This window comes from Burkholderia sp. MSMB2157WGS, from assembly GCF_001532755.1.
In the GTDB taxonomy this organism is placed as follows: domain Bacteria; phylum Pseudomonadota; class Gammaproteobacteria; order Burkholderiales; family Burkholderiaceae; genus Burkholderia.
In genome coordinates this window covers 56,752-171,401 of record NZ_LPJG01000011.1, presented here as the reverse complement: position 1 = coordinate 171,401, position 114,650 = coordinate 56,752, and the positions used below count along the sequence as shown (strand labels likewise).

Below are 114,650 nucleotides of genomic sequence, written 5' to 3'. Positions count from 1 at the left end.
GGTCGCGTGGCCGTCGTCGTTGGCCATCCCCGCGCGGATCACGTCGGGCAATCGCCAGCGCGCGGCCGCCTCGAGGCCGATCTCGTCGAAGCCGACGCCGAGCACCTCGGCGCAGGCGGCCGATTCGTCGCCGTTCAGCTCGGACGCGCGGCGGCGGATGCGGTCCCATTCGCTGTCGAGATAGCAGACCACCAGCAGCTTGCCGACCTGGCGCATCAGCGTGCAGACGACGGCCTCCTCGCCCGCGCGCAGTTCGACGCGTTCGGTGAGCTTGCGCGCGACGCAGCCGGACAGCAGCGCGCGGTTCAGCTCCAGCTTCGCGTCGATGCGACGCGGCGTGCTCTGATGGAAATGGTCGACGAGCTTGAGTCCGACGACGAGATGGCCGACGGCGTCCATGCCGAGCACCATCAGCGCGCGGGTCACGGTGGTGATGTTGCCGCCGAACGCCATGTACATCGCGGAGTTCGCGAGGCGCAGCACTTTCTGCGTGAGCGCGAAGTCCGACAGCACGACGCGCACGAGCGCGGTGAAGTCGAGGTCGTCGTTCTTCATCGCGGCCATCGTCGCGCGCAGCGATTCCGACAGCAGCGGGAAATCGCCCCGTTCGTTCATCCGGGCCCACAGCTTGTCGAGCAGCGCGGTGCGGGGCAGGTGTTCGGTGATTGACATACGGATCTGTTCGGTTCGCCGCGCGCGTCAGGCGACGGCGTGCAGGTGCAGCTGCTGCGCCTCGAAGCGCCGCGCGAGCTCCTCGGACGGCAGCGCCTGGCAGACGAGCCAGCCCTGGATGTGATTGCAGCCCATCTCCGTCAGCAGCTCGCGCTGCGCCTCGGTCTCGACGCCTTCGGCGACGAGCTCGAGATCCAGTGTTTGCGCGAGGCCGACCACCGCCGACACGATCGCGCGGTCGTTGCGCGACGTCAGCAGGTTCTCGACGAAACTGCGGTCGATCTTCAGCTTCGCGAGCGGGAAGCGCTGCAGATAGGCGAGGCTCGAATAGCCGGTGCCGAAATCGTCGATCGCGAAGCGGATGCCGAGGCCGGTCAGCTCCTCGAGCAGCATTTTCGCGTGCGCGGGATCGTGCATCAGCAGGCTTTCGGTGATTTCGAGCACGATACGGCGCGGGTCGATGCCGGTCAGCGCGATCGCCTCGCGCACGCTTTGCGTGAAGCGCGGGTCGCGGAACTGCTGCGGCGACACGTTGACCGCCACGTATTGCAGCGCGAGCCCCTGGCCGTCCCACGCGACGAGCTGCATGCACGCGGCCTTGAGCACCCAGTTGCCGAGGTAGTTGATCAGCCCGATCGATTCGGCGAGCGGGATGAAGGTGGCTGGCGGCACGAGGCCGTGCACCGGATGGCGCCAGCGGATCAGCGCCTCGACGCCGACCACCGCGCCCGACTGGCTGCGCGTGATCGGCTGGAAATGCAGCGAAAACTCGCCGTTGCGCACGCCGTCGTACAGGTCGGCCTCGAGCTTGAGCCGTTCGGCGTCGGCCGGATCGTCGACGGGTGCATGGAACGCGAGCGCGTTGCCGCCCGATGCCTTCGCCTGCGCGAGCGCGTGGTCGGCGCGGCGCAGCAACGGGCTGTGGTGCTGGGCCCGATGCGGCGCGGCACGTTCGTCGGGGTAGAGCGCGATGCCGATGCTCGCGGACAGGTGCACGGTCTGCCCCTGGTACACGTAGGGCTCGCGCACCGCGGCCTGCAGCCGGCGCGCGAGCGCATCGGCGGTCTGGCTCGCCTGCGCGCGGTCCGGTGCGCCCAGCACGACCGCGAACTTGTCGCTCGCGACGCGCGCGAGCCGCTCGTTCGGCGTGACGAGCGCCTTCAGCCGCTGCGCGGTCTCGCGCAGCAGCATGTCGCCCGCGTCGTAGCCGAGCGCGCGGTTGATCCGCTGGTAGTCGTCGAGGTCGAGCAGCAGCAGCGCCGCGCAGGTGCCGTCCTCGTCGGCGGTCTGCTGCGCGCGCATCAGCGCCGGCACGAGCGCGGACAGGTTGTCGAGCCCCGTCATCGGGTCGTGGTGCATTTCGTACGTGAGGCGTGCCTCGAGCGCGCGCCACGACGACACGTCGAATGCCGCGATCGCGAAGCCGTCGACGCCGTGGTGGCGGCTCTTGAACGCGCGGACCTCGACGTCCAGCGGGTAGGTGAGCGACTTGACGATGCACATCGTCGCCTTCTCGACCTGGCCGGAACGTGCGGCACGGGCGAGCAGGCCTTCGAGCGCCGGGGTATCCTGTTCGGCGATCAGGTCGCGCAGCGTCAGCGTATGCAGGTAGTCGCGGTGGTAGCCGATGAAGCGCAGGCTGGCGTCGGACACATACAGAAAGCGCAGTTCGCGGTCCACATGGGCGAGGAAATCCACCGTGCCGACCGTCTGTTCCAGCCAGTTGCGCACGGAATCGTCGCGGCGCGGCGCGACGGCGCGCGCGGGCATCAGCGCGCCGCCCGACCGGGCGAAGCGGCGCAGCGTATGCAAGGCGCTGCGCCAGGAGCCCTTGCGTGACGTCTGTTTCCTGTTGGCTTCCATGTTTCTCGCTGACGTGAAGGGCTGGAACCGGTTGTCCGGAAGGAATAACGGCAGACTGTGCGGAATCTTTAACGGGCCGGCCGCGGGCGGCGCTGCCGCGGATCCGGATCATCGACACGGGTGTTCGGCAGGCGAACGCTCTCGTGGCCTACATCGGGCTGACTTTATAAGAAATGAGGACGCAGATGAAGCGAAAACTGTTGCTGGGCGCCATGGCGGCGCTGGTGGCCGGCCATGCACTGCTGGCGCAGGCGGAACTGAAGCCGGGCGCCGCGGCGCCCGATTTCACGACGCAGGCGTCGCTGGGCGGCAAGACTTACACGTACTCGCTCGCGGACGCCCTGAAGCAGGGGCCGGTCGTGCTGTATTTCTATCCGGCGGCGTTCACGAAGGGCTGCACGATCGAGGCGCATGCGTTCGCCGACGCGGTCGACCGTTACAAGGCTTACGGCGCGACGGTGATCGGCGTGTCGGCCGACAACATCGACACGCTGACGAAGTTCTCGGTGAGCGAGTGCCGGAGCAAGTTCCCGGTGGCGGCCGACCCCGATGCGAAGATCATCCGCGAATACGACGCGAAGCTGCCGGCGCTCGACCGCGCGAACCGCGTGTCCTACGTGATTTCGCCGGAAGGGAAGATTCTCTACGAATACACGAGCCTGTCGCCCGACAAGCACGTCGAGAACACGCTCGCCGCGGTGAAGGCGTGGGCCGACGCGCATCCGAAGCAGTAAGCGGCCGCCCCGCGCGTGAAAACGGCCCGTCGTGCGGGCCGCGGGCACGGGCATGCGCCGCCTGCCGGCGGCGCGCAACGGGCCGTTACGCGCGCAACGCCTGTTCGATCGGCACGCTGCCGCCGACGAAGCCGACGACCTTGCGCGAGATGCCGAGCTTGATCGCCTCGATCGCGGCCCATGCCACGTCCTGGCGCGAGACGGGCGGCGCGGGCTCGAGCCACGTGTCGGTCAGTGCGATCTTGCCGACGCCCGGGTCGTCCGTGAGCGGGCCCGGGCGCAGGATCACGTAGTCGACGCCCGACGCGATCACGCGATCGTCGCCCTCGCGCTTCATCTGCGAGTAGTGGTGCAGCGCGTCCGGCCCCTGCTCGGGCCGGTATGCGGACAGCGAGCTGACCACCACGAGCTTCTGTGCGTTGTAGGCGAGCGCGTACTCGGCCGCGCGGGCGACCGCGTCGCGGTCGACCTGTTCCTCTTCGGTCGCGCCTTCCGATTCGGCCGACCCTGCCGCGTAGATCACGTGCGTGATGCCCTGGAACGCGTGCGAGAAATCGTTCGTCAGATCGGCCTCGACGACCCGCGCGCCGGGCAGCGCATAGCCGTGCCGGCGCACGAGCGCCGTGAGCTCGAACTCCGGCTGCTCGAGCAGCAGATCCGCGCAGGCCCGGCCCGTCCGTCCGGTCGCGCCAATCAGCAGTACCTTCGTCGTCATGAAACCGCTCCTTGCTCGATGCGTCATCCACCCAGATAGGGACGGACGACCGATAACTCAAGTGTAATGTCGAATCGGCCCGGCGGCGGGCGCGTAATAAGGGGCATACCGGCGCGGGCGTACCGGCCCGGGCATACCGGCACGGGTGGCGGCGTTCATTCGTTCACACGGATGCGGGAATGACGCGCCGACCGGCTATCATGTGCGCGATGCATTTTTCGCCGCTACGTGTGAACAACGCGTCGGCCCACCGGTTGGAGTACACATGGCATTACCCCTGGACAACGTGAGCATGGCCGTATTCTGCGACTTCGAGAACGTCGCGCTCGGCGTGCGCGACGCGAAGTACGAGAAATTCGACATCAAGCCCGTGCTGGAGCGGCTGCTGCTGAAAGGCAGCATCGTCGTGAAGAAGGCCTATTGCGACTGGGATCGCTACAAGGGCTTCAAGGCGTCGATGCACGAAGCCAGTTTCGAGCTGATCGAGATTCCGCACGTGCGCCAGTCGGGCAAGAATTCGGCCGACATCCGGCTCGTGGTGGACGCGCTCGATCTCTGCTACACGAAGTCGCACGTCGATACGTTCGTGATCATCAGCGGCGATTCGGATTTTTCGCCGCTCGTGTCGAAGCTGCGCGAGAACGCGAAGAAGGTGATCGGCGTCGGCGTGAAGAAATCGACGTCGGATCTGCTGGTCGCGAACTGCGACGAATTCATCTTCTACGACGATCTGGTGCGCGAGCAGCAGCGTGCGCTTGCGAAGCGCGAACAGCAGCAGCGCGCGGGCAACGGCGGCGCGAAGCGGCCGGACGAGCCGTCGCGCAAGCACGACATGGACGCGCGCAAGGCCGAGGCGATCGCACTGGCGGTCGAGACGTTCGACGCGCTCGCGTCGGAGCGCGACGACGTCGGCAAGATCTGGGCGTCGGTGCTCAAGAGCGCGATCAAGCGCCGCAAGCCTGATTTCAACGAGTCGTACTACGGATTCCGCGCGTTCGGCAACCTGCTCGACGAGGCGCAGGCGCGCGGCCTGCTCGAAGTGGGGCGCGACGACAAATCGGGGGCGTTCGTGTCGCGGGCTCGCCAGTCGGTTGCAGCCGAGCCCGTCGCGGCAGGCGGTGAGGGCGGCGCGGCGTACCACGGCGCCCAGCGCGGCACGCGCGCGGCGGAGCCGGCGCCGACCGACCGTGGGGCGCGCCGGCGCGGGGAGCGGGCGGAAGCGGTCGTTCACGAAAGCGTGCAGGTCGACACGGAAGACGCGGCGCTTGCCGAGGTCGCCGACGCGGCGCCGGCCGAAACGCGCGACACGTCCGAGGTGGCCGAGGTGGCCGATGCGCAGGGTGACGCGAAGGATGGCCGCAAGCGGGCGCGCAAGAGCGCGGCAAAGAAGACCGGCACGAAGAAGGGCGCGGCCGCGAAGGGCGCCGGTCGCCACGCGGCCGGCAAGCCGGACGCCGCCGCGCACGGCGACGCGAAGCAGAGTGGCGATGCGCAGGCGCACGGCCAGCATGCGGACGAACCGAATCGCGACGCGGCACATGACGAGCGGCACGCGGCGGCGGCGCCCGCCGAGCCGGCGTCTCACGCTTCCGGCGCCCGGAGCGAAGCCGTGCAGCCGTCGCACGACGTGGCGCCGGTCGAAGCGGCGGCCGACGAGGCTGCCGAAGCACCGGCCGCCGCCAAGCCGAAGAAGCCGGCCCGGAAGGCGGCGCCGCGTGCGCGTCGTCCGCGCAAGACGACGGTTGCCGCCGAGTAACGAGTAACGCGAGTAACGGCGGCCGGCGGCGGTCGCGCGCTCGGCCGGTTCTTGTCCGCAACCGGCCGACGCAACCGGCCGACACCCGCGCCGCGCCATCCGGGCCGGTGCAATGCCGGCGCTGTCGCGCTAACCGTTCAGCGCGTACGGCTGCGTCATCACCTTGAGGAAGTGACCGTCCGGATCGTCGAAGTACACACCGCGTCCGCCGTTGTGGCGGTAAATATCGTCGGCTTGCCGTTTCGCGGGGTCGGCCCAGTGCGGCAGCCCGCGTTCGCGAATGCACGCGAGCACGCGATCGAAGCCGGTCTCGTCGATCAGGAACGCGTAATGCTGCGACCGGATCTCCCCCGCCTGTTCGTAAAAATCGAGCGACACGCCGTTGTCGAGCGCGACGACCAGCATCGCGCCGAATGGCGTCGGCGGCGGCAATTCCAGCAGTTCGGTGAGGAAGCGGCTCGACGCATGCTTGTCGCGGCACCAGACGATCGTGTGGTTGAGCTGGACGTTCATGGCGGGTTCCCGGGAAGGGCGCGGCGGTGGGCATGCACACACGATAGCCGATTGCGGCCCGTCCGCAAGCCAGGGCCGCGACGAACCGGGCGCCACGCGCCATTCGTCGGCTGAAACGATCTGGACGAACGGCTACTTTTTCGGGAGCAAAGGTCATTGGCGCCGCCTTTTGCGCCGCCAAGAATTCCTGTCAAGCCATCGCCGTCATCCGCCGGATGACGAACGGGCGATGCGCGACAGGGAGACAGACGATGCGCTTCATGCTGAACGGCCAGCCGTTCGATTTCGACGGCGATCCCGATACGCCGCTCCTGTGGGTCATTCGCGACTCGGCCGGACTGACCGGCACCAAGTACGGCTGCGGCATCGGCGCATGCGGCGCCTGCACCGTGCACCTCGACGGCGAAGCCGCACGCGCGTGCGTGCTGCCGGCGGCGAGTATCGCGGGTCGCGCGGTCACGACGATCGAAGGGCTGTCGCACGACCGCTCGCATCCGGTGCAGCGCGCGTGGATCGAGAAGGACGTGCCGCAATGCGGCTATTGCCAGTCGGGGATGGTGATGGCGACGGCCGCGCTGCTCGCGCGCCACCGCCAGCCGACCGACGCGCAGATCGACGAGGCCGTCACGAACCTGTGCCGCTGCGCGACCTATCAACGCATTCGCGAGGCGATCCATGTCGCGGCCGGCTGACGCGGTGCAGACGCGGCTCGTGCCGAACGCGGCGCGCCGCGTGTTCCTGCAGGGCGGCGCCGCGCTGGCGGGCAGCCTGCTGCTGCCGCTGGCGTTCGGCGACGTCGTGCACGCGGCCGGCGACGGCGCGCGCTTTCGCGAGATCAACGACTGGGTCCGCGTCGACGCGGACGGCAGGACGATCATCGGGTTGTCGCAAGCGGAAGTCGGGCAGGGTGTCTATACCGGGCTGCCGCAGGTACTGGCCGACGAGATGGATGCCGACTGGCGCAGCGTGACGGTCGAGTTCGTCACGGCGCGCGACGCGTACCGGATCGACGCCGCGAACGAGGCGCCGCAGCAATTCGTCGGCGCATCGATGTCGGCGACGATGTTCTACATGCGGTTGCGGATCGCGGGGGCACAGGCGCGCGCCGCGTTCCTGAGGGCCGGCGCCGCTCGGCTCGGCGTGCGCGACACGCAGTGCGTGACGCGCGACGGCCGTGTCGTCCATCGGCCGAGCGGGCGTTCGCTGTCGTACGGCGCGCTCGTCGACGACGCGGCCAGATTGCCGCTCGATCCGCAGCCGCGCCTGAAACCGGCGTCCGCGCACACGTTGATCGGCCGTCCGCTGCACAAGCTCGACGTGCCCGCGAAGGTCGACGGCAGCGCGATCTTCGGCATCGACGTGCAGGTGGCCGACATGCTGGTCGGCGCGCTGACGATGGCGCCGACGCTGAACGGCAAGCCGACCGCCGTGAAGAACCGCGACGCGCTGCGCGCGATGCCGGGCGTGGCGGACGTCGTGCTCGCGAAGGATGCGGTGATCGTCGTCGCGCGGACCTACTGGCAGGCGAAGAAGGCGTGCGACGCGGCGGACATCGTGTGGGACGCGGGCCCGACGCCGGCATTCGACAGCGCGACGATCCTCGCGCAGCGCAAGGGCGCGTTGCAGGCGGAGCACGCGGTGGTGGCGACCCACATCGGCGAGCCCGGGCGCCATCTTGCCGAGTCCGACCGCGTCGTCGAAGCCGATTACCACACCCCGTACATCGTTCACGCGACGATGGAGCCCGTCAACGCGACCGTGCACGTGCGGGCCGACGAGATCGAGGTCTGGGGGCCGATCCAGGGGCAGGACAAGGTGCGTTGGACGCTGTCGGCGCTGTTCGGCGTGCCGGCCGAGCGCGTGATCGTCAACACGACGTTTCTCGGCGGCAGCTTCGGCCGCAAGTACGTGCCCGATTTCGTCGTGCATGCGGCCGTCGCGTCGAAGGCGGTCGGGCGGCCCGTGAAGGTGATCCGCTCGCGCGAGGACGACATCCGTCACGGTTTCTATCGACCGTGCGCGTCCGCGCGGTTGCGCGCGGCGCTCGGCCGCGACGGTCTGCCGGTCGCGCTGCATGCGCGCGTCGCCGGCCATTCGCTGTATGCGGCGATCAAGCGCGACCGCTACGACAAGGCGGGCGGCTGGGACGAGACGATGCTCGACGGCCTGTACGACCTTTGCTACGACGTGCCGAACCTGCTGGTCGATTCGGTCACGGTGATGCAGCCGATTCCGGTCAGCTTCATGCGCAGCGTCGGCAGCACGTCGACCGTGTTCTTCCTCGAAAGCTTCGTGAACGAGCTCGCGCATACGGCGCGGGCCGACCCGGTGCAATACCGGCGCGCGTTGCTGAAGCACGATGCGCTCGCGCTGCGCGTGCTCGACGCGACGGCCGCGCGCGCGAACTGGTTCGACCGCGCGCCGGCCGGCCTGTCGCGCGGGGTCGCGTACTCGCTGTACACCGGGCGCGGCGGCGCGTTCGGCACGTACGTCGCGGCAATCGCCGAGGTGCGCGTGACGCGCGGCAACGTAAAGCTCGAGCGGATCGTGTGCGGAATCGACTGCGGCCGCGCGATCAATCCGCTGCTGATTCGAGAGATGGTCGAAGGCGGCGTCGGCTTTGCGCTCACCAACACGTTCAGGAGCGAGATCACGTTCGAGCGCGGCGCGGTCGTGCAGCGCAACTTTGCCGACTACCCGCTGCTCGGTCTGGCCGCGATGCCGAAGATCGAGGTCGTGATCGTCGACAGCGATCGCGATCCGCAAGGCTGCGGCGAAGTCGCGTTGCCGCCGGTCGCGCCGGCGGTGGCGGATGCGATCTGGCGTGCGACCGGCCAGCGGCCGCGCTCGATGCCGTTCGATACGCCGCTCGCGACCTGAGCAACTTCGGTGTTCCCTCGAGGCTGGCGGTGCAGGTACGCCGCCGGCCGATATCAAGCATAACTACACGAACGGTCTGGAGACTTCAATGAACACCTTCCGCACGGCCGCGACGGCCGTTACCCTCGCTGCGTCCGCCGCCATGTCGCCGGGCGCGCATGCTCAGAGCAGCGTGACGCTGTACGGCATCGTCGACACCGGCGTGCAGTACTACAACAATGCGGCGGGCGGCGGCGCGGTCGTCGGCATGCCGGCACTGACCGGCGAAGTGCCGTCGCGCTTCGGCTTGCGCGGCGTCGAGGATCTCGGCGGCGGCTACCGCACGTTCTTCGTGCTCGAAAACGGCTTCGCGCTGAACTCGGGCGCGCTGAACTACGGCGGCCGTCTGTTCGGCCGACAGGCGAACGTCGGCATCGAATCGCCGTACGGCACGCTCACGCTCGGGCGGCAGATGAACATGTCGATGCTGGTGTTGCTCAATGCCGACGTGATCGGCCCGTCGATCCATTCGATGGCGAGCTTCGACAGCTACCTGCCGAATGCGCGCAGCGACAACGCGGTCGGCTATCTCGGTCGCTTCGGCGGCGTGACGCTCGGCGGCACCTACAGCACCGGGCGTGACGGGGCGGGGCCGGCCGGGCCCTCGGCGACGAATTGCGCGGGTAACGTGGCGGGCGACCCGGTCGCCTGCCGCCAGTACACGATGATGATCGCGTACGACGCGCCGCAGTTCGGCGCGGCCGCGTCGTACGACGTGATGCACGGCGGCACGGGCGCGTCGGCGCCGCTGTCGAGCCCCGGCTATACGGACACGCGCACGATCGTCGACGCGTACGTCAAGTTCGGCATCGCGAAGCTCGGCGCGGGCTGGATCCGCCGCAACACGGCGGCCGCGGCCCACAGCCAGTCGGACCTCTTTTTCGCGGGCGGCACGGTCTACGCGAGTCCGGCGCTATCATTCGACGCACAGGCCGTGCGCTATCTGCTGCGCGGCCGCTACGACTCGAACCTGTTCGTCGTGCGGGCGAATTACAGCCTGTCGAAGCGTACGATGGTCTATACGTCCGTCGGCTACATGATGAACAGCGCGCTCGGTACGTCGGCGGTGGCGGCAGGCGGCACGGTCGGCACCGGCCGCAACCAGGTCGGTGCGATGGCGGGCATTCAGCAGCGCTTCTGACGCGGTAGCGCACCACGGAGACTTCGACGATGACGACCGATCTTCTCAGCGACGTGCTGACCGACCTGCGGGCCGATGCGGTCGTCACCGGGCGCTTCACGCTGAGTGCGCCGTGGGCGATCCGCAAGCCGGCCGTCGCGGGCGCACCGTTCCGCACCTGTGCGGGCAGCCCGTTCTTCCTGTCGGTCGCGGGCGCCGCGCCCGTGTACGTCGAGCCGGGCGACTTCGTGCTGCTGCCGCATGGCGACGAGCACGTGATGGCGTCGTCGCTCGACGTGCCGCCCGTGCCGTTCGATACGTTGATGGCCGACAAGGGCATCCGGCCGCGCTTCGACACGCCGCTCGCGTTCGTCGCGGGCGGCGGCGGCGTGACCAGCGAGCTCTATACGGGCATCGTCGTGTATCGCGACATCGTGCGCAGCCCGCTGTTCTCCGTGTTGCCGGCGCTGATTCACGTGCGCGCGAACGATGCGGCCGTCGCGCCGTGGCTCGCGAGCACGCTGCAGAGCTTCATCCAGGAATCGATGGCGTGCCAGCCGGGTTGGGCCGTCGCCGCGACGCGTCTGGCCGACGTGCTGTTCGTGCAGTTGCTGCGCGCGCATCTGCAATCGTCGGCGAATCACACGGGCTGGCTGCGCGGGTTGACCGATCCGCAAATCGGTCGAGCGATGGCGTTGATGCATCGCGACCCGCGGCGCAATTGGCAGCTCGCGAGCCTCGCGGCCGAGGCCGGCATGTCGCGTTCGCGCTTTTGCGCGCATTTCGCCGCGCTGGTCGGCGAGACGCCGATCGGCCACCTGACCGCCTACCGGATGTATCTGGCGAGCGGCGAGCTCGCGAACGGCAAGCTGCGGCTGATCGAGATCGCCGAGCGGGTCGGCTACACGTCGGAGAAGGCGTTCGCGCGCGCATTCCATCGCTGGTCGGGGATGGCGCCGCGCCGCTATGCGCGCAACGCACGGGGCCTGTATGACCTTGCACGACATGGATGACCGCGTGTCGCGCCGTCGGATGCCGGCGCTCGTGCGCGGCTTTCGCACCGGCTCGGCGGGACCCGCGAGGCAGGGCGGTGCGGCATGCCCCACACACGCGCGTCCGGCCGCTTTCCGTCACTCGCCGGCGACCGCCGGCCCGCCGGTATTGCCGCGGCGGTTGCGGCGCTTCTCGGCCCACACGCGCAGCCGGTCCATGTACAGGTAGACGACCGGCGTCGTATAGAGCGTCAGCACCTGCGACACGATCAGGCCGCCGGCGATCGCGATCCCGAGCGGCGCGCGCAGCTCGGCGCCGTCGCCGCTGCCGAACGCGAGCGGCAGCGCGCCGAGCAGCGCCGCCATCGTCGTCATCATGATCGGCCGGAAGCGCAGCAGGCACGCCTCGTGGATCGCGTCGAACGACGACTTCCGGTTGTTGCGCGTCTGGTCGATCGCGAAGTCGACCATCATGATCGCGTTCTTCTTCACGATGCCGATCAGCAGGATCACGCCGATCAGCGCGATGATGCTGAACTCGGTCTTGAACAGCAGCAGCGCGAGCAGCGCGCCGACGCCGGCCGACGGCAGCGTCGACAGGATCGTGATCGGGTGGATGTAGCTCTCGTACAGGATCCCGAGCACGATGTAGACGGCCAGCAGCGCCGCGAGGATCAGGATCGGCTGATCGTTCATCGACTGCTGGAACGCCTGCGCGGTGCCCTGGAAGCTGCCGACGATCGTCGGCGGCACGCCGATCTGCGCCATCGTCTGGTAGATCACCTGGGTCGCCTGCGACAGCGACACGCCCGGCGGCAGGTTGAACGAGATCGTCGTTGCGACGAACAGCCCCTGGTGGTTGACCGACAGCGGCGTCGTGCTCGGCCCGAACGTCGCGATCGCCGACAGCGGGATCATCGTCGACTTCGACGTCGACACCGACGCGCCCGACGACGCGCTCGACTTGCCGCTCGCCGCGATCGCGTTGAGCGCCTGGTTGCGCGCGGAATCGGATGCGATCGCCGCGGCGCTCTGCGCGGCCGTGCCCGCGCTCGACGTGCCGGCCGCGGTCGCGACGAAGGTGCCGGCGGCCGCGTTGGTGGTCTGCGAACCGTTCGCGCTGCCGCCCGACGTGCTGATCCACACCTGGTTCAGCATCTCCGGGCTCTGCCAGTACTTCGGCGCGACTTCCATCACGACGTGGTACTGGTTCAGCGGGTTGTAGATCGTCGACACCTGGCGCTGGCCGAACGCGTCGTACAGCGTGTTGTCGATCTGCGCGGGCTTGATGCCGAAGCGCGCAGCCGTCGCGCGATCGATCGTCACCATGGCCTCCATGCCGCCTTGCTGCTGGTCGGAGTTCACGTCGGTCAGCTCGGGGCGCTTCTGCAGCGCCTCGGTCAGGATCGGCCCCCACTTGTACAGGTCGGCGCTCGAATCGCCGAGCAGCGTGAACTGGTACTGCGCGTTGCTCTGCCGGCCGCCTACGCGAATGTCCTGCGCGGCCTGCAGGAACGTGCTCGCGCCTGCCACGTCCGCCAGCCGCGGGCGCAGTTGCTGGATCACCTGGTCGGCCGACAGCTTGCGCTCGGTGCGGTCCTTCAGCGTGACGAACATGAAGCCGGAGTTGGTCTGCGTGCCGCCGGTGAAGCCCGCGACGCTCTTCACGTTCGGATTGGCCTGCACGATCCGCATCATCTCGGAGAACTTCAGCTTCATCGCCTGGAACGACGTCGCCTGGTCGGCCCGAATGCCGCCGATCATCAGCCCGGTGTCCTGCTGCGGGAAGAAACCCTTCGGCACGACGACGTACAGGTAGACGTTCAGCCCGATCGTCGCGAACAGCGTCAGCAGGATCAGCAGCGGCCGGCGCAGCGCCCACGACAGCGAGCGCTCGTAGCCGCGCTGCATGCGCGCGAAGCCGCGTTCGAGGAAGCGCCCGAAGCGACTTTCGTCGCGCGGGTCGTGCTTGTCGGGCAGCAGGCGTGCGCACATCATCGGCGTGACCGTGAGCGACACCGCGAGCGACACGGCGATCGCGAGCGACAGCGTCAGCGCGAACTCGCGGAACAGGCGCCCGACGATCCCGCCCATCAGCAGGATCGGCAGGAATACCGCGACGAGCGAGATGCTCATCGACAGCACCGTGAAGCCGACTTCGCGCGCGCCGTCGAGCGCGGCCTGCATCCGCGACTTGCCGTTCTCGATGTGCCGCGCGATGTTCTCGAGCACGACGATCGCGTCGTCGACGACGAAGCCGGTCGCGACGATCAGCGCCATCAGCGACAGGTTGTCGATCGAGAAGCCGAGCAGGTACATCGCGCCGAACGTGCCGACGATCGAGATCGGCACCGCGACGCTCGGGATCAGCGTCGCGCGCCAGTTGCGCAGGAACAGGAACACGACCATCACGACGAGGCTGATCGCGATCAGCAGTGTGTGTTCGGTGTCCTTCAGCGACGCGCGGATGGTGGTCGAGCGGTCGAGTACCGGCGTGACCGTGATGTCGGCCGGCAGCGACGCGGTGAGCTGCGGCAGCGCCGCGCGCACGCGATCGAGCGTCTCGATGATGTTCGCGCCGGGCGAGCGGTAGAGGATCACGAGCACCGCGCGCTTGCCGTTCGACAGGCCGAGGTTGCGCAGGTCCTCGACCGAATCGACGACGTCGGACAGATCGGACAGCCGGACGGCCGAGCCGTTGCGGTAGGCGACGACGAGGTCGCGGTATTGCGACGCTTCGGACGCCTGGTCGTTCGTATAGAGCTGGAAGCGCTGCGGGCCGAACTCGATCGCGCCCTTGGGCGCGTTGGCGTTCGCGGAAGCCAGCGCCGCGCGCACGTCCTCGAGGCCGATCCCGTAGTGGAACAGCGACTGCGGTTCGAGCTCGACGCGCACGGCCGGGTTCGCGGAGCCGCTCACGGTGACCTGGCCGATCCCGTCGATCTGCGACAGCGACTGCTGCAGCACCGTCGACGCGGCGTCGTATACCTTCGCCGGCGATGCCGTCTCCGACGTCAGCGACACGACCATGATCGGCGAATCGGCCGGGTTGACCTTGCGGTAGGTCGGATTGCTCTTCAGCGCGGCGGGCAGGTCGGCGCGCGCCGCGTTGATCGCGGCCTGCACGTCGCGCGCGGCGCCGTCGATGTCGCGGTTCAGGCCGAACTGCAGGATGATCCGTGCGTTGCCGACCGTGCTCGTCGACGTCATTTCGGAGACGTCCGCGATTGACCCGAGATGCCGTTCGAGCGGGCTCGTCACGCTGGTCGCGACGGTTTCCGGGCTCGCGCCCGGCAACGACGCCTGCACCGAGATCGTCGGGAAGTCGACCTGCGGCAGCGGCGACACCGGCAGCTTGACGAACGCGAACAGGCCCGCGAGCGCGACGCCGAGCGCGAGCAGCGTCGTCGCGACGGGGCGGTTGATGAAGGGGCGCGACAGGTTCATGTCGGCACCCGCTGGGCCGCCGCGTGTTCCGACGGATGCGTTTTCGGGAGATGGGGGGGCTGCGCCCCCCCACGCGAACGAAGTGAGCGTGGGGGTTGTGTCATTTACGCACCCGTGTGCTTGCCTGCATCGGCGCCCGGCCCGTGGCGTTCGAACCAGCCGCGCACGCGGCGCGCGAGCGAGTCGAAGCCGAGGTAGATCACGGGCGTCGTGAACAGCGTCAGCACCTGCGACACGATCAGGCCGCCGGCGATCGCGATGCCGAGCGGCTGGCGCAGCTCGGAGCCCGCGCCCGAGCCGACGATCAGCGGCACCGCGCCGAGCAGCGCGGCGAGCGTCGTCATCAGGATCGGCCGGAAGCGCAGCAGGCACGCCTGATAGATCGCCTCGCGCGGCGGCTTGCCTTCGACGCGTTCGGCCTCGAGCGCGAAGTCGATCATCATGATCGCATTCTTCTTCACGATGCCGATCAGCAGCACGATGCCGATGATCCCGATGATGTCGAGATCGTGCCCGGTGATCATCAGCGCGAGCAACGCGCCGACACCGGCCGACGGCAGCGTCGACAGGATCGTGATCGGGTGGATGTAGCTCTCGTACAGCACGCCGAGCACGATGTACATCGTGACGACCGCCGCGAGGATCAGGAACAGCTGGTTCGACAGCGACGCCTGGAACGCGAGCGCCGCGCCCTGGAAGCGCGTCTGGAACGAGCCGGGCAGGCCGATGTCCTTCTCGGCTGCCTCGATCGCCTTGACCGCTTCGCCGAGCGACGCGCCCGGCGCGAGGTTGAACGAGATCGTCGTCGACGGGAACTGCGACAGGTGCGCGACCAGCAGCGGCGACGGCCGCTCGTGGAACGACGCGATCGACGACAGCGGCACCTGGCCGCCGCCGGCCGACGGCAGGTAGATGTCGTTCAGCGACTGCGCGTAGTGCTGCTCCTTCGGCTCCGACTCGAGAATCACGCGGTACTGGTTCGACTGCGTGAAGATCGTCGACACGATGCGCTGGCCGAACGCGTCGTACAGCGCGTTGTCGACGGTCGCCGGCGTGATGCCGAAGCGCGCGGCGCTCGCGCGGTCGATCTCGATGTACACCGACTGCCCGTTGCTCTGCAGGTCGGTCGCGACGTCGGCGAGCGACGGCTCCTGCTGCAGCCGCGCGACGAGTTTCGGCACCCAGGTCGCGAATTCGCCGGCGTTCGGGCTCGTCAGCATGAACTGGTACTGCGTGGGGCTGACCGTCGAGTCGATCGTCAGATCCTGCACCGGCTGCATGAACAGCGAAATGCCGGTGATGTTCGACACGCGCTGCTGGAGGTCGCGGATGATCTGCGCGGCGGTTTCGGAGCGCTCGTCGCGCGCCTTCAGATTGATCAGCATCCGGCCGCTGTTCAGCGTGATGTTGCTGCCGTCGACGCCGATGAACGACGTGAGGCTGTCGACGTTCGGATCCTTCAGGATCTCGGCCGCGAGCGCCTGCTGGCGCTCGGCCATCGCGCCGTACGAGATCGACTGCGGCGCCTGCGTGATCGCCTGGATCACGCCGGTGTCCTGCGCGGGGAAGAAGCCCTTCGGCACGTAGACATAGAGCAGGGCGGTCAGCCCGAGCGTCAGCAGCGCGACGACGAGCGTCGAGCGCTGGCGGTTCAGCACCCATTCGAGCGCCACCGCGTAGCGCGCGATCACCCAGTCGATCGCCCGGTGCACGCGCGCCTCGAAGCGATGGCTCTCCGGCGGCGGCGAATGGCGCAGCAGCTTCGCGCACATCATCGGCACGAGCGTGAGCGACACGATCGCCGAGATCACGATCGTCACCGCGAGCGTGATCGCGAATTCGTGGAAGAGGCGTCCGACCACGTCGCCCATGAACAGCAGCGGGATCAGCACCGCGATCAGCGAGACCGTCAGCGAGATGATCGTGAAGCCGATCTGCCGTGAGCCCTTGAGCGCGGCCTCGAGCCCCGATTCGCCTTCCTCGACGTAGCGCGCGATGTTCTCGATCATCACGATCGCATCGTCGACGACGAAGCCGGTCGCGATGGTGAGCGCCATCAGCGACAGGTTGTTCAGCGAGAAGCCGGCCATGTACATCACCGCGAGCGTGCCGATCAGCGACAGCGGCACCGACAGGCTCGGGATGATCGTCGCGTAGACGTTCGCGAGGAACAGGTACATCACCAGCACGACGAGCGCGACCGCGAGCAGCAGCTCGAACTGCACGTCGCGCACGGCCGCGCGGATCATCGTCGTGCGATCGGTGACGATCTCGACGTCGAGCGCGGCCGGCAGCGTCTCCTGCAGCTTCGGCAACTGCGCCTTGATCGCATCGACGGTCGCGATCACGTTCGCGCCCGGCTGGCGCTGCACGTTCAGGATGATCGCGGGGTCCGAATTCACCCACGCGCCGAGCTTGGTGTTCTCCGAGCCGGCGACGACCGTCGCGACGTCGGTCAGCATCACCGGGCGGCCGTTCTTGTACGCGACGACCGCGCTGTTGTACTGGTCGGCGCTCGTCAGCTGGTCGTTCGCGTTGATCGTGTACGCGCGCGTCGGGCCGTCGAAGTTGCCCTTCGGCGTGTTGACGTTCAGGTTCGAGATCGTCGTGCGCAGGTCGTCGAGGTTCATCCCGTACTTCGCGAGCGCGGTCGGGTTCGCCTGGATCCGCACGGCCGGCCGGTTGCCGCCCGACAGGCTGACGAGGCCGACGCCGGCGATCTGCGAGATCTTCATCGCGAGGCGCGTGTCGGCCAGGTCCTGCACCTGCGTGAGCGGCAGCGTCTTCGACTTGACTGCGAGCGTCAGCACCGGCGCGTCGGCCGGATTCACCTTCGCGTAGATCGGCGGGGCCGGCAGATCGGACGGCAACAGGTTGCCGGCCGCGTTGATCGCGGCCTGCACTTCCTGTTCGGCGATGTCGAGCGGCAGGTCGAGCGAGAACTGCAGCGTGATCACCGATGCGCCGGCCGAGCTTTGCGACGACATCTGGTTCAGCGACGGCATCTGCCCGAACTGGCGTTCGAGCGGCGCGGTGACCGACGACGTCATCACTTCCGGGCTCGCGCCCGGATAGAAGGTCTGGACCTGGATCGTCGGGTAGTCGACCTCGGGCAGCGCAGCGAGCGGCAGGAAGCGCAGCGCGACGAGGCCGGCCAGCATGATCGCCGCCATCAGGAGGGCGGTGCCGACCGGCCGGAGAATGAACAGGCGGGATGGATTCATCGAGCGGCCCGCGCGTTACTGGGCCGCGGGGGCCGCTGCCTGCGACGCGCCGTGCCGGTGTCCGCCGCGATGACCGCCGGCACCCGATGCGCCCGAGGCGCCTGACGCCGCGCCTGCGCCGCGCGCGCCCGACGCGCCTTTCGGCTTGTCGGCCGGAATCGAGATCTTCGCGCCTTCGCGCAGGCGATCCGAGCCGTCGGTCACCACGCGCTCGCCGAGCGCGACGCCGCTGACGATGCTCGTGCGTTCGCCGTCGACCGGGCCGACCGTGACCTTGCGCACCGTCACCGTGTTGTCGGGTTTCACGACGTAGACGAACTGGCCGATCGAGCCCGTCAGCACGGCGGAGGTCGGCACGATCGTCGCGTTGCGGATCACGTCGACGAGCAGCCGCGTGTTCACGAACTGATTCGGGAACAGCATGCCTTCCTTGTTATCGAAGTTCGCGCGCAGCTTGACCGTGCCGGTGCTCGTGTCGATCTGGTTGTCGAGCGTCGCGAGCGAGCCCGTCTCGAGCGGCACCGTGTTGTTGCGGTTGTAGGCGGTGACCGACAGCTTCTGGCCCGCGTTCACCTGCTTGAGGATCTGCGGCAGGTTGTCTTCCGACGTCGTGAAGATCACGCTCATCGGCTGCAACTGCGTGATCACGACGATGCCGTTGGTGTCGCCCGGTGTCACGTAGTTGCCGGGGTCGACCTGGCGCAGGCCGACGCGACCGGAGACCGGCGCGGTGATGCGCGCATACGTGAGATTGAGTTTCGCGGAATCGATCGCGGCCTGGTCGGTTTTCACCGCGCCTTCGTACTGCTTGACGAGCGACGCCTGCGTATCGACGGTTTGCGACGCGATCGAGTCCTGCGCCAGCAGCGTCTGGTAGCGCTTCAGGTCGAGGCGGGCCGTCGCGAGCAGCGCCGCGTCGCGGGCATGCGTGCCTTCGGCGTTCTCGAGCGCGACCTGGTACGGGCGCGGATCGATCTGCGCGAGCACGTCGCCCTTCTTGACGATCTGGCCTTCCTGGAACGACACCGACTGCAGGTAGCCCGACAGTTGCGTCTTCACCGTCACGTTCGCGAGCGGCGTGACGGTGCCGAGCGCGGACAGCACGATCGGCATCTCGCCCTGCGTCGCGGTGGCGACCTGCACCGGCTGCGGCACGTTCGCCATCGCAGCGGGGCCGCCGCGGCCGCGATGGCTGCCCGCGGCGGCGCTGGCGCCCGCGCTTTTCGCCGTGCTGCCTGCCGCCGGCATGCGGTTCCACGGGTGCCACCACAGCAGGCCGCCGATGACGACGACCGCGACGGTCCCGAGCAGCAGCGTGCGGCGCGGGCGGCGTGCGACGGTCGGTGCGGGGTCTTTCGAAGGGGGCGTGGGCTTTTGTTCGTTATCCATCGTGTTCTGTCAGGAAGACGGCGCGGCGGCCCGGAAATCGGGCTGCTCGGCTGCGCGTGGGCGACGCGGCGGGGCGGCCCGGCTCGGTCCGGGGCCCCGCCGATCCGCGCGGGAAAAGAGCGGTGCGCGCCGCGAATGCGGTGCGACGATGGGCATGATCCTACGTGCCGTCCCCGTTACAGTCCAGCGGTCTATCTTTCAACGGGTTACGGTCGTTACACAACGCGACACGACGATGACGAAACGATTACGGGCCGATGCGCCGGGCGGGCGCGCCGCCGATTTCGCGGGTGATCTTCGCGATGCATTCGTGCAGCGCGGGCACCACGTGTTCCTGCAGCCATTCGGGCGGACACTGGTGCGACGCGCCGCCGCAATTCACCGAATAGCGCTGGCCCGACGGGCCGACGAAACCGGCCGCGACCGCGTTCAGGCCTTCGCGCCATTCGCCGATCGCGATCGCGTGGCCGTCGCGCATCGCTTCGTCGAGCGCGGGCGTCAGGCGGGCGGACACGTGCGGCCAGTCGTCGCCGGCGGTGGTGCGCAGCGATTCGAGCAACTGGCGGCGCTCGTCGTCCTCGAGCGCGGCGAGATACGCGCGGCCCACGGCCGTACGCGCGATGTCCATCCGCGAGCCGATTTCGAGGCGCGTGACGAGCACGGCCGAGCGCGGGCGGATCACGTCGATCGCGACCATGTCGAGCCGGTCGCGCACCGCGAGGTGCACGGACAGCGACGTGCGCTCGGCCAGCTCGATCATGAACGGCCGGGAACGCGCGCGGATGTCGAAGTTGCGCAGGAAGCCGTGGCTGAGTTCGAGCACCGACGCGGTCAGCACGAAGCGCTCGCTGTCGGGCAACTGGAACAGGAAGCCGGCGCTGACGAGCGTCGCGGTGATGCGCGAGACGGTCGGCTTCGGGATGCCGGTCAATTCGGTCAGTTCGCGGTTGCTGACGGGGGCGTCGGCAGCCGCGATGCGGCGCAGCACGGCGAGACCGCGGGCGAGGGCGGTGATCTCGTCGGGCGACGATTCACGGTCCCGCGACGCGGGAGAGGTTACAGTGGTCGACACGAGGGATTCTCTCTAATTCCGAAACTCGATTTCAATTTTGTTGGTATTGTAGGACTATTGTCAAAAGATGCATGTTCCGCAGGTGAACCGGTCATCGGATGAGATTTTACGGGTTCACCCTTGGTTTATTGGGAAAACACTCAAATGAGCGTTGTCGGAAAGTGCATGAACCGGTGCAAATACCGCTTGACTTGTCGGGCGGAAACGGAAAGAATGTCTCACGTTTTCGAAACATCGTTTCAAGAGTTTAACCGGCAACGATGTTTCGCGCAGTCTCTCAGGTTCTAGCACGGCCCTCGGAATGGCTAGAACTTTTTTAGCGCCACGGTCTCCGTGGCGCTTTTTTTTTTGTGCACCCTGCATGAGGCACTCCCGCAGTCCCGTCCTGGCTCGATTATCGCAAACGAAGCGAAGCGCAGCCGCATGAGGGCAAACCGGGTGCAGGAGTGAAGACTGGATCACAAGTCGTGAGCTGACGATGAGAGCTGCTTTCGGCACAGGGGGGGCGCCCCCATTTCCTTCGGTCCGTCGCTCGCCCGTCCGCATGCTCAATGATCCGGGAAGGTGGCGGTCACGCTGCCTGACTCCCGCTCCCGATTCGTATGCCCGCCGTGATGTGTCAAACCCGTATTATCGCTCGTCTGCCGCAGTGACCGTGCGAGCGTGCGATGCCATGCGCTCAGCGATGGGGGTTTTTGAATCGAATCTGGCGCAAGTAGTCGTAGCCGACTCTCCCAAGCATGATCGGAAGCGCGAAGGAAAAGGTGGCTGCGTCGCCGTTGAGCTTCGAGATCAGACCGATCGAGCAGATGCCGATCGATATTGCAGACGCCGACACGAGCAACGCCCGCGAGTAGTAAGGGATGGCGTCGATGCGCTCTTGGTGCGCCGTCGAAAAATGGCAATACATGGCGATGCACGTCATCCCGACGACGCTGCCGAACACGTAGTCTGCGACATAGTCTTCGGCGAAGACCCAGAACATGGCGACATGAACGAGCCATGCGGGGAAGTTGGCAGCCAGATACGCGCGGTGAAAGGCGATGGACGAAAGCATGACTGTTATCTGTACTCCTGTTCAAAGAAGAAGCAGCGATGCAAGCGGAGGGCCATCCGATTTGCATCGTAATTCAAATGCGAATGAGTCTCATTGTTGTTGGTGGAGTGAAGATTGTCCGACGCGCATTCATCCGGGGGCGCGGAAGCTGTATTGACGGTTCAAAGCCCGAACGGATGTTGGAATGAAGCGTTCGCGTCACGAAAAGGGACGGAGGAGAGCGGTGGGAAGCTGCGATTGACGGAACGTGAAGGAACGTTACGGGTTGCCCGTCGATACGGTTGTCTATGCGATCGGGTGCGCATCGCCGTAGCGACCCAGGGTGGCAGGCCGGGTTTCGAACAGGTGTGCCGCTCGTCGTCCGGCGCGGGGCGCATCGCCGTGCAAAAAAAGCGCGATGCCCGCAATGAGCATCGCGCGTGAAACGGCGTGGAGCGCCGACGAATGAACGGTGATGAAGAAAAGCCCCCCGGCCAGGGGCGCCCTGCAGGAAGCAGTGCCCCCTCGCGCGCGGCCCGTCAGCCTTTCGCGAGCTTGATGCTGGTCTGCTCGGCGGTCAGGTAGCCGACGCTCGCGCCGAAGCGATCCTTGTAGTTCGCGCGTACGAGCGGGTCGAGGGTCGGCTTGACCTTGTCGTGCAGCGGCGACTCCCAGTCGCCCGCGTGCTGGAAGTTGCTCATGATGTACGTCCAGCCGTTGATCTCGTCGACCGCGTGCAGGCCCGTCGATTCGGCGCCCGCCGGGCACGACAGCACGCGCGCGAGCGATTTCGTGTCGACGTTGTAGGCCCACAGGAAGTTGTTCACGTGCATGCCCGAGTCTTCGCCGATGAACAGCGTGCGCAGCTTTTCGGAGAACTTCAGGTTGTCCGGGTTCGCGATCTTGTCCGGGTTCGCGAGGTTGCCGAGCGCGTCGGCCGCGGCGAGGTCCTCGCCGACGAGCGCGGCGGGCGCGCCCATGTCGACCGGCACCCATTCGCTGTCGATCGCGCCGCCCGTCGTGTCGCGCTGGCCGGCCTTCAGGTTCAGCGCATAGACGGCGCCCGCGGCGATCTTCTTGTCGACCGCGACGTCGCGCGACACCGCGTTGCCCTTGACCATCGACGTTTCGATCCGCGACATCGCCGTGTAGACGATCTTGTCCTTCGCGTTCACGGTCGTGCCTTCGAGCTTCGTGAACGCCATGCTGCCGCCGAGCAGCGCCGCATAGCGGTGCGTCTCGAGGAACGCGGCCGCCTTTTCCATTCCCGGCTTCACGCGCATCCAGTTGAACTTGCCGCCGAAGTGGATCTTCGTGTAGCTCGCATCGTTCGGATCGACGGTCGCGAGGTCCATGATGTCCGACGCCTTCAGCGTGTTCGCGAGCGTTTCGATTTCGCTGCTGGTCGCGTGGCCGATCTTGATCCACGTGAGCGTCGCGGTGCCCGCGCCCGCGGACGACGTCTGCGTCCACTTCGCGACGTACAGCGTGCCGGCCGACAGGTCGGCCGCCTTGTCGGCGACGAACATGAACAGGCCGCCGTTGGTGGCGTCGTCGCCCATCATCACGGTGCGCTGGTCCGGCATCACCTGGATCAGCTCGTGCGAGATGCGACCGAGGCAGTAGTGCTTCTTCACGGTGCCGGTGCCGTCCGGGTTCACGGTGATCTCGGGCAGGTGGCCGTAGTGGTAGGGGTTCGCCTTCGTCTCGTCGCCGAACGTGTTCTTGCTGAACGCCTTGAACTGCGCGTCGGTTGCGGCCTTGGTCGCATCCGGCTCGTATTCCTCGCTCGACAGGTGCGTGCCCCACGGCGACAGGCTCGCGCCGCAGGTGATCCACAGGCCGTGCGCCTTCGACGTATCGACGTTGTGGTACTTCACGACCTTCAGCGCGCCGGTGGCCGGATCCTGGTCGAGCGTGAGCACGGCGATCGGCGACGGCAGCTGGCCGTACTGCGACGCGCTGGCCTGGTCGCGCGTCGTATATTCGAACTGCACGACCGCGAACACCGTGTTGCCCTTCACGCCGGGCACGTTCGCGTTCTTCAGCGTCAGCAGCGAGCTGCCGTCCGGGCAGTCGGAATAGAACTGGCGCTCCTTGCCGGCCACCGAGCGATCGATGATCGGCTGGTTGTTGATGTCGTAGTAGCCGCCTGCGAGCGTCGTGCCGCCGTTGCCGTCCGGCACCATGTCGCCCGTCACGAAGAACGGCCGGTACGCGAGCTTGAAGTTGCGCGACGAGCCGTCAGAGAACGACACCGACAGCGTCGAGCCGACCGTCGTCGTGGCCATCGCGGCCGCGTTGTCGAGCGTGGGCGCGGCCATCGTCGAGAATGCCGCCGACGTATAGGCAGCGGCGACCGGGGCCGGCGTCGACGCGGGATCGTCGTCGCCGCCGCAACCCGTCAGCAGGGCCGGCAGCGCGAGGCCGGAAAGGGGGAGCATCGGTGCGCCGGCGAGGATCTTCAGGGCCTGACGACGGGAAGCATTGGGCAACGCGGGCATGTGGAGTCCAGTTTCGGTTGTTGGAAGAATGGCGTTCGCGAAGCAGGCGAGCGGCAAGCTTCGCGAAGGCAAGTTGAAATCTGGACCGAAGTGTAGGGACGCTAGATGAAAGTTTTTTGAATTGAAAACGTAATGATGCATCGGGCATCCGTCAGGCATGCTGCGGGATGCCCATCGGATGCTTGCTCGCGCTCAATCGCGCTCGGGCGTGGCCGAGATGCGGTGGATCGACAGGTCGGCGCCGTCGAATTCGGCTTCGCGATCGAGACGCAGGCCCACGGTCGCCTTCAGCGCGCCGTAGACGAGCGTGCCGCCCGCCGTTGCGAGCGCGATGCCGCCGAGCGTGCCGACGAGCTGCGACAGGAACGACACGCCGCCGAGACCGCCGAGCGCCGGCAGCCCGAACACGCCTGCCGCGAGGCCGCCGAGCGCGCCGCACATCCCGTGCAGCGGCCAGACGCCGAGCACGTCGTCGATGCGCCAGCGGTTCTGCACGCAGGTGAACATCGCGACGAACAGCGCACCGGCCGCCGCGCCCGTGACGAGCGCGCCGATCGGATGCATCACGTCGGAGCCCGCGCATACCGCGACGAGGCCCGCGAGCGGCCCGTTGTAGGTGAAGCCCGGGTCGTTGCGGCCGGCCATCCACGCCGCGAGCGTGCCGCCGACCATCGCCATCAGCGAGTTCACCGCGACGAGGCCGCTGATCTTGTCGAGCGTCTGCGCGCTCATCACGTTGAAGCCGAACCAGCCGACCGCGAGCACCCAGGCGCCGAGCGCGAGGAACGGGATGTTCGACGGCGGGTGCGCGGCGATCCGGCCGTCCTTCGCATAGCGGCCGTGGCGCGCGCCGAGCAGCAGCACGGCCGGCAGCGCGACCCAGCCGCCGAACGCATGTACGACGACCGAGCCCGCGAAGTCGTGGAACGGCGCACCGAACGCATGCGTGAGCCAGGCCTGCACGCCGAAACGCTCGTTCCAGGCGATCCCTTCGAAGAACGGATAGATGAACCCGACGATGATCAGCGTCGCGACGAGCTGCGGGTTGAACTTCGCGCGCTCGGCGATGCCGCCGGACACGATCGCCGGGATCGCCGCCGCGAACGTCAGCAGGAAGAAGAAGCGCACGAGCGCGTAGCCGTTGTGCTGCGACAGCGTGCCGATGTCGTCGAAGAATTCGACGCCGTACGCGATCGTGTAGCCGATGAAGAAATACGCGAGCGTCGACACCGAGAAGTCGACCAGGATCTTCACGAGCGCGTTGACCTGGTTCTTCCTGCGGACCGTGCCGAGTTCGAGAAATGCGAAGCCCGCGTGCATCGCGAGCACCATGACGGCGCCGATCAACAGGAACAGTGTGTCGACGCCGGATTTCAGACCATCCATGCCCTGGCTTCCTTGCGCAAAAAACGGGCAAGGAATGCAAGTATCGAGCCAATGTGGTGAACGGCTGCGTGGAACTGGTGCCCGGATACCGCGCGGTGCGGCATTCCGGTGAATCGTGCACGGGATGAGGGCGCGGCGGACGTCGGCGCGGGGCCATGCCCGATGCACGCGTGTGGTGCGACACGAGCCGAATCGGTGCGTACGGCGAATGAAGCGGTGCGCGGCGCGGCGTTGCGGTGCACCGATCTGGCGCGTCAGTGGCGCGCGAACAGCGCGGGCGGACGGCGCAGCCGCAGCGCGCACGCCGACCAGTAGGCGGCGACGGTCGCCAGCCCGAGCGCGGCGAACGCGAGCGCCGCGAAGCCCGCGACGGACTGGCCGTCGCCGTCTGCGCCGAGGATGCCTTGCGCGACGATCAGCGCGGCCGTCCAGAAGCCGATCACGGCTTGCGTGAGCAGGCGCGCGCAGGCGATGCGGCGCGGACGCCCGGATTCGGCGAGGCGGCGCGCCGACGGCGCGCGCAGACACATGAACAGGGTGCCGGCGAGCAGCGCGGCCAGGGCGATGAGCCAGTCGACGAGGAAAGCCATGACGAGGAAAAAGGAGGCACGGATGAAGCGAATTGGAGCGTGCCAACTTTAGAGGCGTGGCGCCCGCGATTGAATCAGACGAATCCGAAATTGAAAGGGATTTTTAATCGCTGGTCGTCATTGGGCCTGTTCCACAGGCGGTATCATCGACACCGGTCCAACCACGAGGTCGTGCAATGCGCGGCCGGAGATTGCTGATGAACATGAAGACATCGCGGGCGCGTCGCGTGCCCGGGTCCGTGCTGGCGGCCGTGACCGCCGGCACGCTGCTGTTGCTCGCGGGTTGCGAGAAGTCCGGCACGCCGGCCGCGCAGCCCGATACGGCCGCGAGCGCGGCCGCCGATGCGGCGAACAATGCGGCCAAGGCGCTCGACCAGGTGGCGAGTACCGTCAATCAACAGATCAACGCGGCGAAGGCGGGTATCGCATCCGCGGCGTCGGCCGTGCCGCCGTTGTCCGCGAGCGGCCTCGCGTCGGCCGCGCAGGCGCAGATCGACGCGGCGGCGTCCGCCGTCGTCGCGCATGCGGCTTCCGAAGCGGGCGCGAAGATCGCCGAAGCCGGCAAGAAACTCCAGCAGTGGAGCCAGCAGAATGCCGCGGGGGCGAAACCCGCGAGCGGCGAATGACGCAGGCTTGCACGATCCGCAAAATGTAATTATGATGGATACACATTTCGCCGGTCGCGGGTCGGGCCGGCGTCGCCGAGTGAGTCAGGGATGAATACCAGCAGCCGGTTCGCGTTTGCCGTTCACGTGCTCGCCTTGCTGTCGATGCAGGAAGGCGTGCCGTTGTCGTCCGACATCATCGCGGGCAGCGTGAATACGAATCCGGCGCTGATTCGCCGGTTGCTGTCGATGCTGGCGGCAGCCGGGTTGACGACGTCGCAGCTCGGGGCGGGCGGCGGTGCGCTGCTCGCGCGCGAGCCGGGCGAGATCACGCTGCTCGACGTGTATCGCGCGGTCGACGATGCGCAACTGTTCGCGCTGCACCGGGAGGCGCCGAATCCGGCGTGTCTCGTCGGGCGGCACATCCAGGGCGTGCTAACGGGCTATATCGGCGACGCGCAGCGCGCGATGGAGGCTTCGCTCGCCACGCGCACGTTGGTCGACGTGACGGCCGACATGCTGGATCTGGAACAGCGCACGCAACGAGCGGCGCGCGCCGGCGGGTAACCGGCAGCGGGCGACCGGCGGCGGGCGACCGGCAACGGGCAACTCGCGGCGGACAACCGACGACGGGTGCCCGGCGGCGGGCAGGGCAGGAAGCCGGGCGGCGCGTATGCACGCGACGATCGGCGCAACGGGGGCTTCGCCCCGTTTTTTTCGGTCTTATATGTAATTAATTGTGTTACATATTTCTATTTCTGGAGAATCGATATGACGCAACGTTCGTTGAATATCGCGCTGTTCGGCGCCACCGGGATGATCGGCTCGCGCATCGCGGCGGAAGCCGTGCGGCGCGGCCACCGCGTCACGGCGCTGTCGCGCCATCCGGGCGCATCCGGCGACGGCATCACCGCGAAGGCGGCCGACCTGTTCGACGCCGCCAGCATCGCGGCCGCGCTGCCGGGCCATGACGTCGTCGCAAGCGCGTACGGCCCGAAGCAGGAAGATGCGGCGCAGGTCGTCGCGGTCGCGAAGGCGCTGGTCGCCGGCACGCGTCAGGCCGGGTTGAAGCGGCTCGTCGTCGTGGGCGGCGCCGGTTCGCTCGAAGTCGCGCCGGGCAAGCAACTCGTCGACACCGAAGGTTTCCCGGACGCGTACAAGCCGCAGGCGCTCGCGCACCGCGACGCGCTCGGCTACCTGAAGACGGTCGCCGATCTCGACTGGACCTTCTTCGCACCGGCCGCGCTGATCGCGCCGGGCGAGCGCACGGGCACGTTCCGCACCGGCATCGGCAAGCTGATCGTGGACGCGCAAGGCAACAGCAAGATCTCGGCGGAAGATTACGCGGTCGCGTTCGTCGACGCGCTCGAGCAGGACAGCTTCGTGCGCGAGATCGCGACGGTCGCGTATTGAGCGGCGTGACGGCCGGCGGCGGGTAAGCGCCGGCCCGGGCGCGACGTGCAAGCGGCGACGCGCAGCCATGTCAGGCGATTCCGCCCTCGCGGGCGGCGTCGCCTGTTTCATTTGGCGCGGCGCGCGGCGAAAGCGATCGCGTGCATGACGGATCGGTATTTACACCGGTCGACGCAACGAGGCAGTTTTCATATTGTTCCCCGTTGGACAGGATGAATAGAATAAATTTCTATCGACGAGGGAATGGAGAAATGGACGCCATCGATCGCAAGCTGCTGGAGCTGCTGCAGGCGGATGCCACGCTGCCGATCGCCGAGCTCGCGCAGCGCGTGAACCTGTCGCAGACGCCGTGCTGGAAGCGCGTGCAGCGGCTGAAGGAAACCGGCGCGATTCGCGCGCAGGTCGCGCTGTGCGATCCGCGCAAGCTCGGGGTCGGCACGACCGTGTTCGTCGCGATCCGCACGAACCAGCACACCGAGGAATGGGCGCAGCGTTTCACGCAGGCGGTGCGCGACATGCCGGAAGTGGTCGAGGTCTACCGGATGAGCGGCGAGACCGATTATCTGCTGCGCGTCGTCGTCGCGGGGATCGACGACTACGATCGCGTCTACAAGCAACTGATTCGCACGGTGCCGCTGTTCGACGTCAGTTCGTCGTTCGCGATGGAGCAGATCAAGTATTCGACCGCGCTGCCCGTGCGCGATCTGGCCGAGCCCGCTTGACGGGCACGCCGTCGCGTCGGCGACGCGGTGTCAGCGGCCGCGCGCGAGGGCGCGTGCGCGCTCGTCGGCCAGGGCGTCGCGGCGCACGAAATCCGCGACGAACGGGCTGGCCGGATGATGGTGCAGCGCGTACGGCGTATCCCATTGCGCGAGCCGGCCGTCCTTCATTACGCCGATCCGGTCGGCGATCGCGAACGCTTCCGCCTGATTGTGCGTGACGAGGATCGCGGTGTGGCCCGTGTGCTTCAGGATGTCGCGCAGCTCGAACGCGAGCCGCTCGCGCGTATCGACGTCGAGATTCGAGAACGGTTCGTCGAGCAGCAGCAATTCCGGCGACGGCGCGAGCGCGCGCGCGAGGGCGACGCGCTGCTGCTGGCCGCCCGACAGTTCGTGCGGATACGCGTCGCCGGAATCGGCGAGGCCGACGAGCTCGAGCATCTGCGCGACGCGCAGGCGCCGTTCGGCCTTCGGCCTGCGCCGCAGGCCGAACGCGACGTTGTCGGCCGCGCTCAGGTGCGGGAACAGCGCGTAATCCTGGAACATCATGCCGATGCGCCGCCGCTCGGGCGGCACGTCGAGCGACGGCGCCGCGACCGGCGTGCCGTCCAGCACGATGCGCCCCATGCGCACGGGTTCGAAGCCGGCGATCGCGCGCAGCACGGTGGTCTTGCCGCAGCCGGACGCGCCGAGCAGGCAGCCGATGTCGCCGCGCGGCAGCGCGAGGCTCAGGCCGTCGACCACGGTGCGGCGGCCGTGCGGCGTGTCGTAGGCGACGCAGAGGTCGTCGAGTTCGAGCAGGTTCACGGTGTCAGGCTCCGATCTTGTGGCGGGTGCGGGCGAGCAGGATCACGGGCACGAGCCCGGCCAGCACGATCGCGAGCGCGGCGACCGCGCCTTCTTCATAGGTGCCGCGCGCGGCTTCCGCATACAGCCACGTCGCGAGCGTGTCGAAGTTCAGCGGGCGCAACAGCAGCGTGGCCGGCAGCTCCTTCATCGCGTCGACGAACACCAGCAGCGCGCTCGTCGTGAGCGCGGGCCGCAACAGCGGCAGATGGACGCGGCGCAACGTGCCGCCGGCCGTCTCGCCGAGCGAGCGCGCGGCCTGTTCGAGCGACGGCGGAATGCGCGCGAGGCCGGCTTCGATGCCGCCGGCCGGGATCGCGAGGAAGCGCACGGTATACGCGATCACGAGCGCGGTCGCGGAGCCCATCAGCAACAGTCCGTCGCGGCCGAGCGCCACGCCGAACAGCCGGTCGGCCGCCGCGAACGGAATCAGCAGGCCGATCGCGAGCACGGTGCCCGGCACCGCGTAGCCGAGGCTCGCGATCCGCGTGCACAGGCGGGCAGGGCCCGCGCGCGCGCTGTCGCGCTGCGCGCGCGCGGCCCACGCGACGACGAGCCCGCACGCGAGCGTCGTGGCGGTGGCGGCGGTCGCGATCGTCAGCGTGTTCGCGAGCCCCGTCATCAGTTGCGCGGATACGCCGCCGACGAGATGCAGCCGCTTGCCGGTCTCGGTCGCGAGATAGGCGGCCGGCGCGCCGAAGCCGAGCAGGACGGGCAGCCAGCCGAGCGCCGCGGCGCCCAGCGCGGCCGCGCCGGTCAGGCGGCGCGGCGCGATCGGCCGCATGCGCCGGCCGTGCGCGTAGCGCTGGCGGCGGCGCCCGTAGCGTTCGAGCGCGATCATGCCGACGACGATCGCGAGCATCGCAAGCGCGATCTGCGCGGCGCCGGCGAGATCGGAGCGCGTGATCCACGTCGTATAGACGGACACGGTCAGCGTCTGCACGCCGAGAAATTCCGACGCGCCGATATCGTTCAGCGTTTCGAGCAGCGCGAGGCTCATGCCGACCGCGATCGCCGGCCGGGCAAGCGGCACGACGACGCGCCAGAACGTCGCGACGCGGCCGGCGCCGAGCGTGCGCGCGGCCTCGAGCAGGCTCGCGGACTGCGTGACGAACATCGCGCGCGTGCTCAGATAGACGTACGGATACAGCACGAAGCCCAGCACGAAGATCGCGCCGGGCAGCGAACGCAGGTCGGGCAGGCGGAACTGGCGCGGACTGTCGAAGCCGAGCAGCCAGCGGATCGCGCCCTGCACGGGGCCGATCGGATGCAGCAGGTCGAGATACGCGAACGCGACGATGTAGGTAGGCACCGCGAGCGGCAGCAGCAGCGCCCAGGTCAGGATCCGGCGGCCGGGAAAATCGTAGGCGGTGACGAGCCATGCACAGCCGGTGCCGACGATCGACACGATCGTGCCGACGCCCGCGAGCAGCAGCAGCGTGTTGACGAGTGCCTGCGGCAGCACGAATTCGGCGAGATGCCGCCAGTGCGCGAGATCGGCGTCGAACGCGGCGGCCACGAGCACCGCGAGCGGCGCCGCGACCGCCGCGGCGATCGCAACGGCAGCGCCCAGCCAAACGCTGCCCGCACGCAACCGAAAGGGCTGGCGACGCGCGCGGGCCAAAAGTGCATCAGTTGTCAAAGCCGACCTTGTCGACGAGCTGGCTTGCCGCCTTGCGATGCTTCGCGATATCCGCCAGCGGCAGCGGGTCCACCTTCAGCGTGCCGAAGCTCGCGATCACCGGGTCGAGCTTCACGTTCGCGCGCACCGGGTATTCGTAGTTCGCCTGCGCATACAGCGCCTGCGCTTCCGGCGACACCAGGTATTCGAGCAGCTTCACCGCATTGGCCTTGTGCGGCGCATGCTTCGCGACCGTCGCGCCGCTGATGTTCACGTGCGTGCCGCCGCTCTTCGCGTTCGCGAACGTCGGGCGCACGACCTTGATCGCATCGCCCCATTTGCGGGAATCGGTGCCGGCTTCCGCGTTCTTCATGTGGCCGACGTAGTATGCGTTCGCGAGACCGACGTCGCAGATGCCGCCGAGAATGTCGCGCGCGACGTCGCGGTCGCCGCCCGTCGCCTTGCGCGCGAGGTTCGCCTTCACGCCGCGCAGCCACTTCTCGGTCGCGGCTTCGCCGTCGTGCGCGATCATCGCGGCGACGAGCGCCGTGTTGTACGGATGCTGGCCCGAGCGGATGCAGACCTTGCCCTTCCATTTCGGATCGGCGAGATCCTCGTAGCGGAACGCATCGATCTTCAGGTCCTTTTCGACGTACAGCACGCGGTCGCGCAGCGACAGCGCATACCAGTCGCCCTGCGCGCCGCGCAGGTTCGCGGGAATCGCATCGTCGAGCGCCTTCGAGCGCACCGGTTGCGTGACGCCGCCGTCGACGAGGTCGAGCAGGTTGCCGACGTCGACCGTCATCAGCACGTCGGCCGGCGACTGCGCGCCTTCCGCCTTCACGCGCTCGAGCAGGCCGTCCTTGACGAACACCGTGTTGACCTTGACGCCGCTCTGCTTCGTGAACGCGTCGATGAGCGGCTGGATCAGCTTCGGCTCGCGGGTGGTGTACAGGCTCACTTCCTCGGCCGCCTGGGCAAGCGGCGCGAAGGCGGCCGCAGCCAGGGCGAGGGTGCCGGCGAGCGGCAGCAGGCGGGTGCGCGGATTCGACATGGAGACTCCGGTGGGGCAGGTGGACGAGGAAGCGTTCCGGCGCGCGCCTGCCGCCCGAGCGACTCGGAACATTACAAAGCGAAAGATTTGCGATTCTAGATCGAAATGGGAATGATTATCAAATGAAAGCTTTCGAAAGCCGTCGGGAAGACGCCGGGCGGAGAGCGCGACGGCACGGTGCGGCGCGGATACAAGCGCGTAGAATGCCGGCTTCAACGAATTCGACGGAGCCGCCCCGACCATGAACGATCAGCGCAAGAAGAACCCTGTCCGCAACGTGAGCATCCTGATCGTCGTGGCCGTGCTGCTCGTGATCGGGACGATCCTGTACAACGCGATCTCGCAGAAGCACGCGTACGACGAGGCCCATCCGGCCGAGGCTGCGAGCGCCGCGTCGCATTGACGCGTCGTGCCCGTGCGTGATCGCCGCGCGGCCCGGGACGGGGCCGCAGCGATGCGCAGGTACGGGAAGGGGGAGAGCGGGACTGCGGTGGGCGGCACGATGCGTCGTGTGACGCTGTGGGATCCGCGAGAGACGCGAGAGACGCGGGCGCCGGAGCCGGCGCACCGCATGGAGAGTCAGCCGTGCGTCACCGTGACGCAGGCGCGAACTTCGGCCGGATCCGGGCATAGAACACGGCCGCGAGCAGCGCGAGCCATGCCGCGCCGACATACAGCGCGACGCGCGTATCGTCGAACCAGCCGAGCATCACGATCACGAAACCCATGAAGGCGATCGTCAGCGCGGGCGCGACGGGCCACAGCGGCACCTTGAACTTCAGCGCCGCGACTTCCGCGCGCGACAGGCGCCGGCGCATCGCGACCTGCGACAGCAGGATCATCAGCCACACCCACACGGTCGCGAACGTCGCGATTGCGGCGACCACCAGGAACACGTCCTTCGGCATCAGGTAGTTGAGCAGCACGCCGACCAGCAGCGCGGCGGCCATCACGAGCACCGTGACCCACGGCACGCCGTGGCGCGACGTCGTCATCAGCACGCGCGGCGCCTGACCCTGCCGCGCCATCCCGAACATCATCCGGCCCGCGCCGAAGATGTCGCTGTTGATCGCCGAGATCGCCGCGCTGATCACGACGAGGTTCAGGATCGTCGCCGCCGACTTCACGCCGAGCGCCGAGAAGATCTGCACGAACGGGCTGCCGTCGCTGCCGACGCCGGTCCACGGTCCGATCGACATCAGCACCACCATCGTCAGCACGTAGAACAGCAGGATGCGCGCGGGCACCGCGTTGATCGCGCGCGGAATCACGCGCTCCGGGTCCTTCGCCTCGCCGGCGCTCATCCCGATCACCTCGATCCCGCCGTACGCGAAGATCACGACCGACAGCGACGCGATCAGCCCGCCGATTCCGTTCGGCAGGAAGCCGCCGTGGTTCCACAGGTTCGCGAACGTCGGCACGTCGGCCGAATGACCGAAGTGCATGCCGGTCAGCAGGATCGCGACGCCGCCGCCGATCATCGCGACGATCGCGCCGACCTTGATGATCGACAGCCAGAATTCGAGCTCGCCGAACACCTTCACGTGGCACAGGTTCAGCCCGCAGATGATCGCGACGACGCCGAGCACCCAGATCCATTGCGGGACATCCGGAAACCAGAAGCCCATGTAGATGCCGAACGCGGTGATGTCGGCGATCGCGACGATCACCATTTCGAGTGTGTAGGTCCAGCCGGTGACGAAGCCCGCGAACGGGCCGAGGTTCTCGGTCGCGTAGTGGCCGAACGAGCCCGCGACGGGTTCGCGCACGGCCATCTCGCCGAGCGCGCGCATCACCATGTAGACGGCCGCGCCGCCCAGCAGGTACGCGAGGATCACCGCCGGGCCCGCGAGCTGAATCGCGGACGCCGACCCGTAGAACAGGCCCGTGCCGATCGCCGAGCCTAGTGCGAGAAAGCGGATGTGCCGCGCGCTCAGGTGGCGCTGCAAGTTTTTCATCGAGTCTCCGATATCGTTTTATGCGACGAACCGGGCGAGCGCGGCCGGTCCGATTGGCTCAAGTTGTCTATACAACTTGAATGTGAACGAATGATAACAAGCCGGGCCTGGTGACCGGAATCGGGTATTCCCTGACTGGCGCGGCGAGAGGAACGGCGCATGGAACACTCGCGCGCCCGCAGGTGCGGGCCGTGTGAGCGGGTGGGGCATGCTTCGGGGCAACCGTCAAGCCGGAGCGCGCCGGCGGCCCGGTCGCGACGTGCGCGGGCCGGCCTGCCGGCGCGGACATGCGCGGTCAGGCGGGCAGGCGGATCACGCTCGCATCCTTGCGGATCAGCAGCGACGACGCGAGCATCTGCTTGCACTGGTGCGCGAGCACCTTCAGGTCGTGCGTGAGCTCGGCGCCGACCGCGTCGGATTTTTCCGCGGACACGACCATCGCATCGAGATCGCGCGTGATCTGCTTCGACGTTTCGAGCTGGTCGGCAGGCGGCGGCTCGCCGGCTTCGGCCTTTTCGAGATTCTCGAGCACGGCGGCGAGGCCGCGCTGCAGCGCGTCGTCGTGGACGAGGCCGCCATCGGCCGCGCATGCGCTCCGAATCAGCGGCGCGGCAGCCGTGATCTGCGCGCCGAGCACGTGCGTCTGCACGAGCAGGTCGTTCAGTTCGGGCACGAAGCGCTGGTGCGCCTTCGGCTCGATCATCATCCGCTGGAACGCCTGCCCGAGGTTCGCGAACGCGATGTGCACGTCCTTGCGGGCGAGGCGGTAGCGGTAGTCGTCGTCGAGCGGGCTGACCGGCGTTTCGATCGCCGCGGCGACGACGGGTACGACGGCCGCGCCGTCGGCGGTCGGCACCGGCGGCGGCGACATGCCGCGCCCGGCGCGCCACACGGCCTCGAAATACTTGCGGGTGGACGTCAGCATGTCGGTGACGAGCTTGCCCATCAGCCGGTATTCCCAGTACGGGAACAGCCGGCTCGCGGCGATCGCGATCATGCAGCCGACCACCGTGTCGATCGCGCGCTCGCCGATGATCCGCATGCTGCCCGGCGCGAGCAAGTGAAACATCAGCAGCACGTACGACGACGTGAACACGACGCTCGCCGCATAGTTGAACAGCAGCAGGCTGTAGCTCATCACCATCGACCCGAACATGATCGCGATCAGCAGGTGCGGCTCCTTCACCGTGTAGATCAGCGCGATGCTCGCCGCGCAGCCGATCAGCGTGCCGATGATCCGCTGCGCGTTGCGCTGCTTGGTCAGCGAGTAGCCGGGCTTCAGGATGATGATGGTGGTCATCACGATCCAGTACGCGTTCGTGAGCGGCAGCAGCCGGCCGATCCAGAAGCCGACCGCCACGGCGATCGTCACGCGCAGTGCATGGCGGAAGCTCGGCGAACGCATGTTCAGGTTCGAGAAGATCAGCAGCGGCGACATGCGGCGGCGCTGCAGGAAACGCGTGAGCGCCTTGTCGATCTTCAGTTCGGTTTGCTGCGGATCGGCGTGGCCCGACAGGTTGCGGCGCATCCGGTCGATCAGGCGCGTCGCGCTCCAGATGCGCCGGAACGTCGCGAGCACGGCCGCATACGCTTCCGCGTGGGTGGCCGCGAAGTTCTTCTTGCGCATCAGCTCGATCTCGTACTCGATCGCGCGCAGCTCGGCCTTCACGCTGATGCGCGAATGCGGCGCGCGGTTCTCGAGCACCGCGAGGCCGATTTCCTCGAGATCGGCCGCGGCCTTGCGGATCAGGTCGCGGTAGAAAATGATGAGATCCGAGCCGCCGAACGTGTTGCGCACGAGCGGGTAATCGGTATGCGCGCCGACGAACAGCTCGTGCAGGTCGACGCTGTTGATGAACAGGTTGTACATCGTCGTGCGGCCGGGATCGAGCTTGCCGCGCCGCAGCTTCGGCAGGTTGCGCAGCACGATGTCGCGCGCGGTTTCCTGCGTTTCGACCGCGGTGATCTGCCGGGCGACGAGATTGCGATAGCACTCGTCGAGATCGGCGTCGAGATCGTAGAACTGCGCGCGCGCGAGCAGGTAGTCGGCACAGGCGAACAGGCTTTCGGCCAGCGCCTGCTGTTCGATCCGGCGGGCCTGCCATTGCGACACCAGCGTGGCCCAGTACGTGTACCAGAGGCCGCCCGCGAGAATCCAGCCCGCGTTGACGAACGCCTGCAGCGGCGTGAATTTTTCCTCGAGCGTCATCACCATCATGAACAGCGTCGCGAAGCTGATCTGCGGCCAGCGGTTGCCGTAGACGACGATCAGCGACAGCACGAACGTGAGCGGCACGATCGTGAGCCACAGCGCGAAGATGTTCGGTGTCGCGAGGCCGGTGGCGAGCGCGGCCAGGAAGCCGATCACGCTGCACGCGAGCATTTCGTTGTGCTTGTACTTGAGCGGGCCCGGCATGTCGACGACGCAGGCGCCGAGCGCGCCGGTCGAGATCGTGAAGCCGAGCTCCCGGTTGTGAAACACGATCAGGCACAACACGGCCGGCAGCGACACGCCGACCGCGATCCGCAGGCCGCCGAAAAAGTACTGGCTGTAGAAAAACTTTCTGATTTCGACCGAATAGCGCATCGATGGGCTGAATGGCAGACGAAGACGCCCGGGGGCGGCGTATTGACTGGCGACGAGTCTATCGTATTTCGCGGCTCGCAAAAGCTGGCTTTCCGGCCGAGGTTCGCGGCGGCGGCCCATTTGCTATCCTTGGTGATCCTGTTCGCCCGATCCCGCCGGTGCGAGGTTCCGACGCCCGCTTCATGCTCCATCTTTTCTATTCGAACCGTCACGAAACGCTGGCCGACGCGCTGCTCGAGGATCTGGCCGCGTTCCCGGCCCGCAACGGCCCGTGGGCGCCGCAACAGGTCATCGTGCCGAGCGCGGCGCTGCGCCGCCGCCTCGAGCTCGACATCGCCGCGCGCAACGGCGTGTGCGCGAACGTCGAGTTCACGTATCTCGCGCAGTGGCTGTGGGCGCAGATCGGCCGCGTGCTGACGGTGCCCGCGCGCTCGCCGTTCGCGCCCGACCGGCTCGTGTGGCGCTGCTACCGGCTGTTCGCGCAGGCGGCCGACGGTGCGCCGTGGCGCGCGTCGCCGCGGCTGGCCGCGTATCTGTCGGCGTCCGACGATGCGATGCGCTACGAACTGGCTCATCGCGTCGCGGCCGTGCTCGATCATTACCTGACCTATCGCCCCGAATGGCTGGCCGCGTGGCAGGCCGGCGAATCGGTGCTCGCGGGCGACGGCGCGCCGCGCGGGATCAGCGACGCCGCGCGCGACGACGAGCGCTGGCAGGCCGCGCTGTGGCGCGCGCTGCTCGCCGAGCTGAGCGACAGCGGCACGCCGCCGGCGCACCGCTTTCTCGTCGAAGCGCGCCATCTCGATGCCGATGCGCTCGCGCGCGCCGACTGGCCCGAATCGGTCAGCGTGTTCGCGCTGCCGACGATGCCGCCGCTGCACGTCGCGCTGTTGCGCGAACTGTCGCGCTGGATCGACGTGCGCGTCTACGCGCTGAATCCGTGCCGCGAATTCTGGTTCGACATCGTGACCGCCGCGCACGCCGAGGCGCTCGATGCGGCCGGGCGGCGCGACTTCCAGGAGGTCGGCCATCCGCTGCTCGCCGAATGGGGCAGGCAGACGCAGGCGCAATTGCACATGCTGCATGAGCTGACCGAAGGCGCCGCATCAGGCGATGCGTCGCGTTTCGTCGAGAATCCCGCGCCCACCTGGCTCGCGCGCGTGCAGAACGCGATCCTCGAACTGCAACCGGAGGCCGAAATCGGCGACACGCCGGTCGAGCGCGGGATCGAGGTGCACGTGTGCCACAGCCTCGCGCGCCAGCTCGAGGTGCTGCACGACCGGCTGCTCGCTTGGTTCGACGCCGATGCGAGCCTGCAGCCGTCCGACGTGCTCGTCGCGGTGGCCGATCTCGCCGCGGCCGGGCCGCTGATCGACGCGGTGTTCGGCACGGCCGGCGCCGGCGGTGCGCGGGTGCCTTACCGGATCACCGGCCTGCCGCCGTCGCAGGCGAATCCGGTCGCGCGCGTGCTGCTCGACTGGCTCGCGTTGCCGGAGCGGCAGGTCGGCGCGCCGGAGCTGGTCGAATGGCTGCGCGTGGATGCGGTTGCCGCGCGCTACGACATCGACGCGGCCGCGCTCGAAACGGTGCAGACCTGGCTCGCGGCCGCCGGCGCGCGGCGCGGGCTGTCGCCGCTCGCAAGCGACGACGCGGCCGTGCCCGCGCCGCGCCATACGTTCTCCGATGCGCTCGCGCGGCTCTTTCTCGGCTATGCGATGCCCGAAGGGGCGGCGCCGATCGGGGCGTGGCTGCCGATCGAGGCGGCCACGGGCAGCGAGGCCGAACTGCTCGGCCGGCTCGCCCGGTTTACCGACGATCTCGACGGCTTCGCGCGGCGGCTCGCGGAGTCGCACACGCCGCGCGGCTGGAGCGAACTGTTCGCGGACACGCTTGCGCGCTTCTTCGATTCGGGCGCCGCGTATGCGGACGCGCTGGCCGGCGTGCGCGACGCGCTCGACGCGATGCTGGCCGCGATGACGGAGGGCGCGCCCGACGAGGCGTTGCCGGCGGCCGTCGTCCGCGCGGGGCTCGCCGCGGCGCTCGACGATCCGGCCCGCGGCGGCGTGCCGTGGGGCGGCGTCACGTTCTCGTCGCTGACGAGCTTGCGCGGGCTGCCGTATCGCGTCGTCTGCCTGCTCGGGATGGACGACGGCGTGCTGCCGAGCCTCGCGCGCGCGGACGAGTTCGACCTGATGGCCGTGCTGCCGAAGCTGGGCGACCGGCAGCGCCGCGACGACGAGCGCAATCTGTTTCTCGACCTGTTGCTCGCCGCACGCGACCGGTTGCTGATCGCCTATACGGGCCGCAGCATTCGCGACAATGCGCCGTTGCCACCGGCGGCACTGGTCGACGAACTGCTCGATCATCTCGCGGACGTCACGGCCGGGCCCGGCGCCGCACCGGACGCGGTCGATGCCGCGCGCCGCGCGTTCATCGTCGAGCATCCGCTGCAACCGTTCGCGGCCGCGTATTTCCAGCCGGGCAGCGGCCTCGTTTCGTATGACGCCGAGCGCGCGACGCTCGCGTCGCTGCTGGCCGCCGAGGCGTCGCGCGACGGGCCGCGCGAGCAGCCGTTCTTCGCGCAGCCGCTGCCGGCGGAGCCGGTCGAGCCTGTCGCGTTCGGCGAATTCGAACGTTTCTGGCGCCATCCGGCGCGCGCATTGCTGCGCGGCCGGCTCGGCATCGTGCTGGCCGATGCGCAGGCCGAACTGCTCGATACCGAGCCGTTCGCGCTGGACTTCGCCGGCAGCGACGCGCTTGCCGAGCGCGTGCTGCCGCTCCTGATCGAAGCAGGCGACGGCGGCGTGCACGATCATGCGCTGCGCATTGCGGACGCGAGCCCCGAACTGCCCGGCGGCGCGACGGGCGCGGTGTGGCGCGATCAGGCGCTCGGTTCGATGACGCAGCTTGCGTCGAACGTGCGCCGTGCGCTGGCCGACGGCATCGAGCGGCGGCCGTTCTCGCTCACCGTCGTGCCGACGTGGCCCGATACCGAGCAGGCGCTGTTCGGCGCCGACGACGAATTGCTGGCGGCCGACGCGGTGAGCGCGTCGCTCGAATTGCACGGCACGCTGAATCGGCTGACGCCGGCCGGGCAGGTCATCTATCGCTATGCGCGGCCGAGTGCGCGCGATTACCTGTCCGCGTGGCTCGCGCATCTCGTCTACTGTGCGATCGAGCCCGGCGGCCCGCGCCGCACGCTGTGGTTCGGCAGCGGCGGTGCGTTCGAGCTGACGCCCGTCGCGGCGCCGCTCGAACGGCTCGCGCCGCTGGCCGCGCTGTTTCGCGCGGGGCGACGCATGCCGCTGCGGTTCTTCCCGCGCAGTGCGTGGGCGCGGGTGTCCGACGGCGAGGTCAAGGCCGCGAGCGTGTGGATCAACGAGCGGGTGGCGAGCGAAGCCGACGATCCGGCCATCGCGATCGCATGGCGCGGCGCGCATCCGTCGCTCGACGAGCCGTTCGGCACGCTCGCGCGGCTCGTGTTCGAGCCGCTCGTCGAGCATCTGAAGGAGGTCGCATGAGCGCCGTGTCGCAGCCGCAGGCGCTCGAACTCGACGTGTTCGCGTGCCCGCTCGACGGCGTCAACCAGATCGAGGCGTCGGCCGGCACCGGCAAGACGTGGAACATCTGCGCGCTGTATGTGCGCCTGCTGCTCGAAAAGGATCTCGGCGCGGACGAAATCCTCGTCGTGACCTTCACGAAAGCGGCGACGGCCGAACTGCACGAGCGGATTCGCAGCAGGCTCGCGCAGCTTGCGCATGCGCTCGACACGGGCGACGACGGCGGCGATCCGTTCATCGCGCGTCTGTGGGAGACCGCGCTCGGCGTCGACGGTGCGCTCGATCCGGAGACGGCTGCGAAGCGGATCCGGCGCGCGCTGCGCGCGTTCGACCAGGCCGCGATCCATACGATCCACGCGTTCTGCCAGCGCGCGCTGCAGGAAGCGCCGTTCGCGGCCGCGATGCCGTTCGCGTTCGACATGGAGGCCGACGATGCGTCGCTGCGCTTCGAACTCGCCGCGGATTTCTGGCGCACGCGCGTCGAACCGGCGGCCGCGCGCTGGCCGGGCTTCGCGACCTGGCTCGTCGAATCGGGGGCCGGCCCGGCCGCGCTCGATGCGCAACTCGCACGCCGGCTGAAGAAGCCGCTTGCCGCGCTGCGCTGGGACGGCGTGACCGAGCCGGACGAATCGGCCGAAGCGGCCGCGGCCGAATGCTTCGCGCAAGCCGCGCGCATGTGGGCGGCCGAGCGCGAGGCGATCGATGCGCTGCTGCGCGCCGCGCAGCCCGCGCTCAATCAACGCTCGCACAAGCCCGACGCGCTCGCCGATGCGCTCGCCGCGTGGGCGGTGCATTTCGAGCAGGGCGACGCGACGGCCGCGCTGCCGAAAGCCGCACTGAAGCTCACGCAAACCGCGCTCACGAAGGCGACGAAAAAAGGCGGTGCGACGCCCGCACACGCGTTCTTCGAGGTGGCCGACGCGCTCGAAGCGGCCGTGGCCGCGGCCGAGGCCGCGCAGCGCGCGCGCTGGCTCGCGCTGATCGCCGAATGGCTCGACATGGCGCCGCGCGAATTGGCCGAGCGCAAGCGCACGCGGCGCGTCGTGTCGTTCGACGATCTGCTCGCGAACCTGTATCACGCGCTGCACGCGCATCCGTGGCTCGCCGACACGCTGCGCGCGCGCTATCCGGCCGCGCTGATCGACGAGTTCCAGGATACCGATCCGCTGCAGTTCGCGATCTTCGACCGGATCTTCGCGCCGGGCGGCCCGCTGTTCCTCGTCGGCGATCCGAAACAGGCGATCTACAGTTTTCGCGCGGCCGATCTGCATACCTATCTCGCCGCGCGCGCACGGGCGAGCGCGTGCTACACGCTCGCGGTCAATCAGCGCTCGACGCCCGCGATCGTCGATGCGTGCAACCGCTTCTTCATGTCGAATCCGCGCGCATTCGTGCTCGACGGGCTCGACTATTACGCGGTGCGCGCCGGCACGCGCGTGCGGGCGCCGTTCGTCGACGAGACCGATCCGGGGCCGGCCGGCGATTTCCGGATATGGGCGCTGCCGGGCGGCGAAGGCACGTTGCTCAAGCGCGACGCGCAAGCGCAGGCTGCCCAGGCCTGCGCGGCCGAGATCGCGCGGCTGATGCGCGGCGCACGCGAAGGGCGCGTGCGGCTGGGGGACACGCCGTTGTCGCCGGGCGACATCGCGGTGCTCGTGCAAACGCACCGGCAGGGTAGCCTCGTGAAGCGCGTGCTCGCGACGTGGGGCATCGGCAGCGTCGAGCTGGCGCAGGCGTCGGTGTTCTCGACCGGCGACGCCGAGCAGCTCGAACGCGTGCTCGCGGCGATCGATGCGCCGGGCGACCTGCGGCGTCTGCGCGCGGCGCTCGCGTCCGACTGGTTCGGGCTCGACGCCGGCGCGCTGTGGCACATGGAGCAGGGCGACGGCGATGCGTCACCCGGCGCGTCGGCGGCCGACAGCGCCGATGCGATGAGCTGGGTCGAGCGCTTCTCGCGCTATCGGCTGCTGTGGCGCGAACGCGGTTTCGCGGTGATGTGGCGCACGTTCACGCGCGAGCTGCGGATCGCCGAACGGCTGATGGCCGGTGCGGACGGCGAGCGCCGCGTGACCGACGTCAACCATCTGGCCGAGTTGACGCAAGCGCGGGCGTCCGCACAGCCCGGCATCGCGCCGACGCTGCGCTGGCTCGCCGCGCAACGACTCGACGGCGGCGGCGAGGAAGCGCAACTGCGGCTCGAATCCGATCGCAACCTCGTGCAGATCGTCACGGTACACAAGTCGAAGGGCCTCGAATACGCGATCGTGTTCTGCCCGTTCCTGAACGACGGCGGGCTGCGCGAGCCGCCGTCGTCCGCGCTGCCCGATGCGCGCGAATATCACGACGACGCGGGCGATGCGGTGCTGCATTACGGATGCGACGACGAGGCGGCCGCGCACGCGGCGCGGCAGGCGCTGCGCGAGCAGGCCGCGGAACGCGCGCGGCTCGTCTACGTGGCGCTCACGCGCGCGGTGTATCGCTGCTATGTCGTCGCCGGGCCGTACCTGTCGTCGCGCTCGACGCGCGAAGCGCGGCGCAGCGTGCTCAACTGGCTCGTCGCGGGGGCCGGCCATGCGTTCGACGCGTGGCTCGACGAGCCGCCCGACGAGGCCGCGCTCGATGCGGCATGGCGCGCGCTCGCGGGCGGCCCCGTGAGCATCGCGCCGCTGCCCGTGCCTGCGCGCCGCGAGCGTCTCGCGGCCGGGCACGACGCGTCGCAGACGCTCGCGGCGCGCCATGCGACGCGCATACTGCGCGATGCGTGGCGGATGGCGAGCTTCAGCTCGTTGACCGCGTCGATGGCGCGCGAGGAGGCGGGCGTCGCGGCCGTGCCCGACGACGAATTGCGGCCCGATCACGATGCGCTTGCCGCGGTGGCGCCGGATGGCGAACCGATACTGGCCGACACGGTGGCGGCCGCCCCGCCGGACGACGACATCCTCATGTTCCCGCGCGGGGCGGCGGCCGGCGAATGCTTGCACCGCCTGTTCGAGCTCAGCCGGTTCGCGGAGCCCGAATCGTGGCACAAGGCCGCACTCGGCGCGCTGCACGACCGGCCGGTCGAGGCCGAGCCGGCGCTCGCGGCACGCCTGCCGGCGATGATGGCGCGGCTCGTCGACGACGTCGTGCACACCGAGCTCGTGCCGGGCATGCGGCTCGCCGATCTCGATCCGGCCAAGCGGCTCGACGAAATGGGCTTCCTGTTCCCGGCGCCGTCGCTCGACCTGACGGCGCTGCGCCGGCTGCTGGTCGCGCACGGCTATCCGGACGTTGCACTGGAGGCGGGCACGCTCGCCGGTTTCATCAAGGGTTTCATCGACATGATCGTCGAACACGACGGCCGTTTCTGGATCGTCGACTGGAAGTCGAACCACCTCGGCACGACGCCGGATGCCTATGGCCCGCGCGCGCTCGACGTCGCGATGGCCGATCACGCGTATCACCTGCAGGCGCTGCTTTATACGGTCGCGCTGCATCGCTACCTGCGCGGCCGGCTGCCGGATTACGACTACGACACGCACATCGCCGGTTACCTGTACCTGTTCGTGCGCGGCGTGCGGCCCGGCTGGCGCAGCGGCGGCGAGCCGGCCGGCGTGCATGCGCGGCGGCCCGCGCGCGCGCTCGTCGACGCACTCGACCGGATGATGGAAGGGGGCCGCGCATGACCGCGTCCGACGACATGCTCGAATTCACCGGCGGCCTCGTCGCGCGGCTGCCCGAGCCGGCCGATTTCGGCATCGCGCTCGCGGAAGGCTTCGCACGCCGCATCGGCGACCTCGCGTGCCGTGCCGGTGCGCCGGCCGCGGCGGCGCGCTGGGCCGCGCGCGCCGCGTTCGCGACGAGCCGTGCGACCGCCGGCGGCCACGTGTGCGTCGCGCTCGACGCGCTCGCGCAGCGCTACGAAGCGTCGCTCGACGAGGTGCGCGCGGCGCTGGCCGCGAGCGGCGTGGTCGCGTTCGGCACGCTCGCGCGCGGCGACGAGCGGCCGCTGATCGTCGACCGGCTCGATCATCTGTACCTGTCGCGCTATTTCGATTACGAACGGCGGCTCGCCGATGCGCTCGTCGCGCAGGCCGGTGTCGCCGCGCCGGACGAAGGCCTGTCGCCCGACCGGTTGCGCGACAGTCTCACCCGTTACTTCGGGCCGGCGACCGGCGAAGTCGACTGGCAGCGCGTGGCGGCGATCGTCGCGCTGACCGGCCGCGTGACGATCGTCAGCGGTGGGCCGGGCACGGGCAAGACGACGACCGTCGTCGGCGTGCTAGCCTGCCTGCTCGATGCTCACCCGGGGCTGCGCATCGCGCTGGCCGCACCGACCGGCAAGGCCGCGCAGCGGATGCAGGAGGCGCTGCACGCGCGCGCCGGCGATCTGCCGCCCGAACTCGCGGCGCGCCTGCCCGACACGTCGTACACGCTGCATCGGCTGCTGGGCGGCGGCGGGGCGGCCGGCTTCCGGCATCATCGCGACAATCCGTTGCCGTACGATCTGATCGTCGTCGACGAGGCGTCGATGATCGACGTCGCGCTCGCCGCGCATCTGCTCGACGCGCTCGCGCCGGGTGCGCGGCTCGTGTTGCTCGGCGACAAGGACCAACTGGCCGCGGTCGAGGCCGGCGCCGTGTTCGCGGAGCTGAGCGCACGGCCGGCGTTCACCGCCGCGGCCCGCACGCGCATCGCGCAGGCGCTGGGCATCGACGAGGCGGCGTTCGTCGCGGCGTTGCCGGTGCCGGACGAAGCCGCGCCGGCAGCGGATGCGCGCGCGCATCCGGCATCCGCGTCCGCACGGGCTCCGGCTTCGCCGTCGGCATCCGCGCCTGTTGCGCGCAAATCGGCGCCTCGGCCGAAAGTCGATGCGCGACAGGCGTCGCTCTTCGACGACGAACCGCAGGATGACGAAGCGTCGTCGGCCGACATCGCGCCGTCGCCGTCATCCGGGTCGGCACCGGTCGATGCCGGCGCACCGGGCGATGCGCCGGCCTGGATCGAGGCCGACGAGCTCGCTTGGCTCGACGCCGTCGAGCTGGCGCCGTTCCACGCAGACGATGCGGCGCTGGCGTCGGCGGCGGCGGCCGCATCGCCATGGGCCGGCGAAGCCGCTGCCGCGTCCGCGGGCACGCCCGCTCCGGCACCGCTCGCGGACTGCGTCGTGTGGCTCGAACGCAATTACCGCTTCGGTCTCGACTCGCCGATCGGCCGACTGTCGCTCGCGATCCGCCGCGGCGACGTGCAGGCGGCGCTCGATGCGCTGCCCGCCGACGACTCGGCAGCCGCATCGTTTCACGACGATGCGGGCGACACGCTGGCGTCGTCGACGGTCGAGCGGCTCGCACGGCGTTTCGGCGCATACCTCGATGCATTGCGCGACGCGCTGGCCGCGCCGGCGCCCGATCCGCTGCCGCTGTTCGACGCGCTCAACCGGTTCCGGATCCTGTGCGCGACCCGCAGCGGCTCGCGCGGGGCGGAACACGTCAATGCGCTGGTGGCCGCGCACGTGCGGCATGCTGCGCGCGTGCCGCTCGCGGTCGGCGCGCACTGGTTCACCGGGCGGCCGATCATGGTCACGCGCAACGACTATGCGCTCGGGCTGTTCAACGGCGACATCGGCATTGCGCTGCCCGACGCGCACGGTGTGCTGCGCGTGTGGTTCCGGCGCGCGGACGGCGCCGCGCGCGCGGTGTCGCCGGCCGCGCTGCCGCCGCACGAAACGGCGTTCGCGCTGACGGTGCACAAATCGCAGGGCTCTGAATTCGACGAAGCCGCGCTCGTGCTGCCTGCGTCGTTCGGCCGGGTGCTCACGCGCGAGCTCGTCTATACGGCCGTCACGCGTGCGCGCACGCGCGTGCAGGTGATCGGGCCGCGGCGCGTGCTGGCGCAGGCGGTCGCGACGCGCACGCAGCGCGATTCGGGGCTCGCGGCTCGCGTCGACGAAGCGCTCGCCCGGCGCCGCACGGAGGCTTCGCAATGATGATTCGCTACACGCTCGATCCGGCCGAGGTCGAATGGACGGCCGTGCGTGCGCAGGGCGCGGGCGGGCAGAACGTGAACAAGGTGTCGAGCGCGATTCATCTGCGCTTCGACATCCGCGCGTCGTCGCTGCCGCCGGTCATCAAGGAGCGGCTTCTCGCATTGTCCGACCAGCGCATCACGCGCGACGGCGTCGTCGTGATCAAGTCGCAGGAGTATCGGACGCAGGAGAAGAACCGCGAGGCCGCGCTCGCGCGGCTCGATGCGCTGATCGGCAGCGTCGCGCACACGCCGCGTGCCCGGGTCGCGACGCGGCCGACGCGCGCGTCGAAGGAGCGGCGGCTCGAGCACAAGTCGCGCCGCAGCGTGGTGAAGTCGGGGCGTGGGAAGGTGGTCGACTGACCAATGAACACTCACGCGCGTCGCACGCGATCGTCCGCCGCGCGCGGCGGCTACCGCATCACGGTTCCCGCGCTGTCGAGCACGAAGTCGACGCAGAACACGACGAGCCGGCTCTGCGCGCGGATCGCGACGGCGGCCGTATAGCAGTCGCGGCCTTCCGTCAGCGAGAAATGCGGGCCCATCAGCGCGACGCGCCCGGGGGCGGCGATCGCGCGCTGGAAATACGGGCGCCGCGACCAGTTGCTGTGGGTTTCCGGGAAGAGCGGCGCGAGGCGGGTCACGCTCGTCTGGCTGTCGTCGGGCGGCGCACCGATCGACGGCAGGAACTGTTCGCCGGTCTCGTCGGTGACGAACACGCGCCGCGCGGCCGGTACCGCGAACACGCGTTGCGCGGCGTCCTGCAGGTTGCCGCTCGCCGAAAACGCGGCCGCGCCGGTGAGCACGAGCCGTTCGATCGCGTCGAAGCCCGGCTGCTGGGCGGCCACCGGCGTGTGCCGGCGGGCGATGAAGCGCCGCCACGCGGCATCGAGCATCGCGGGCGCCGCCGCGCTCGCGTGCGCGATCGATGCATCGGGCTGGCCGAACTGAAAACCCTGCACGAAATCGATGTCGGCTTCCATCAGCGCCTGCAGTGCGTCGTCGCTTTCGACGCCTTCGGCCAGCACCATCGCGCCGGCCTGGTGCAGCATCGACACGAGGTGATGCATGATGCGGCGATCGTCGGCCGAGGCGGTCGAACGCTCGACGAGCGAGCGGTCGAGCTTCACGATGTCGGGCCGCGCTCGCCACACGCGGTCGAAGTTCGAGAACCCCGTGCCGAAATCGTCGATCGCGATCAGGAAATCGCGATGCTGGATCATGTCGATCGTGCGGGCAAGCGCGGCTTCGTCGCGTGCCGGCTGCTCGACCACTTCCAGCACGATGCGGTTCGGCGGCAGCGCGAAATGCCGGCACAGCGCCTCGACGAACTCGCGCTGCACGAGGCCCGTGTCGAGCACGCGCGGCGTCACGTTCAGGAACAGCCAGCCGTCGCCGATTCCCTGCGTGACGAAGTTGGCCGTGTGCAGGCAGCGCGCGAGCCGGTCGAGCAGCAGCGCGTCGGCGTCGCCGCGCGTCTTGTCGAACAGGGCGGTGGGCGACACCAGCGCGCCGTTCCCGTCGACGACGCGCAGCAGCGCCTCGTAGCCGACGACGCGCTTGTGCGTGATCGACAGCACGGGCTGGAACACGCTGCGCAATGTCGTGGCGCGGTAGGTGGCGAGCCAGCCGTGGGGCGTCGGCGTGAGGCGTTCGAGCAGGGCGTCGAGCGACAGGTCGCGGCTGGACTTCATGTCGACGGTGCCCGGGAGCGGGCGGCGGCGCACCGCCACGCCGATGCAGCCGCATGCGCAGGCGGACGCGGAAGAACGGGGGGCATCGAGACCGCCTTCTGCGGATGAGTGTTCCGAGTGTAACGGGATTGCCGCGGCGCGCGTATCAGGGTAACTCCAGACGCAAACGGTACACCGCGATTCCGGCCCGCGCGCTGCGGCGCGGCGACCGGCCTCGCGTGCATGCGTACGGTGCATGACCGTCGCGAAACGAAGCGCGCCGCGGCGGCGGACGACGATCCCGCGTCCCGCCACCGGGCGGCGGCATGGCCGTGCGTCGCTGCCGTCCGATGCGCAGGCCGATGCGGGAAATCCCGGCGGCCGGAGCCGCCGCCGTCAGACGAATGAGCCAGATGCGTGCGCGCTGCGGCGCGATCGGCGGCGCGTCCGCATACCCGCGTCGCGTCGCGTCGCCATCGGCATTGCCGGCGGACGGCGGTCTCCGCGCGCCGGCCGCGCCGATCGTCAGGCCGCTTCGCCGCCGCGCGGTCGGACGCCGGGAATCCGCTTGATCACGCCGGTTGCGAGCGCGGTGCCGACGAGCACGATCGCGCAGCCTTCGATCATCACGACCGACACGTGTTCGCCGAGGAACAGCGCGCCCCACAGCAGCCCGAACACGGGGATCACGAACGTCACGGTAATGGCGCGGGCGGGCCCGATATGCGCGATCAGGTAGAAGAAGATGAAATACGCGATGCCCGTGCACGCGATGCCGAGGGCGAGCACCGCGCCCCATGCGTGCGCGCCGACCGGCGCGGCCGGCCACGTCGCGATCGCGAACGGCAGCAGCAGGACGGTCGAGCCGATCATGCTGCCGGCCGCGTTGACGAGCGGATCGACGCCGCCGAGCTTGCGTTTCGTATAGTTGGCCGCGATGCCGTACAGCAGCGTCGCGCCGAGCGCGGCCGCCGCGGCGAGCGCGGTCGCTGCGGCGCCCGTGTCGCCGTGCGCGTTCGCGATCTGGTTCCACACGAGCGTGAGCACGCCGGCAAACCCGATGACGAGGCCGAGCGCGCGCGGCAGCGACAGCTTGTCCTTCAGCCACAGGTAAGCGACGAGTGCGCCCCACAGCGGCGTCGTCGCGTTGATCACCGACGTCACGCCGGCCGACAGCGTCAGCTCGGCGAACGCGAACAGGCAGAACGGGATGCCCGAATTCAGCGCGCCGACGACGAACAGCGGCCACGCATGACGGCGCAGCCGGGCGCCGAGATCGGCGGGTTTGAAGCGCGTCAGCGCGAAGCCCGCGAGAAACAGCGCGCCGATGCCCACGCGCAGCGCCATCAACGGCGCGACGCCGAAATCGACCACGCCGATCCGGATGAACAGGAAGGAGGCGCCCCACAGGGCGGCGAGCACGGTCAGCAGGAAAGCGTTCTTGGGCGACATCGATCGGCGAGGGCGGGGACGGGATGCGACGAATCTTACACCGCGTTACCGCACCGTCGTTTCACGATCGGATGAAACGACAAGAAACGGGAATTGCGCCGCTTGGCGCCGACGGCGGACGGCCACACGCCGGCGGCGCGATCGATCAGTGATGACGCCAGCCGCCGCGTCCGCCGAAGCCGAAATTGAGCGACAGCGCGGGGCCCCAATAACTGCCCCACGCGGGCGCATACGCGGGGGCCGGATAGTAGTAGGCGGGGCCGGGATCGACATACACGGGCGCGGGCTGTACCGGCACGGGCGCCGCCGTGTAATAGCCGCCCGGATAGTAGCCGTACGGGTAATAGCAGCCGGCGAGCGTCGTGCAGGCGAGCGCCGCGGCGACGAAGGTCCTGTTCATCGTGTGTCTCCGGCGAAAGCCGGCCATCGGCAGATGCTTGAAGCTTAGGCCGAGTACCGATGACACGGTATGAGAAACGGTAACCGATCATTTCCGGGCCGCGGCCGGACCGGCTGCGATGCCGCATGCGAAAACGGCGCTTCCGCAGTGCGGAAACGCCGTTGAACCGACAGGCCGACGGCTGGGCGTCGCCCAACCGGCCGATGCGACTGCTTTACTTGCCGACCTGGTTACCGATGATGCCGCCGGCCGCCGCGCCGCCCAGCGTCGACAGCGCGTTGCCGCCGATCGCCGCGCCGGCGACGCCGCCGACACCCGCACCGATTGCCGTATCGCGCTGGCGTCGCGACATCGAATCGCAGGCCGACAGGCTGGCCACCGTCGCGACGAGCAGAGCGCATACCCCAAAACGCCGAATCGAGTTCATGATCGTTGTCCTTGTGGTAGTGAACGGAAGGCGCACGACCGGCTGGCGGCCGCGCATGTCCCCAATCTACGCGCCGTCCCGCGACGCTGCTGTAAGGACTTGTTAAGGCTCGCGCGGTTTCGTAATCAATTGTTTCGTCTGGGCCGGCAGGCACGCGACATGCGCAAAAAAGCCCGCTCGAAAGCGGGCTGCGTGCATCGCGATGCGAGCCGGTGCGGCTCGCGGCGCGCTTACTGACGGTGGTAGATCTCGGCGCCGGTCTTCACGAACTCGACCGCCTTGACCTCCATCCCTTTCTTCAGCGCCTCGGTTTCCGACACGCCCTGCTGGGCCGCGAATTCGCGCACGTCCTGCGTGATCTTCATCGAGCAGAAATGCGGGCCGCACATCGAGCAGAAGTGCGCGACCTTGGCCGAATCCTTCGGCAGCGTCTCGTCGTGGAATTCGCGCGCCTTGTCCGGGTCGAGACCGATGTTGAACTGGTCTTCCCAGCGGAACTCGAAACGCGCTTTCGACAGCGCGTTGTCGCGCACCTGCGCGCCCGGGTGACCCTTGGCGAGGTCGGCGGCGTGCGCGGCGAGCTTGTACGTGATGATGCCTTCCTTCACGTCGTCCTTGTTCGGCAGGCCCAGGTGCTCCTTCGGCGTCACGTAGCACAGCATCGCGGTGCCGAACCAGCCGATCATCGCGGCGCCGATGCCCGACGTGATGTGGTCGTAACCCGGTGCGATGTCGGTGGTCAGCGGCCCGAGCGTGTAGAACGGCGCTTCCTTGCACCAGTCGAGCTGCAGATCCATGTTCTCCTTGATCAACTGCATCGGCACGTGGCCGGGGCCTTCGATCATCACCTGCACGTCGTGCTTCCACGCGATCTGCGTGAGCTCGCCGAGCGTCTTCAGCTCGCCGAGCTGCGCTTCGTCGTTCGCGTCGTAGATCGAGCCGGGGCGCAGACCGTCGCCGAGCGAGAAGCTCACGTCGTACGCCTTCATGATCTCGCAGATCTCTTCGAAGTGTTCGTACAGGAAGCTTTCCTTGTGATGCGCGAGGCACCACTTCGCCATGATCGAGCCGCCGCGCGACACGATGCCCGTCATCCGGTTCGCGGTGAGCGGCACGTACTGCAGGCGCACGCCCGCGTGGATCGTGAAGTAGTCGACGCCTTGCTCGGCCTGCTCGATCAGCGTGTCGCGGAAGATTTCCCAGGTCAGGTCCTCGGCCTTGCCGTTGACCTTCTCCAGCGCCTGGTAGATCGGCACCGTGCCGATCGGCACCGGGCTGTTGCGGATGATCCACTCGCGCGTTTCGTGGATGTGCTTGCCGGTCGACAGGTCCATCACCGTGTCGCCGCCCCAGCGGATCGCCCACGTCATCTTGTCGACTTCCTCGCCGATCGACGACGTGACGGCCGAGTTGCCGATGTTCGCGTTGATCTTCACGAGGAAGTTGCGGCCGATGATCATCGGCTCGGATTCAGGGTGGTTGATGTTCGCGGGAATGATCGCGCGGCCGCGTGCGACTTCGTCGCGCACGAACTCGGGCGTGATCTCGGCGAGCGCGTTCGCGCCGAAGGCCGCGGCGCCGAATGCCTGGCCCGGGTGCTGGCGGCCCATCATCGCGGCGAGCTTCGCGCCGTTCGGGCCGCTCGACTTCAGGCTCTCGATGTACTCGGCGCGGCGCTGATTCTCGCGGATCGCGATGTATTCCATTTCCGGCGTGATGATGCCCTGACGCGCGTAGTGCATCTGCGTGACGTTCTTGCCGGCCTGCGCGCGGCGCGGGTTGCGGTGCAGGCCCGGAAAGCGCAGGTCGGCGGTGGCCGGATCGGCCGCGCGCTCGAGGCCGTATTGGCTCGACAGGCCGGGGAGCACCTCGGTGTCGCCGCGCGCTTCGATCCAGCGCTGGCGCAGCGCGGGCAGGCCCGCGCGGATGTCGATCTTCGCGTCCGGATCGGTGTAGGGGCCCGACGTGTCGTACACGTAGATCGGCGGATTCTTTTCGCCGCCGAAGCCGGTCGGGGTGTCGGCCTGCGTGATTTCACGCATCGGCACGCGGATGTCGGGCTGCGAGCCGGTTACATACACCTTTCGCGAGTTGGGCAGCGGCGCGACGGCAGCGGCGTCGACGTGGGCGTCGGCGGACAGAAACTTCGGATTGGCGTTCATGCAATCTCCTGTGCGGGCGCCGGACAGGCGCTTCGGCGCTTGCCCGGAGCCCTTGACGAATGTGGGGCTCGAGCTAAGCAGGAGACGAGGCTTGGTGAGGCGGCGGATTTCGTCAGAAGGATGGCGGCGAAATCCGTACGCTTCCCTGCGCTGGCATTATCCAGATCAGGTTCAAAGGGTATTTCTCACCCGCAATGCCGGTCGTTCGACCCAACGCATTGCAGGACCCCCGCGTTAGCAAGGGCACACGATACACCGGCTTGCCGGCGGTTTCAACCGGGTGCGAAGCCGATGCCGCCGGGCGACGGGCGGATCGCGACCGCCGGCGCGCGCACGGTGCGCCGCAGCAAGCGCGGCCGTCGACGCGCGATGTCGTCCGGGACGGAAGAGGCGGGCAGTGCAGCATTTCCATCCCGTGTTTCCGGCTTCAAAAAATTTTTCGACATCGCTGTCATTTCCGGCGGCGTCCTCCGTCTATTCGGCTCCCAAACCCATGTATCGGAGAGATGTCATGAAAAACGTATTCCTCGCCGCCTGTGTCGCCGCACTTGCCACGATCGCAACGGGCGCTCACGCGCAGAACGACGCAATGTCGAAGGACGGCATGTCGATGTCGAAGGACGCGATGGGCCACGACGCGATGGCGAAGGACGGCGCGATGAAGAAGGACGGCATGAAGAAGCATGCGATGAAGAAGGACGCGATGGGCCACGACGCGATGAAAAAGGACGACGCGATGAAGAAAGACGCGATGAGCCCGTCGAACTGACGAACGCGTGCGGGGCGCGACCGGCCGGTTGCCGGCGCGCACCGCGTCCCGCCGCTTCATCCCGGGAGTCATCATCATGCAAACGGTTCCTGTCACGGATCGCGCGGGCGTGCCGCCGCCCGCGCCGACGATCCATCCGCGCTGGGTGCGCGCGAGCCACTGGCTCAACGCGCTCGCGGCGATCCTCATGGTGTTGTCCGGCTGGCGCATCTACGACGCGTCGCCGATCTATCCGTCGTTCACGTTCGCGCACGGCATCACGCTCGGCGGCTGGCTCGGCGGCGCGCTGCAATGGCATTTCGCGGCGATGTGGCTGCTGGTCGGCAACGGGCTGTTCTACCTCGCGATGTCGATCGCGACGGGGCGCTTCGCGCGCAAGTTGCTGCCGGTCACGCCTGCGTCGGTGTGGCGCGACGTGCGCGCCGCGCTCGGCGGCCGGCTGTCGCACGACGACTTGAGCGTCTACAACGCGGTGCAGCGTGCCGCGTACCTGATCGCGATCGTCGATCTCGTCGTATTGGTGCTGTCGGGCCTCACGATCTGGAAATCCGTGCAGTTTCCGCTGCTGCGCGAGCTGTTCGGCGGTTACGACGCTGCGCGCGTCGTGCACTTCTGGGCGATGTCGCTGCTCGTCGCATTCGTCGTCGTTCACGTCGCGATGGCGTTGCTGGTGCCGCGCTCGCTGCTCGCGATGCTGCGCGGCCGCTGACCCGCGCGTCGCGGGCGAAGGAAATCATCATGTCGGAATCCGAAAAAAACCGCGGCGAGCCGCGCTGGACGCTCGATCGGCAGTCGCTCGAACTCGACGTGCGCCGCACGCTCGAGATGCCGTCGCGACGGCTCTTCAACCGGCGCGTGCTGACGCTCGGCGGCCTCGCGATGCTGACCGGCTGCACGTTGCAGGACGACGCGTCGGTCAACACGTTCCTCGAGAAAGTGTCGCGCATGAACGATCGCGTGCAGGCATGGCTGTTCAGCCCCGACCGGCTCGCGCCGACCTACACCGAAGCCGACATCACGCGGCCGTTCCCGTTCAATGCGTACTACGGGATCGACGACGTGCCGCACGTCGACGCATCGACGTATCGGCTCGTGCTGTCCGGCCGCGTGACGGGCAAGCGCGTGTGGACGCTCGACGAGCTTCGGGCGCTGCCGCACGCGGAACAGATCACGCGGCATATCTGCGTGGAAGGGTGGAGTGCGATCGGCCGCTGGGGCGGCACGCCGTTCGGCGCGTTTCTCGCACGCGCGGGTGCCGATACCGGTGCGAAATACGTCGGCTTCAAATGTGCCGACGATTACTACGAAAGCATCGACATGCCGACCGCGCTGCATCCGCAGACGCTGCTCGCGTTCGACTACGACGGCCGCCGTCTGCCGCCGGAATACGGTTTCCCGATGAAGCTGCGGATGCCGACCAAGCTCGGCTACAAAAACCCGAAGCACATCATGGAAATCTTCGTGACCGATACGTTTCCGGGCGGCTACTGGGTCGATCAAGGGTACAACTGGTTCGGCGGCTCGTGACCGGCGCATGCGCGCCGCAATGCATCGCGCATGGGCGTCATGCGGATTCCCGCACCTGAAGCTCGACGTGCAGGCCGGCCGCCGCCGCCATGTTGACGAGCGCGTCGAGTGCGAACAGGTTGATCTTGCCGCGCATCAGGTCGGACACGCGCGGCTGCGTGACGCCCAGCAGTTTCGCGGCCTGCGCCTGGCTCAGTTCAAGCTGCGCCAGGCGTTGCTTGAGCGCGATCATCAGTTCGGACCGCAGCTTCATGTTCTCGGCCTCGGCCGGCTGTTCCTCGATCGCGTCCCAGATGCTCTTGTAGCGTTCGTTGGTCATCGTTTCCACTCCGTCAACAGGGCGCGATAGCGCCGGGCGGCCAGTTCGATATCGGCCTTGCACGTGCGTGCCGATTGCTTCCGGAAGCAGTGCAGCACATAGACCGCGTCGGCAAACGTCGCGACGTAGACGATCCGGAACGCGCCGCTCGCGTCGCGCAGGCGAATCTCCCGTACGCCGACGCCGATGGTGCGCATCGGTTTCCAGTCGTCGGGCGCCAGGCCGCGCTGCACCTGATCGATTTGATGACCGGCTTCGCGTCGTACGGCAGGTGGGAAATCGCGAAGCGCGTCGAGGGCGCTGCCGATGAAAACGACCGGCTTCGGCGGGAGAATGGCAAGATTATACAAAATTTTGTATGAGCGTGAAGGTGCAGTTCGAACGGAGCGTGCGGCGCGCAGCACGCGTCGCCCCGTCACGATAAGGGCGAAACGGCGACGGCCATGCACAACTGGCCGTTCGGCCGACGGCTCGCGCGCGATGGGCCGAATGCGGCACGGGCGGCAATGTCGAGCCCCATTTTCCAGCCGCCGCTTTCCTCCGGCGTCGCGCGAAAAATGTCGCGCCGAAACATCAGTCGATATGCTTTCAGACAGGTCCGACGATGCTTTCGAATCCTTGATGCCATAATGCCGAGCGTGTGCACCGGATACGGTTGCGCACGTTTTTTTTGCCTTTTGCCGCCGCTCGCCGGTTCTCTTTCGTCGCCGTTCGCACTGCCATGTCGTTCCGCACGTTCGCTCTGCCTTCCCGGTCCCGCGTGGATCGTTTGCCGGCATCGCCGGCGTCTTTCAGCGGGGCACGCGGCGTGACGTGCGGGCGGGCCGCACGATGACGCCGCTCGACCGCCTCCTCGATTTCCTCGCCCGCTTTTCGTTCCGGATCCGCCTGCCGCAAAGCCGCGGCGGCCGTGTGGCGCTCGCGCTCGTCTTCATCTATTTCGTCTGGGGCTCGACCTACAGCGGGTTGCATTTCGCGCTGCAATCGTTCCCGCCGCTGTTGCTGTCGGGGCTGCGCAACCTGCTCGGCGGGGTCGGCCTGTTCATCTTCGCGCTGCGGCGCAAGCCCGAATGGCCGACGCTGCTGGAAATCCGCAACGCGGCGATCGTCGGCACGATGCTCGTCGCGTTGTCGTCCGGCACGATCGCGCTCGGCATGCGCACGGTCAGCAGCGGTTCGGCCGCGGTGATGGTGGCCACGGTGCCGTTGTTCGCGACCGTGATCGCGGCGGTCGCCGGGCGGCCGGTGACGAAGGGCGAATGGGCGGCCGTCGCGCTGGGGATGGTCGGCATCGTCGTGCTGAATTCGGGCGGCGCGGCCGCCGCGAACTCGGCGCTCGGCACGATCTGCGTGCTGGCCGGCGCATTGTTCTGGGCAGGCGGCGCGCATCTCGCGACGCGGCTCAAGCTGCCGTCCGACCTGTTTCTGTCGACGTCGCTGCAGATCGGCCTCGGCGGGCTGATGTCGACGATCGTCGCGTGGCTGCTCGGCGAACGCGTCGAACAGCTGGCCGTCGGGTCCGTGTTCGCGTTCGTGTACCTGATGGTGTTCTGCACGATGGCCGCGTACGTCGCGTACGGCTATCTGATTCGCCACACGAGCCCGATCATCGCGAGCAGTTGCATGTACGTGAATCCGATCGTCGCGGTCGCGCTCGGTGCGTTGCTGCTGGGCGAACCGGTGACGATGGCGACCGTGGTCGCGACCGTCGCGATCCTCGGCAGCGTCGGGTTGTCGTTCGTGTTCGATCCGGCGCGCCGGCCCGCGGCGGCGGCCACGGCCACCGGTTCGCCGGCCGTCGCGGCCGAGCAGGCCGGTGCGGCGGACGCTTCTGCCGTCGCCGAGCCGATCGCCACGCCGGATGCGGCGCCCATCCTCGCGCCTTCCGCTGTCCCGCTCGCGGTGCCGGCGCCCGCGGCGGTGATGGATCCCGGCGCAGTGATCGACCCGGCCCCGGCGTTCGCGCCGCCGCCCGCCGCCGCCGAGCCGGCCGCCTCGCGCACCGACGCGTGACGCCGCGGTGGCCGGCCGCGCTCAGCCGCGCCGGCCGCCGCGATGGTGGGACCAGCCGGCGAGCGCGGTAAACAGCAGGCCGGCCGCGCACATGCCGGTCCAGCCGAACGCGCGCCATGCGGCGACGCCGGCCGACGAGCCGAGCGCGCCGCCGATGAAATAGCACACCATGTACACCGTGTTGACGCGGCTGCGCGCGTCGGGCTTCAACGCATAGATGCGCGACTGGTTCGAGATCTGCGCGGCCTGTACGCCCACGTCGAGCACGACCACGCCGATCACGAGCCCGACGAGGCTCGACCCCGACAGCGCGAAGATCACGAACGACAGCGCGAGCAGCGCGATCGCGAGCGAGATGATCGCCCGCGGGCCGCGCGTGTCCGCGAAGCGGCCCGCATACGGCGCGGCGAGGGCGCCCGCGGCGCCGACGATCCCGAACAGGCCGGCCGCCTGCGGGCCGAGATGGAACGGCGCGCCGGCGAGCAGCAGCGTGAGCACCGGCCAGAACGCGCTGAACGCCGCGAACAGCGCGGCGCCCGTCAGCGACGCCTCGCGCAGCCCGCGCAGTTCGACGGCCAGGTGCCACATCGAGCCGAGCAGCTTGCCGTACGACAGCGTCGACGTCGGCGAGCTGCGCGGCAGCCGCAACACGATCACGACGGCGAGTGCGACGAGCGCCGCGACCGATGCGGCGAACACCGCACGCCAGCCGAAATACTCGGCGACGAAGCCGGCGGCGGTCCGCGCGAGCAGGATGCCGAGCAGCAGGCCGCTCATCACGGTGCCGACCGCGTGGCCGCGTTCGGCCGGCGGCGCGATTTCGGCGGCGAACGGCACGGCCTGCTGCGCGATGGTCGCGAGGATGCCGATCGCGAGGCTCGCGGCCGCGAGCACGGCCAGCGACGGCGCGGTGGCCGCCACGATCAGCGCGATCGACAGCCCCGCGATCTGCAGCAGGATCAGCCCGCGGCGATCGAAGCGGTCGCCGAGCGGCGCGAGCAGGAACATGCCGGCCGCATAGCCGAGCTGCGTCGCGGTCGGCACCGCGCCGATCCACGATGCGCCGTCCGGAAAGGTCGAGCGGAAGCTGTCGAGCAGCGGCTGGTTGTAGTAGATGTTCGCGACCGACACGCCCGCGATCGTCGCGAGCAGCAACAGCAGGCTGCGCGAGTAGTGGGGCGAGGCGGCGTCGGTCGGACGGTCGGTGGAGGCGGTGGACATGGCGGCAGGCACGGAGTGGGGCGGCGCGGCAGGCGGCGCACGCGTCGGGTGCGCAGGCGGGCCGGGCGCCGGTCGAGGTTGCCGATCATACCGGAGCGGCGTGAATCCTGCCGGCGGCGAACCGGCGAACCGGCGAACCGGCGAACCGGCGAACCGGCGAACCGGCGAACCGGCGAACCGGCAAATCGGCAAATCGGCAAATCGGCAAATCGGCACAACCGGCACAACCGGCACAACCGGCACAACCGGCACAACCGGCACAACCGGCACAACCGGCACAACCGGCACAACCGGCCGGCCGCCGCCGGTCACGGCACGCGCTTCACGTCGGTCAGTCGACCAGCTCGCCAGTCGGCTCATAGAACGGATACGGCCCCGCCCCTTCGTCCACGTAGACGTGATGCGACGTCATCCCCGTCTCGGGTGCATGACGATGGACCGCGAACGCCGGCGGTTCGAGCCGGAATGCGGACGGCGCATCGGCTCGCAGGTCGAAGGCGACCTGGTGCGCGGGCGACGGCACCGCGCACGCGAGCGTGCCGCCGAAGCGTGTGAACATCGTGCGGTGCACGTGGCCGCACAGCACGCGCTCGACGTTCGGATGACCGCGCAGCAGCGCATCGAGTTTCGCGGCGGCGGCGGGCGCGAGACGCAGCCTGTCCATGTGGCCGATGCCCGACGCGAACGGCGGGTGATGCAGCGCGACGATCACCGGCCGGTCGCGCGCGGCGTCGAGCTGCGCGGCGAGCCACGCGAGGCGCGCGTCGCACAGGTCGCCGTGGCTCGCGCCCGGCACTTGCGAATCGAGCGCGAGCACGCGCACCGCGCCGACGTCGAGCGCGTACTGCACGAATTCGCCGTCCTGCAGCTCGGCGCGATCGGCGAACGCGCGGCGCAATCCGGCGCGGTCGTCGTGATTGCCGATCATCAGGTAGTACGGAATCTCGAGCGCCGCGAGCAGCCCGCGCAGATTGCCGTACTCCTCGTCGTGGCCGAAGTCGGTCAGGTCGCCGGTGACGAGCACGGCGTCGGGGCGCGGCACGAGCGCGTTCAGCTTCGCGATGCAGCGGGCGAGCGCGGCCGCCGTATTGACGCGCCGGTACGCGAGCTGGCCCGGGCGCTTGATGTGGAGATCGCTGATTTGAGCAAGCAGCATCGTCGTTCCTCGGAATTGTCTGGTTGTCGTCCCGGCGGCGTGCGCCGCCGTGGGGTGTTGCGTGAATGATGCCCGATCGAAGGCTTACGCGCCGAGCGCGATCAGGCCTTCCGGCGCGATCGTGAGGCCGACCGCCGTACCGCGTGCGAGCGCGATGCGGCCCGGTACGTCGATCACGAGCGCGTCGGGCGCCGCATGCTCGATCGTGAGCCGCGTGCGCTCGCCGAGGAACGCGCACGCGCCCACCGCGCCGCGCAGCGGCGCATGCGCGGGATCGACGAGCTGCGCATCCTCGGGGCGGAAGAACCATTCGTCGGCCGCATGCGGCGTGACGATCGCACCGCCCGTCGTTGCGAGCGCGCCGTCGCGCCACTGGCCCGCCAGCCGGTTCAGCGTGCCGATGAACTGCGCGACCGTCCGGTTCGCGGGGTGATAGTAGATCTCGCGCGGCGTGCCGATCTGCTCGATGCGGCCCGCGCCCATCACGACGATCCGGTCGCCGAGCTCCATCGCCTCGGCCTGGTCGTGCGTCACGTAGACGGTCGTCACGCCGAGCGCGCGCAGCAGCGTGTTCATGTCGCGGCGCAGCACGTCGCGCAGCTTCGCGTCGAGCGCGGTCAGCGGTTCGTCGAGCAGCAGCACGCGCGGACGCACCGCGAGCGCGCGCGCCAGCGCGACGCGCTGACGCTGGCCGCCCGACAGTTGATCGACCGGTTTGTCCGCATGCGCGTCGAGCCGCATCATCGCGAGCAGTTCGTCGACGCGTTCGCGCAACGCGCGCGGTTCGGTCTTGCGGATCTTCAGCCCGTAGCCGACGTTGCCGCGCACCGTCAGGTTCGGAAACAGCGCGTAGTTCTGGAACACCATGCCGACCTGCCGGCGCTCGATCGGCAGCAAGGTGACGTCGTCGTCGCCGAATGCGATCTTGCCGCCGGCGTCCGGCGTGTCGAGACCCGCGATCAGGCGCAGCGTGGTCGTCTTGCCGCAGCCCGACGGCCCGAGCAGCACGAGCGTTTCGCCGGCGCCGATCGACAGGTCGAGCGGTTCGAGCACGCGGGTGCCGCGGAACGTCTTCGCGCAGCCGGTCAAGGTGATGGGAGTGGAATCGAGTTTCATGTCTGCAAGAAATCAGCGCGGGCGCTTCTTCGGCGCGCGCGTACCGGACGGATCGACGCCGAGCCACTGCATCGCGACGAGCAGCGGCAGCGTCATCAGCAGGAACACGATCGTGTATGCGCTGCCGACTTCGAGGCGCAGCGACGCATACGTATCGGCGAGCCCGACCGGCAGCGTCTTGGTGTCGGGCGTGTGCAGCATCCACGTGAGATTGAATTCGCCGATCGACAGCGTGAGCACCGCGAGCGCGCCGGCGACGATCCCGGGCCGCAGGTTCGGCAGCACGATCGTGACGAAACGCGTGACGAACGACGCGCCGAGGCTCGCCGCGCCTTCCTCGAGCGTGCGCAGGTCGGCGCCGGCCGCGACGGCCGCCACCGCGCGCACCATGAACGGCAGCGTGAACACGACGTGGCCGACGACGATGAACCACAGGCTCATCCGGAATGCGGTGAAGCCGCCGTACACGACCAGCAGCGCGAGCGCCGAAGCCAGCCCCGGCAGCGCGACCGGCAGCACGAGCGCTTCCTCGATCGCACGCGCGATACGGCTCTTGCTGCGCGCGAGCGCATAGCCGGCCGGCACGCCGACGACGAGCACGATCGCGAGCGTCGCGAACGCGACGTAGAGCGACAGCGCGACCGAGCCGTGATACTGCTGCCACACTTGTTCGAGCCAGCGCAGCGTGAGGCCGCTCGACAGGCCGCGGAAATAGTTGACGGTGAGGCCCGCGAGCACCGACATCACGACGGGCACGATCAGGAACGCGCACAGCAGCAGCGTGACGCCCCATTGCAGCGTGGCGATCGCACGCGCGCCGGCGACGCGCGGCGCATGCCGCGCGGCGCGCTTCGTCTGCAAGGGGGCCGGGGCGGGGGCCGGCGACGGCGCGGAAGAACCGGAAAGCGATTGCATGCGGGAATCCTCAGGCCGCCGCGGCGGCGGTGTGGCCGGTGAAGCGGCGCGCGAGCGCGAGCACGGCCCAGGTGACGATGCCGAGCACAATCGACAGGCCGGCCGCCGTCGCGATGTTCGCGTTCAGCGTGAATTCGGTATAGATCGTCATCGGCAGCACGTTCAGATTGGTGGCGAGCGTGAACGCGGTGCCGAACGCGCCCATCGCGGTCGCGAAGCAGATCGCGCCGGCCGCGATCAGCCCCGGCGCGAGCGCGGGCAGCACGATGTCGACGAAGATGCGCCACGGCGACGCGCCGAGCGAACGCGCGGCTTCCTCGAGCGACCCGTCGAGCTTCGACGCGGCCGCGATCACGGTGACGATCACGCGCGGAATCGAGAAGTACAGGTAGCCGACGAACAGGCCCGCCACCGAATAGGCGAACACCCACTTGTCGCCGACGAGCTTCGCCGACAGCATGCCGATCAGCCCCTGGCGCCCCGCGAGCATGATCACCATGAAGCCGACGACGACGCCCGGGAACGCGAGCGGAAACGTGAGCAACGCGAGCAGCACGCGCTTGCCGGCAAATTCGCGGCGCGCGAGCAGCAGGCCGGAAACGGTCGACAGCGCGAGCGTCGCGAGCGTGACGCCCGCGGACAGCGCAACCGTCTCGCCGAGGCTCTTCATGTAACGCGCGTTGCCGAGCAGCGCCGCGTAGTGCGAGAAGAAGGCGCCGTCGGCGGACACCTGCACGAGCGCAGCCATCGGCAGCAGCCAGAACGCGGCGAATACCGCCAGCGCCGGCGCGACGAGCGCGACGCGCCAGCGCAGCGGGAAAGTCAGGTCGAGCATGACGTGGGACCGGCCGCTTACTGCATCACCTGCAGGTACTGCTGGCCGAACGCCTGCTGGCCGGCCGCCATCTTGCCGAAATCGACCGACTTCGCCCGCGCGTATTCGCTCGCCGGCAGGAACTTCGCGGCGACGTCGGCGCCGAGCGCCTGCGCGCGCACCGGGCGCAGATATGCGTTGGCCCACAGCTTCTGGCCTTCGTCGGACAACACGAAGTCGAGCACCTTCTTGCCGTTCGCGTCGTGCGGCGCGCCCTTCACGAGGCTCATCACGTACGGCACCGCGATCGTGCCTTCCTTCGGGATCACGAACTCGACGTTCGCGTTGTCCTTGTATTTCGCGCGATACGCATCGAAGTCGTAGTCGAGCAGGATCGGAATCTCGCCGGACAGCACGCGTGCATACGCGGTCTGCTTCGGTACGATCGGCGCGTTCGCCTTCAGCTTGCGGAACCAGTCGAGGCCCGGTTTGAAGTTGTCGAGGCTGCCGCCGAGCGCCTGGTTGACGGCGACCGCGCCCGCGTAACCGACGAACGCGCTCGACGGATCGAGATAGCCGACCATGCCCTTGTATTCGGGCTTCAGCAGATCGGCCCACGAACGCGGCACCGGCTTGCCGTCGAGCGCGTCCTTGTTCACGAAGAAGCCGAGCGTGCCCGAGTGGATCGCGAACCAGTAGCCTTGCGGGTCCTTCAGGTTCGCGGGGATGTCGTTCCAGTGTGCGGGCTTGTACGGCGCGATCACGCCCTTGTCCTTCGCCTGGAACGCCGACGACACGCCGAGGTAGACGACGTCGGCGACCGGGCTCTTTTGCTCGGCGATCAACTGCGCGATCGACTGGCCCGAGTTCTTGTTGTCGAACGGCACGCGGATGCCGGTCTTCTGCTTGATCGCGGCGATCTGCGCGGCCCAGTCGGCCCATTCGGGCGGGCAGTTGTAACAGATCGCCGTTTCGTCGGCGTGGGCCGCGGGGGCGCCGGCGACGAGCGCGGCGCAGGCGAGCGGCGCGGCGAGCGCGCGCAGCAGCGAGGTCAGGCGAAAGGACACGGTGAGTCTCCGGGCGAGTGGGTGTGGCGCTGGGGTGGTGTGGTATCGGTGTGCGTGGACGGGGCCTGCGGTCACGCCTTGCGCAAGTGCAGCTCGGCGGCCGGCGGCGCAATCGTCGCGCCGTCGCGCACCGCATGCGACAGGATCATCGACGTGCGGTCGATCGCTGCGCCGCCGATGGATTCGACGAGACGCTGCCAGGCGTGGCGGCCGATGTCGCGGTTCGGCGTCGCGACGCTCGCGAGCGGCGGCGCGAGCAACTCGCCGATCGCGATCCCGTCGAAGCCGAGCACCGACAGGTCGTCGGGAATCGAGAAACCCGCGCGACGCAGGCCGCGCATCACGACCATCGCGAGCAGGTCGTTGCTGCAGAAGAGGGCGGTCGGGCGCGTGGCGTGCGCGGTGAGGTGCGCGAGCACCGCATCGGGCAGCTCGGGCGCGTTGAAGTCGACTTCGACGGGCGGCAACGGCGCCACGCCGATTTCCTCGAGTGCCTGCGCGTAACCGAGATGACGCTGGCGCGCGCGATCCGACGCCGCGAGCGAACCGGCCAGCATCAGCACGCGGCGATGACCGTGCGCGGTCAGCATCTTCACGCCGTCGTAGGCGGCGCGGCGGTTGTCGACCGACACCGACGGACGGCGCTGCGTGTCGTTGTGCATCAGCACGTAGTGCGGGCCGTCGCGGTCGAGCATGTCGAGCAGCGGGTGCGTATCCGCATCGGCGACGGTGAGGATCAACCCTTCGACGCGCTGCTCGCGCAGCGTCTCGATCGCATGACGTTCGCGTGCCGCGTCGTATTCGGTCGTCATCAGGATCAGCTTGAAGCCGGCCGCGGTCGCGAGCGCATCGATGCCTTGCAGGCAGTCGGCGAACACCGGGTTCGACAGCGTCGGCACGACGACGCCGACGAGCCGCGTGCGCTCGCCGCGCAGTTGCCGGCCGAGCGGGCTCGGGCGGAACTGCAGCGTGTCGATGGCGGTGCGGATCGTCTGCAGCGTGGCGGGGCTGACCGTGTGCGGCGCGTTGATCGCACGCGAAACGGTGGCGATCGAGAAGCCCGCGAGGGCGGCGACGTCCTTGATGGTCGAGGTCATGAAGTCATGCGATGTAAACGTTTTCGGCCGGGGAATTATCGAAAACGTTTGTGACTTCGCGATGACGCATGCGACGCTTGTTTCGCGATGAGCACGATACAAACGTCAGACGGTTCAGGCCGTCCGACACGCGCGGTCGATTGTATCGGCCGAAGGTGCGGCGCGGGACGAAATCGTTGGCCGTGCGGTATCGGTGTCGTATCGGTGCCGAATGCGCGGGAGGAAACGGTGCGACGATGGCCGGTGTCGCGATGCGGCGCGACGGAATGAGGGAACGCATGCGCCAAGCAATGGTAGAATCGCGTCCGCCCTCTTGCCGGGGTGATGAAATTGGTAAACATAGCGGACTTAAACGATTGAGTGCCCGGCCGGAAACGGTCGGTGCAGAACCCTTCAAATTCGGCGAAACCCCTGATGTGCGCATCGAGGCAACGCCGAGCCAAGCCTCGCGGCACGCGCGAGGAAGGTGTAGAGACTAGACGGGGGGCACCTAAGGCGCACGGGCAGCGGTCACGCCCGCGCGCGACGGTGAAGGCATAGTCCAGCGCACGAACGGTTCGCGCACGCGACGCCGGCTTCGAAAGAAGCAGTGTGACGAAAATCCGCCGCCTTAATTGGCTTGCCGGTTCAAGTCCGGTCCCCGGCACCATCGATCGCCCAACGCGATTCGATTCGATGAAGGTGTATAAAACCCGCGAGAAATGCAGCGCTCGCGGGTTTTTTGTTTGGTGCGGATGCTTGTAGGCGGCACGTGCGTGCGGCTCGCGCTGCGCGCCAATGCGACGAAAGCGCCGCCATGTGATACTTGGCACGCGCGTCTTACCGACGCATTCCAACGCAGTTCGCCTCTTGCAAGCCTCTCGTCATGACCGACTCGACCCATCACTATTACGAGCCGTCGCAAGGCCACGGCCTGCCGCACGATCCGTTGAACGCGATCGTGGGCCCGCGCCCGATCGGCTGGATCTCATCCCGCGGCAGCGACGGCACGCTCAATCTCGCGCCGTACAGCTTCTTCAACGCGTTCAACTATCGCCCGCCGATCATCGGCTTTTCGAGCACCGCCGCGAAGGACAGCGTGCGCAACGTGCAGGAGACCGGTGAGTTCGTGTGGAATCTCGCGACACGCGATCTCGCCGAGCAGATGAACCAGACCTGCGCCGCCGTGCCGTACGACGTGAACGAATTCGAACTGGGCGGCTTGACCGCGGTGCCGTCGCGCCTCGTCGACGTGCCGCGCGTCGCGGAAAGCGGCGTGAACTTCGAATGCAAGGTGACGGACGTGATCCGGCTGCGCGATCACCACGGCGTCGAGACGCCGGCCACGCTGGTGCTCGGCGAGGTCGTCGCCGTCCATATCCGCCATGACCTGCTGAAGGACGGCATTTTCGACACGTTCGGCGCGGGCATCATTCTTCGTGCGGGCGGCCCGTCGGCCTACGTGCACGTGACGCCCGACAGCCGCTTCGATCTGTTCCGTCCCGACGCGTGATCGATCGCGCATCGCAGTAAGCCGGCAACCGGGCGCGCAAGCGCCCGAACCCGACGAAAGACCCCGAGGAGATCCCAGGATTCCCCCCGGGGTCTTTTGCTTCGTACCCTCACATGATCGGGACGCGTCGATCCGTCGGCGACGCCCGATCGTCGCCCGCTCGACGACCCTGCACCGCAGCAAACCCGTGCTGCGCCGACTCCGCCGGCCGCACCTCACGCGCCGCGGCGATCCGTCATGGCAAATCTGCTCACCGCGAACGAGCGGCTTGGGCATCGACGCCCGCCGCCGCAAGGCATAGATTTCCAAGGTTGACGTGCTTATCCGCGCGTCAGCTCGCGCGCAGGCCGGCAACCGGCCCGCGCGTTCCCAAACAGCGTGAGACACAATCGAGCGTGGAGACGACACGATGAGCCTGTCAGAGCCATTGCGTCTGCATGTGCCGGAGCCCACCGGGCGCCCGGGCTGCAAGACGGATTTTTCCTATCTGCATCTATCGCCGGCCGGCGCCGTCCGCCGCCCGCCGATCGACGTTGCCGCGGCGGACACCGCCGATCTCGCCCGCAGCCTCGTGCGCGTGCTCGACGACAGCGGCAGGGCCGTCGGCCCGTGGGCGCCCGATCTCGACGATGCGCGCCTGATCGCCGGGCTGCGCGCGATGCTCAAGACCCGCATTTTCGACGCGCGCATGATGATCGCGCAGCGCCAGAAGAAAATCTCCTTCTACATGTTGAGCCTCGGCGAAGAGGCGATCGGCACCGCGCACGCGATGGCGCTGCGCGACGGCGACATGTGCTTTCCGACCTACCGGCAACAGAGCATCCTGATCGCACGCGACGTGCCGCTCGAGCGCATGATCTGCCAGTTGATGTCGAACGAAGGCGATCCGCTGAAGGGCCGCCAGCTCCCGGTGATGTACTCGGATCGCGAGGCCGGCTTCTTCTCCATTTCCGGCAACCTCGCGACGCAGTTCATCCAGGCGGTCGGCTGGGCGATGGCGTCGGCGATCAAGGGCGACACGAAGATCGCGTCCGCGTGGATCGGCGACGGCGCGACGGCCGAAGCCGATTTCCATACGGCGCTCACGTTCGCGCACGTGTACCGCGCGCCGGTCGTATTGAACGTGGTCAACAACCAGTGGGCGATCTCGACGTTCCAGGCGATCGCGGGCGGCGAGGGCACGACCTTCGCCGGGCGCGGCGTCGGCTGCGGGATCGCGTCGCTGCGCGTGGACGGCAACGACTTCCTCGCGATCTACGCGGCATCGAGCTGGGCGGCCGAACGCGCGCGCCGCAATCTCGGCCCGACGCTGATCGAGTGGGTGACCTACCGCGCGGGCGCGCATTCGACGTCGGACGATCCGACCAAGTACCGGCCGAGCGACGACTGGTCCCATTTCCCGCTCGGCGATCCGATCGAGCGTTTCAAGCGCCACCTGATCGTGAAGGGCATCTGGTCGGACAGCGCGCAAGACGCGTTGACGGCCGAGCTCGAGGCCGAGGTGATCGCCGCGCAGAAGGAAGCGGAGAAGTACGGGACGCTGGCCGACGACCGGATTCCGTCGCCGGCGTCAATGTTCGACGACGTGTACAAGGAGCTGCCCGCGCACCTGCGCCGTCAGCGCCAGGAACTGGGAGCGTGATCATGGCGCAACACGAGACAGGGACGGCGACGCAGCCGATGACGATGATCCAGGCGCTGCGCTCCGCGATGGACGTGATGCTCGGGCGCGACGGCGACGTGGTCGTGTTCGGGCAGGACGTCGGCTATTTCGGCGGCGTGTTCCGCTGTACCGAAGGACTGCAGAACAAATACGGCAAGTCGCGCGTGTTCGATGCGCCGATCTCGGAAGGCGGGATCGTCGGCGCGGCGGTGGGGATGGGTGCGTACGGGTTGCGGCCGGTCTGCGAGATCCAGTTCGCCGACTATTTCTACCCGGCCTCCGACCAGATCGTGTCGGAAGGCGCGCGGCTACGCTATCGCTCGGCCGGCCAGTTCACCGCGCCGATGACGATCCGGATGCCGTGCGGCGGCGGCATCTACGGCGGGCAGACGCACAGTCAGAGCCCGGAGGCGATGTTCACGCAGGTGTGCGGGTTGCGCACGGTGATGCCGTCGAATCCGTACGACGCGAAAGGGTTGCTGATCGCGTCGATCGAGAACGACGATCCGGTGATCTTCCTCGAGCCGAAGCGGCTGTACAACGGGCCGTTCGACGGCCATCACGAGCGGCCCGTCACGTCGTGGCTCAAGCATCCGGCGAGCGCGGTGCCCGAGGGCTACTACACGGTGCCGCTCGATACGGCCGCCGTCGTGCGGCCCGGCAGCGACGTGACGGTGCTGACGTACGGCACGACGGTGCACGTGTCGCTCGCCGCGGCCGAGGAGACGGGCATCGACGCGGAAGTGATCGACCTGCGCACGCTGTGGCCGCTCGATCTCGACACGGTCGTCGCGTCGGTGCGCAAGACCGGGCGCTGCGTCGTGGTGCACGAGGCGACGCGCACCTGCGGCTATGGCGCGGAGCTCGTGGCGTTGGTCCAGGAGCACTGCTTCTACCACCTCGAAGCGCCGGTCGAGCGCACGACGGGCTGGGACACGCCATATCCGCATGCGCAGGAGTGGGCGTACTTTCCGGGCCCGGCCCGGGTCGGTGAAGCGTTGCGACGCGTGATGGAGGCGTGAGATGGGGATTCATGTCATCAAGATGCCGGATATCGGCGAAGGGATCGCCGAGGTCGAGCTGGTGGCCTGGCATGTGGAAGTCGGGCAGACGATCAAGGAAGACCAGCCGCTCGCCGACGTGATGACCGACAAGGCGGCGGTCGAGATTCCGTCGCCGGTGGCGGGCAAGGTGATCGAGCTGGGCGGCCGGATCGGCGAGATGATGGCGGTCGGCAGCGAGCTGATACGGCTGGAAGTCGAAGGCGACGGCAACCTGAAGGCCGCGGCGCCGGTGCGGGAAACGAAGGTGGAAACCGCACCGGTCTCGGCGGCGGCGCCGTCGAAGCCGGCGGCCGACGCGCCGGCCGAGCCGCCTGCGCAGCCCGCGGCGCCGCGCGCACCGACGAAACCGCACCGCGACGAACCGGTTGCGCCGCCGCGCGCGGCGCTCGCGCCCGGCGAACGGCCGCTCGCGTCGCCGGCCGTGCGTCAGCGCGCGTGGGACATGGGCATCGAGCTGCGCTACGTGCGCGGCACCGGCGAAGCCGGGCGGATCCTGCATGCGGATCTCGACGCGTATGCGCGCACCGGCGGCAGCCCGGCGCACGGGTCGCAACCGCGCGGCTACGACGAACGCCACGACGAAACCGAAGTGCCGGTGATCGGTTTGCGGCGGGCGATCGCGCGCAAGATGCAGGAGGCGAAGCGCCGCATCCCGCATTTCAGCTACGTCGAGGAGATCGACGTCACCGAGCTCGAATCGTTGCGCACGGAACTGAACCGCCGCCACGGCGACACGCGCGGCAAGCTCACGCCGCTGCCGCTGCTGATCCGCGCGATGGTGATCGCGCTGCGCGACTTCCCGCAGATCAACGCGCGTTTCGACGACGAAGCGGGCGTCGTCACGCGCTACGGCGCGGTGCACATGGGCGTCGCGACGCAGACGGACGGCGGCCTCACGGTGCCCGTGCTGCGGCATGCGGAAGCGCGCGACGTGTGGTCGATCTCGGCGGAAATCGCGCGGCTTGCCGATGCGGTGCGCGCGAACCGCGCGCAGCGCGACGAGCTGAGCGGGTCGACGATCACGATCTCGAGCCTCGGCGCGCTCGGCGGCATCGTATCGACGCCGGTGATCAATCATCCGGAAGTCGGCATCGTCGGCGTGAACCGGATCGTCGAGCGGCCGATGATCCGCGACGGCGCGGTCGTCGCGCGCAAGATGATGAACCTGTCGTCGTCGTTCGACCATCGCGTCGTCGACGGCGCGGACGCGGCCGAATTCATCCAGGCCGTGCGCGCGGTGCTCGAGCGCCCGGCGCTGCTGTTCGTGGAGTGAGCCGATGAAGAACGAACACACCACACTGCTCGTCGTCGGCGGCGGCCCGGGCGGCTACGTCGCCGCGATCCGCGCCGGCCAGCTCGGCATTCCGACGGTACTCGTCGAACGCGAGCGGCTCGGCGGCACCTGCCTGAACATCGGCTGCATTCCGTCGAAGGCGTTGATCCACGTGGCCGACGCGTTCGAACAGGCGTGCGGTCATGCCGGCGAGGGCGCGCTCGGGATCCGAGTGCGCACGCCCGAGATCGACATCGCGAAAAGCGTCGCGTGGAAGGACGGCATCGTCGACCGGCTGACGCGCGGCGTCGGCGCGCTGCTCAAGAAGAACGGCGTGCGCGTGCTGCACGGCGAAGCGCGCGTGATCGACGGCAAGACCGTCGAAGTCGTCGGCGGCGGCCATGCGGTGCGGATCGGTTGCGAACACCTGCTGCTCGCGACCGGGTCCGAGCCGGTCGAACTGCCGTCGATGCCGTTCGGCGGGCATGTCGTGTCGTCCACCGAGGCGCTGTCGCCCGCGACGCTGCCGAAGCGGCTGGTCGTCGTCGGGGCCGGCTATATCGGGCTCGAACTCGGGATCGTCTATCGCAAGCTCGGCGTCGACGTCAGCGTCGTCGAAGCGGCCGAGCGCGTGCTGCCTGCGTACGATGCCGAACTCGTGCGGCCGGTTGCCGATTCGCTCGCGCGCCTCGGCGTGCGGCTGCGGCTCGGCCACAAGGTGCTCGGGCTGGACGCGCACGGCGCGGTGCGCGTGCAGGCGGCCGACGGCGCCGAGCACACGCTGCCGGCCGATCGCGTGCTGGTTGCCGTCGGCCGGCGGCCGCGCGTCGACGGGTTCGGGCTCGAGTCGCTGCTGCTCGATCGCAACGGGCGCGCGTTGCGGATCGACGACGCGTGCCGGACCTCGATGCGCAACGTCTGGGCGATCGGCGACGTCGCGGGCGAACCGATGCTCGCGCATCGCGCGATGGCGCAAGGCGAGATGGTGGCCGAGCTGATCGCCGGCCGGCGTCGCCGGTTCACGCCCGCGTCGATTCCGGCCGTGTGCTTCACCGATCCCGAGATCGTGACGGCCGGCTGGTCGCCGGACGACGCGCACGCGGCCGGCGTCGACTGCCTGAGCGCATCGTTCCCGTTCACGGCGAACGGGCGCGCGATGACGTTGCAGGCGACCGACGGGTTCGTGCGCGTCGTCGCGCGGCGCGACGATCACGTGATCGTCGGCTGGCAGGCGGTCGGGCGCGGGGTGTCGGAGCTGGCCGCGGCGTTCTCGCAGTCGCTGGAGATGGGCGCGCGGCTCGAAGACATCGGCGGCACGATTCACGCGCATCCGACGCTCGGCGAGGCGCTTCAGGAAGCGGCGCTGCGTGCGCTCGGGCACGCGCTGCACGTGTGACGCGCTCGCCGGACGCGCGCGCCGCAGCGCCGCGCGCGCATCGGCGTGCGTCGGGCGGCGGGCGTGCGCGGCCGGCCGCCGTGCCGGAACCGCTCCGAAACGGCTGGCCGCGTATGCGCCGGGTATCAGGCAAGCGCGCCCGGACCGGCGTGGCGCGTCGTCACGTCACGATAGAACGCGTCGATCGCTTCGACCATCTGCGACAATCCCGGCTGCTCGAGCGGATAGTGACCGGCGTTCTCCAGCATCTCGACCTTGACCGGCACGTGGCGAACTCGCGCGAGGAACGGCTCGCTCAGATGCAGCGGCGTCCAGCGATCCGCGGCCGGTTGCGTGAGCAGGATCGGGCACACGGAGAAATCCTCCGGCTCGACCACCGGCCGGTACGACATGTAGGAATCGAGGAACGCCATCGTCATCGCGTTGCCGGCCGAGGTCCGGTCGGACATCCATACCTTCAGCGCGTCGTCGCGGTTCACGAGCGCATGCATCTTGCTCGCGAGCGACATCGGGATGCGCATGGCGCGCAGCGGCGTCTTCGCGGCGAAGTGCGTCATCGGGCCGCCGACGCGGCTCATGAACAGATTGCGCGCGGTTTCGTCGCGCACCTGCTGCAGGCGCTGGTCGAGAAAAGTCATGCCGACGATGCCGTCGACTTTCCCGTTCAGCGCGGCGACGTGGTACGTCAGCATGCCGCCCGCGCTCAACCCGTACAGCACGATCGGCCGATCGTCCTTCGCGCGCTCCGCGTCGATCAGGTCGCTGCCGGCGCGCACCCAGTCGTCGTAGCGCACCAGCGCGCCGCGCGCCACTTCGGTCATCCCGTATTCGGGCATGTCGACCGCGATCGTCTCGTAGCCGCGGCGTGCCAGTTGCTCGCCGACGATCATCGACATCTGCCGTCCGTTCGTGCCGACGCCATGGAACAGGATCGCCTTCACCTGCGCGCGGGGATTGCGATACGTATCGAGATGGAGGCGATGGCCCCTCCAGCGCCACCATTGCTCGTCGGGGTGGCGATCGGCCGCCCACTGGAAGTCGGGCGGCAGGAACGCCTGCATGGCGCGCCAGACGGGCTGATCTGCATAGGTCCTGGACATGGCATCGGACTCCGGTCGGTCGAGTGAAAGGGCGGTTGCGATGGAGCCATCATCGCGCGGCACGCGGCGCTCGCCCATGCTGGCGCGGGCCAACCGCTTTAGAATCGAGGCCAACACACGTCACGAGGCGCCCGATGAACGTCTGGAACTTTGTCCGCAGCCCGGCTTCCGTCCTGCTGATGATCGCGTTCGGGCGCGACCGCGGGATCGCGCCGGCCGCGCTGCTGAAGGGCTCGCAGCTCACGCTGAAGCAACTCGCCGATCCGGATTTCACGGTGCTGGCCGCGCAGGAACGGGCCGTCGCGTCGAACCTGCTCGCGCTGGCCGGCGACGAGCCGGGCGTGGGCTTGACGGTCGGCCTGTCGTACCAGCTTTCCGCCTACGGATTGCTCGGATACGGGCTGCTGAGCAGCGCGACCGGGATGGATGCGGTCGCGCTCGCGGGCCGGTATCTGGCTCTGACCTATACATTCGTCGGGATGACGTACCGTCGCGCGGGGCGGCACGGCACGATCGTGTTCGACGCGGCGCCGGAGTTGTCCGCGCCGCTGCAGCGCTTCTTCGTCGAGCGCGCGATGGGCGCCGCGTGCCGCGTGCTGCGCGACGTGATCGGCAGCGCGTTCACGCTCGCGACGTTCGACCTCGCGTACGACGCCGAACCCGGCGGCCGGCACGTGCTCGGCACGCCGGTCCGGTACCGGCGGCCAGCCAATGCGATCACGTTCGAGCATGCGCACCTCGAACGGCCGTTGCCGCAGGCCAATGCCGCGACGGCCGCGATGTGCGAGCGCATGTGCGCGGAGCTGATCGCGCGCCGGCGGACGCGGGTCGACCTCGTGTCGTTCCTGAACGAATACCTGTCCACGCGGCCGTTCGACCGGCCGCCGCAACTGAAGGACATCGCGACGCTGCTGAACACGAGCGAGCGCACGCTCAAGCGTCGGCTACGGGAGGAGGGTGCGTGTTTCCGCGACATCTCGAATGCGGTGCGCAAGGCGCGGGCGCAGACGCTGATTGCCGAAGGGCGACTGTCGATCAAGGAAATCGCGGACGAACTGGGGTTCAGCGACATCTCGTCGTTCTCGCAGGCGTACAAGCGGTGGACGGGCGTGGCGCCGAGCGTGTCGCGGCAGGCGGCGCTTGGTTCATAGCGGGGCGCGGGCGGGGCGGCGGTCGCGGTTGACCGTCCCGCGCGAACCGTTCATCGTGTCGCTATCCCGCCTGATTCATCGGCCGCGCACCGGCGGGTTCGCCGCGGTGCGGCATGGCGAAACGCTGCGCGCACGCGGCTTTTTCTGCCGATTGGCGCACACGTGCACCTCACGGAACGACCGGACATGAAACTGTTGCTCATCGGCGCGACCGGGCTCGTCGGGCGCCACGTCCTCGAAGTCGCGCTCGCCGACGCGCGGGTGGACCAGGTCGTCGTGCTCGCGCGCCGGCCGTTGTCGCCGCATCCGAAGATGCGCGCGCTGGAGGTCGACTTCGATCGACTGCCGGAGGCGGCCGACTGGTGGCGGGCCGATGCGGTGATCTGCACGCTCGGCACTACGATGCGCGTCGCGGGCTCGCAGGCCGCATTCCGCCGCGTCGATCACGACTATCCGCTCGCGGTCGCGCGGCTTGCGCACCGGCACGGCACGCCGACCTACGTGCTGAATTCCGCACTGGGCGCGGACGCCGCATCGCGCATCTTCTACAACCGCGTGAAGGGCGAGGTCGAACAGGCGCTCGCCGGCGTCGGGTTCGATTCGCTCACGTACGTGCGACCGGGCCTGATCGACGGCAGCCGCGACGAGTTCAGGTTCGTCGAGCGGCTGTTCGTGTTCGCGTTGGGCGCCGTCGGGCCGGTGCTGCCGGCCAAGTGGCGCGTGAATCCCGCGGCGCGGATTGCGCGCGCGATGCTCGACGCGGCGATCGACGCACGGCCGGGTGTGCAGGTCATCGCATCGGATCGGCTCGTCTGATGCGGCGCGGGCGACGCGCCCGCCCGGCTAACCATCTGCGTTCGCATCGAGCGCGCCGAACTGCTCGGCGAGCGCCGCCGTGAACGCATCCAGCGCTTCGCTGCCGTCGGAATTCCTCGGTGTCGCGAGCTGAAATTCGACCGCGTGGCTCAGCTTGCTCGCCAGCAGCCGGCGCATCTTCCCGGCGGCGACCCACGGCGCCGCGACGTGGTCGGGCAGGAAGCCGACATGCGCGCCCGACAGGATGAAGATCACGTCGGCGTCGACGTTTTCCGAAAACGCGGTCGGCTGCGTGTTGCGCAGCGCCGCCCCGGACGTGTTCGTCTTGTAGAGCCGCGCGACGTTGCTCGCGCGGGCGATGTCGTTGACCGACACGGTTTTCTTCGCGAACAGCGGATGGCGGGCGCCGCAATGCAGCGACTGATGCTCGACGAACAGCGGCGCGTAGTGCAGGCCGGCCTGATGGCCGGAGAAATAGCCGATCGCGAGGTGCAGTTCGCCTTTCAGCAGTCGGCGTTCCAGCTCGTCGGGCGGCACCGCGATCATTTCGATCAGCACGTCCGGCGCGCGCTCGCGAAAGCGCCCGACGGCCGCCGCGATCGATTCGACGACGTCGGGCGAGAGCCGCTCGGACAGGCCGATGCGCAACTCGCCGAGCAACGTGCCCGATACGTGCTGCGTGTCGCGCGTGAACACGTCCATCGCGTGCAGGAGCCGGCGCGTCGACTGCAGCACGCGTTCGCCCTTCGGCGTCAGCCGGAAGCCGCTTTTACCGCGATCGCAGAGCCGGAACCCGAGCCGCGTCTCGAGCTTGGCCATCTGCGTGCTGATCGTGGACGGCGCCATGCCGAGCGTACCCTGCGCGGCGCTGAAGCCGCCGCTTTCGACGATCGTCAGAAAGAGCCGCAGCAACTGCACATCCATGTCTCTGAGTCGGGTCAGCATGGCGATACATCGTATTTTGTGAAGTCGGCTTATGTTAGTTCATATTTTTCGTTGCGTACGGGGGAGGCAGAATCGGCCACGAGGTCGCCAACCGCGCGACCGTGTCCCCTTCAGACAGGAATCCGACGATGAGCCAGAACGATTTCGCGTTCACGCGCGACAGCCTCTACGGCACCCGGGCCGAACCGAGTTTCGCGGGCGCGACGAGCTTCATGCGCCGGCGTTTCAGCCGCGATCTCGACGGCGTCGATCTCGCGATCACCGGCGTGCCGTTCGATTCCGCCGCATCGCACCGTCCCGGCACGCGGTTCGGCCCGCGCGGGTTGCGGATCGCGTCGACGGGCATCGCGTGGGAGCGCCCGTGGCCGTGGTCGTTCGATCCGTTCGACGTGCTGGCCGCGGTCGATTACGGTGATTGCGCGTTCGATCTCGGGCAGCCCGAATCGGTGCCGGGCGCGATCGAGCGGCATGCCGACGCGATTCTCGCGCGTGGCTGCGCGATGCTGACACTCGGCGGCGATCACTTCATCACGTATCCGCTGCTCAAGGCGCATGCGAAGGTGCACGGGCCGCTGTCGCTCGTGCATTTCGACGCGCACACCGACACGTGGCCCGACCGCGGCGTGAAGCGCATCGATCACGGGACGATGTTCTATCACGCGGCGCGGGAAGGGTGGGTCGTGCCCGAACGGTCGGCCCAGATCGGCATCCGCACGACCAACGACGAACCGATGGGGTTCGACATCCAGGATGCGCGCCACGTGCATGGGTCGACGCCCGCCGCGGTCGCCGCGCGCATTCGCGAGCGCGTCGGCGATCGTCCGGTGTACCTGACGTTCGACATCGACTGTCTCGATCCGGCGTTCGCGCCGGGCACCGGGACGCCGGTCTCGGGCGGCCTGTCGAGCCATCAGGCGTTCGAAATCCTGCGTCACCTCGACGGCATCGACCTGGTCGGTATGGACGTGGTCGAAGTGTCGCCGCCGTACGATCATGCGGAAATCACGTCGCTGGCCGGTGCGACGATCGCGCTGGAGCTGATCTGCCTGTATGCGTCGCGCCGGCGGCAGAAAAAGGACGCGTCGATCGATGGATGACCTCACCTGGCGCAAGGCCGTTCCCGGCGACGCCGCCGAATGCATCGCGCTGCGGGCACGCACCCGCGAGAACGCGTTCACCGAAGCGCAGTTGCGCGCGCTCGGCATCACCGTCGAAAGCTGGGACGACGGTATCCGCGACGGGCTGTTCTCGGGCCACGTGTGCTGCGCGCGCGGATGCATGGTCGGCTACTGCTTCGGCAACACCGTCTCGGGCGAGATCGTCGTGCTCGCGATGCTGCCCGAGTACGAAGGAGCGGGAATCGGCAAGCGGTTGCTGCGGCATGTGATCGACGATTTCGCGGCGAACGGCATCATGTCGCTGTTTCTCGGCTGCTCGACCGATCCCGCGTCGCGCGCGTACGGGTTTTATCGTCACCTCGGCTGGACGCCGACCGGCGAGCTGGACGACGCGGGGGACGAGATCCTCACGTTTCAGGTCGGGCAGCGCGGCTGATCGGACGCGTTGTTCGGATCTCGACGCTTCCCCTGTTCGGACAACTGCTTGGTCAGACCACGCAATCGGGTCATTGCCGCATGCGCGCGCCGACCGCGCGACGTCGTGGCGCTGCGTCGCCACGACGCCAACGCGTGGCGGCGCGCGCGACATCGACGCCGCACGACACCTGCCGAACCTCCTCCCGCCGGCGCCATGGCAGCCACGCCTGGCCGGCCACCCTGATCTAGCTTTCATTTTCCCGACGCCCGGCTTGTGGCAAAACCTGCGCAGGTAGACCGCGATTGCTCGGACAATTTCGAAAGTCGATCGATATCGGGTAATCACCGATATCTCGCAAGTTGTATATACAAGATCATCCGCTGGCAATGTCGGCACGCGTCGTGCCGCTTGCGCGCCAGCGGGCAGACCCTGCGTGCGTGGCGCATGCCGGCGATCCACGGCGCCCCGCATTCGACGAGCCGAAAGGGCGGCTCGCAGCTTCCCGTCTCGTTCAAACCATATGTGATCCTGAGTATTTTGGAGATTGACCCGTGTCAACGAATTCCAGTGGAAAAGCCGGCGGACTGATCGAGGTTCGCTCGATCGACTTCATTCCCGACGCCGAGCGCCACGGCGGCGTGCTGAGCCAGTTCACGCTGTGGCTGTCGGCGAACATGCAGATCACGGCCATCGTCACGGGCGCGCTCGCGGTCGTGCTCGGCGGCGACGTGTTCTGGTCGCTGGTCGCGCTGCTGCTCGGCCAGCTCGTCGGCGGCGCGGTGATGGCGCTGCACGGTGCGCAGGGGCCGCAGCTCGGTCTGCCGCAGATGATCTCGAGCCGCGTGCAGTTCGGCGTGTACGGCGCGATGATCCCGATCGTGCTGGTGTGCCTGATGTACATCGGCTTTTCCGCGAGCGGCTCGGTGCTGGCCGGGCAGGCCGTCGCGCAACTGCTGCACGTCGACGACGCGGCCGGCATCCTGCTGTTCGCGGCCGTGATCGTGGTGCTGACCGTGTTCGGCTATCGCGCGATCCATTTCGTCGGCCGGATCGCGAGCGTGGTCGGCATCGTCGCGTTCGTCTACATGTTCGCGCAATTGTTCGCGAACCACGACATCGGCGCGCTGCTCGCGAACCGGCATTTCTCGCTGCCGAGTTTCCTGCTCGCGATGTCGCTGTCAGCGTCGTGGCAGATCGCGTTCGGCCCGTACGTGGCCGACTATTCGCGCTATCTGCCGCGCTCGACGTCGTCGGTCGCGACGTTTCTCGCGGTCGGCCTCGGCTCGGTGATCGGCGCACAGGCGGCGATGGTGTTCGGCGTGTTCGCGGCCGCGCTCGCCGGCAGCCAGTTCGCGCACCATGAAGTGTCGTACATCGTCGGCCTGGGCTCGACGGGCGCCGTGGCCGCGCTGCTGTATCTCAGCATCGCGTTCGGCAAGGTGACGGTCACGGCGCTCAACGCGTACGGCAGCTTCATGTCGATGGCCACGATCGTCAGCGGTTTTCGCGGCAAGGGCGCGGTATCGTCGAAGAGCCGCCTCGTGTACATCTTCGGGATGATCTGCGTGTCGACGCTGATCGCGCTCGCGGGCCGTCATTCGTTCCTGAAGGAATTCACCGCGTTCATCCTGTTCCTGCTCGCGTTCTTCACGCCGTGGAGCGCAATCAACCTGGTCGACTACTACTGCTTCACGCGGTCGCGCTACGACGTGCCGGCGCTGTCCGATCCGGATGGCCGCTACGGCCGCTGGAACGCGATGGCCATCGCGATCTACGTGATCGGCATCCTGGTGCAGTTGCCGTTCATGTCAACGCACATCTACACGGGGCCGCTCGTCGATGCGCTCGGCGGCACCGACATCTCGTGGATCCTCGGCCTCGTCGTGCCGGCCGTGCTGTATTACGTCGGCGCCCGCGCGTCGCGACGCAGCATTCCCGAGCGACTGATCCTGCCGCTCGAACGCGGCGAAGTCCACCACTGACGACACGTCTCGCGCATCGGGCCGGCAAGCCGCCGGCCTGAGCGCGGAGCCGGGCGCAGCCTGCGCCGGGCGCTGTCGACGCAATCCCGTATCCCGCGATGGCGGTGCGGCATTCATGCCGCGCCACGCATCGTTTCAACCTCTTTCCATTGAATAGTATGACTAAGCATAGTGAAGTGCGCGGCATCGATGGCCGCGTGCAGCCGGTGCACGCCGGTGTTCGTGTCGCGGTGGCGATCGCCTGCGTCGCCGGTTCGGGCGTTGCGCGCGCGCAGGACGGCGTCACGCTGTACGGCGTGATCGACGAATTCGCGCAGTACGTGAATACGGGCAACGGCTATACGGCCGCGATCAACTCGGGCGGCCAGTGGGGCAGTCGATTCGGATTGAAGGGCGGCGAGGATATCGGCGGCGGCCAGAAGATCGAGTTCGCGCTGGAAAACGGCTTCAATCCGAACGACGGCTCGCTCGCGAGCGCCGGCAGCATGTTCAACCGGCAGGCGTGGGTCGGCATCGCGGGACAGTGGGGCAAGGTGCGCGCGGGCCGGCAGAATTCGCCGCTATTCAACGATCAGGGCGGGCAGGATGCGTTCGGCGGCGTCACGCAGGCGTCCGGCATGGACAACCTGACCGTGTTCGCGTTCCGCACGAGCAACACGCTGTCGTACCAGAGCCCGGAGATCGCGGGTTTCCAGGGCGGGCTGTATTTCGGATTCGGCGACGCGGGCGGCGTACGCTCGGCCGGTTCCAGCCAGCAGTTCGACCTGACCTACGAACACGGCCCGTTCGGCGCGTTCGTCGCGGGCCAGTGGTTGAAGAACGCCGCGGCGACCACGACCGATCGCACGCTCATGGCCGGTGCGTCCTACGCGATCGGCAAGGCGACCGTGTACGGCGGTTTTTCCGCAGTGAAGTGGGCCGACCTCGGGATCGATTCGCGCGTGTACGGGTTGTCGGTCAAATACCAGTTCAATCCTGCCAGCTACGTCGCGCTCGGTTACGCGTATCTGCACGACCAGTCGTCGCAAGGCAACAATGCGGATCAGCTCGGGCTGATGTATGAGTACGATCTGTCGAAGCGCACGAGCTTCTACGGTGCGCTGTCTTACCTGCGCAACCGCAACCAGGCCGGCTACACGCTCGCCGGTGCGGCGAATCCCGGCCTGCCGCTCGCGTACCCGGGCGCGAATGCGCGCGGCGTGCAACTCGGTATCGTGCATCGCTTTTAACGCGCGCCGCGCCGGGGCCTTGGGCGCCCGGCGCGTGCTCCGGCCGCACGCGCGCCGTCATTTCCCGAGCCGCTCCGCGAGCGAGTAGCGCTGCATGCAGCGCTCCATCGCGTCGAGAAACGCGTGCTCGGCCGCATTCATCTTGCGGTCGCGATGCCACAGCAGGAACACGTCGACATCGACGAGCCCGTCGTCGGGCGGTAGCCGCCACAGCCGCTGTTGCGCGATGTCGTCGCGCACGATGTGCTCGGGCAGGCAACCGATCCCGTAGCCCGCGAAGATCAGCCGCCGCACTTCCTCGAGGCTCGGCGACGACGCGACGATGCGCCCCGTGAAGCCTCTCTGGTCGCGGAACACGGTGAGCGGCGACAGGCTGTCGCCGATCTGGTCGCTCGTGAACGACACGAAATTCTCCGCGAGCAGGTCGTCCATCCGCAACTGCGTCTGCCCGAACAGCCGGTGATGACGGCCGCAGTAGATCGCATAGCGCTGGCGCAGGAAGCAGCGCATCTCCAGCTTGTCGTGCGGCGTGCGGCACAGGCCGAGCCCGGCCGTGGCCGTTTTCTGCAGCAGCGACGACAGGATGTCCGACGAGCGCATCACTTCGATCTGCAAATCGATACGCGGATATGCGCGATGGAAATCCGCGAGGAACTCGTCGTAGACGGGTGATTCGATGCGGCTCACCGTCAGCAGCCGGATCGAGCCGGTCAAGTCGGCCGTGCTGTCGTCGATTTCGGTCTCGAGGCGCGAGATGCCGCCGTAGATGTCGCTCGCGATCCGGTACACGGCTTCGCCGGCCGGCGTCGGCGCAAAGTGCGCGCCGCGCCGCTCGATCAGCCGGCGCTCGAGCGTCTCCTCGAGCCGCCGCAGCGCCTGGCTGACGGCCGGCTGCGTGACGTGCAGGCGCGCGGCCGCGCGGCTCACGCTGCGCTCCTGCATGATCACCAGATAGGTGCGCAGCAGGTTCCAGTCGAGGCGGTCGTTCAGGAACGGGGCGAGATCGGGGCGCATCGGGTCTCCGGAGCGGTCATTAGTTCGATTTATATCGCGAATAATAACTTGAAATTTGACTAATGATTTGCGGTCGCCGATAAAGGAGGGGCGCCGCAGCGTGCGGCGCGAGGCCGCGACAGACGGCCGTCGTCACGATATTGCGCGTCGCCCCGCCGCGGCGTGCGTCAGGAGCCCGCATGACCCAGTCCCTTCCTTCCGCCCGCCAGCCGGGGCGCGCCGCGACGGCCGCGTTCATCGGCACGATGATCGAGTGGTACGACTTCTACATCTACGCGACCGCTGCCGCGCTCGTGTTCGGCGAACTCTATTTCCCGTCGCACGATCCGTTCGTCAGCACGATGGCGTCGTTCGCGACGTTCGCGGTCGGCTTCTTCGCGCGCCCGCTCGGCGGCGTGATCTTCGGTCATCTCGGCGACCGCATCGGCCGCAAGAAGGCGCTGATGACGACGCTGATGATGATGGGCGTCGCGACCGTCTGCGTCGGGCTGCTGCCCGCTTATTCGAAGGTCGGCATCCTCGCGCCGGTACTGCTCGTCGCGCTGCGCATCGTGCAGGGGATCGCGGTCGGCGGCGAATGGGGCGGCGCGGTGCTGATGGCGGGCGAGCATGCGCCGCAGGGGCGCCGCACGTTCTTCGCATCGTTCGCGCAGCTCGGCAGCCCGGCCGGGCTGATCCTGTCGCTGATCGCGTTCCGCGCGGTCACGTCGATGGACAAGGCCGATTTCCTCGCATGGGGCTGGCGCCTGCCGTTTCTCGCGAGTTCGGTGCTGCTCGTGGTCGGCATCCTGATCCGGCTCGGCGTGAACGAGTCGCCGGAATTCGCGCGGGTCAAGGAAGCCAACCGCACGGTGAAGCTGCCGGTCGCGGAAGTGTTCCGTTCCGCCGCGGGGCTCGTGCTGCTCTGCATCGGCGCGAACACGATCGGCATCGCGGGCGTCTATTTCACGAATACGTTCATGATCGCGTACACGACCCAGTACGTCGGCGTATCGCGCTCGCTGATCCTCGACAGCCTGTTCGCGGTCGCGATCATCCAGTTCTTCGCACAGCCGCTCGCCGCATGGATCGCCGAGCGCATCGGCGGGGCGCGCTTCCTGAAACTCGCGGCACTGCTCGCGATGCTGTCGCCGTATCCGATGTTCATGCTCGTGCAGGGCGGCACGTCCGCTTCGCTGGTCGCGGGCATCGCGCTCGCCGTCGTCTGCATGGCCGGCTTCTACTCGGTGATCGCGGGTTTCGTCAGCGAGGTGTTTCCCGCACACGTGCGTTATTCGGCGATCTCGCTCGCTTACCAGATTTGCGGCGCGATCGCGGGCGGCCTGACGCCGCTCGTCGGCACGTGGCTCGCGCATCGCTTCACGGGCCAGTGGTGGCCGCTCGCGGTGTTCTACACGTGTCTCGCCGGCATTTCGCTGCTCTGCATCGTCGCGCTCGATGCGCGCCGCGCCGCGCGGCCGGCCACTGCCGAAGCGCTCGGCTCGCATTGAACCTCCACGAACGAATCGATCCGGAATGCATATGAACGACCTGCTGGAAATCGACGGCGCCCGCTTGTGGCGCAGCCTGGCCGACATGGCGCGCGTCGGCGCGACGCCGCGCGGTGGCGTGCGGCGCCTCGCGCTCACCGATGACGACCGGCGCGGACGCGATCTGTTCGCGCAATGGTGCCGCGACGCGGGGCTGACGGTGAGCGTCGATGCCGTCGGCAACCTGTTCGCCCGGCGCGACGGCGCCGATGCGCACGCCGCGCCGGTGCTGATCGGCAGCCATCTCGACACGCAGCCCGAAGGCGGCCGCTTCGACGGCGTCTACGGCGTGCTCGCCGCGCTCGAACTCGTGCGCACGCTGAACGACGCGGGCATCGCGACCGACAAGCCGCTCGAGATCGTGTCGTGGACCAACGAGGAAGGCGCGCGTTTCGCGCCGGCGATGCTCGGTTCGGCCGTGTTCACGGGCGCGTTGCCGCTCGACGACGCGCTCGCGACGCAGGACGCCGACGGCGTCACGCTCGGCGCGGCGCTCGACGCGTGCGGCTATCGCGGCACGTGCGCAACGGGCGGCGCGGTCGACGCGTATTTCGAGGCGCACATCGAACAGGGGCCGGTGCTCGAGGCGAACGGCACGACGATCGGCGTCGTCACGGGCGGGCAGGCGATCCGCTGGCTCGACGTGACGGTGACGGGCGTGGCCGCGCACGCGGGCACGACGCCGATGCCGTATCGCAAGGATGCGTATTTCGCGAGCGCGCAGATTGCGCTCGAACTCGAACGGATCGTCGCCGCCTACGCGCCGCGCGGGCTCGCGACGATCGGGCAGATCGGGATTCGCAACGCATCGCGCAACACGATTGCCGGCGACCTGACGTTCACGGTCGACCTGCGTCATCACGACGATGCCGAAGTCGATGCGATGGAGCGCGACCTGCGCGACGCATGCGCGCGCGTCGCCGCCGTGCGCGGCGTGCAGGTGGCGATCGATACCTGCTGGCGCAGCCCGGCGACGCCGTTCGACCGCGATTGCGTCGGGCTGGTCGCGCAGGCGGCTGCCGCATTCGGCTACACGCACGAGCGGATCGTGAGCGGCGCCGGCCACGACGCGATCCTGCTCGCACGCCGCTGCCCGACCGCGATGGTGTTCATTCCGTGCGTCGGCGGCCTGTCGCACAACGAAGCCGAGGACGCGTTGCCCGACGACGTGACGCGCGGCACGAACGTGCTGCTCCATGCGGTGCTGGCGCGCGCGGGCATCGCGACGCGCGTCGACGCGCTGGCCGTGACGCACGGCGCCTGATACGGCGAATCGACGAGGACCTTCATGAAAACCTATTTCCATCCCGAACAGCTGCTGCACCATCCGCGCAGCTACCTGTCGCGCGGGCAGATGCGCGAGCCGCAGGAAGTGCCCGAACGTGCGGCGCGGCTCGTCGCGGCCGTCCGCTCGCTCGACTTCGACGTGCGCGAGCCGGCCGACCGCGGCGCCGCGCCGATTGCTGCCGTGCACGACATGAACTACCTGCGCTTTCTCGAGGACGCGCACCGCGACTGGAAGCGGATGCCCGACGACTGGGGCGACGAAGTGATGTCGAACGTGTTCGTGCGCGATCCGAACCCGCTGCGCGGCGTGCTCGCGAAAGCCGCGCGCTATCTCGCCGACGGCAGTTGCCCGGTGGGCGCGAATACGTGGCGCTCGGCGTACTGGTCGGCGCAGGACGCGCTGGCCGCGGCCGCCGACGTCAACGACGGCGCACGCGAGGCCTACGCGCTGTGCCGACCGCCCGGTCATCATGCGCGCCGCGACGCGGCCGGCGGCTTCTGCTACCTGAACAACGCGGCGATCGCCGCGCAGGCGCTGCTCGGCCGCCATCGCCGCGTCGCGATTCTCGATACCGACATGCATCACGGGCAGGGCGTGCAGGAGATTTTCTACGGCCGCGACGATGTGCTGTACGTATCGATCCACGGCGACCCGACCAACTTCTACCCGGTCGTCGCGGGCTACGAGGAAGAGACGGGGGCGGGCGCCGGCGCCGGCTTCAACCTCAACCTGCCGATGCCGCACGGCGCGCCGGAGTCGGCGTTCTTCGAGCGGCTCGACGACGCGCTGCGCGCGCTCGCGCGGTTCCAGCCCGATGCGCTCGTGCTCGCGCTCGGCTTCGACATCTACAAGGACGATCCGCAATCGCAGGTCGCGGTCACGACCGACGGGTTCGGGCGGCTCGGCGGCGCGATCGGCGCGCTCGGATTGCCGACGGTGATCGTGCAGGAGGGCGGCTATCACCTCGAGAGTCTCGATGCGAACGCGCGCGCGTTCTTCGGCGGGTTTGCCGCCGCACGCTGACTGATGCTGCGGGGCCGGATCGAGGCGCGCGGGTTCAAGTTTTCCGCGTGCACGCCGATAATTCGCGCATATGCTGAATGGATGCACGAAGGAGGGCCGCACGATGACACCCGGCCAAATCACCCGTACGATGGTCGCGCTGGCGATGCTCGGCGCAGGTCCGCTCGCGGGCGGCGCGGAGCCGTCGATTCCGCTGCGCGTCAGTCTCACCATTCCGGAAACCTGTACGATCGGCCCCGCCGTTCGACAGGCCGTCGATGCCGACATGCCGAGCGTCGATTGCGCGCTCGGCACGCCGTTCGTGCTGAGCCGTGCGCCGCTGCCCGACCGGCGATCGATGCCGCACAGCGTCGGCGCAAGTCCGGCGTCCGCGTGGACCGTCACGTTCTGAGCGGCGCGCGCCGTCGTCCCGTCGTTTCCGCTAGAAACTGATCGTCGCGGTGATCGTGTCGCTGTAGTTGCCCGGCGCGGGCGTGGGTTGCGCCGGCACCGCGCCGTACACGGTCACGACCTGCGACGCGCCGGTGCCGACGCCCGTCACCGTCGCGCTGCCGCCCGTCCCGTCGCCCCACGCGATCGAGCGCGCCGCGTCCGTGTAAAGCCCGTAGTTGACCGTCCCGCCGCCGCCGCTGCGCTGCATCTGGCGCGCCGTCACGTTGCCGCTGCCGCCGCCGTTCAGCGCGATCTTCCACGCGTCGCCGTTGGTGCACTGCGCGGTGATCGAGCCGGTTGCGGTAAGCGCGCCCGACAGCACGCTCGCGGTGCCGAAGTCGACGTTGGTCGCGCTGATGTTGCAGTTGTTGATCACGTTCGCCGTCGCGCTGAACGGGAAGGTTCCGTTCGACGTGGTCAAAGACGCGCAGGTCGGCGCGCCGAGCAGGTAGAACCCTGCGTTGATCGATGTCGTGTTGCCTCCGAACGTCTGCGAGTAGGGGGTCGTGCTGTTGCCGGTCGTCGGCACGGTCGGCTGGTTCGCGGTGATCTGTCCGTAGATCGTGACCGTGGCGCTCGCACTGGTGCCGAGCGCAGGTTTGACGAGTGTGACGGAGGCGGGCGTCGTACCGGAATAGATGGAACCCCATGCGACGGAGTGTGCGGCATCGAGGTAGAGGTCGTACTGCATCGAGTTGGTGCCGTTGACGAGGCTGCGCGGGCTCGTGCCGCCGAGACTCAGGCACACGAGCACGTTCGGCGTCAGCGTGACGGCCGACCACGTGCACGTGATGCTGACCGTGCCGGTCGCGGCGACCGATGCGCGCGTGATCGGGCTGACCGAGCCGAAGTCGACCGTCGACGCGGTGGCCGTGCACGTTTCGGCCTGAGCGTGACGCGGCATGCCGCACCATGCGACGCACGCGACGACGAGCAGCAGCACGATCCTCATGGCGCCGCCTTGCAGGCGAGCGGGCCGACGGTCGGCAGCGTGCCGTTGGCGGGCGCGGTGAACGCAAATTCCGCGACGCAATGCTGCGTGCCGTAATCGATCGCGAGATGGTTGTCGTCCTTCAGCCCGTCGACGAAGGTAAGCCCGTCGTAGCCGACGATCGTGTCCGCACCGCTTTCGACGTGATGCACGCGTGCGCCGGCCGGCAGCGGCTTGCCGGCGCCATCGTGCAGGATCACCGATGCCGCGCGATAGCGCGACACGCCGAAATGCGCGACGACGCCCGATTGCGCCTGCGGCACGACCGTCATCGACGTGCGGGCGATCCGCGCGTCGGCGGGCAGCTTCATCGAGTCGATCGCGATCTGGTTGTTCTGGTACGCGTTCAGGTCGGGCACGAGCAGGTGTCCCGCACGGTCGGTCGTGCCGATCACGCGGTTCTCGTGCAGCACCGGGATGCCCGCGACGCCATCGGTCGACACCAGTGCGAAGCCGTCGTCGATGCGGCGCGACAACTGCAGGCTGCGGTCCATGAACACGAGCGCGCCGCTGACGTCGAGCGATGCGCCGGTCTGTCCGTCGATGCTCTGCGCGCCGGCGATGACTTCGCCCGCATGGCCGAGGTAACGCAACTGCGCCTGCCGGTAGGGCACCGCGCCCGTGCCGCCCGTCTGTACGCCCCAGCCCCAGCCGCCGTCGTAGTCGGGCGGCCGGCTCGCGTCGACCGTGTAGTTCGACTGGCCGCGCTGGCGGCCGACGGTCGTGTTGATCGACGTGTTGCGGCCGAGCCCGATGTTCAGCGACACGAACGCCCCGTTCGCGCCCTGCTGTGCGAAATCACGGTAGGCGCTTACGCTCAGCGACGCGAGATCGCCGAAGCTCAGCGTATACGACACGGTGCCGATCCGCGCGCTCGGGCCTTGCGGCAGCCGGAAGCCGATATAGCTGAGCGACAGCGTCTGGCGGTGCATGAACGGCAACGCGAGCGTCGCCTGATCGGTCGCCGCCGGCACCGGCGCACCGTCGCGCGACGCGAGATCGCCGTAGCGGCCGAACGCGCGGACCGTCTGCGCGTTGATCGAGAAGCGCGGTTCGATCAACTGGTAGCCGACGCTCACCTGCGTGCCCGGATAGCGGCCGGTGCTGCCCGCGACCGCACCGCTCACGACGCCCGCGTAGCCGAGCCGCATCAGCGCGCCGACGCCGGCGTCGAGTACGCCGGCGGTCGCTTCGGCATGCCCTTCGACGGTCAGCGCGTCGCTGACGCCGCGCCGCATTGAGCCGCTGACGGCCGGCCGCGCGTCGTAGTCGAACGACCGCAGCGCGTAGTTGCGGCGCAGGAAGCCGACCTCGAACGAGTAGCTCGACAGCCCGGCCGACAGCATGCGCGTGTCGACGTAGAGCGGCACGGAGGTCGCGACGGTGCGCCCGAGCGCGTCGCGCGTGATGACGGTCGCCTGGCCGGCGCCCGTGATGCCCGGCACGTCATGGATGATGAACGGCCCGCTCGGCACGTTGCCGGTGTACTGGCGTACGTTGTTGATGTACAGGTCGACCGCGGACGGCACTGCCGCGGAGCCCGCGAGCGACGGAATCGGGAACGTCACGAGGTCGGGCCGCAGTGCGAAGTTGCTGCGCCACTGGAAGCCGCCGAGGCGTACCGAGCGTGTCCATGCGAGCGATCCCGAGATTGCATCGCCGATTTGCGTCGTGCTCGGTCGTGCCGGATCCGAACGGCTCCACGACGTGTCGAAGCGCGTATAGCGTCGCTGGCCGTTGTAGAAATACGCGGTGCCGGTGGTGTTGAACACGCCGTTCGGATCGAAGTAGCGCACGTCGGTGTAGAGCGAAAACTGCCGGTCGCCGATCGTCTGCGCGTAGGCCTCGTAGTTGATCGCGATCCCGCGCGACGCGGTGGCCGCTTCCGTGGCCGGCAACGCGCGGCTGTCGATCGTATGCGGGCGGCGCAGCGCGTCGGTCATCTCCAGGTCGACGCTCTGGCGGGCCACGTCGTAGCGGTAACGCAGGCCGGCGATCGTGTCGAGCTCGACCGTCGCCGCATCGGCGATGCCGAGCCGGTCGGTCGCGACGCCGACCGTGCGCAGATCGGCGCCGCTCGCCGACAGGTGGCCGTCGCGTTCGCGGAAATGCACGAGCAGCGTCGTGCTTTCGCCGTTGACGCTGACTTCGAGGATCACGTCGTGCGTGCGGTCGGTCATCACGAGCGCCGCCGGTTCGTCCGCTCGTGCGCCGCCGCGCACGAGCAGGCCGCCGGCCACGACGGCCGCGAGCACGAGGCGCCGTGCGCGTCGCGACGTTCTGCGTCCGTCGGGCGGGAACGTGCCGGCGCGTGGCGAAGGAGCCGGGCGACGGTGCACCGGCGGCCTAGCCAGGCGGCTCCACCGCGACGACCGCGCTGGCCGGCTGCGAATTGACGGCTGCCCGCACCGTGACCTTGCTGCCGAGCGCGACGCCGGTCGGCAGCGGCACGCTCCACTGGCCGGTGCGACCCGCGAGTGCATAGCCGAGTAGCCCGTGCGTGAGCGGATACGTGCGGCCGTCGCCGGTCACGAGCTCGACCGACGCCAGTTGCGCGCGGCGCGCGCCGTCGTTGCGCACGCGCAGCACCCAGCCGCCGTCGCCGCGCACGAGCGCCCAGTCGAGGTGCGGTGCCCCCTGGGTCGGCGGTTCGACGAACACCGGAATCGAATAGCGCAGCCGGATCGACACGCCGTTGGTCGGCGCCTCGCCGGGCTGCGGCAGTTCGTCGATCAGCAGCCGGTAGCTTTGCTCGATGCCGGATGGCGTGCGCGATGCGCGCACGACGCGAATCAGTTGCTCCGACTGCGTGCCGACCTGGATCAGCGGCGGGCTCGCGACGAGATCCTGCGTGGGTGTCAGCGTGTCCTGTCCGTCCGCCTGGTCCCAGCGGAACACGCGGACCTGGCCGTACACGGGGCGGTTGCCCGGATTGCGCAGCGTGATGCCGGTGGCCGTGTCGTCGGTGCCGAATTCGATCGTGACGGGGGAAATCTGCAGCGACGCGGCGTGCGCGGCGCCGACCGCGCATAGCAGCGCGGTGAGCGTTCGACGTAATGCGGTCATGCGTGGCGATGCCGGTCAGAAGTAGACGGTGGCGGTGACGGTCGTCTGATAGGTGTCCGGCTTCGGCGTCGCCTGCGCGGGCACCTGGCCGTAGACGGTCAGCGTCTGCGCGGCGCCGGTGCCGGTGCCGGCCACCGTGTTCGTGCCTTGCGTGTTGCCCCAGATCGTCGTGCGCCCGGCATCCTGGTACAGCTGGAAGCCGACGGTCGTCGTCGTGTTGCCGGTCGACGTGCCGGCCATCAGGCGGCTGGCGACGCTCGACCCCGTGACCGAACCGGCATCAAGGCCGACGTTGTACGGCGTCGTGTTGGTGCAGGTGACACTGACGGTCGTCTGCTGGTTGATTGCGGTGGCCAGCACGCCGTTGGTGCCGAAGGCCAGCGGGTTCGCGGCGATCGTGCAGTTCGGCTGGAGTGTCAGCGTAACGTTGAAGGTGGCGGTCGCGGTACCGTTCGAATAGGTGGCAGCGTCTGCAACGGGCGTCGCCAGGCCGATTGACAGCACGAGCGACAATGTCGTGGATGCGATGGCGACTTTCACACTGCCCCCTCAACGATCGGTTTTTCATTGGATTTAATGCCGCGCTCCATATGCGGCAGCGTGGTAAATGCTGATCCGAATCGCTCGGCCTTTCAATCTCGAAGCTGGAACTGTTTCATTTTGTTACAAATAGATGGATCGTGGAGTGAATAAGCTCGGAAAGTATTGCGATTTTTAATTTTATTGTTCGTCGCTGCCTGAAATATTTTCCCGGAATGCAGAAGTAACTACACCGCTCGTGTCCGACGGAATGATTTTCCGAGTAGCGTGGAATATGGCCGAGCGTGCGGGCGGAATGGAGAATTAATGCGCGATGGTAGGCGGTGACGGGTGAATTGTTTCGATGGATCGAACCGATTCGATTTGAATGGCGTCCGCAGAGTGGGGTGCCCCGGATTTTCCCTAATTGAAAAAGGAAGTTTGGCTTGCCGGCTGAAAATGAAAGCGGCCGCATTGCGCGGCCGTGAAAATGCGTGCGGAAAGGTGCAGGCGGTTCGGGCGCGCCCGTGCTCACGAATTCGCGGCGGCCGGCGTGCGGCGGCGCTGCGTGACCTGCAGCATGACGAGCGCGAGCCCGGCGGCGGCGATCAGCGCGCCGACGAGCGGCACCGCCGCGTAGCCGAACCCGGCCGAGATCGCCGCACCGCCGGCGGCGGCGCCCACCGCGTTGCCGAGATTGAACGCGCCGATGTTGACGGCCGACGCGAGGCCCGGCGCTTCGTGGGCGGCGCGCATCACGCGCATCTGCAGCGGCGGCACGACCGCGAACGTCGCAATCCCCCAGACCAGCAGCGTGACGCCGGCGCCCGCATGCGTGGCGGCGAGCAGGGGGAACGCCGCCATCGTCGCGATCAGCAGCACCAGGAAGCCGATCAGCGTGCCGTCGAGCGAGCGGTCGGCCAGCCGGCCGCCCGCGACGTTGCCGATCGAGAAGCCGACGCCGATCAGCACGAGCATCGCGGTCACGAAGCCGGGCGTTGCGCCCGTCAGGTGTTCGAGCGTCGGTGCGACGTACGTATAGAGCGTGAACATCGCGCCGGCGCCGAGCACCGTCGTCGCGAGCGCGCCGAGCACGACGGGCCGCGTCAGCACGGAGAGTTCGGCGCGCAGGTCGGGCATCGTGCCGGCTTCGCCCTTCGGCAGCGCGGCGAACAGGCCGGCGATCGCGATCACGCCGAGGCCGGCGGTCGCCGCGAACGACATGCGCCAGCCGATGAGGTGGCCGAGCCAGGTCGCGGCCGGCACGCCGCCGACGTTCGCGATCGTCAGGCCCATGAACATCGTCGCGACCGCGCTGGCCTGCTTGTCGCGCGGCACGAGGCTTGCCGCGACCACCGAGCCGAGCCCGAAGAACGCGCCGTGGTTGAGACTCGTCACGAGCCGCGCGAGCAGCAGCGTCGTGTAGTCCGGTGCGACGGCCGACAGCAGGTTGCCGATCGTGAAGATCGACATCAGCGCGATCAGCGCGGCGCGGCGCGACCAGCGCGCGAGCAGCAGCGTCATCAGCGGCGCGCCGACCATCACGCCGATCGCATACGCGCTGATCAGCATGCCGGCTTGCGGTATCGACACGTGCACGCCGTCGGCGATCACGGGCAGCAGGCCCATCGGCGAGAACTCGGTCGTGCCGATGCCGAACGCGCCGGCGGCGAGTGCGAGCAGCGGCAGTGCGCCGCCGCCGCGGGACGGGGAGGAAGTCGTGGGGTTCACGCGGTGAGCTCCTGTAATCGGGGAACGACGGCACGAGGCCGTTGAGGACAGCGTGAAGTGTGCCAGCATGACTTTTGCGGAAAAAGCCGCATCCGGGCGAAATTATCTTGATTTCATGTCAACAATGCAGCGTGCGGGCAACGTGCATGGCGTGACTCGGGCGCGGAGCTTCGGGGGGAAGGCGAGCGCCGATGGCCGACGTCGCGCAATAGCCGGAAAGCCTTTCACCGCCGGGCTCGACGGCAAAAAAGCCCCGACCACAGGGGGACCGTGGCCGGGGCGGAAACGCATCCTCTCTTTGGCACGAGGGGTTGGATGCGCGCGCAGTATATTTCGGGCCATGACGATTCGAATCGGCGTTAAACGACTGTTTTTGGTGTCAATTTGAAAATTGCGGGGTCGTGGCGTCGTCCGTCGGCGTTCCGAAAGATTTTTCGAAGACGCGATGGCGTCGTTTAGTCCACGAAAACCGCAGAAACGCCGGGATCGCGGAAATGGGCCTTCCGTTCGTCGGCGTGGCAACGTGCGTCGTCCGATCGCGCGCCGATGCATCCGCCTTCGTTCAGCCCGATTCGCCGGCCGCCTCGCGGACCGCCGCCAGGAAACGCGCGACGACCGGCGACGGCGCCGCCGCCGCGCCGTCGAACACGAACTCGATGTCGAAGCGGCTCGCGAGTTCGTCGAGCGCGACGAGCCGGACCGTGCGCGGGCAGGTCGGCGACGCGCTTTCCGGCACGAACGCGCAGCCCATCCCGGCCGCGACGAGACCGATCAGCGTCGGGATGTCGCTGCCGACCTGCGCGATGCGCGGCGTGAAGCCGGCCTGCTGGCACTGGGTCATCAGGAACCGGTGGTGCGCGGCGGAGCGCTGCGCATCGAACCAGACGAACGGCTCGTTCGCGACGTCGGCCAGCGTGCGCGGCGCGACGAAGCGGCCGCCCGGCGGCGCGGGCATCGCCAGCACGAAGCGATCGCTCAACAGCCGTACGCCCGTCAGGTGTGGCGCTTCCTCGCGACGCCACGCCATGATCCCGGCGTCGAGCTGGCCGCGCATCAGCGCGTTCGCCTGTTCGGCCGACAGCATCGGCGCGATCGACAGTTTCACGTCCGGGCACGCGTCGCGAAACGCCTTCAGGACGTTCGCGACGACCGGCAACGGCAGGCAGTTCGGTAGCGCGCCGAGCCGCAGTTCGCCGAGCTGGCCGGCCGCACTGCGCAACGCGCGCTCGCGGCTGTCCTGCAGCATCGCGAGCAGACCGGTCGCGTCGTGCAGGAAGCTCGTGCCGGCCGCCGTGAGCGTGACGCCCGTCGCGCGGCGAATCAGCAGCGGCGTGCCGATCGCGTCCTCGAGCTCGCGGATCTGCCGCGACAGCGCCGGCTGCACGATGCCGGCCGCGCGGGCGCCGGCCATCACGCTGCCGGCCTGGGCGACGGCGACGAAGTAGCGCAGGTGACGCAGTTCGATCTGGCGCATGCGGTGTCCGGTCCGGTGAGTGGATATGCCTGCCAAGCATAGCAAACGCCATTCGATGGTATTGGAAAGCATGACGAGCGTGCCGTACGATGACCACCGTCGTTGCCGCATTCGCTTCGTCGCGCGTCGCGTGCGTTTTCCTCCGTCCTCATTGCGTCCCGTCTTATGCCGCTTCATATCCCGACTCCTTATATCCGCTCGCCCATCGCGTCCCGTCGGCTCGGCAAGGCCATCCGGCTGAAGCTCGATGCGCTGCAGCCGTCAGGCTCGTTCAAGCTGCGCGGCATCGGCGCCGTCTGCGAAGCGCGCCAGGCGGACGGGGCCCGGCGGTTCGTGTCGTCGTCGGGCGGCAACGCGGGCATCGCGGTCGCGTATTGCGGCCGCGAGCTGGGCGTGCCGGTGCGCGTCGTCGTGCCGGAAAGCACGTCGGCCCGGGCGCGCGAGCTGATCCGCGTCGAAGGCGCGGAACTCGTGGTGCACGGCGCGAGCTGGGCGGAGGCGAATACGTTCGCGCAGTCGGCGCTCGGCGAGCACGACGCGTTCGTGCATCCGTTCGACGACCGCATCCTGTGGCAGGGGCACGCGACGATGATCGACGAGATGGCGGCGGCAGGCCCGAAGCCCGACGCGGTCGTGCTCGCGGTCGGCGGCGGCGGTCTGCTGTGCGGCGTGCTCGAAGGGCTGACGCGCAACGGCTGGCACGACGTGCCGGTCGTCGCGGCCGAGACGGAAGGCGCCGACTGCTACGCGCGCTCGCTCGCGCAGGGGCGTCCGGTCGAACTGGCGGCCATCGCGAGCATCGCGACGACGCTCGGCGCGAAGCGGCCGTGCGACGCGGCGGTCGAATGGGCGACACGCCACGCGATCCATCCGGTCGTCGTGTCCGATGCCGACGCGGTGGCTGCATCGCTGCGGTTTCTCGACGAACACAGGATCGTCGTCGAGCCTGCGTGCGGCGCTGCGCTGGCCGCGCTGGAGCGGCCGGTGCCGGTGCTCGCGTCGGCAGCGGACATCGCGGTGATCGTCTGCGGCGGCGTGACCACGACCGTCGAGCATTTGCAGACGCTGCGCGCGACGTTGCGGTAGGCAACGGCGCCGGCGGACAGCGCAGTCGCGAGACGGCGGGCCGTCTGTGATCGTCGCGTGGGGTGAACTGCGGGCTTGGGCGGCGTGCGGCCAGCGGCGACGTTGCCTCTCCGTCAGCCTTTCAATCCCGCGGCCATGCGCGGCGGGCGTACGGCCGCGGGATTGAACGGTTTCGGGGAATGACGCGGAAGGGAGGCGTACCGTCGCGCTACGGTGCATTCGCCCGGGCGCGACGATACGGGAGGGCGGTCAGTGCGCGGTTGGCGCGCTCGCGCCGGACGGCGCGGACGATGCGACCGGATCGGCGGCAGCCGGCGCAGGCGATGCGCTCGGCGGCGCCGATGCCGATGCAGATGCGGGTGCCGATGCTGCCGCCGAAGGCGCGGGCGCGACCGACGACGGAGCGGCGGCGCTCGGCCCTGCTGCCAGACCCGAAGCAGACGCGGGCGCGGAAGCCGGTGCGGCCGTCGAACCTGAGGTCGACGAAGGGGCCGGCGCGGTTGCCGGCCCGGAAGCCGGCACAGGCGCCGATGCGGGAGCCGGAGCCGACGCAGGCGCCGGACCGGCCGCCGAAGCCGGCGCAGGCGCAGGCGCGGACGCCGCTGCGGGCGCGGCGCCCGAAGCCGGCACCGACCCGGACGCCGCCGTCGGCGCGGCAGCGCGCGTTGCAGGCGCCGCGACGGCCGATGCCGCCGACGGCACGGCATTCGCACCCGACCCCGGCGCGACGCCCGGCGCCGAAAGCGGCACCGGCGCCGCGGGCGGCGTCGGCACGACCGGCGTCGTCATCTTCATCGGCTCGCCCTGCGGCGTCGGCGCGGGCTCGGGCAGCGGCGCGACGGGCTCCTTCTCGGCAGCCTTCACGGTCGCACGGTCGCGGCGCGCCGGATCGATCTTCAGGAAATGGTCGACGAGATTGAAGAAGCGCTCATAGAACACGCCGGCGGGAATCGTCTCGCTCGCGGTCTTGACGAGCGCATCGTCGCTCGACCCGATCGGCAGCGACAGCGAGCCGAACACGCTGAGGCCGACGCTGGCCGACGTATTCGACTTCTTCAGCGTATAGCGGTCCTGCACGGCGTTCACGTACGCGATGCTCGACGAGCCGTCCGCATTCGCATCTGCGCACACGACGTGAAACTCGATCACGACGTGCATGTCGTTGCTCGGCTGGAAATTCTTGCTGCCGTCGACGGCATCGTTGCGCGACGACGACACCACGTAGCCCTGGCTCAGCAGAGCGCGCCGCGCGGCCTCGCAGGCCGCGTCGGATTTCGAGTGGAACGTATGCGCATACGGGCTGCTGGTCGCGTCGAACTGTTCCTGCTGGTAGATCGGCTTGGGCGGCGACGAGCATGCCGCCAGCACGGTCGCGGCCGCGAGCGCGCACGAAACGGAAAACAGGCGAAATCGGTTGTGCATGGCGTCTTTCAGAAGGCTCGGCGAGAGGCGGCGCAAGGGTGGTGCCCGGATGGGCGTGCACACACGTCTCGTGTGGCCGGGGCGACATTATAGTTTCGTTTGATGTCGCGCTCGCTTCAGACGGCCGGCGCGCCGTGCGCCGAGGCCAGCAAGCGCGACGTCAGCGGATGATGTTCGCCGCGCCGCGAGCGGATCGCGTGGATTTCCTCGGTCACGTCGCCCGCCCGGCCGAGCCGCCTGAGCCCGCGCAACAGCGACGCATCGTTCGCGCCGAGTTCGCTCAGCGGAAACACGCCGAGGCCGCGCGCCGCGAACACGGCCATCAGCGCGCTGTCCTCGAACTCCCCGGCCACCCGCGGCACGATCCGCTCGCTTTCCAGCCACCGGTCGAGACGCGCGCGCAATGCCGAATGCGCGGTCGGCAGCAGCATCGGCAGGCCGGCGAGGCACTGCGGAAAGCGCTGCCGTGCGCTCGGCGTGACGAGCGCCGCGGGCCCGTACCAGTCGACCGGCGACGCGACGAGGCGCTCGCTCGTCACGCGCAGGTTCGACCCGGACGGCGCGCCTTGACCGGCCAGCACGAGATCCAGATGATGCAGCGCGAGTTCCGCGAGCAGCGCGTCGTGCTCGCCCTCGTGGCACAGCAGCCGCAGCGTGGGCGTGTCGAGCACCGGGGCCAGGATCGCGTGCGCGGCGAGCTTGGAGATGCCGTCCGCGAGGCCGACCGCGAGCCGCACGGTCGGCTGGCTGGCCGCCGCGCGTACGTCGTCGGGAATCAGCCGGCCCATCTCGAAGATGACCTCCGCGCGCGCGAAGGCGGCTTGCCCCGCGTCGGTCATCGCGACGCCGCGCCCGGCCGGCCGCAGCAACTGGTGCCCGAGCGATTTCTCCAGTTCGCGCACCTGCGCGCTGATCGTCTGCACGGCTATGTCCAGCCGGGCGGCCGCACGCGCGAAGCCGCCTTCCTTCACGACGACCCAGAAATAGTACAGATGTCGAAAATTCAGCATCGGAGCAGGATATATCGTAAAAACCGAATCTAATGTCAGATTCTCTCTGATTTTTCCGAAGTGTGGGGGCGGCATATCATCGGGCTTTCCACTTTCGTATCGGCCCATTCCATGGACTACCTGCTGACGCTTGCCGCCGACCCCGCCGTCTGGGCCGCGCTCCTCACGCTCGTCGTGATGGAAGTCGTGCTCGGCATCGACAACCTGATCTTCATCTCGATCCTCAGCAACAAGCTGCCCGAGGCGCAGCGCGCGCGGACGCAGCGCCTCGGCATCGCGCTCGCGCTGGTGATGCGCCTCGCGTTGCTGGGCAGCGTCGCGTGGATCGCGAGCCTCACCGAACCCGTGTTCACGCTGTTCGACCATGCGTTCTCGTGGCGCGACATGATCCTGCTGTCGGGCGGCCTGTTCCTCGTGTGGAAGGCGACCACCGAGATCCATCACCACGTGTCGCACGACGGTAACGGCGCGGGCGGGGCCGTCGGTGCGGCCGGCCTGACGGTGTGGGCCGCGATCGGACAGATCGTGATGCTCGACATCGTGTTCTCGATCGACAGCATCGTGACCGCGATCGGCATGACCGAGCACGTCCCGATCATGTTCGTCGCCGTGATCGTCGCCGTGGCCGTGATGCTGTTCGCCGCGCAGCCGCTCGCACGCTTCATCGACCGCAACCCGACGATCGTGATGCTCGCGCTGTCGTTCCTGGTCGTGATCGGCATGACGCTGATCGCCGAAGGATTCGGTTCGCACGTGCCGAAGGGGTACATCTATGCGGCGATGGCGTTCTCGGCGTTCGTCGAGGGCATGAACATGCTGGCGCGGCGCGCGAAGGCGAAGCGGGCGGCGCACGTGGCGCGCGACTGACGCGGCACGCGTGACGCCGGCCGCCGCAGCGGCCGGCTCTTTCACCTCATACGGATTCCGAATGAAATTAGAACGGAAAGGAGAAATGCGATGAAATGCCCTGTCTGCAAGACGCCCGACCTGCTGATGGCCGAGCGCCAGTCGATCGAGATCGACTACTGTCCGACCTGCCGCGGCGTATGGCTCGATCGCGGCGAACTCGACAAGCTGATCGCCCGCGAAACCGATGACGCGCCGGCTCGCCGCGACACGCCGGCGCAACGCGATGCGTACGCGCAGCACGGCCGCGACGACGGCTGGGGGCGCGATGGCCGCTCGCACGACGAGCGATACCGGCACGACGGCCGGCGTCGCAAGAAGTCGGTGTTCGACCTGTTCGATTTAGATTGAATCTGCCGTCCGCGCGCCCGAATGCGCGCGGCTCGATGCAACAAAGCCCCGCCCGGCATCGCGCCGGTGCGGGGCTTTTTCACGCGCGTCGTGTCAGGACGCGCATCGACCTTTACGCATTGCCGGCCGTCACGTCGATGCGGCGCGGGCGCGTTTCCTCGCGGTGCGGAATCGTCAGCGTCAGCACGCCGTCGCGCAGGTTCGCGTCGATCCGCGACGTGTCGAGATCGGCGCTCAGCACGAAGGACCGCGCATAGCGCGTCGCCCGCACTTCCGCGTGCCGTACGCGCAGCTCGGCCGGCGTGTCGATGTGCGTGGCGGCTTCGATCGTCAGCGTATTGTCGTGCACCTTCACGTCGAGGTTCTCGCGCGGCACGCCGGGCAGGTCGGCCCGCAGCGTGACGCCGCGCGAGCCCTCGACGATGTCGACGGACGGGGTGATCGCGGGCCGGCGGGCGGCTTCGGCGGCGGCAGCGTGAACGGTGCCCGGGTGGTGTTCGGCCAGGGTCGGATTCGTGTTCATGTCGGTATCCTGAAGGTTTACTGAATGGTGATCGCGCGCGGCTTCGATGCTTCGCGCCGGCCGACGCGAATCAGCAGGCAGCCGTTTTCGTAGCGGGCGCTGACCTGGTCGGGGTCCGCGTCGCGCGGCAGTTCGACCACGCGGCGGAACGCGCCGTGAAAGCGCTCCTGCGCATACGTGCGCACGTCGTCGCCTTCGGTGCGCGGCGCCGGTTTGCGCTCGCCGCTGATCGTCAGCAGATCCTTGTCGATCGATACGTCGAAATCGGCCGCGGCCATGCCGGGCGCGAATGCGACGATCTCGATCGCATCGTCGGTGGCGCCGACGTTGAGTGCGGGAAAGGCGCCGGGGCGCACCGCGCGGATGCCGGACGGGCGCTCGCCGAGCAGGCTCGCCATCTGCCGCTGCACGCGGGCGAATTCGTCGAACAGGTCGTTGCCGAAATGGATACCGCTCATGTTGGTCCTCCTGAACAGGGAACGCGGGAGACGTGACGGCGCGGCGCCTGCGGCGGGCGCGACGGGTGGCTCCACTGGATCGATACGGGGGCGGTGCGTTGCATGAGGCACTGCCCGACGACGCTTAATTAGTGGCCGCCGTCGCGCATTTCAAGAGGGATTGCGCAATCTGCGTCGACGCGTGCGCGCGGGATTCGATGCGACAATCGGCGCGGCATATCTGCAGACCAACCACACGGGACAACCATGGACATTCGACGTATCGCGATCGTCGGCGCCGGCGTGATCGGCGCGAGCTGGGCCGCTTTCTACCTGACGCAGGGCTTCGACGTCGTCGCGACCGACCCGGCCCCGCAGGCCGATGCGCGGCTGCGCGACGCGCTGGCCGCGTTTCTCGGCGAGCGGGCCGCGGAGCTTGCCGCGCGGCTGTCGTTCGACGCCGATCTCGTGCGTGCGCTGGACGGCGTCGACTTCGTGCAGGAGAGCGGCCCCGAGCGACTCGACCTGAAGCGCGCGCTCTATCGCCAGATGGACGACGTGCTGCCCGCGCACGTGCCGATCGCGTCGAGCTCGTCGGGCCTGAAGATGTCCGAGATCCAGACCGCGTGCGCGAAGCATCCGGAACGCTGCCTGATCGCGCATCCGTTCAATCCGCCGCACCTGATTCCGCTCGTCGAGCTGGTCGGCGGCGATGCGACCGGCCAGGACGTGATCGCACGCGTGAAGCGTTTCTACGACGGGCTCGGCAAGCAGACGATCGTCCTGAACAAGGAGATGACCGGCCACGTCGCGAATCGGCTCGCGGCCGCGCTGTTTCGCGAGGTGTATCACCTCGTCGGCGAAGGCGTCGTGAGCGTCGCCGATGCGGACAAGGCCGTCGCGTGGGGCCCCGGCCTGCGCTGGGGGCTGATGGGGCAGTGCCTGACCTATCACCTCGGCGGCGGCGCGGGCGGGATCGCGCACTTCCTCGAGCACCTGTCGGGGCCGATCACGAGCTGGTGGGACGACCTCGGCACGCCTTCGTTCGATCCGGAAGTCGATCGCAAGCTGAACGACGCGCTGCGCGCGATCCAGGGCGAGCGCTCGATGCAGGAACTGGCGGCGGAGCGCGACCGGTTGCTCGTCGAGCTGATCGACGCGCGGCGCTGCAGCTTCCTGCCCTGATCACGACCCGATCGCGCGCGGCGGCGGCGCCGGTCACTGCTGCGACGTTGCCTGGGGCGCGGGCGGCACATGGGCCAGCCACGCGGGGCTCGCGGCCTGCACGAGTTCGCGATTGCGCGCGCGGGTCGCGGCGTCCGGCGGGTAGTTGCCGTCGTTCGTCGGTAGTTCGCCGTCGAGATAGGCCTGCTTGAGCTGGTCGACGACTTCCGCGCGCGTGAGGCCCGGTGCGGGCGCCGACGCGTCGGTCTGGGCAAAGGCGGGGGACAGCAGCGCGGCTGCAGCGGTCGCGGCGGCGAATCGCAGGACGTTCTTCATGGCGGGCTCCGATCAAGGGGACGGGGTATCGGAGGCGCGTGGCGATGCGCGGCGCGCCTCCGATGGGTCCCATTGTCGCGAGCGGGTGCTGCGCGGACGATGACGCGTGCCGGGCAAAGCCGTCAGGTGCGCACGGCGCCGTTACAACTCGGCCGCCGCCGCGATCAACGTGGCTTCCAGCGCGAGCGTCGAGCGCGACGCGGCCGCCGGGCGGTCGATCACGTATTCGAGTTCGCCGAGTTCCGGCAGTCCCGCCTCGAGCCGCGCGAGCCCGGCCGGGATCACGTAGCCGGCGAACGCGCTGACGCCGAGCCCCGCGCTCGCGGCCGCCCGCAACACCGCGATGCTGCTGCTCACGACGGCGATCCGGTAAGGGCGCCCGACGGCTTCGAGCGATTCGAGCACGCGGCGGCGCGACACGCTCGGTTCCGGATGCATCGCGAGCGGCAGCACGGCTTCGTGGCCGGTGATCGGCGAATCGGGGCCGGTGCACCAGTACAGCGGTTCGCTGCGGATCACGCGTCCGCGCCGGCTGCCGGCGATGCGTTTCGCGAACACGAGATCGTGCCGGCCTTCGTCGAGCGCGTCGAACAGGTCGCCCGACAGCCCGGTCGAGATCGCGAGTTCGACGTCCGGGTTGCGCTGCACGAAGCTCGCGAGCGCGGCCGTCAGGTGCGCCGACGCGAAATCCTCCGACATCGCGAGCCGCACCTTGCCCGACAGCGGCGGCCCGCATACCGACGTGACGGCCTCGTCCATCAGTTCGAGGATGCGCACCGCGTAGCGGAACAGCGCGTCGCCGTGCTGCGACAGGTGCACGTTGCGCGTGTCGCGCTCGAACAGCGGCCGGTCGAGCAGCTCCTCGAGGCGGCGGATATGCTGGCTGACGGTCGATTGCGACAGGCTCACGCGCTCGGACGCAGCGGTGAAGCTGCCGGACTGGGCGACGGCGACGAAGCTGCGCAGCAGCTCGGGCGGTAACGGACGCATTGCTAAATCCACTGAATCGGTTTCGACAACTTCATAAATGGCCGGATTTTGCGGCGCTAGTATCGGATCACGCGCCAGTGCGGCCTCCGCGAAGGGGGCACCGGACGCGTAGCCCGTGTCGCGCCGCCGGTTGCATCGGTCAGTCTAAGGCATCCGGCGTCCGGCCCGAACCCGCATCATCCCATCGACCCCGAGAACGCGCTCGCACGACGAGCCGCCGGGCCGCGGCGCCCCGCCGCAGGAGACGAACAGTCCGCCCGGGATCGGCGTGCGGGCCTGGCTCCCGCGCGCGTCAGGCGCCCGTCACGAAGAGACTGGAGACGACTCATGATCATCTACGGAACCGCGCTGCTGGCGTTCTGCCACCTGGCCGGACTGTTTCTCGGCGACCTGCTCGGCGCAGCCATCGGCGTGAAGACCAACGTCGGCGGCGTCGGCATCGCGATGCTGCTGCTGATCTGCCTGCGCCTGTGGCTGCATCGGCGCGGCTGGCTGCCGAAGGAGACCGAGGCCGGCGTCGGTTTCTGGGGCGCGATGTACATCCCGGTCGTCGTCGCGATGGCCGCGAACCAGAACGTCGTCGCCGCGCTCAAGGGCGGGCCGGTCGCGCTGCTGGCCGCCGTCGGCGCGGTCGCGGTCTGCGCATGCTGCATCGCGGTACTCGCGCGCATGGGGCGCGACGACACGGCCTTCGCGGGCGTGCCGCAATTCGAAGAACGATAACGGAGGCCGCCATGCTGCAGATGCTCGAAAAAACCGTCGCCCACAACGGGCTCGTCGCGTCGTTCGCGCTGGTCGGCCTGATCATGTGGCTGTCGTCGATCGCGTCGCGCAAGCTCACGTTCGGCCGCGTGCACGGCTCGGCGATCGCGATCGTCATCGGTCTCGTGCTCGCGTACGTCGGCGGCGCATTCACCGGCGGCGAGAAGGGCTTGGCCGACGTCAAGCTGTTCGCCGGCATCGGCCTGATGGGCGGCGCGATGCTGCGCGATTTCGCGATCGTCGCGACCGCGTTCGAGGTGCAGCCGACCGAGGCGCGCAAGGCCGGGCTCGTCGGCGTCGTGTCGCTGCTGCTCGGCACCGTGCTGCCGTTCATCGTCGGCGCGTGCATCGCGCGCGCGTTCGGCTATACCGATGCGGTCAGCATGACGACCATCGGCGCGGGCGCCGTCACCTACATCGTCGGGCCCGTCACGGGCGCGGCGATCGGCGCGAGCTCCGACGTGATCGCACTCAGCATCGCGACGGGGCTCGTCAAGGCGATCATCGTGATGGTCGGCACGCCGGTCGCGGCCAACTTCATGGGCCTGAAGACGCCGCGCTCCGCGATGATCTTCGGCGGGCTGGCCGGCACCGTCAGCGGCGTGAGCGCGGGGCTCGCCGCGACCGATCGCCGGCTCGTCCCGTACGGCGCGCTGGTCGCGACGTTCCATACCGGCGTCGGCTGCCTGCTCGGGCCGTCGCTGCTGTTCTTCACGACGCGCGCGCTGGTCGGCGCATAGCCGCCGAGTGCGATCCGGGCGGCCGGCGCGTGCCGGCCGCGGCGGGCCGTATCCATCGCGGCGTCCTCTGAGTCGCATTCGTCAACATCATCAATCGGCGGCGGCGCCAGGCTTAGAATGCCGCTGAACCATCGAAGCGGAGAACTGTTCATGACGGGATGGAATCACGCGCGGCAGGCGCGCGATGCACGCCTCGCGGCCGGCGCGGCATACGCGCACGGCAAGCGGGTCGATGCGCGCGACACCGTCGCGTTGCTCGAGGCGGTGCTGCGGCCCGGCGACCGCGTCTGCCTCGAAGGCGACAACCAGAAGCAGGCCGACTTGCTCGCCACCGCGCTCGCCGACGTCGACAGCGCGAAGATCCACGACCTGCACATGGTGCAGTCGGGCGTCGTGCTGCCCGAGCATCTCGACGTGTTCGAGCGCGGGATCGCGAAGCGTCTCGACTTCGCGTATTCGGGCCCGCAGTCGCAGCGCATTGCGAAGCTGCTGTTCGGCGGCAAGATCGCGCTCGGCGCGGTGCATACCTACCTCGAACTGTTCGCCCGCTACTTCATCGACCTCACGCCGCAGGTCGCGCTGATCGCGGCCGTGAGCGCCGACGCCGACGGCAACCTGTACACCGGCCCGAATACGGAGGACACGCCGACCGTCGTCGAGGCCACCGCGTTCAAGGACGGCATCGTGATCGCGCAGGTCGACCGCATCGTCGACAAGGTGCCGCGCGTCGACATCCCGGGCGATCGCGTGCATTTCGTCGTCGAGGCCGGTCGGCCGTTCTACGTCGAGCCGCTGTTTACGCGCGATCCGGCGGCGATCACCGAAACGCAGATCCTGACCGCGATGCTCGCGATCAAGGGCATCTACGAACCGTACGGCATCCGCCGCCTGAATCACGGGATCGGCTTCAACACGGCCGCGATCGAGCTGCTGCTGCCGACCTACGGCGAGAAGCTCGGGCTGAAGGGCAAGGTCTGCACGCACTGGGCGCTCAATCCGCATCCGACGCTGATTCCCGCGATCGAATCGGGCTGGGTCGAGCAGATCCACTGCTTCGGCTCCGAAGTCGGGATGGACGACTACATCCGTGCGCGCTCCGACGTGTGGTTCACGGGCCCCGACGGATCGCTGCGCTCGAACCGCGCGTTCTGTCAGACGGCCGGCCTCTACGCGTGCGACATGTTCATCGGCTCGACGCTGCAGATCGACCTGGCGGGCCATTCGTCGACGGTCACGGCCGAGCGGATCGCCGGCTTCGGCGGCGCGCCGAACATGGGCAGCGACGCGCGCGGCCGCCGCCATCCGAGCGAGCCGTGGCTGAAGGCCGGCGCGCAAGCCGACCCCGACACGCCGGCGGCGCTGCGGCGCGGCCGCAAGCTGGTCGTGCAGATCGGCGAGACGTTCGGCGACAAGAACGTGCCGATGTTCGTCGAGAAGCTCGACGCGCTGAAGCTCGCCGACAAGCTGCAGCTCGATCTCGCGCCGATCATGGTGTACGGCGACGACGTCACGCACATCGTCACCGAGGAAGGGATCGCGAACCTGCTGATGTGCCGCGACAAGGACGAACGCGAGCACGCGATCCGCGGCGTCGCCGGCTATACGGACGTCGGCCGCGGCCGCGACCGGAAGCTGGTCGAACGGCTGCGCGAGCGCGGCGTGATCCGCCGCCCGGAAGATCTCGGCATCGATCCGCTCGACGCCGACCGCCGCTGGCTCGCCGCGCGTTCGATCAAGGATCTCGTGCACTGGTCGGGCGGGCTCTATGCGCCGCCGGCCCGGTTCCGCAACTGGTGAGGAAGAGGGCATGGAACAGTTGAACTATCGCTTCACCGCGCGCGAGCGCGCGAAGGGCGAGCAGGCCGCGGCGCTCGTCGGCGTGGTCGCGTCCGGCAACCTCGAGGTGCTGGTCGAGCGCGTGCTGCCGGGCAACGAATGCGAGATCGACATCCGCACCGCGGCCGTCGGTTTCGGCGCGGTCTGGCAGGCGGTCGTGTCGGATTTCGTCGAGCGGCGCACGCCGGGCGGTCTGAAGCTGTCGATCAACGACGGCGGCGCGCGCCCCGACATGGTGTCGCTGCGGCTCGCGCAGGCCGTGCGCGCGATCGAGGGAGACGCATGATGAGCGACGCGATTCACGACGCGCCGGCGTTCGTCGCGAACGCAGCGAGCTGGTACGAAGCATCGGCGCGGCAGCGTATCGACGGGCTGCTCGACGCGGGCAGCTTCGGCGAATTCCTGGGGCCGGCCGAGCGCGTGACGAGCCCGCATCTGCCGCTGTTCGATCTGCCGCAGCAGTTCGACGACGGGATGGTGGTCGGCCACGGCCGGCTCGACGGCCGGCCGGTGTTGGTCGCCGCGCAGGAGGGCCGCTTCATGGGCGGCGCGTTCGGCGAAGTGCACGGCGCGAAGCTCACCGGGTTGCTGCGCGCCGCGCGCGAAGTCGGCAAGCCGGTGCTGATCCTGTTCGATACGGGTGGCGTGCGGCTGCAGGAAGCGAACGCGGGCGAGCTCGCGATCGCCGAGATCATGCGCGCGCTCGTCGAAGCGCGTGCGGCCGGCGTGCCGGTGATCGGGCTGATCGGCGGGCGCGCGGGCTGCTACGGCGGCGGCGGGTTGCTCGCCGCGTGCTGTTCGGCGCTCGCGGTGTCGGAGCAGGGGCGCATCAGCGTGTCGGGCCCCGAGGTGATCGAGACCAATCGCGGCGTCGAGGAATTCGACTCGAAGGATCGCGCGTTGATCTGGCGCACGATGGGCGGCAAGCACCGGCGGCTGATCGGCGGCGCCGATCGCTACGTGGCCGATACGCCGGACGCGTTCCGCGCGGCCGCGCTCGCGCTGATCGACCGGGCGCCGTCGTTCGATGCGGCGATGCTGCGCGCGGAGCAGGCGCGCCTCGAAGCGCGGGTCGAGCGGTTCGGCGCCTGCCAGGATGCGCTCGACGTGTGGCGCATGCTCGGCGCGGATCGGCCGGAAGCGATTCCCGGCATGCCCGACGACGAATTCGCCAGGCTCGCCGACCAGTTACAGGAGCAGAAATGAAACGACCCCCACGCTCACTTCGTTCGCTGCGCCCCGAGGGGGCGCCTGCTTCCCTTGGGGCGGCCCGGCGGGAGGCAGCATGACGCTCGATGAAGTACTGAACGCGCTGTTTCCCGCGGGCCACGCGATTGCGCGCAACGGCGGCCTGCTGACGGGCCACGCGGAACTGGCCGGCGTGCGCGTCGACGTGATCGGCGTTGCCGAGCGCCTGCCGTTCGGCATCGACGAGGCGCTGACGCTCGCGTCGCACGTGCTCGAGACGGTCGCGCGCGGCGGCGACACGCCGATCCTCGTGCTGGTCGACAGCGACAGCCAGCGGATGAGCAAGCGCGACGAATTGCTCGGCCTGAACGAAGGGCTGTCGCATCTCGCGAAGTGCCTGATGCACGCGGATCTCGCCGGGCACCGGACGATCGGCGTGCTGTACGGCCACACGGCCGCCGGCGCATTCATCGCGACCGCGCTCGCGACGCGTACGCTGCTCGCGGTGCCGGGCGCCGAGCCCGAGGTGATGGATCTGCCGTCGATGTCGCGCGTGACCAAGCTGCCGATCGACGTGCTGAAGGAGATGGCGCGTTCGACACCGGTGTTCGCGCCGGGCCTCGACAATCTCGTGAAGATGGGCGCCGTCGACGCCGTGCTCGATCCGTCCCGCGCGCTCGACGCGCAGGTCGGCGAATGGCTCGGCAAGCCGATCGACCGCATCGACCGGCGCGCGGCGCGCGGCCGGCCGATCGCGACCGACGTCGCCGCCCGCGTCGAGGCACTCGCGCGTGCCGCACGCTGAGCTGCCGCTGCGCCGCCATACGCTCGTCACGCTGACGGCGGGCGGGTGGGGCGCGGCATTCGCCCGCGACCCCGCGCTCGCGGGCGACCCGCTCGTACGCGCATGGGCCGCACGCGGCTGGCCGCTGATCGTGCGTCGCGCGTCGCCGGATGAAGCCGATGCCGGCCGCGTGCCGCTCGGCCTGCCGCTGCCGCCTTCGGCAGGCAAGCGGCGCATCGCGCTGAACGTGTCCGCCGACGCGCTCGCGACGGTCGGTCCGCTGCCGACGTTGACGGACGTGCGCGCCGCCGCGCCCGCGGCATGGCACGCGCCGTTGCGCGCGCTCGATGCGCTCGGCGCGCGCTGCGGCGTGCAGGGCCGCGTGTTCGGCAGCCTCGCCTGGCAGGCGCTGACGGGCGAGGCTTACCTGAGCGCCTCATCCGATCTCGACATCGTATTTCCGCTGCCCGACCCCGCGTCGCTCGCGCCGTTGCTCGACGGTCTCGCGGCGATCGACGCGCGCGCGCCGATGCGCATCGACGGCGAGCTGCTGCGCGACGACGGCGCGGGCGTCAACTGGCGCGAACTGCACGCGCGGTTGCCTGAAGTCGCGGTGAAGACCGCGCGGGCCGTCGAGCTGATGCGCGCCGACGCATTCGCCGGAGGCACGCGATGAGCGCCCGCGGTGCCTGCCGCTTGGCGGCGCCGTCCGATGCCGAGCGCATCGCCGCGCTGGCCGAGCGCAGCCTCGTGCTCGAGATCGAGACCTATCCGAAGCCGGGCCTCGTCAGTCACGTCGACACCGGCAGTCACGCGGACATGGACGCGGCGACGTTCGCGCGCAGCGCGGCCGTGCTGCGACCGTACTTCGCGGAACTCGCCGACGCGGGCGCGCGCGACGCGGACATGGCCGTGCTGCGCAAGATCGGCCTGCGAGCCGAACACGCGATGCTCGCCGCGACCGGCGGCGTCAATACGCATCGCGGCGCGATCTTCGGGCTCGGGCTGCTGTGCGCGGCCGCCGGCCGGCGCGCGCGGCCGGGCGCGATGCCGGACGGCACCACGCTCGGTGCGTTCGTGGCCCGTCGCTGGGGCGTCGAGATCCTCGGCGGCCCGCGTTTGCCGGACAGCCACGGCGAGTGCGCCAGCCGTCGCTACGGTGTCGGCGGCGCGCGTCGCGAGGCGGCCGACGGTTTCCCGTCCGTGTACGCGGTCGGGCTGCCCGCGCTGCGCCGCGCACGGCGCGACCTGCCGGACGATCCGGAAGCCGCGCGGGTCGCCGCGTGCTTCGCGCTGGTCGCCGTGCTCGACGACACGAATCTGCTGCATCGGGGCGGCCGGGACGGCCTCGATTTCGCCCGTGCGACCGCCCGCGCGTTCGTCGCGCGCGGCGGCGTGCGCACGCCCGACTGGCGGCTGCGCGCAGCGGCCGCGCATCGTGCGTTCGTCGCGCGCCGGCTGAGCCCGGGCGGCGCGGCCGACCTGCTCGCGATGAGCGTATTCGTCGATGCGCTCGATGCCGAAGGGGACGCGCGATGACGCTGGCCATTCTGTGCTCGGGGCAGGGGGCGCAACGCGCCGACATGTTCGACCTGACCGGGTCGGCGCCGCAGGCCGACGCACTGTTCGCGCATGCGGGCCGGCTGCTCGGCGACGATCCGCGCGCGTGGGTCCGGCAGGCCGGACCCGACGCGCTGCGGGAAAACCGCGCCGCGCAGATTCTTTGCACGGTCCAGGCGCTCGCGGCGGCGGCGCTGCTCGACGCGGCGTGGCCGCGCCGGCGTTGCGTCGCGGGCTACAGCGTCGGCGAGGTCGGCTCGTGGAGCGTCGCCGGAATGATCGACCCGCACGATGCACTCGAGCTGGCTGCCGCGCGGGCACGCGAGATGGATGCCGCGAGCGGCGGCGACGAGCGGATGGTGTTCGTGCGAGGCCTGACGCGCCCGCAACTCGCGCGGCTGTGCGACGGTCGCGACGCGGCCATCGCGATCGCGAATCCCGGCGATGCGTTCGTGGTCGCCGGGCGGCGCGCCGATGTCGATGCCGTGGCCGACGATGCGACCCGTGCCGGCGCGCTGCGCGTCGCGCCCGTCTGCGTGCGGATCGCGTCGCACACGCGCCGGCTCGCGGCGGCCGTACCCGCATTCCGCGCGACGCTGGCCACGACACCCGTGCGTCGACCGTTGCCCGGCACGCGGCTGTTTTCGGGGATCGACGGCGCGTCGGTGCTCGAGGTCGACATGGGCCTCGACAAGCTCGCGCGGCAGATCGCCGAGCCGGTCGAGTGGGCGGCCTGTCTTGCCGCGTGCGTGGAGGCCGGCGCAACCGCGTTTCTCGAACTCGGCCCCGGCCGCGCGCTGGCCGAGATGGCTGCCGGCGCGTATCCCGCGTTGCCGGCGCGCAGCCTCGCGGATTTCCGTTCCGTCGAAGGCGTGACGAGCTGGCTCGCGCGCGTCGCGGCCGGCTGATCAGCGCGGCGAAACCCGGCTGAAACCCGGCCGCCGGGCACCTGTTTCGCACCGTGTGTTGCGCCGGCGCAGCAGCGTCGTCGCCGCCCCTTGCCACGCGAAATGGCGTCGCTACAATGGCGCCCGCCATGAGACCAGCCGCCTTCTTTCTCGCCGCGTTCTGCTGCGCGGCGAGCGTCCACGCCAGCCATATTCCGTCCGACGCCGCATCGGTCGGCACGTACTTTTCGTATGACAACGCGGCGGCCGACGCGACCGTCGACCTGATCGAACAGGCGCAGCGCCGCGTGCTGCTGGCCGGCTATACGCAGGTGCCGCCGGCTGTCGCGAGCGCGCTGCGCTCGGCCCGCGCGCGCGGGATCGAAGTGCGCGTCGTGCTGGTGCGCCCGCCGCGTGCGGGCAGGTACAGCGGCGCCGGCTATCTGAAATCCGCGGGCATCGACGTCGCGATCGACTCCCGGGGCGGCGGCCCCGCGTCGCGCTTCGTGATCGTCGACGACAGCGTCGCGCTGACGACGCTGTCCGACGGCGCGGCCGAGCACGCCGACACGGTGAACGTGTTCCGGCGCGCGCCCGAACTCGCGCAGTCCTACGCCCAGTCGTTCTGGCGGCTGTACCGGCAGGCCAGCGGTCTCTGACCCTTCGTTGCGACGCGTCGCGCCGGTGTGACCCTGCTTGCATCGGCGCGAGCGATGCACCATCCTCGTTGACAGGCGCCGGCGCGGGTGGCGCGCACCCGGCGCAACGGCAGGGAGTCGATCGTGACCGAAAGCAGTTTTGCCGATCGCGCCGATGCCGGCCGCCAACTGGCCGACGCGTTGCGCGAATACGCAGGGCGAAGCGATGTGGTCGTGCTCGCGTTACCGCGCGGCGGCGTGCCCGTCGCGTATCCGGTCGCATGCGCGCTGCGCGCGCCCCTCGACGTGCTGGTCGTGCGCAAGCTCGGCGTGCCGTTCGACCCCGAACTCGCGATGGGCGCGATCGCGACGGGCGGCGCGATGCATCTGCAACGCTCGGTGATCCGTTCGATGGACGTCTCCGATGCGCAACTCGCCGACGTGATCGCGCGCGAGACGGCCGAACTGCAACGCCGCGAGGCGCTGTACCGCGGCGCGGTGCCGCCGCAGGCGGTGGACGGACGCATCGCGATCGTCGTCGACGACGGCGTCGCGACCGGCGCGTCGATGCGCGTCGCGCTGCAGGCGCTGCGCGAGCGCCACCCGGCGCGCATCGTCGCGGCGGTGCCGGTCGCGCCGGCGGGTGCGGCGCACGCGTTCGACGGCCTGGCCGACGCGTTCGTCACGGTGTCGCAGCCGCTGCGGTTCTTCGGGATCAGCCAGTTCTACGCGCGCTTCGAGCAGACGAGCGACGACGAGGTGCGCGCGCTGCTCGACGCGGCGCGCCCCTGACGCGGCGTCACGTCCGACGGCTCCGGCGCGGGCGCGCTCGGCCGGCTTCCGCCAGCGCGAACACGCGCTGCAGCGCCGGATGGACGTTGCCGTGCCAGCGTGGCCCCGTAAACAGCCCATAGTGATCGCAATCGTCGATGTCGACGCGATGGCGCTCGTCGGCCGACAGGCCGCTGCACAGGGCGAGCGCCGCATGCGTCTGCCCAGCGCCCGTGACCGCGTCGCGGGCGCCTTCGACGGTCAGCAGCGCGACGTCGCGCAGCGCGGCGGGGTCGACGCGCCGGCCACGCACGCGCCACGCGCCGGTCGCGAGCAGCATGCGCTGGAACACGACGTCGACCGTGTCGAGAAAATAGTCGGCCGGCATGTCGAGCAGCGCCGTGTATTCGCGCAGCGCCCGCCGGGCGTCGGCAAGCCCGCTCATGTCGAAACGCGACGCCGCCAGCGCGTAGGTTTCGATCAGCGTCAGGAAGCGTTGCGGATACAGGAGCGCGATCTCGCCCTGCTGCAGATAGGTCGGGAACACGGCGCGGCCGTGCCCCGCGAAGCCGGGCGGCACGATGTCGATCAGGTGGCGCCGGCACCAGTCGAGCGAATGGGCGGCGGCCGCGGCGCCGAGCGCGCTGGGGTTCAGCCGCGCGTCGAGCGGGCCGCCGATCAGCGTGATGCTCGCGGGCGGCGCGAGGCCGCGTGCGGCGCGCAGCGCGAGTGCGCCGAGCGCCGGTACGGTCGCCTGGCACACGGCGACGACGTGCAGCGGCCGATCGTCGCGCTGGAGGGTGGCGACGAAGCCGTCGAGCATCGCGACGTACTCGTCGAGCCCGAAACGGCCTGCCGCGAGCGGCACGTCGCGCGCATTGCGCCAGTCGGTCACGCAGACGTCGCCATCGGCGAGCAGCGTTTCGGCGGTTTCCCGCATCATCACGGCCGCGTGCCCGACGAGCGGCGCGCACAGCAACACCGTGCGGCGCGCATCGGCGTGCGCGAAGCGCCGCAAGTCGCAAAACGGCGTGTGCGCGACGACCTGCTCGCCGACGTCCGGCCACGCGAGGTCGAAGCCCGGCGGCGCGGCCTGCGGCCCGAGCAGCGGTTCGAACAGGTCGTCGTAGCACGACGACGCGGCATGCGGCAGCGACGCCGCGGGCCACGCATCGAACGCGTATCGCGTCGCCGCGCGCCATGCGCGCATCCATTCCCGCTGCTGCTCGACGACGGCGTACCACATGGCGGACCCTGGGGCGGAAGGAGCGTGAACCTGCATTATGGTCACTGTGGACGGGCAGTGCGAGCCCGATGCGCGGCCGCGCGTGTCGAGCGCACGGGCACGCTGAGGCCAGCACAAGCCCGTTATTGGCGCGAACGGGTGCTAGGCGCTGCCGCGCGACGCTGCTACAGTCGGCGGTTCCATTTCCTCGAAACGGAGCGTTTGCGATGAAGCTGATCGGCATGCTGGATTCCCCGTTCGTGCGCCGCGTCGCCATCTCGGCGAAGCTGCTCGACCTGCCGTTCGAACACGAGTCGCTCTCGGTGTTTCGTCATGTCGAGCAGTTCAGGACGATCAACCCGGTCGTCAAGGCGCCGACGCTCGTGACCGACGGCGGCGCGACGCTGATCGATTCGTCGCTGATCGTCGACTATCTCGACCACCTGGCCGCGCCCGAGCGGCGCCTGCTGCCCGATGCCGTCGATGCCCGGCTGCGCGCGCTGGTGCCGATCGGGTTCGCGCTGGCCGCCGCCGAGAAGACCGTGCAGGTCGTCTACGAGCAGGCGCTGCGGCCGTCGGACAAGCAGCACGAACCGTGGGTCGAGCGCGTGCTGAGCCAGCTCGAAGCCGCATACGGCGCACTGGAGCCGCTGGTCGCGGCCACCAACGGCTGGTTCGGCGGTGCGCGGCTGCTGCAGTCCGACGTGACGGTCGCGGTGGCGTGGCGCTTCACGCAATTCGTGGCCGCAGATTACCCGGTGCTTGCGCGGATCGATCCGGCCCGTTATCCGGCGCTCGCCGCGCATTCCGCGCGGGCGGAAGCGCTGCCGGCCTTCGTCGAAACGCCGCTCGTCTAGGGTTCGCGCGCCGGGCCGTCGCACATCGATGTTGGACGCCGCCGGCTCGTGTCCGGCCAGTCGCTGCCGATTGTTCTCGACGGCTGACAAGTGACTTCGCATTCGCGCTGTTTATCCGGAGGCGACCGATCCCTAGAATCCACTCCATCGAATTACGCGTTGCCAGATGGAGCCGATGATGAAAGCCCTGATCGAATCGAGTCTGTACCACCCGTCCGTCGTGTTGCCGCTTGCCGCGCTGGCGCAGCTGATGGTCGAGCGCGATTTCAATCTCGGCCAGGTCGGGCTGATCGTGGCGGCGCGCGGCGCGCAGGCGGCCGTGTCGCGCTCGCGCGCGCTGATCTTCTGCCGTCACTGCGAAGCGCACGCATGAGCACGTGCGCGGCGCGCGGATGAAAAAAAGCCCGGCCGGCGCAAGCCGGTCGGGCGGATCGGGTTCGATCGGGCCCCGGCTTCGGCCGGGGCTTTTTCATCGAGCGACGCTCATGCGCGTGCGGGAGTCGCGACGCCGTAGAGGTCCGACTCGTCATTCTCCTCGCGCAACTGGCGCGCGAGCTGATGCGCTTCGCGGCGCGTCGCGACGGCCGGCGGCGAGCCCTTCAGCGGCTGGCGCGCGGTTTCGGCGAGCGCGACGACCGACACGACGCCGATCAACGCGGCGCCCATCATGTAGTACGCGGGCATCATCAGGTTGTGCGTCACGTCGACGAGCCACGCGGTGACGAGGGGCGTCGTGCCGCCGAACAGCGATACCGACACGTTGAAGCCGATCGCGAGCGCGCCGTAACGGATTTCGGTCGGGAACAGCGCGGGAAGCGCCGACGGCATCACGCCGGTGAAGCACGACAGCAGCACGCCGAGGATCAGCAGGCCGCCGAACACCGACGCCGTGGTGCCCGCATGGATCAGCATCAGCGACGGGATCGACAGCACCAGCAGGCCGACGCAGCCGGCGAGCATCACCGGCTTGCGGCCGATCTTGTCCGACAGGCGGCCGGCGTACAGCGTCATCGGCATCATCAGCACCATCACGATCAGCACCAGCACGAGGCTGTGCGATTCGTCGAAATGCAGCGTCGACGACATGAAGCTCGGCAGGTACGACAGCACCATGTAATCGGTCACGTTGAAGATCAGCACGAGGCCGACGCACAGCAGCAGCGCACGCCAGTTGCGCAGCAGCGTCTCGCGAAAGCGCGCTTTCGGCACGGCCTTGTCCTGCGCTTCGCGCTGTTCGGCCTGGCGCTTGAACGCGGGCGTTTCCTCGAGCTTCATCCGGATGTAGAGACCGATCAGGCCGAGCGGGCCGGCGATCAGGAACGGCACGCGCCAGCCCCACGACAGCAGCGCGTCCTGCGACAGCGACGCGGTGAGCAGCGCGACGACGCCCGCGCCCAGCACATAGCCGATCAGCGTGCCGAATTCGAGGAAGCTGCCCATGAAGCCGCGGCGCTTGTCGGTCGAGAACTCGGCGATGAAGGTGGCGGCGCCGCCGTATTCGCCGCCGGTGGAGAAGCCCTGCACGAGGCGGGCGACGAGCAGCAGCACGGGCGCCATGATCCCGATGGACGCGTAGCTGGGGATCAGGCCGATCGCGAAGGTGCCGACGGCCATCATGATCATCGTGGCGGCGAGCACGCGCTGGCGGCCGATGCGGTCGCCGAGCGGGCCGAACACCATGCCGCCGAGCGGGCGCACGAGGAACGCGGCCGCGAACGTGCCGAAGGTGGCGAGCAACTGCGCGGACGGGCTGCTGGACGGGAAGAACACCTTGCCGAGCGTGACGGCGATATAGCTGTAGACGCCGAAGTCGAACCATTCCATCGCATTGCCGATGGCCATCGCGCTGACGGCGCGCTTGAGCAGGCTCTGGTCGACGACGGTGATGTCGTCCACGGCGAGCGGGGCTTCGGCGGACGACGAAGCGGGGGAAGAGACAGCGGTCGGGCTGACGTGTGTTGCGGTCAAGGTCATGCACTCCTTTGACAGCGCCGGAACGGGCAGGCCGTCCGACACGGTTTGCCGGCGAGCGCGGGG

Annotated in this window: 100 protein-coding genes and 1 riboswitch (1 of these 101 running past the window's edge); of the genes, 51 read left to right on the top strand and 49 right to left on the bottom strand. The window is 69.0% G+C overall.

Translation table 11 applies throughout. The annotated features are described in order from the left end of the window. Positions 1-672 carry the start of an HDOD domain-containing protein gene (locus WT53_RS05405; RefSeq protein ID WP_059782528.1) on the bottom strand. Its footprint begins 855 nt before the window's first position, so 672 of the gene's 1,527 nt are visible here — the first part of the coding sequence; it begins with the start codon at positions 670-672; its stop codon lies beyond the left edge, outside the window. A 27-nt stretch (positions 673-699) separates the two neighbouring features. After that, a complete protein-coding gene (cdpA, locus tag WT53_RS05400) occupies positions 700-2,442 on the bottom strand; it encodes a cyclic di-GMP phosphodiesterase CdpA (RefSeq protein ID WP_218921408.1) in 1,743 nt (580 codons plus the stop codon). A gap of 278 nt (positions 2,443-2,720) precedes the next feature. Between cdpA and WT53_RS05395 the strand changes: the two genes are divergently transcribed. Further along, entirely contained in the window at positions 2,721-3,269 is a 549-nt protein-coding gene (locus WT53_RS05395; protein ID WP_027783990.1) for a peroxiredoxin, read from the top strand. 85 nt (positions 3,270-3,354) lie between these two features. On the opposite strand, the gene WT53_RS05390 is transcribed toward WT53_RS05395, so the two are convergent. Then, entirely contained in the window at positions 3,355-3,984 is a 630-nt protein-coding gene (locus tag WT53_RS05390; protein WP_034206834.1) for an SDR family oxidoreductase, read from the bottom strand. A gap of 265 nt (positions 3,985-4,249) precedes the next feature. On the opposite strand from WT53_RS05390, the gene WT53_RS05385 reads away from it, so the two are divergent. Further along, positions 4,250-5,740 carry an NYN domain-containing protein gene (locus tag WT53_RS05385; protein WP_034206835.1) on the top strand — a complete coding sequence of 497 codons (1,491 nt, stop codon included), beginning with the start codon at positions 4,250-4,252 and terminating at the stop codon, positions 5,738-5,740. A gap of 129 nt (positions 5,741-5,869) precedes the next feature. On the opposite strand, the gene WT53_RS05380 is transcribed toward WT53_RS05385, so the two are convergent. Next, on the bottom strand, positions 5,870-6,253 hold the full coding sequence (locus tag WT53_RS05380) for a VOC family protein (RefSeq protein ID WP_034206836.1): 384 nt from the start codon (positions 6,251-6,253) through the stop codon (positions 5,870-5,872). 251 nt (positions 6,254-6,504) lie between these two features. Between WT53_RS05380 and WT53_RS05375 the strand changes: the two genes are divergently transcribed. The 4 genes from WT53_RS05375 to WT53_RS05360 all read left to right on the top strand — a co-directional run bounded on the left by WT53_RS05375 (position 6,505) and on the right by WT53_RS05360 (position 11,305). Further along, positions 6,505-6,945 (top strand): (2Fe-2S)-binding protein, encoded by a 441-nt coding sequence (locus WT53_RS05375; RefSeq protein WP_034206837.1) that lies wholly within the window; start codon positions 6,505-6,507, stop codon positions 6,943-6,945. After that, positions 6,929-9,133 (top strand): xanthine dehydrogenase family protein molybdopterin-binding subunit, encoded by a 2,205-nt coding sequence (locus tag WT53_RS05370; RefSeq protein WP_060258779.1) that lies wholly within the window; start codon positions 6,929-6,931, stop codon positions 9,131-9,133. Before WT53_RS05375 ends, WT53_RS05370 begins: the two co-directional genes overlap by 17 nt. A gap of 88 nt (positions 9,134-9,221) precedes the next feature. Then, positions 9,222-10,313 (top strand): porin, encoded by a 1,092-nt coding sequence (locus tag WT53_RS05365; protein WP_060258776.1) that lies wholly within the window; start codon positions 9,222-9,224, stop codon positions 10,311-10,313. A 29-nt stretch (positions 10,314-10,342) separates the two neighbouring features. After that, positions 10,343-11,305 (top strand): AraC family transcriptional regulator, encoded by a 963-nt coding sequence (locus WT53_RS05360; protein WP_034206840.1) that lies wholly within the window; start codon positions 10,343-10,345, stop codon positions 11,303-11,305. A gap of 117 nt (positions 11,306-11,422) precedes the next feature. Here WT53_RS05360 and WT53_RS05355 read toward each other — a convergent pair whose 3' ends face one another. The 8 genes from WT53_RS05355 to WT53_RS05320 form a co-directional block, all read right to left on the bottom strand. Next, positions 11,423-14,731: an efflux RND transporter permease subunit gene (locus WT53_RS05355; RefSeq protein WP_060258773.1), complete on the bottom strand. Its 3,309-nt coding sequence runs from the start codon at positions 14,729-14,731 to the stop codon at positions 11,423-11,425. A gap of 104 nt (positions 14,732-14,835) precedes the next feature. Then, a complete protein-coding gene (locus tag WT53_RS05350; protein WP_059782540.1) occupies positions 14,836-17,955 on the bottom strand; it encodes an MdtB/MuxB family multidrug efflux RND transporter permease subunit in 3,120 nt (1,039 codons plus the stop codon). A 15-nt stretch (positions 17,956-17,970) separates the two neighbouring features. Then, a complete protein-coding gene (locus WT53_RS05345) occupies positions 17,971-19,344 on the bottom strand; it encodes an MdtA/MuxA family multidrug efflux RND transporter periplasmic adaptor subunit (RefSeq protein ID WP_034206843.1) in 1,374 nt (457 codons plus the stop codon). A 247-nt stretch (positions 19,345-19,591) separates the two neighbouring features. Beyond that, the gene (locus tag WT53_RS05340) at positions 19,592-20,416 is read right to left on the bottom strand and encodes an IclR family transcriptional regulator (protein ID WP_034206844.1); all 825 of its coding nucleotides are present in this window, start codon (positions 20,414-20,416) and stop codon (positions 19,592-19,594) included. Positions 20,417-21,095: 679 nt separating this feature from the next. Continuing rightward, the gene (locus tag WT53_RS05335; RefSeq protein WP_034206845.1) at positions 21,096-21,473 is read right to left on the bottom strand and encodes a hypothetical protein; all 378 of its coding nucleotides are present in this window, start codon (positions 21,471-21,473) and stop codon (positions 21,096-21,098) included. 518 nt (positions 21,474-21,991) lie between these two features. After that, positions 21,992-23,956 (bottom strand): PhoX family phosphatase, encoded by a 1,965-nt coding sequence (locus tag WT53_RS05330; protein ID WP_034206846.1) that lies wholly within the window; start codon positions 23,954-23,956, stop codon positions 21,992-21,994. A 192-nt stretch (positions 23,957-24,148) separates the two neighbouring features. Further along, positions 24,149-25,342: an ammonium transporter gene (locus WT53_RS05325; protein WP_034206847.1), complete on the bottom strand. Its 1,194-nt coding sequence runs from the start codon at positions 25,340-25,342 to the stop codon at positions 24,149-24,151. 254 nt (positions 25,343-25,596) lie between these two features. Then, on the bottom strand, positions 25,597-25,932 hold the full coding sequence (locus WT53_RS05320; RefSeq protein ID WP_034206848.1) for a hypothetical protein: 336 nt from the start codon (positions 25,930-25,932) through the stop codon (positions 25,597-25,599). 197 nt (positions 25,933-26,129) lie between these two features. Here WT53_RS05320 and WT53_RS05315 point away from each other — a divergent pair, with 197 nt between their 5' ends. The 4 genes from WT53_RS05315 (at position 26,130) to WT53_RS05300 (ending at position 28,672) form a co-directional block, all read left to right on the top strand. Then, positions 26,130-26,558: a hypothetical protein gene (locus WT53_RS05315; protein WP_034207859.1), complete on the top strand. Its 429-nt coding sequence runs from the start codon at positions 26,130-26,132 to the stop codon at positions 26,556-26,558. Between the two features lie 90 nt (positions 26,559-26,648). Beyond that, positions 26,649-27,104, top strand: coding sequence for an Rrf2 family transcriptional regulator (locus tag WT53_RS05310; RefSeq protein ID WP_034206849.1), 456 nt, complete (start codon positions 26,649-26,651; stop codon positions 27,102-27,104). Between the two features lie 204 nt (positions 27,105-27,308). Continuing rightward, on the top strand, positions 27,309-27,950 hold the full coding sequence (locus WT53_RS05305; RefSeq protein ID WP_034206850.1) for an NAD(P)-dependent oxidoreductase: 642 nt from the start codon (positions 27,309-27,311) through the stop codon (positions 27,948-27,950). Positions 27,951-28,201: 251 nt separating this feature from the next. Next, a complete protein-coding gene (locus tag WT53_RS05300) occupies positions 28,202-28,672 on the top strand; it encodes an Lrp/AsnC family transcriptional regulator (RefSeq protein WP_006484401.1) in 471 nt (156 codons plus the stop codon). Positions 28,673-28,702: 30 nt separating this feature from the next. Here the strand turns inward: WT53_RS05300 and WT53_RS05295 are convergent, their stop codons facing one another. The 3 genes from WT53_RS05295 to WT53_RS05285 are packed head-to-tail and all read right to left on the bottom strand — an operon-like array spanning position 28,703 to position 32,190. After that, positions 28,703-29,476: an ABC transporter ATP-binding protein gene (locus WT53_RS05295; RefSeq protein WP_034206851.1), complete on the bottom strand. Its 774-nt coding sequence runs from the start codon at positions 29,474-29,476 to the stop codon at positions 28,703-28,705. 4 nt (positions 29,477-29,480) lie between these two features. After that, positions 29,481-31,157, bottom strand: coding sequence for an iron ABC transporter permease (locus tag WT53_RS05290; RefSeq protein ID WP_060258769.1), 1,677 nt, complete (start codon positions 31,155-31,157; stop codon positions 29,481-29,483). Beyond that, positions 31,147-32,190, bottom strand: coding sequence for a Fe(3+) ABC transporter substrate-binding protein (locus tag WT53_RS05285; protein ID WP_060258766.1), 1,044 nt, complete (start codon positions 32,188-32,190; stop codon positions 31,147-31,149). Before WT53_RS05285 ends, WT53_RS05290 begins: the two co-directional genes overlap by 11 nt. Positions 32,191-32,431: 241 nt before the next feature. Here WT53_RS05285 and WT53_RS33370 point away from each other — a divergent pair, with 241 nt between their 5' ends. After that, positions 32,432-32,593, top strand: coding sequence for a hypothetical protein (locus tag WT53_RS33370; RefSeq protein ID WP_006476417.1), 162 nt, complete (start codon positions 32,432-32,434; stop codon positions 32,591-32,593). 187 nt (positions 32,594-32,780) lie between these two features. Here WT53_RS33370 and WT53_RS05280 read toward each other — a convergent pair whose 3' ends face one another. Both WT53_RS05280 and WT53_RS05275 read right to left on the bottom strand, forming a co-directional pair. Beyond that, entirely contained in the window at positions 32,781-34,148 is a 1,368-nt protein-coding gene (locus WT53_RS05280; RefSeq protein WP_034206854.1) for an amino acid permease, read from the bottom strand. Positions 34,149-34,443: 295 nt separating this feature from the next. Continuing rightward, positions 34,444-36,735, bottom strand: coding sequence for an FUSC family membrane protein (locus WT53_RS05275; RefSeq protein WP_034206855.1), 2,292 nt, complete (start codon positions 36,733-36,735; stop codon positions 34,444-34,446). A gap of 182 nt (positions 36,736-36,917) precedes the next feature. Between WT53_RS05275 and recC the strand changes: the two genes are divergently transcribed. From recC to arfB, 4 genes are read left to right on the top strand one after another with little or no spacing between them, the layout of a single operon-like run. Continuing rightward, the gene (gene recC / locus WT53_RS05270; protein ID WP_034206856.1) at positions 36,918-40,256 is read left to right on the top strand and encodes an exodeoxyribonuclease V subunit gamma; all 3,339 of its coding nucleotides are present in this window, start codon (positions 36,918-36,920) and stop codon (positions 40,254-40,256) included. Continuing rightward, complete coding sequence (gene recB / locus WT53_RS05265) at positions 40,253-43,960, top strand: exodeoxyribonuclease V subunit beta (protein ID WP_034206857.1); 3,708 nt, start codon at positions 40,253-40,255, stop codon at positions 43,958-43,960. The genes recC and recB overlap by 4 nt, the downstream gene beginning before the upstream one ends. Next, on the top strand, positions 43,957-46,260 hold the full coding sequence (locus WT53_RS05260; RefSeq protein ID WP_060258762.1) for an AAA family ATPase: 2,304 nt from the start codon (positions 43,957-43,959) through the stop codon (positions 46,258-46,260). The genes recB and WT53_RS05260 overlap by 4 nt, the downstream gene beginning before the upstream one ends. Beyond that, a complete protein-coding gene (arfB, locus tag WT53_RS05255; protein WP_059782560.1) occupies positions 46,257-46,661 on the top strand; it encodes an alternative ribosome rescue aminoacyl-tRNA hydrolase ArfB in 405 nt (134 codons plus the stop codon). Before WT53_RS05260 ends, arfB begins: the two co-directional genes overlap by 4 nt. Before the next feature lie 50 nt (positions 46,662-46,711). On the opposite strand, the gene WT53_RS05250 is transcribed toward arfB, so the two are convergent. The 6 genes from WT53_RS05250 to WT53_RS33365 all read right to left on the bottom strand — a co-directional run bounded on the left by WT53_RS05250 (position 46,712) and on the right by WT53_RS33365 (position 52,867). Then, positions 46,712-47,992, bottom strand: a complete 1,281-nt coding sequence (locus tag WT53_RS05250; protein WP_034207860.1) for an EAL domain-containing protein — start codon at positions 47,990-47,992, stop codon at positions 46,712-46,714. A 504-nt stretch (positions 47,993-48,496) separates the two neighbouring features. Beyond that, the gene (locus tag WT53_RS05245) at positions 48,497-49,423 is read right to left on the bottom strand and encodes a DMT family transporter (RefSeq protein ID WP_060258759.1); all 927 of its coding nucleotides are present in this window, start codon (positions 49,421-49,423) and stop codon (positions 48,497-48,499) included. 145 nt (positions 49,424-49,568) lie between these two features. Further along, positions 49,569-49,823, bottom strand: coding sequence for a hypothetical protein (locus tag WT53_RS05240; protein WP_027784015.1), 255 nt, complete (start codon positions 49,821-49,823; stop codon positions 49,569-49,571). Positions 49,824-50,037: 214 nt separating this feature from the next. Next, positions 50,038-50,250 (bottom strand): glycine zipper 2TM domain-containing protein, encoded by a 213-nt coding sequence (locus tag WT53_RS05235; RefSeq protein WP_011545020.1) that lies wholly within the window; start codon positions 50,248-50,250, stop codon positions 50,038-50,040. A gap of 230 nt (positions 50,251-50,480) precedes the next feature. Further along, positions 50,481-52,412 carry a phosphomethylpyrimidine synthase ThiC gene (gene thiC, locus WT53_RS05230; RefSeq protein ID WP_034206861.1) on the bottom strand — a complete coding sequence of 644 codons (1,932 nt, stop codon included), beginning with the start codon at positions 52,410-52,412 and terminating at the stop codon, positions 50,481-50,483. Positions 52,413-52,536: 124 nt separating this feature from the next. Next, a riboswitch (TPP riboswitch) is annotated at positions 52,537-52,653 on the bottom strand. A 31-nt stretch (positions 52,654-52,684) separates the two neighbouring features. After that, entirely contained in the window at positions 52,685-52,867 is a 183-nt protein-coding gene (locus tag WT53_RS33365; protein WP_156447859.1) for a hypothetical protein, read from the bottom strand. A gap of 56 nt (positions 52,868-52,923) precedes the next feature. Here WT53_RS33365 and WT53_RS05225 point away from each other — a divergent pair, with 56 nt between their 5' ends. The 3 genes from WT53_RS05225 to WT53_RS05215 all read left to right on the top strand — a co-directional run bounded on the left by WT53_RS05225 (position 52,924) and on the right by WT53_RS05215 (position 54,708). Further along, positions 52,924-53,181: a pentapeptide MXKDX repeat protein gene (locus tag WT53_RS05225; protein WP_034206862.1), complete on the top strand. Its 258-nt coding sequence runs from the start codon at positions 52,924-52,926 to the stop codon at positions 53,179-53,181. A 76-nt stretch (positions 53,182-53,257) separates the two neighbouring features. Further along, positions 53,258-53,890: a cytochrome b/b6 domain-containing protein gene (locus tag WT53_RS05220; RefSeq protein ID WP_060258756.1), complete on the top strand. Its 633-nt coding sequence runs from the start codon at positions 53,258-53,260 to the stop codon at positions 53,888-53,890. Between the two features lie 29 nt (positions 53,891-53,919). Then, complete coding sequence (locus WT53_RS05215; protein WP_034206863.1) at positions 53,920-54,708, top strand: molybdopterin-dependent oxidoreductase; 789 nt, start codon at positions 53,920-53,922, stop codon at positions 54,706-54,708. Positions 54,709-54,745: 37 nt separating this feature from the next. Here the strand turns inward: WT53_RS05215 and WT53_RS05210 are convergent, their stop codons facing one another. Then, the gene (locus WT53_RS05210) at positions 54,746-55,027 is read right to left on the bottom strand and encodes a helix-turn-helix domain-containing protein (RefSeq protein WP_034206864.1); all 282 of its coding nucleotides are present in this window, start codon (positions 55,025-55,027) and stop codon (positions 54,746-54,748) included. Further along, a complete protein-coding gene (locus tag WT53_RS05205; RefSeq protein WP_059782568.1) occupies positions 55,024-55,377 on the bottom strand; it encodes a type II toxin-antitoxin system RelE/ParE family toxin in 354 nt (117 codons plus the stop codon). Before WT53_RS05205 ends, WT53_RS05210 begins: the two co-directional genes overlap by 4 nt. Before the next feature lie 481 nt (positions 55,378-55,858). Here WT53_RS05205 and WT53_RS05200 point away from each other — a divergent pair, with 481 nt between their 5' ends. Next, positions 55,859-57,040, top strand: coding sequence for an EamA family transporter (locus WT53_RS05200; RefSeq protein ID WP_059782759.1), 1,182 nt, complete (start codon positions 55,859-55,861; stop codon positions 57,038-57,040). Between the two features lie 21 nt (positions 57,041-57,061). Here the strand turns inward: WT53_RS05200 and WT53_RS05195 are convergent, their stop codons facing one another. From WT53_RS05195 to WT53_RS05165, 7 genes are all read right to left on the bottom strand, one after another. Further along, positions 57,062-58,261 (bottom strand): MFS transporter, encoded by a 1,200-nt coding sequence (locus tag WT53_RS05195; protein ID WP_060258752.1) that lies wholly within the window; start codon positions 58,259-58,261, stop codon positions 57,062-57,064. 331 nt (positions 58,262-58,592) lie between these two features. Continuing rightward, positions 58,593-59,417: a phosphodiesterase gene (locus WT53_RS05190; protein ID WP_060258749.1), complete on the bottom strand. Its 825-nt coding sequence runs from the start codon at positions 59,415-59,417 to the stop codon at positions 58,593-58,595. A gap of 84 nt (positions 59,418-59,501) precedes the next feature. Then, positions 59,502-60,533 (bottom strand): ABC transporter ATP-binding protein, encoded by a 1,032-nt coding sequence (locus WT53_RS05185; RefSeq protein ID WP_034206868.1) that lies wholly within the window; start codon positions 60,531-60,533, stop codon positions 59,502-59,504. 12 nt (positions 60,534-60,545) lie between these two features. Next, complete coding sequence (locus WT53_RS05180) at positions 60,546-61,448, bottom strand: ABC transporter permease (RefSeq protein WP_060258745.1); 903 nt, start codon at positions 61,446-61,448, stop codon at positions 60,546-60,548. A 10-nt stretch (positions 61,449-61,458) separates the two neighbouring features. Further along, positions 61,459-62,283, bottom strand: a complete 825-nt coding sequence (locus WT53_RS05175) for an ABC transporter permease (RefSeq protein ID WP_060258741.1) — start codon at positions 62,281-62,283, stop codon at positions 61,459-61,461. Between the two features lie 17 nt (positions 62,284-62,300). Next, positions 62,301-63,329, bottom strand: a complete 1,029-nt coding sequence (locus WT53_RS05170; protein ID WP_034206871.1) for an ABC transporter substrate-binding protein — start codon at positions 63,327-63,329, stop codon at positions 62,301-62,303. Between the two features lie 71 nt (positions 63,330-63,400). Continuing rightward, the gene (locus tag WT53_RS05165; RefSeq protein WP_060258737.1) at positions 63,401-64,426 is read right to left on the bottom strand and encodes a substrate-binding domain-containing protein; all 1,026 of its coding nucleotides are present in this window, start codon (positions 64,424-64,426) and stop codon (positions 63,401-63,403) included. A gap of 865 nt (positions 64,427-65,291) precedes the next feature. Here WT53_RS05165 and WT53_RS05160 point away from each other — a divergent pair. The 5 genes from WT53_RS05160 (at position 65,292) to lpdA (ending at position 71,314) form a co-directional block, all read left to right on the top strand. Next, complete coding sequence (locus WT53_RS05160; RefSeq protein WP_060258734.1) at positions 65,292-65,918, top strand: flavin reductase family protein; 627 nt, start codon at positions 65,292-65,294, stop codon at positions 65,916-65,918. 409 nt (positions 65,919-66,327) lie between these two features. Then, positions 66,328-67,560, top strand: coding sequence for a 3-methyl-2-oxobutanoate dehydrogenase (2-methylpropanoyl-transferring) subunit alpha (locus WT53_RS05155; protein WP_060258731.1), 1,233 nt, complete (start codon positions 66,328-66,330; stop codon positions 67,558-67,560). A gap of 2 nt (positions 67,561-67,562) precedes the next feature. Further along, positions 67,563-68,603 (top strand): alpha-ketoacid dehydrogenase subunit beta, encoded by a 1,041-nt coding sequence (locus WT53_RS05150; protein WP_034206903.1) that lies wholly within the window; start codon positions 67,563-67,565, stop codon positions 68,601-68,603. 1 nt (position 68,604) lies between these two features. After that, the gene (locus WT53_RS05145) at positions 68,605-69,918 is read left to right on the top strand and encodes a dihydrolipoamide acetyltransferase family protein (RefSeq protein WP_059824128.1); all 1,314 of its coding nucleotides are present in this window, start codon (positions 68,605-68,607) and stop codon (positions 69,916-69,918) included. Between the two features lie 4 nt (positions 69,919-69,922). After that, positions 69,923-71,314: a dihydrolipoyl dehydrogenase gene (gene lpdA / locus WT53_RS05140; protein ID WP_060258727.1), complete on the top strand. Its 1,392-nt coding sequence runs from the start codon at positions 69,923-69,925 to the stop codon at positions 71,312-71,314. A gap of 125 nt (positions 71,315-71,439) precedes the next feature. Here lpdA and WT53_RS05135 read toward each other — a convergent pair whose 3' ends face one another. Further along, positions 71,440-72,414 (bottom strand): alpha/beta hydrolase, encoded by a 975-nt coding sequence (locus WT53_RS05135; protein WP_059824125.1) that lies wholly within the window; start codon positions 72,412-72,414, stop codon positions 71,440-71,442. A gap of 134 nt (positions 72,415-72,548) precedes the next feature. Here WT53_RS05135 and WT53_RS05130 point away from each other — a divergent pair, with 134 nt between their 5' ends. Together WT53_RS05130 and WT53_RS05125 are read left to right on the top strand one after the other, a co-directional pair. Continuing rightward, on the top strand, positions 72,549-73,565 hold the full coding sequence (locus WT53_RS05130) for an AraC family transcriptional regulator (protein ID WP_060258724.1): 1,017 nt from the start codon (positions 72,549-72,551) through the stop codon (positions 73,563-73,565). A gap of 186 nt (positions 73,566-73,751) precedes the next feature. Then, positions 73,752-74,381 (top strand): NAD(P)H-binding protein, encoded by a 630-nt coding sequence (locus tag WT53_RS05125; RefSeq protein ID WP_059782762.1) that lies wholly within the window; start codon positions 73,752-73,754, stop codon positions 74,379-74,381. Between the two features lie 27 nt (positions 74,382-74,408). Here WT53_RS05125 and WT53_RS05120 read toward each other — a convergent pair whose 3' ends face one another. Then, the gene (locus WT53_RS05120; RefSeq protein WP_059782590.1) at positions 74,409-75,326 is read right to left on the bottom strand and encodes a LysR family transcriptional regulator; all 918 of its coding nucleotides are present in this window, start codon (positions 75,324-75,326) and stop codon (positions 74,409-74,411) included. A 128-nt stretch (positions 75,327-75,454) separates the two neighbouring features. Between WT53_RS05120 and speB the strand changes: the two genes are divergently transcribed. The 4 genes from speB to WT53_RS05100 all read left to right on the top strand — a co-directional run bounded on the left by speB (position 75,455) and on the right by WT53_RS05100 (position 80,073). After that, positions 75,455-76,423: an agmatinase gene (speB, locus tag WT53_RS05115; protein WP_059782591.1), complete on the top strand. Its 969-nt coding sequence runs from the start codon at positions 75,455-75,457 to the stop codon at positions 76,421-76,423. Further along, on the top strand, positions 76,416-76,880 hold the full coding sequence (locus WT53_RS05110; protein ID WP_060258721.1) for a GNAT family N-acetyltransferase: 465 nt from the start codon (positions 76,416-76,418) through the stop codon (positions 76,878-76,880). The genes speB and WT53_RS05110 overlap by 8 nt, the downstream gene beginning before the upstream one ends. A 533-nt stretch (positions 76,881-77,413) precedes the next feature. After that, complete coding sequence (locus tag WT53_RS05105) at positions 77,414-78,844, top strand: cytosine permease (protein WP_034206909.1); 1,431 nt, start codon at positions 77,414-77,416, stop codon at positions 78,842-78,844. A gap of 158 nt (positions 78,845-79,002) precedes the next feature. Further along, positions 79,003-80,073 (top strand): porin, encoded by a 1,071-nt coding sequence (locus WT53_RS05100; RefSeq protein ID WP_060258718.1) that lies wholly within the window; start codon positions 79,003-79,005, stop codon positions 80,071-80,073. A gap of 57 nt (positions 80,074-80,130) precedes the next feature. On the opposite strand, the gene WT53_RS05095 is transcribed toward WT53_RS05100, so the two are convergent. Then, positions 80,131-81,087 carry a LysR family transcriptional regulator gene (locus WT53_RS05095; protein ID WP_034206911.1) on the bottom strand — a complete coding sequence of 319 codons (957 nt, stop codon included), beginning with the start codon at positions 81,085-81,087 and terminating at the stop codon, positions 80,131-80,133. Between the two features lie 179 nt (positions 81,088-81,266). On the opposite strand from WT53_RS05095, the gene WT53_RS05090 reads away from it, so the two are divergent. From WT53_RS05090 to WT53_RS05075, 4 genes are all read left to right on the top strand, one after another. Then, positions 81,267-82,577 carry an MFS transporter gene (locus WT53_RS05090; protein ID WP_060258712.1) on the top strand — a complete coding sequence of 437 codons (1,311 nt, stop codon included), beginning with the start codon at positions 81,267-81,269 and terminating at the stop codon, positions 82,575-82,577. Positions 82,578-82,608: 31 nt separating this feature from the next. Continuing rightward, on the top strand, positions 82,609-83,880 hold the full coding sequence (locus tag WT53_RS05085) for a Zn-dependent hydrolase (protein WP_060258709.1): 1,272 nt from the start codon (positions 82,609-82,611) through the stop codon (positions 83,878-83,880). A gap of 24 nt (positions 83,881-83,904) precedes the next feature. Further along, positions 83,905-84,927, top strand: coding sequence for a histone deacetylase family protein (locus WT53_RS05080; RefSeq protein ID WP_034206913.1), 1,023 nt, complete (start codon positions 83,905-83,907; stop codon positions 84,925-84,927). Positions 84,928-85,030: 103 nt separating this feature from the next. Beyond that, positions 85,031-85,318, top strand: coding sequence for a hypothetical protein (locus WT53_RS05075; protein WP_155294436.1), 288 nt, complete (start codon positions 85,031-85,033; stop codon positions 85,316-85,318). 30 nt (positions 85,319-85,348) lie between these two features. On the opposite strand, the gene WT53_RS05070 is transcribed toward WT53_RS05075, so the two are convergent. From WT53_RS05070 to WT53_RS05045, 6 genes are all read right to left on the bottom strand, one after another. Further along, positions 85,349-86,311, bottom strand: coding sequence for a spore coat U domain-containing protein (locus WT53_RS05070; protein WP_034206915.1), 963 nt, complete (start codon positions 86,309-86,311; stop codon positions 85,349-85,351). Next, entirely contained in the window at positions 86,308-88,605 is a 2,298-nt protein-coding gene (locus WT53_RS05065) for a fimbria/pilus outer membrane usher protein (RefSeq protein ID WP_230624908.1), read from the bottom strand. Before WT53_RS05065 ends, WT53_RS05070 begins: the two co-directional genes overlap by 4 nt. A 91-nt stretch (positions 88,606-88,696) precedes the next feature. Continuing rightward, positions 88,697-89,416 (bottom strand): molecular chaperone, encoded by a 720-nt coding sequence (locus WT53_RS05060; protein WP_034206917.1) that lies wholly within the window; start codon positions 89,414-89,416, stop codon positions 88,697-88,699. 15 nt (positions 89,417-89,431) lie between these two features. After that, positions 89,432-89,929: a spore coat U domain-containing protein gene (locus WT53_RS05055; RefSeq protein WP_034207870.1), complete on the bottom strand. Its 498-nt coding sequence runs from the start codon at positions 89,927-89,929 to the stop codon at positions 89,432-89,434. A gap of 537 nt (positions 89,930-90,466) precedes the next feature. Then, positions 90,467-91,666 carry an MFS transporter gene (locus WT53_RS05050; protein WP_034206918.1) on the bottom strand — a complete coding sequence of 400 codons (1,200 nt, stop codon included), beginning with the start codon at positions 91,664-91,666 and terminating at the stop codon, positions 90,467-90,469. A 562-nt stretch (positions 91,667-92,228) separates the two neighbouring features. Continuing rightward, positions 92,229-93,140, bottom strand: a complete 912-nt coding sequence (locus WT53_RS05045) for a LysR family transcriptional regulator (RefSeq protein ID WP_034206919.1) — start codon at positions 93,138-93,140, stop codon at positions 92,229-92,231. Between the two features lie 165 nt (positions 93,141-93,305). Between WT53_RS05045 and WT53_RS05040 the strand changes: the two genes are divergently transcribed. Beyond that, the gene (locus WT53_RS05040) at positions 93,306-94,226 is read left to right on the top strand and encodes a pyridoxal-phosphate dependent enzyme (protein ID WP_034206920.1); all 921 of its coding nucleotides are present in this window, start codon (positions 93,306-93,308) and stop codon (positions 94,224-94,226) included. Between the two features lie 249 nt (positions 94,227-94,475). Here WT53_RS05040 and WT53_RS05035 read toward each other — a convergent pair whose 3' ends face one another. Together WT53_RS05035 and WT53_RS05030 are read right to left on the bottom strand one after the other, a co-directional pair. After that, positions 94,476-95,648, bottom strand: coding sequence for a DUF2242 domain-containing protein (locus tag WT53_RS05035; protein WP_034206921.1), 1,173 nt, complete (start codon positions 95,646-95,648; stop codon positions 94,476-94,478). 116 nt (positions 95,649-95,764) lie between these two features. Then, the gene (locus WT53_RS05030; RefSeq protein WP_034206922.1) at positions 95,765-96,658 is read right to left on the bottom strand and encodes a LysR family transcriptional regulator; all 894 of its coding nucleotides are present in this window, start codon (positions 96,656-96,658) and stop codon (positions 95,765-95,767) included. A 111-nt stretch (positions 96,659-96,769) separates the two neighbouring features. Here WT53_RS05030 and WT53_RS05025 point away from each other — a divergent pair, with 111 nt between their 5' ends. Both WT53_RS05025 and WT53_RS05020 read left to right on the top strand, forming a co-directional pair. After that, complete coding sequence (locus WT53_RS05025) at positions 96,770-97,525, top strand: TerC family protein (protein ID WP_034206923.1); 756 nt, start codon at positions 96,770-96,772, stop codon at positions 97,523-97,525. 90 nt (positions 97,526-97,615) lie between these two features. Continuing rightward, positions 97,616-97,915, top strand: a complete 300-nt coding sequence (locus WT53_RS05020; RefSeq protein ID WP_034206924.1) for a zf-TFIIB domain-containing protein — start codon at positions 97,616-97,618, stop codon at positions 97,913-97,915. 112 nt (positions 97,916-98,027) lie between these two features. Here the strand turns inward: WT53_RS05020 and WT53_RS05015 are convergent, their stop codons facing one another. Both WT53_RS05015 and WT53_RS05010 read right to left on the bottom strand, forming a co-directional pair. Then, positions 98,028-98,438, bottom strand: coding sequence for an Hsp20/alpha crystallin family protein (locus WT53_RS05015; RefSeq protein ID WP_034206925.1), 411 nt, complete (start codon positions 98,436-98,438; stop codon positions 98,028-98,030). Positions 98,439-98,455: 17 nt separating this feature from the next. Then, positions 98,456-98,896: an Hsp20/alpha crystallin family protein gene (locus tag WT53_RS05010; protein ID WP_034206926.1), complete on the bottom strand. Its 441-nt coding sequence runs from the start codon at positions 98,894-98,896 to the stop codon at positions 98,456-98,458. Between the two features lie 246 nt (positions 98,897-99,142). Between WT53_RS05010 and WT53_RS05005 the strand changes: the two genes are divergently transcribed. After that, entirely contained in the window at positions 99,143-100,060 is a 918-nt protein-coding gene (locus WT53_RS05005; protein ID WP_034206927.1) for a 3-hydroxyacyl-CoA dehydrogenase NAD-binding domain-containing protein, read from the top strand. 33 nt (positions 100,061-100,093) lie between these two features. On the opposite strand, the gene WT53_RS05000 is transcribed toward WT53_RS05005, so the two are convergent. Together WT53_RS05000 and WT53_RS04995 are read right to left on the bottom strand one after the other, a co-directional pair. Further along, entirely contained in the window at positions 100,094-100,375 is a 282-nt protein-coding gene (locus WT53_RS05000) for a DUF4148 domain-containing protein (protein ID WP_034206928.1), read from the bottom strand. A gap of 141 nt (positions 100,376-100,516) precedes the next feature. Then, the gene (locus WT53_RS04995) at positions 100,517-101,365 is read right to left on the bottom strand and encodes a LysR substrate-binding domain-containing protein (protein WP_034206929.1); all 849 of its coding nucleotides are present in this window, start codon (positions 101,363-101,365) and stop codon (positions 100,517-100,519) included. A 327-nt stretch (positions 101,366-101,692) separates the two neighbouring features. On the opposite strand from WT53_RS04995, the gene madL reads away from it, so the two are divergent. From madL to WT53_RS04940, 11 genes are all read left to right on the top strand, one after another. Further along, positions 101,693-102,088 carry a malonate transporter subunit MadL gene (madL, locus tag WT53_RS04990; RefSeq protein WP_034206930.1) on the top strand — a complete coding sequence of 132 codons (396 nt, stop codon included), beginning with the start codon at positions 101,693-101,695 and terminating at the stop codon, positions 102,086-102,088. Positions 102,089-102,099: 11 nt separating this feature from the next. After that, entirely contained in the window at positions 102,100-102,867 is a 768-nt protein-coding gene (gene madM, locus WT53_RS04985; RefSeq protein ID WP_027784056.1) for a malonate transporter subunit MadM, read from the top strand. Positions 102,868-103,017: 150 nt separating this feature from the next. Next, positions 103,018-104,664 carry a malonate decarboxylase subunit alpha gene (mdcA, locus tag WT53_RS04980; protein ID WP_034206931.1) on the top strand — a complete coding sequence of 549 codons (1,647 nt, stop codon included), beginning with the start codon at positions 103,018-103,020 and terminating at the stop codon, positions 104,662-104,664. A gap of 10 nt (positions 104,665-104,674) precedes the next feature. Beyond that, entirely contained in the window at positions 104,675-104,989 is a 315-nt protein-coding gene (gene mdcC / locus WT53_RS04975) for a malonate decarboxylase acyl carrier protein (protein ID WP_006485317.1), read from the top strand. Next, positions 104,986-105,909, top strand: a complete 924-nt coding sequence (locus tag WT53_RS04970; RefSeq protein ID WP_034206932.1) for a biotin-independent malonate decarboxylase subunit beta — start codon at positions 104,986-104,988, stop codon at positions 105,907-105,909. The genes mdcC and WT53_RS04970 overlap by 4 nt, the downstream gene beginning before the upstream one ends. A 79-nt stretch (positions 105,910-105,988) precedes the next feature. Further along, complete coding sequence (gene mdcE, locus WT53_RS04965; RefSeq protein WP_034206933.1) at positions 105,989-106,696, top strand: biotin-independent malonate decarboxylase subunit gamma; 708 nt, start codon at positions 105,989-105,991, stop codon at positions 106,694-106,696. After that, complete coding sequence (mdcG, locus tag WT53_RS04960) at positions 106,683-107,351, top strand: malonate decarboxylase holo-[acyl-carrier-protein] synthase (protein WP_034206934.1); 669 nt, start codon at positions 106,683-106,685, stop codon at positions 107,349-107,351. Before mdcE ends, mdcG begins: the two co-directional genes overlap by 14 nt. Next, complete coding sequence (mdcB, locus tag WT53_RS04955; RefSeq protein WP_034206935.1) at positions 107,348-108,214, top strand: triphosphoribosyl-dephospho-CoA synthase MdcB; 867 nt, start codon at positions 107,348-107,350, stop codon at positions 108,212-108,214. Before mdcG ends, mdcB begins: the two co-directional genes overlap by 4 nt. After that, positions 108,211-109,143 (top strand): acyltransferase domain-containing protein, encoded by a 933-nt coding sequence (locus WT53_RS04950; protein ID WP_034206936.1) that lies wholly within the window; start codon positions 108,211-108,213, stop codon positions 109,141-109,143. The genes mdcB and WT53_RS04950 overlap by 4 nt, the downstream gene beginning before the upstream one ends. A gap of 116 nt (positions 109,144-109,259) precedes the next feature. Continuing rightward, positions 109,260-109,781, top strand: a complete 522-nt coding sequence (locus WT53_RS04945) for a phospholipase D-like domain-containing protein (protein ID WP_034206937.1) — start codon at positions 109,260-109,262, stop codon at positions 109,779-109,781. A gap of 123 nt (positions 109,782-109,904) precedes the next feature. Then, entirely contained in the window at positions 109,905-110,552 is a 648-nt protein-coding gene (locus WT53_RS04940) for a phosphoribosyltransferase (protein ID WP_034207871.1), read from the top strand. A 7-nt stretch (positions 110,553-110,559) separates the two neighbouring features. Here the strand turns inward: WT53_RS04940 and WT53_RS04935 are convergent, their stop codons facing one another. Further along, on the bottom strand, positions 110,560-111,777 hold the full coding sequence (locus WT53_RS04935) for a polyhydroxyalkanoate depolymerase (RefSeq protein WP_034206938.1): 1,218 nt from the start codon (positions 111,775-111,777) through the stop codon (positions 110,560-110,562). 206 nt (positions 111,778-111,983) lie between these two features. Between WT53_RS04935 and WT53_RS04930 the strand changes: the two genes are divergently transcribed. Together WT53_RS04930 and WT53_RS04925 are read left to right on the top strand one after the other, a co-directional pair. Continuing rightward, positions 111,984-112,613: a glutathione S-transferase family protein gene (locus tag WT53_RS04930; protein ID WP_034206939.1), complete on the top strand. Its 630-nt coding sequence runs from the start codon at positions 111,984-111,986 to the stop codon at positions 112,611-112,613. Positions 112,614-112,788: 175 nt separating this feature from the next. Continuing rightward, on the top strand, positions 112,789-112,986 hold the full coding sequence (locus WT53_RS04925) for a hypothetical protein (protein WP_034207872.1): 198 nt from the start codon (positions 112,789-112,791) through the stop codon (positions 112,984-112,986). Between the two features lie 110 nt (positions 112,987-113,096). Here WT53_RS04925 and proP read toward each other — a convergent pair whose 3' ends face one another. Continuing rightward, on the bottom strand, positions 113,097-114,587 hold the full coding sequence (gene proP / locus WT53_RS04920; RefSeq protein ID WP_034206940.1) for a glycine betaine/L-proline transporter ProP: 1,491 nt from the start codon (positions 114,585-114,587) through the stop codon (positions 113,097-113,099). Between the last annotated feature and the right edge of the window lie 63 nt (positions 114,588-114,650).

Coding starts and splice junctions, on each gene's coding strand:
- cdpA (WP_218921408.1), bottom strand. CDS start 2,442: ATGCCCGCGCGCGCCGTCGCGCCGCGCCGCGACGATTCCGTGCGCAAC.
- WT53_RS05395 (WP_027783990.1), top strand. CDS start 2,721: ATGAAGCGAAAACTGTTGCTGGGCGCCATGGCGGCGCTGGTGGCCGGC.
- WT53_RS05390 (WP_034206834.1), bottom strand. CDS start 3,984: ATGACGACGAAGGTACTGCTGATTGGCGCGACCGGACGGACGGGCCGG.
- WT53_RS05385 (WP_034206835.1), top strand. CDS start 4,250: ATGGCATTACCCCTGGACAACGTGAGCATGGCCGTATTCTGCGACTTC.
- WT53_RS05380 (WP_034206836.1), bottom strand. CDS start 6,253: ATGAACGTCCAGCTCAACCACACGATCGTCTGGTGCCGCGACAAGCAT.
- WT53_RS05375 (WP_034206837.1), top strand. CDS start 6,505: ATGCGCTTCATGCTGAACGGCCAGCCGTTCGATTTCGACGGCGATCCC.
- WT53_RS05370 (WP_060258779.1), top strand. CDS start 6,929: ATGTCGCGGCCGGCTGACGCGGTGCAGACGCGGCTCGTGCCGAACGCG.
- WT53_RS05365 (WP_060258776.1), top strand. CDS start 9,222: ATGAACACCTTCCGCACGGCCGCGACGGCCGTTACCCTCGCTGCGTCC.
- WT53_RS05360 (WP_034206840.1), top strand. CDS start 10,343: ATGACGACCGATCTTCTCAGCGACGTGCTGACCGACCTGCGGGCCGAT.
- WT53_RS05355 (WP_060258773.1), bottom strand. CDS start 14,731: ATGAACCTGTCGCGCCCCTTCATCAACCGCCCCGTCGCGACGACGCTG.
- WT53_RS05350 (WP_059782540.1), bottom strand. CDS start 17,955: ATGAATCCATCCCGCCTGTTCATTCTCCGGCCGGTCGGCACCGCCCTC.
- WT53_RS05345 (WP_034206843.1), bottom strand. CDS start 19,344: ATGGATAACGAACAAAAGCCCACGCCCCCTTCGAAAGACCCCGCACCG.
- WT53_RS05335 (WP_034206845.1), bottom strand. CDS start 21,473: ATGCTTTCGTCCATCGCCTTTCACCGCGCGTATCTGGCTGCCAACTTC.
- WT53_RS05330 (WP_034206846.1), bottom strand. CDS start 23,956: ATGCCCGCGTTGCCCAATGCTTCCCGTCGTCAGGCCCTGAAGATCCTC.
- WT53_RS05325 (WP_034206847.1), bottom strand. CDS start 25,342: ATGGATGGTCTGAAATCCGGCGTCGACACACTGTTCCTGTTGATCGGC.
- WT53_RS05320 (WP_034206848.1), bottom strand. CDS start 25,932: ATGGCTTTCCTCGTCGACTGGCTCATCGCCCTGGCCGCGCTGCTCGCC.
- WT53_RS05315 (WP_034207859.1), top strand. CDS start 26,130: ATGAACATGAAGACATCGCGGGCGCGTCGCGTGCCCGGGTCCGTGCTG.
- WT53_RS05310 (WP_034206849.1), top strand. CDS start 26,649: ATGAATACCAGCAGCCGGTTCGCGTTTGCCGTTCACGTGCTCGCCTTG.
- WT53_RS05305 (WP_034206850.1), top strand. CDS start 27,309: ATGACGCAACGTTCGTTGAATATCGCGCTGTTCGGCGCCACCGGGATG.
- WT53_RS05300 (WP_006484401.1), top strand. CDS start 28,202: ATGGACGCCATCGATCGCAAGCTGCTGGAGCTGCTGCAGGCGGATGCC.
- WT53_RS05285 (WP_060258766.1), bottom strand. CDS start 32,190: ATGTCGAATCCGCGCACCCGCCTGCTGCCGCTCGCCGGCACCCTCGCC.
- WT53_RS33370 (WP_006476417.1), top strand. CDS start 32,432: ATGAACGATCAGCGCAAGAAGAACCCTGTCCGCAACGTGAGCATCCTG.
- WT53_RS05280 (WP_034206854.1), bottom strand. CDS start 34,148: ATGAAAAACTTGCAGCGCCACCTGAGCGCGCGGCACATCCGCTTTCTC.
- WT53_RS05275 (WP_034206855.1), bottom strand. CDS start 36,735: ATGCGCTATTCGGTCGAAATCAGAAAGTTTTTCTACAGCCAGTACTTT.
- recC (WP_034206856.1), top strand. CDS start 36,918: ATGCTCCATCTTTTCTATTCGAACCGTCACGAAACGCTGGCCGACGCG.
- recB (WP_034206857.1), top strand. CDS start 40,253: ATGAGCGCCGTGTCGCAGCCGCAGGCGCTCGAACTCGACGTGTTCGCG.
- WT53_RS05260 (WP_060258762.1), top strand. CDS start 43,957: ATGACCGCGTCCGACGACATGCTCGAATTCACCGGCGGCCTCGTCGCG.
- arfB (WP_059782560.1), top strand. CDS start 46,257: ATGATGATTCGCTACACGCTCGATCCGGCCGAGGTCGAATGGACGGCC.
- WT53_RS05250 (WP_034207860.1), bottom strand. CDS start 47,992: ATGAAGTCCAGCCGCGACCTGTCGCTCGACGCCCTGCTCGAACGCCTC.
- WT53_RS05245 (WP_060258759.1), bottom strand. CDS start 49,423: ATGTCGCCCAAGAACGCTTTCCTGCTGACCGTGCTCGCCGCCCTGTGG.
- WT53_RS05240 (WP_027784015.1), bottom strand. CDS start 49,823: ATGAACAGGACCTTCGTCGCCGCGGCGCTCGCCTGCACGACGCTCGCC.
- WT53_RS05235 (WP_011545020.1), bottom strand. CDS start 50,250: ATGAACTCGATTCGGCGTTTTGGGGTATGCGCTCTGCTCGTCGCGACG.
- thiC (WP_034206861.1), bottom strand. CDS start 52,412: ATGAACGCCAATCCGAAGTTTCTGTCCGCCGACGCCCACGTCGACGCC.
- WT53_RS33365 (WP_156447859.1), bottom strand. CDS start 52,867: ATGACAGCGATGTCGAAAAATTTTTTGAAGCCGGAAACACGGGATGGA.
- WT53_RS05225 (WP_034206862.1), top strand. CDS start 52,924: ATGAAAAACGTATTCCTCGCCGCCTGTGTCGCCGCACTTGCCACGATC.
- WT53_RS05220 (WP_060258756.1), top strand. CDS start 53,258: ATGCAAACGGTTCCTGTCACGGATCGCGCGGGCGTGCCGCCGCCCGCG.
- WT53_RS05215 (WP_034206863.1), top strand. CDS start 53,920: ATGTCGGAATCCGAAAAAAACCGCGGCGAGCCGCGCTGGACGCTCGAT.
- WT53_RS05210 (WP_034206864.1), bottom strand. CDS start 55,027: ATGACCAACGAACGCTACAAGAGCATCTGGGACGCGATCGAGGAACAG.
- WT53_RS05200 (WP_059782759.1), top strand. CDS start 55,859: ATGACGCCGCTCGACCGCCTCCTCGATTTCCTCGCCCGCTTTTCGTTC.
- WT53_RS05195 (WP_060258752.1), bottom strand. CDS start 58,261: ATGTCCACCGCCTCCACCGACCGTCCGACCGACGCCGCCTCGCCCCAC.
- WT53_RS05190 (WP_060258749.1), bottom strand. CDS start 59,417: ATGCTGCTTGCTCAAATCAGCGATCTCCACATCAAGCGCCCGGGCCAG.
- WT53_RS05185 (WP_034206868.1), bottom strand. CDS start 60,533: ATGAAACTCGATTCCACTCCCATCACCTTGACCGGCTGCGCGAAGACG.
- WT53_RS05180 (WP_060258745.1), bottom strand. CDS start 61,448: ATGCAATCGCTTTCCGGTTCTTCCGCGCCGTCGCCGGCCCCCGCCCCG.
- WT53_RS05175 (WP_060258741.1), bottom strand. CDS start 62,283: ATGCTCGACCTGACTTTCCCGCTGCGCTGGCGCGTCGCGCTCGTCGCG.
- WT53_RS05165 (WP_060258737.1), bottom strand. CDS start 64,426: ATGACCTCGACCATCAAGGACGTCGCCGCCCTCGCGGGCTTCTCGATC.
- WT53_RS05160 (WP_060258734.1), top strand. CDS start 65,292: ATGACCGACTCGACCCATCACTATTACGAGCCGTCGCAAGGCCACGGC.
- WT53_RS05155 (WP_060258731.1), top strand. CDS start 66,328: ATGAGCCTGTCAGAGCCATTGCGTCTGCATGTGCCGGAGCCCACCGGG.
- WT53_RS05150 (WP_034206903.1), top strand. CDS start 67,563: ATGGCGCAACACGAGACAGGGACGGCGACGCAGCCGATGACGATGATC.
- WT53_RS05145 (WP_059824128.1), top strand. CDS start 68,605: ATGGGGATTCATGTCATCAAGATGCCGGATATCGGCGAAGGGATCGCC.
- lpdA (WP_060258727.1), top strand. CDS start 69,923: ATGAAGAACGAACACACCACACTGCTCGTCGTCGGCGGCGGCCCGGGC.
- WT53_RS05135 (WP_059824125.1), bottom strand. CDS start 72,414: ATGTCCAGGACCTATGCAGATCAGCCCGTCTGGCGCGCCATGCAGGCG.
- WT53_RS05130 (WP_060258724.1), top strand. CDS start 72,549: ATGAACGTCTGGAACTTTGTCCGCAGCCCGGCTTCCGTCCTGCTGATG.
- WT53_RS05125 (WP_059782762.1), top strand. CDS start 73,752: ATGAAACTGTTGCTCATCGGCGCGACCGGGCTCGTCGGGCGCCACGTC.
- WT53_RS05120 (WP_059782590.1), bottom strand. CDS start 75,326: ATGCTGACCCGACTCAGAGACATGGATGTGCAGTTGCTGCGGCTCTTT.
- speB (WP_059782591.1), top strand. CDS start 75,455: ATGAGCCAGAACGATTTCGCGTTCACGCGCGACAGCCTCTACGGCACC.
- WT53_RS05110 (WP_060258721.1), top strand. CDS start 76,416: ATGGATGACCTCACCTGGCGCAAGGCCGTTCCCGGCGACGCCGCCGAA.
- WT53_RS05100 (WP_060258718.1), top strand. CDS start 79,003: ATGACTAAGCATAGTGAAGTGCGCGGCATCGATGGCCGCGTGCAGCCG.
- WT53_RS05095 (WP_034206911.1), bottom strand. CDS start 81,087: ATGCGCCCCGATCTCGCCCCGTTCCTGAACGACCGCCTCGACTGGAAC.
- WT53_RS05090 (WP_060258712.1), top strand. CDS start 81,267: ATGACCCAGTCCCTTCCTTCCGCCCGCCAGCCGGGGCGCGCCGCGACG.
- WT53_RS05085 (WP_060258709.1), top strand. CDS start 82,609: ATGAACGACCTGCTGGAAATCGACGGCGCCCGCTTGTGGCGCAGCCTG.
- WT53_RS05080 (WP_034206913.1), top strand. CDS start 83,905: ATGAAAACCTATTTCCATCCCGAACAGCTGCTGCACCATCCGCGCAGC.
- WT53_RS05075 (WP_155294436.1), top strand. CDS start 85,031: ATGACACCCGGCCAAATCACCCGTACGATGGTCGCGCTGGCGATGCTC.
- WT53_RS05070 (WP_034206915.1), bottom strand. CDS start 86,311: ATGAGGATCGTGCTGCTGCTCGTCGTCGCGTGCGTCGCATGGTGCGGC.
- WT53_RS05060 (WP_034206917.1), bottom strand. CDS start 89,416: ATGACCGCATTACGTCGAACGCTCACCGCGCTGCTATGCGCGGTCGGC.
- WT53_RS05045 (WP_034206919.1), bottom strand. CDS start 93,140: ATGCGCCAGATCGAACTGCGTCACCTGCGCTACTTCGTCGCCGTCGCC.
- WT53_RS05040 (WP_034206920.1), top strand. CDS start 93,306: ATGCCGCTTCATATCCCGACTCCTTATATCCGCTCGCCCATCGCGTCC.
- WT53_RS05035 (WP_034206921.1), bottom strand. CDS start 95,648: ATGCACAACCGATTTCGCCTGTTTTCCGTTTCGTGCGCGCTCGCGGCC.
- WT53_RS05030 (WP_034206922.1), bottom strand. CDS start 96,658: ATGCTGAATTTTCGACATCTGTACTATTTCTGGGTCGTCGTGAAGGAA.
- WT53_RS05025 (WP_034206923.1), top strand. CDS start 96,770: ATGGACTACCTGCTGACGCTTGCCGCCGACCCCGCCGTCTGGGCCGCG.
- WT53_RS05020 (WP_034206924.1), top strand. CDS start 97,616: ATGAAATGCCCTGTCTGCAAGACGCCCGACCTGCTGATGGCCGAGCGC.
- WT53_RS05015 (WP_034206925.1), bottom strand. CDS start 98,438: ATGAACACGAATCCGACCCTGGCCGAACACCACCCGGGCACCGTTCAC.
- WT53_RS05010 (WP_034206926.1), bottom strand. CDS start 98,896: ATGAGCGGTATCCATTTCGGCAACGACCTGTTCGACGAATTCGCCCGC.
- WT53_RS05005 (WP_034206927.1), top strand. CDS start 99,143: ATGGACATTCGACGTATCGCGATCGTCGGCGCCGGCGTGATCGGCGCG.
- WT53_RS05000 (WP_034206928.1), bottom strand. CDS start 100,375: ATGAAGAACGTCCTGCGATTCGCCGCCGCGACCGCTGCAGCCGCGCTG.
- WT53_RS04995 (WP_034206929.1), bottom strand. CDS start 101,365: ATGCGTCCGTTACCGCCCGAGCTGCTGCGCAGCTTCGTCGCCGTCGCC.
- madL (WP_034206930.1), top strand. CDS start 101,693: ATGATCATCTACGGAACCGCGCTGCTGGCGTTCTGCCACCTGGCCGGA.
- madM (WP_027784056.1), top strand. CDS start 102,100: ATGCTGCAGATGCTCGAAAAAACCGTCGCCCACAACGGGCTCGTCGCG.
- mdcA (WP_034206931.1), top strand. CDS start 103,018: ATGACGGGATGGAATCACGCGCGGCAGGCGCGCGATGCACGCCTCGCG.
- mdcC (WP_006485317.1), top strand. CDS start 104,675: ATGGAACAGTTGAACTATCGCTTCACCGCGCGCGAGCGCGCGAAGGGC.
- WT53_RS04970 (WP_034206932.1), top strand. CDS start 104,986: ATGATGAGCGACGCGATTCACGACGCGCCGGCGTTCGTCGCGAACGCA.
- mdcE (WP_034206933.1), top strand. CDS start 105,989: ATGACGCTCGATGAAGTACTGAACGCGCTGTTTCCCGCGGGCCACGCG.
- mdcB (WP_034206935.1), top strand. CDS start 107,348: ATGAGCGCCCGCGGTGCCTGCCGCTTGGCGGCGCCGTCCGATGCCGAG.
- WT53_RS04950 (WP_034206936.1), top strand. CDS start 108,211: ATGACGCTGGCCATTCTGTGCTCGGGGCAGGGGGCGCAACGCGCCGAC.
- WT53_RS04945 (WP_034206937.1), top strand. CDS start 109,260: ATGGCGCCCGCCATGAGACCAGCCGCCTTCTTTCTCGCCGCGTTCTGC.
- WT53_RS04935 (WP_034206938.1), bottom strand. CDS start 111,777: ATGTGGTACGCCGTCGTCGAGCAGCAGCGGGAATGGATGCGCGCATGG.
- WT53_RS04930 (WP_034206939.1), top strand. CDS start 111,984: ATGAAGCTGATCGGCATGCTGGATTCCCCGTTCGTGCGCCGCGTCGCC.
- WT53_RS04925 (WP_034207872.1), top strand. CDS start 112,789: ATGATGAAAGCCCTGATCGAATCGAGTCTGTACCACCCGTCCGTCGTG.
- proP (WP_034206940.1), bottom strand. CDS start 114,587: ATGACCTTGACCGCAACACACGTCAGCCCGACCGCTGTCTCTTCCCCC.